The following is a 91,881-nucleotide window of genomic DNA, read 5'->3' as shown; positions in this document are numbered from 1 at the left end:
TCGCCCTCCCGCTCGGCGGCGACGAGTCCGGGCAGGTCGGGCACCTCGGCCATCCGCACGCTGACCCGGCGCAGGCCGCTGACCCGGCGCAGGGACCGTGGTAAACCGTGGCGGACCGGCGTCAGGTTTGGTGAAGGCCGCGTCGGGCAACCGTGGCTTCCGGACCCGGAGCCGCTGTCCTTCCGGGCCCCCCGCGACGCCTTGCGCCGTGCGGCCGTCCCAGCACCACGGAGGTCCGGCGGTGAGCGCCATCCCGACACCCGAGCCCCCTGCCAGAGCCGTCTCGGCGGCCGACGACGCGGAGGTGGTCCGCCTTCGACGGAGGCTGGAGCGCCTGCTCGGAGTGGCCGCCACGGAGGGCAACGAGCTGATCGCCCTGCGGAACGGCGACGAGATCTTCCCGGCCATGCTCGAGGCCATCCACGCGGCCGAGCACACCATCGACATGATGACCTTCGTCTACTGGCGGGGGCAGATCGCGCGGGACTTCGCCGCCGCCCTGAGCGATCGGGCCCGCGCCGGTGTGCGGGTCCGGCTGCTCCTCGACGGCTTCGGGGCGCACCGCATAGAGCAGGACCTGCTGGACTCCATGGACGACGCGGGGGTCGACGTCGCCTGGTTCCGCAAGCCGCTGTGGCTGTCCCCGTTCAAGCAGAACCACCGCTGCCACCGGAAGGTGCTGCTGGTCGACGAGACCGTGGCGTTCACCGGCGGCGTCGGCATTGCGGAGGAGTGGACGGGTGACGCCCGCGACCCGCACGAGTGGCGGGACACCCACGTCCGGCTGCGGGGTCCCGCGGTGGACGGCCTGGCGGCCGCGTTCGCGCAGAACTGGGCCGAGTCGCACAACGAGCTGTTCGACGACCGGGACCGCTTTCCGGCACAGGCGCAGCACGGCACCGCGGTGGTGCAGGTGGTGCGGGGCTCGGCGTCCATCGGCTGGCAGGACATGCAGACGCTGCTGCGGGTGATGCTGACCTCCGCCGAGCGCCGGTTCCGGCTGGCCACCGCCTATTTCGCCCCGGACGCCTACTTCGTCGACCTGCTCTGCGCGGCCGCGCGGCGGGGCGTGGAGGTGGAGGTCCTGCTGCCCGGCCCGTACACCGACCAGCGGGCGTGCCAGCTCGCCGGCCAGGGCTACTACACGCGCCTGCTGGACTGCGGAGTCTCGGTCCACCAGTACCAGCCCACGATGCTGCACACGAAGATCGTGACCGTGGACGGCGTGGCCTCCCTGGTCGGCTCCACCAACTTCAACCGGCGCTCGCTGGAGCACGACGAGGAGGTCATGCTCGCGGTGCTGGACAAGGAGTTCACCGCCACGCTGGACCGGGACTTCGACGCGGACCTGGAGCGCAGCGTGGCCATCGACCGCAAGCGGTGGCGCCGCCGGGCCGCGGTGCAGCGGCTGAAGGAGGCGTCGGTCACCCCCATCCGCCGCTTCCTCTGAGCCGAGGGCCGTCACGCGGCCTCACGCACCGGGGGGCGCCGGGCGGACGTCGAAGCCTCCGCGGCCGTCGAACCGCACCTCCACCACCGCGTCGAACCCGTCACCGGTCCCGGGGCGGCGCAGCTTGCGGAAGGTGGCGCGGACGCCCACGTCCGGCACCCGGGCGGCGCCCTCCCGCCGGGCGTTGCGGCGCAGGGAGCCGGCCAGGTCGGGCGGGAACCAGTAGGCGGTCACGGTGGCGCCGTGGGCGTGGGCGGCCTCGATCAGCGGGCCCCACTCCTCGGGGGTGGGGTTGGTGTTGTCGACCGCCACGGCCCGTCCCGCCCTCAGGGCCTCCTCCACCTGCCGCATCTGCCGCGCCTGCTTCCCGCGGGCGCGGCGCGGGAACAGGTCCTTGCTGACGAGCGTGTACCGGTGGGCCAGGCGGCGCCGGTAGAACGTCGACTTCCCGGCCGCCTGGAGCCCCACCAGGACGGCCATCTCGGCCGCTCCTCCGTCCGCCGTCACACGCGCCTCCTCGGGACCGGTGGGTGTCCCGCCGCCCGCCGGCCAATCCCCGCCGGCCCCGCTCCCGGCATGCAACCGCGTTCTCGGGGGACCCGAGTCTCCCAGCGCGCGGAGAAGACGGCGAGGCCATGAACACTGTCGAACAGTCGATCGATGTCGAGGTCCCGGTCCACGTGGCGTACAACCAGTGGACCCAGTTCAAGACGTTCCCCCGTTTCATGGACGGGGTGAAGCACGTCGAGCAGACGCAGGCGGCGTTGACCCACTGGGTGCTCCGGTTCGGCGGGCGGACGGTGGAGTTCGACGCGGAGATCCTCGAGCAGGTCCCCGACCGGCGACTGCGCTGGGAGGCGCTGGACGCGCCCCGGCACCTGGGGACCGTGACGTTCGAGCCGCTGGACGAGAACCGCTGCCGGCTGACCCTGCGGCTGGAGCCGTTGGGGTCCTCCCGGCTGCTGGGGCGGGTGGGGGCCGCGCTCGGGCTGGTGCCGCGCTGGGTGGACGGGGCGCTGCGCTGCTTCAAGGAGTTCGTGGAGGGCCAGGGACGCGAGACCGGCACCTGGCGCGGCGAGATCAGCCGCAGCCACGTGCGCCCCGGATCGCACCACCACAGCCGCGAGGTCCCGACCTGGCCCACCGGCTGACCGAGCGCCGCATCCCGGCGGCGGCGCGTCGGCCCGCCACCGCACGACAGTTGAGGAGAGATCACGTTGCAGAAGCCGTCGAACGAGGAATCCAGCGACGACCGCCTCGAGGTGACGCCGCCCAAAACCTGGGCCGCGGGCGTGCCGGCGGTGTACCACGCGATGGAGTACTCCCTCTCCCAGACGTCGCCCCGCCGCACGGGGCTGACCCTGCTGAACCTGAACCAGGAACGGGGCTTCGACTGCCCGGGCTGCGCGTGGCCGGACCCGGCGCCGGGGAAGCGGCCGATGAACGAGTACTGCGAGAACGGGGCCAAGCACACCAACGACGAGGCGACCTCCCGCCGGGTGACCCCCGAGTTCTTCCGCCGGTACTCCGTCGACGAGCTGGCCACCCGGTCCGACCGGTGGCTCAACCAGCAGGGCCGGCTGACCCAGCCCATGGTGAAGCGGCCGGGCGCGAGCCACTACGAGCCGATCAGCTGGAGCTCCGCCCTGGAGCTGGTCGCGGACGAACTGCGCGGTCTGGACTCGCCCGACGAGGCGGTCTTCTACACGTCCGGCCGGGCGAGCAACGAGGCGGCGTTCGTCCTGCAGCTCTTCGCCCGGGCCCTGGGCACCAACAACCTGCCCGACTGCTCCAACATGTGCCACGAGTCCAGCGGTTCGGCCCTCAACGAGACGCTGGGCATCGGCAAGGGCGACGTCAGCCTGCCCGACATCCACCACGCCGACCTGATCCTCACGGTCGGCCAGAACCCCGGCACCAACCATCCCCGGATGCTCTCCGCGCTGGAGGAGACCAAGCGCCGGGGCGGCCGCATCGTCGCCGTGAACCCGCTGCCGGAGGCCGGGCTGGCCCGGTTCAAGAACCCGCAGAAGCCGCGGGGCGTGGTGGGCCGGGGCACGCGGGTCGCCGACCGTTTCCTGCACATCAAGGTCGGCGGGGACCTGGCCCTCTTCCAGGCGCTCAACATGCTGCTGCTGGAGGCGGAGGAGGCCGCCCCCGGAACCGTGCTGGACCACGAGTTCATCGAGGCCCACACCCAGGGCTTCGACGCGTTCGTCGAGCACCTGCGCGCCGACTTCTCCTGGCCGCGCGTCGAGGAGGCCACGGGCCTGACCCGCGCGCAGATCGAGGAGGTGCGCGACATGGTCCTGGAGAGCAGGCGGGTCGTTGTTTGTTGGGCGATGGGGCTCACCCAGCAGAAGCACGGGGTGCCCACCATCCGCGAGGTGGTCAACTTCCTGCTGCTGCGGGGCAACATCGGCCGCCCGGGCGCGGGCGCCTGCCCGGTGCGCGGTCACTCGAACGTGCAGGGCGACCGCACCATGGGCATCTGGGAGCGGATGCCGGACGCGTTCCTCGACGCCCTGGGGCGGGAGTTCGGCTTCGAGCCGCCGCGCGAGCACGGCCTGGACTCGGTGAACGCCATCCGCGCCATGCGGGACGGCAAGATCAAGGTCTTCCTCGGCCTGGCGGGCAACTTCGTGCGGGCCACCCCGGACAGCGAGGTGACCGAGGCCGCCGTGCGGCGCTGCCGGCTGACGGCGCACATCTCCACCAAGCTCAACCGCTCGCACACGGTGTGCGGCGAGACGGCCCTGATCCTGCCGACGTTGGGCCGCACGGAACGCGACGTCCAGGCGGGCGGCGAGCAGTTCGTCACCGTGGAGGACTCGATGAGCCAGGTGCACGCCTCGCGCGGCGTGCTGGAACCGGCGTCCAAGCACCTGTTGAGCGAGGTGGCCATCCTGAGCCGCCTGGCCCGCTGCACGCTCGGCGACAAGGTGCCGGGCATCCGCTGGGAGCGGTTCGAGGCGGACTACGGCTGCGTCCGCGACCACATCGCGCGGGTCGTCCCCGGCTTCGAGGACTTCAACACCCGCGTCTCCCGCCCCGGCGGCTTCGGGCTTCCCAACCCGGTCAACGAGGGCCGCTTCCCCACCCCGAGCGGCAAGGCGCTCTTCAGCCGCAACGCGTTCGAGCACCTCAGCGCGCCGGAGGGCCACCTGATCCTTCAGACGCTGCGCTCCCACGACCAGTGGAACACCGTGCCGTACACCGACAACGACCGGTACCGGGGGATCCACGGCTCCCGCCGCGTCGTCCTCGTCAACCCCGCCGACCTGCGGGACCTGGGGCTCGAGGAGGGCGCCGCGGTGGACCTGGTGGGCGTCTGGCGGGACGGCGTGGAGCGCCGCGCGGAGAACTTCCGGGTGGTCCCCTACCCCACCTCGCGCGGCTGCGCCGCGTCGTACTACCCGGAGACCAACGTGCTGGTCCCCCTGGACAGCGTCGCCGACATCAGCAACACCCCCACCTCCAAGGGCGTCGTGGTCCGCCTGGAGCCGCGTGAGCGGCCGGCGGAGGCCGTGGCGGCGGGCGCGGCGGACCGCGGCGTCGCCTGAGAAACCCGGTTGCCGCTCCGGCGTCGGTGGCTGAAGCATGGGCGCCATGCTTCAGCCACCGACCGCCGCCGTGACCGGAGCCCCACCGCCCGCGGCCGGGGTGCGCACCCCCTGGCGGGCCGTGCCCGCAGGACTGCGGCGCCGGGTCGAGGACCGGCTGGGGGCGCCGGTGGTGGAGGCCGCGAACCAGGCCGGCGGCTTCTCCCCCGGGGTGGCCGCCCGGGTCCGTCTCGCGGACGGCCGCCGGTTCTTCGTCAAGGCCGTGGGCCCCGAGCCGAACCCCGACACCCCCGGACTCCACCGGGCCGAGGCCCGGATCACCGCGGCCCTGCCCGCCTCCGCGCCCGTGCCACGGCTCCTGTTCTCGCTGGACCGCGACGGCTGGGTGGTGCTGGTCCTGGAGGACGTGGACGGCAGGACTCCGGCCCAGCCGTGGCGAACGGACGAACTCCGGCGCGTCCTCACCGCGGTGGGCGACCTCTCCCGGCGCCTCGACCCCTCCCCCGTCGCCGTCCCGACCCTCGCCGAGGCCTGCGACAGCCGCTTCCGGGGCTGGCGGCGGCTCCTCACGGCCGCGCACGACCGGTCCTGGCACGACCTGTCCTGGCTCGACCCGTGGGCCCGGCGGAACCTCCCGCTACTGGCCGGGCGGGAGGCCGGATGGCAGGCCGCCGCGTCGGGCACCGCCCTGGTCCACGGCGACCTGCGCGCCGACAACGTGCTGCTCACCGAGGACCGCGTGGTGGTCGTCGACTGGCCCTGGGCGGCCGTCGGCGCGCCCTGGTTCGACGTCGTGGCGCTGGCGCCCAGCGTCCTGATGCACCGGACGGCCGAGGAGGCCGCCCTGCCCCTCCTCGAAGCGCACCTCACCGCCCGGGGAGCAGCCCCCGAGGACGTCACCACCGTGCTGGCCGCCGTGGCCGGCTACTTCCTCTCTTCCTCCGGCCTGCCCTCTCCCCCCGGCCTGCCGACCCTGCGGGGCTTCCAGCGAGCGCAGGGCGAGGCGGCGCTCCGCTGGCTCCGTCGGCGTCTCGAACCGGCTTGACAGGTCCGGGAGTTCAGCCGTCGGTGCGGAGCGGGGGCAGGATCAGCTGGCGGAGGAGGGGGGTCGTGGGGGCCGGGCCGCGGGACTCGGTCTGCAGGACCAGTTCGTTGGTGGGGAGGATGAACGCCCGCACGCGCAGGGGCTCGTCGCGGGTGAGCCGCGCCTCGCGGATGGTGCCGCGGACCAGGGCGTCGAGCGCCTGGCTCGCGGTCTCGACGTCGCCGAACCAGGACGCGGCGGTCAGCCGGGCACGCAGGCGCAGCCGGGCGCCGGGGCCCGCGCAGGCGTTGGCGCGGAACTCCTCGGCCCACCTCCACGGCACGTGGTCGGGTTCGCTCAGGGGCAGGGCGGTGGGACGCAGGACGGGGGCCGCCCGCCCGTCCGCCGGAGCGGCGGGAGCGGGGAGCTCGTCCGGGCCGTCCATGGTGACCTCCTTCCGGTGGCCCGCCTACCGGGCCTGTCACCATGCTCGGCCCACGGCCGGGCGGCCCGCCTGAGTACACCTACTCAAACGGGACGACCCGGGAACACCCACCCGTAACGCACCTCCCGGCCGCCCCTCCCCTACCCCGCCCGGCAGTAGAGGCCGTCCCCGCGCTCGACGGCCGCCCGGGCCAGGGCGGCCACCCCGCCCAGCACCCGGAGCGCGGTCCCCTCGTCCACGGGAGTCCCGTCCTCCGCCGAACTCCGGGACCAGGCCGAGGCGGCGTCGCGCAGCCGGGGCGGCTCCGCGCTGGCGAGCGGGGCGACGAGGGCGCCGGACACGGCGAAGACCCGGTGCTCCCCGTCGTGTTCCTCGGCGAGCTCACGGGGTTCGCCGGCCTCGACCAGGTCCTCCCACGCCTCCCCCGTGAGAAGGGCCTGCCAGCCGAGGACCGCCTCCTCCGGGTCGAGGTTGCCGCAGGAGAAGGCGTCCTGGACCGCGGGAAGGCCGGTGCGGAGAGCGCGTGCGGCCGTGGTGTCGTCCGGCGCGGTGAAGAAGTCGACGACGGTGCTCACCGGTCGGGGTCCCCCAGTCGTCGAAGGGCAGGTGTCGTCGGTTGGCCGGTGTCGCCACGGGGCGCGGAATGGGCGAGGATCGGGCCATGGCACAGGGCTTTCCGTCCGTCACCGTCTCCTGGGACCGCATCGACACCTGGCTGGCGGCCCGCGCCCCGACAAGCCTCGGCATGCTGGCGCCACCCGCCGCCGAGGCGGAGATCGAGGAGACCGCGCGCCTCCTCGGCGGCCCGCTGCCGCCGGAGCTGGCCGAGTCGCTGCGGCGGCACGACGGCGTCACCCGGTGGACGACCGTGCTGCCGGAGCAGGCGCCGCTGCCGGCCGCCGCGATCGTGGCACGCCGCCGCGTCCTCGCCCAGGTCGCGGCCGAGAACGACGGGCTGACGACCAGGCCGTGGGACGACGAGCCGTGGTGGCACCCGCGGTGGGTCCCCTGGGCGGAGGGCGCGGACGGCGGGGTCGAGGTCGTCGACACCCGGCCCGGTCCGCACCAGGGCCGGCTCGGGTGGGCGGGCCACAGCGGCGGAGGCGACTTCACCGACGCCTGGCCCTGCCTCGCCGCGCTGCTGCACGCGGTGGCCGAGGCACTCCACCACGGCGGGGACGTCCGCGGCCTCCACCCGTACCTCACCGCGGAGGGCACGCTCCGGTGGGACGGCCCCGGCGCCCCGGACGCCGCGGACGGCGGGGAGCCGCTCCTCCCGGCGCCCGTCGGACTGCCCTGAGGTGCGGCGGGGCCCCGAGGGGTCAGGAGGTGACCGCGCGCAGGCGGACGCGGGTCACCAGGTCCTCGCCGCCCGCCCCGGAACCGGACTTGTCCAGCACGAAGGCGGTGCCGCCGGTGACGCGGACGTGGTTGGGGAGGTCGCCGGTCGGCACGGTGGCGACCACCTCGTGGGTGCCCGGGTCGACGACCGAGACGCTGTCCGCCAGCCGGTTCACCACCACGACCTTGCCGGAACGCGGGGCCACGTCGACGGACTTGGCGCCCGCGCCGGTCGGCACGGTGGCGGTGACGGCGCCGGAGCGCAGGGACACGGCGGTGAGCGTGCCGGTGGTCTGGTCGGCGGTGTAGGCGGTGCGTCCGTCCGGGGAGAGCGCGATGCCGAGCGGGCCGGAGCCCGCGGGCAGCAGGCGAGGGGTCCCGGCGCCGGGACGGACCTCGATGATCCGGCTGTTGACGTAGTCGGCCGCGTAGACGGCGCCGTTGCGTTCGTTGACGGCCAGCCCGGTGGGACCGCTGCCCTCGACGGTGACCCGGCGGACCTCCTCGAACGTCGCGCTGTCGTAGGCGATGAGCTCGCCGGAGCCGTAGGCGCTGACCCAGACCAGGTCGCGCTCCTCGTCCACCACGACCTCGCGGGAGTGCTCGGCACCGGCGATGGTGGCGAGGTGCCGGCCGTCGCGCTGGCTGTAGACGGCCACGGAGTCGTTGCGGGTGTTGGTCACCCACAGGGTGTTGTGCTCGTCGTCGACGTCGATGCCGTAGACGGCCTCCGGGGTGCCGTTCTCCGCCACCGGGACGGGATAGGTCGCCTCGACCTCGAGGGTGTCAGGGTCGACCTTCACCAGCTGGGAACCGGTGACCGGGGCGGGCGGCATGCCCACGGCGGCGGTGGCCCACAGCGCGTCGTTCCGCTCGGAGTAGGCGGACTGGTAGAGGCCCGCGACCAGCGGGGCGGCCCGGACGCCGGAGGAAGCCGGGGCGGCGACCGCACCGGCGGCGGGGAGCGCGCCGGTCACGGCGAGGGCCACCGCGACGGCGGTCAGGGTGCGCACGGGCAGGGTCCGGGAGGAAGACCGGGAGGACATGGGCGGCGGATCTCCGTGGGGGCTGGGGGAAGGCCGGCGCGGCGTGTCTCGGCCCGTCGGCCTGATCGTCCGGCGCAGCCTAACCGGCGTCCCGGCACCCGGTGCCACCGGGTCCGCCGCCCGCCGAGTACCGGGAACGCCACGGACCGGCACCGGCCCGCCGCACGGCGCCCCGGCGAGCTCCGGCCCACCTTCCGGGCCCCCGCGCCTCCGGCCTCCGGGGGCGCGGCGCCACCGCGCCGCCGTACGCGCCTGTGCCCTTCCCCTCCGCTGCCCGGCGGAGCCGCACCGGACCCGCGTCCCGAAGGGCGACCCGTACCGGCCGACGGTCAGGGCGCCGGGTTTCGGCTCAGCCGCGCGGCGGGCAGGAGCCGGTGGCGTCGTCAAGCAGCCAGTGGCGCCCCACGCTCCAGCCGAGGAACCGCCGTCCTCCGCCCGCCTCGGCCTCTCCCCCGGCCGCCGCGGCGAGCAGGCCCCGCACGGCGGGCCGGAGGCGCGCCGTGACCCGGGCGGGGCGGCGCGCCCCGGCGCCCGCACCATCGCCGCCGTCGTCGTTACGGTCGCCGTCGCCGTGGCCGTCGCCGTCGTCGCCGTCGTCGGAGGACAGCCAGGCCAGGAGGCGGTCCTGTTCGGCCGGGGCGCACAGGGACAGGAAGAACACCGCCTGCCGCCAGGCGTACGCCGCGTCCTTGACGGTGGTGAGCGGCCGGGGGTTGCCCTCGAGCCGCGCGGTGAGCTGCCACACGCGCAGGAAGGCCCGCCGGGCGAGGGCCTCCCAGCCGTCGGCGGGGTGGACGCCGGCACGGGCCACCAGGGTCGCCAGGTTGTGGGTGGTGAGGATCTGCGCCTGCTCGATCACCATGCCCTGCGCCGCCACCGACCAGGACGAGCGGGACCTCCCGCCGGAGGCCGCCCGGGCACGCTCGTCGCAGAGGGCGGCGAAGTCGGGGGCCGGGGCGGCGTAGTCGATGCCGTAGTACCGCTCGTAGGGCGTGCCGCCGAGGAGTTCGCCGGCGATGCGGGCCGCGTGGGCGAACTTCGGGCTGAAGGCGCCCATGAAGATGCCCGCCGCCAGTTCCTCGACCATCGGCACCCCCAGCCCCGACAACCGTGCCAGCGTGCCGAGTTCGCTCACCAGCGGGTTGGGCAGCAGGGTGCCGGGAAACGCGGTCACGGCGAGCTCGCCCAGTTCCCGCAGCACCACGGCGGGTCCCTCGCCGCGGTTGCCGGGGCGGCGCAGCGGGACGAGGGCGCGCACCCAGGGCAGTTCCTCGACGCGCACCTGGGAGGCGAGGTTCACCAGCAGCAGCGAGCGGCGGGCGCGGAAGGCCCGGTGGACGGCCGCGGTGAGGGTGCGCAGCGACGCGTCCGGCCAGCCCTGGGCCCAGACCGTGCCGACGAGCTGGGGCGTCAGCTGGGCGAGGACCTCCGCCGAGGGGACGACACCGCGCTCGACCAGGGTGGCGACCGGCGCGCTGAGCGCCGTCTCCACGGGCCGGCGCACCTGGGGCGGGACGGCGGCGCCGGCCGGCAGCCCGGTCCTGGCCGCCTCCGCCTCGGTCACCGGGGCGGTGAACCGGGCGACGTCGGCGACGCCGAGGCCGGCGGGCAGCGCGGCGAGCCGTTCCGCGACCAGGCCGGCCAGCCGGTGGTGGGCCGGGAGGGCCGCCTGCGCGGCCTGGGCGCGGCGCAGGGCGGTGTGGCGCGGCGAACCGGGCAGGCCGCGCTTGCGCACCATGCCGGTGACGGCCAGGCGGAGCAGCCCGAGGAGACGGGCGTCGAGGGGCCGGCCGGCCACCGTCTCCTCCAGGGCGGTACGCAGGACGGCGAGGTTCTGCCGGGGGGCGCGGTGCTTGGTGCAGTACGTGTGCTGGGCGGCGAGGGCGTGGTAGCGGCGCAGCAGCCGGGCGCCGCGCTCGCGCCAGGCGTCGTCTGGGGTGCGGGCGAGCACCGTGGTGTCCTCGGCCGTCTCGAGCCAGTGGGCGAGCAGTGCGTCGCCGAACGGCTGCCAGACGGCGAGCGCCTCGCGCTGGGTCTCCACCGCGGTGTTGGGCAGCCGTCGCCGCAGGGTGTCGCGGGCCTGGCCGGCCGTGGTGCGGTGCACGGAGTCCGGTCCGGCGGCCGGCCGGTCGGCGGGGCGGGGCAGGAAGCGCAACCGGTGGGCGAAGGGCCCGAGTTCGCCCACCAGGTCGACGGCGGCGTCCGTCTCGCCCGCGCGGGCGAGCCAGGCCACCGTGAGCAGGGCGGCCTCCTCCGGCACGGTCACCTCGTAGGCGCCGCTGTCGAGCAGTGCGCAGAGCCGGCGCAGGCCGTCCTCGGTGAGGGAATGGTCGAAGAGCGCGCGCCGGTCCTCGGGTACGCCGGCGAGGCGGGCGGCGTCCCGCTCGTACGGCTGCAGCGGTCCGCCCGCGGCGGCTCTGCCGGTGGCGAAGCCGCCGTGGACGACCTCGAGGGTGACCCAGGCCGGCAGGCCGGCGACGGGGGTGCGCGACCCGACGGTCGTCCGCCGGTCCGCCATGGCGCTCAGCACGGCACGCCACCGTTCCCCCTTGCGTTCCGCTCGGGCGCGGACCTCGAGGTCGGGGTGGGTGCGCGCGGTGGACAGCGCCTTGGCGAGCTGCCCGAGCGGGTAGGCGGTGCCGATGGTGTCGCCGGTGCGGTTCTCGGTGTGCTGCTGTTCAGCGTTCTCGTTCATGGCCGACGTGGCGGGTTCCGCCCCCGCGCCCTCCAGGTCCCGAGCCTGGTGCTCCGCTGAATGAGCTGCACGTCGTGATGCGGTGATGGTGCCGGTGCCGCGCCCGGGAGTTCAACCGACTTTCGGCGGCGGTGGCCGGGGAATCGCCGCCGTTCGGGTGAAGGGGAATGCGGAGCGCCGCCCCGCGTGCTGGACCATGGCGACGATGGCTTGCAGCCGACCGGAAGGGATGTGCCTCATGGTGGACGTCGGACGATTCGGCATCTGGAGCTCAAGGCTCCGCGAGGGCGGGGACGAGGCGGTGGAGGCCGTCAACGAGCTGGACAGGCTGGGCTTCGGGACCGTCTGGTTCGGTATGGGCTCGGTGCCGGCGGCCGGTGAACTGCTGGCGGCGTCCTCGCGCATCGCGGTCGCGACCGGCATCCTCAGCATCTGGCAGCACGACGCGGCGATGGTCGCCGAGCAGACGGCCGCGGTGGAGGACCGGCACCCCGGCCGGTTCCTGCTGGGGCTGGGCGTGAGCCACGCGCCGCTGGCGAAGAACTACGAGAAGCCGTACTCGGCGATGGTGGCGTACCTGGACGCGCTGGACGCGGCCTCGGCGCCGGTGCCGCGGGAGTGCCGGGCGCTGGCCGCGCTGGGGCCGCGGATGCTGCGGCTGGCGGCCGAGCGTTCGGCGGGCGCCCACCCGTACCTGGTGGACGCGCAGTTCGTGGCGCGGGCCCGGGAGACGCTCGGCAAGGGCCCGCTGCTGGCGCCGGAGGTGAAGGTGGTGCTGAGCTCCGACCCGGCCGAGGCCCGCCGCGTCGCCCGGGGGACCGTGGAGATGTACACCCGGTTGCCGAACTACACCGACAACTGGCTCCGGATGGGCTTCGAGGAGGCGGACTTCGCGGGCGGCGGCAGCGACCGGCTGATCGACTCGGTGGTCGTCTGGGGCGACGACGCCACCGTCCGCGCCCGGCTCGACGAGTTCCACGACGCCGGCGCGGACCACGTGGCGGTCCAGGTCCTCGACGGCTCCCCCGACCGGCACCCGCGCGAGGGCTGGCGCCGCCTCGCGGAGTTGCTGGAGCTGCGGCCCTGAGACCCGTCCGGCGGAGGATCGTGCCACCGCCGCAGGCCGGGCTCGCTTCATCCGCGCCCGGGCGGGGTCATGCGGCCCCGCCCTGCTCGAGCGAAGCCGGGAGCCGGCTTGCGGGGGTGCGTGCCAGGCCCCGCACCCCCTGTGCGTGATCCGCCGGACAGGCCCTGGTGCCGCAACCGCGTGCCGGGGTGGCGGGCCTCATCGGATCTCCCCGTCCTGCTCGGGGGCCGGAACGGCGGGGCCCTCCTCCTGTGCCCGGCGCCGCGCGGCGTCCTCGTCGGTGCGGGAGTCGTAGGCGAGCAGCTTGGGCAGGGCCATGGTGAGCAGGCCCACCGCGGCCACACAGGCCAGACCGCCGCTCCAGATGGCCGGGCGGGCGCCGGTCCAGCCCGCCATCGCGCCGGCGCGGACCTGGCCGAGTTGCGGGCCGACGCTGTAGGAGAGGACCTCGATGCCGGCGAGGCGGCCGCGCAGCCGGTCGGGGATGGTCTGGTTCCAGATGGTCGAGCGGCCCAGTCCGCTGAGCATGTCCCCGGCCCCGGCCAGGGCCAGGCACGCCAGCACCAGCCAGACCTGCGACGTCCAGCCGGCCGCCGCCATGGCCAGGCCCCAGCCGGCGGCGCCGAACACCACCAGCAGGCCGTGCCGCCGGGTGCGGGAGACCCAGCCGCTGGTCAGGCTGACCAGCAGCGACCCGACGGCTCCGGCCGAGTACATGAGCCCGAGCGACCACTCGGCGTCCAGTTCGTCGGCGAGGAAGGGGAAGATGGTGTTCGGGAAGGCGAAGAACATCGCCGCCAGGTCGATGGCGTACGTGCCCAGCAGCACCGGCCTGGACCAGGCGTACCGGGCCCCTTCGGCGATGCCGCGCCAGGACGGCCTGGCCGCGTGCTCGACGGGCGGCGCGGGGGTGAGCCGGCGGCACATCAGGACCGAGGCGGCGAAGCAGGCCACGGTGGTGGCGTACGCGGGGACGCTGCCGGCGTAGGCGACGACGAGGCCGGCCAGGGCGGGTCCGGCGATCGCGCCGGCCTGCCAGCGCAGTGCGTTCAGCGCGGCCGCCGCGGCGAGCTGGTCGTGCGGGACGATGCGGGCCAGCAGCGAGTCCAGTGCCGGGCGCTGGAGCCCGGCGAGTGCCGCCACCCCGGCCGCCACCACGTACAGCGGCCACAGGCTGGGCCGCGGCAGCATCGCGTTGATCAGGAGGACGACGGCAAGCAGCCCGAGGCCCGCCTCGGTCAGCACGATGACCTTGCGCCGGTCCACGGCGTCGGCGAGCGCGCCGCCGTAGAGGCCGAAGACCACCAGGGGGACGAGTTCGACGGCGCCCATCGCGCCGACCGCGAGCGGTGAGCCGGTCAGCTCCTTGATCTGGAGCGGCAGCGCGATCAGGGCCATGACGCTGCCGAGGTAGGTCACCAGGCCCTGCGACCACAGGAGGCGGAAGTCCCGGGAGGAGCGCCAGGGGGCGAGGTCGGGCAGCAGCGCGGCGAGCTTCGGGGCCACGGCTCAGCGCCTCCCGGTCGGCCAGGACACCGGGCGGACGCCGCCGGTGTGCCGTGGCGACGTGCCTGCCGCGGTGGGCGGTTGCGGGTGGGGCGAGGGCATGGCCGTACTCCGTGTTCCTGGGTTTCGAGACCCGGTCCCGTTCAGGGATGCGCGTCAGGCAGCAAGTTAGGTAAGCCTTGCTTGCTCACACAGAGTAAGGAGTCGAGGTGCGTGCATCAACCGAGCCTTTTCGACAGCCCTTGTAGCGATCGGGACACCTTCCGGGGGTCAGCGCGCCCGGAACCTTCCGGGGGTCGTGCCCGTCGTCCGGCGGAAGGCGGCGCCGAAGGCGCTCGCCGAGCGGTAGCCGACCGCGTCGGCCACCACGTCGACCTCGAAGCCGCGGGAGAGGAGCTGCACGGCGTGCTGGGCCCGCACCGCCGCCACCCACCGGGCGAAGCTGGTGCCGGTCTCGCTCCGGAACGCCCGGGTCAGGGTGCGGGCGCTGCACCCGAGCGAGGCGGCCCAGCCGGCCAGCGTCCGCTGATGGGCGGGGTCGGCCCGGACCGCGTCCACGATCGGCCGCAGCAGCGGGGACGTGGGCATCTGCACCAGCAGCGCGTGGGAGGAAGGCCGCAGGACGTCCAGGACCGCCGTCTCGGTCACCTCGCGGGAGCGCGCGGACAGGTCCGGCTCCTCCAGCCGCTCCAGCAGGAGCCGCAGCAGCGGCGTGATGCCCACGGCCACCGGCCGGTCGGGCAGCGCGGAGACGGTGCCGTGCCGGAAGAAGTGGGCCCGGTACGCGGTGCCGGCGACCGCGGAGGCCGAGTGCAGCTGACCCGCCGGCATCCACAGCCCCAGGGTCGGCGTCACGCACCACACCTGGGAGCCCACCACGACGGTGGACGCGCCGTGCGCGTTCCAGAGCAGCTCGTGCCACGGGTGGGAGTGCTCGTTCCAGGCCGTGTCGGCGGCGACGACCTCCTCGTACCCCCGGATCACGAAGGGCACGTCCACCTCGCCGGCGGCGAGCGCCGGCAGCTCCCTGGTGACACGCATGCCGCCAGGCTAACCGGCACCGGCCGGCCGGTACGCGGGCGGGACGGGCGCCGGCCGCGCGACGACGGACGCCGGGCCGGTGCCCTCACCGGTCGCGTACCGCGCGGTGACGTCGTGGGTGGTCGTGCTGATCGCCGCGATGGCGTCCGCGTCCGGCAGCGCCGCGTAGCGCGTGGCGGAGTCCGGCGCCAGGGCGAGCTTCGCCGCGCCGGGCAGGCCGGTGATCCGCTGGAGCACGGCGCCCCCGGAAAAGTCGGTGACGCCGCCCACGGGGTCGCTGAGGGACAGCTTCCGGTGCGCGCCGTCCACGCGTCCACGCGTCCACGCGTCCACGACGAGGTCGCCGTAGTCCTCCATCGGCACGGCGCCACGCGGGACTGCGGGGTGACGGCCCGCCATGCCGTACGTGGGGGCCCGGTGACCCGTACGGTCGCCGGTGTCCCACAAGTTGGCACGGGAGGCGCGCATTCCGGCGCGGCGTCCCCCGCAATCGCCCTCCCGTGCGGGCCGGAGCCGTGCACCCGCGGGATCGACACGGCCGGAAGTGCCGGCGCATCCGCCGCACCCGGCGTGACTTCGAACAGCGCGCCGGGGTACTCGCGTGACATGGAACGGAGCCGGGGGAATCACCGTGGATGAGACATCGCTGCGGGCGGTCGGGTGGGCGCGCTCGCTGCCGCTGAGGAGCAGCCCGAAGGCGGCCCGCGACTGGGCCCGTGAGCACCTGGAGACGCTCGACTGGACCGACAGCGCGCCCCGGACGGTGGACGACGTGCTGCTCACCGTGTCGGAACTGGTCACCAACTCCCATGTGCACGCGCGCTGCGCCGCCCAACTGGTGATGACGTGGGACGGCCGCTGTCTGCACGTCGCCGTGCACGACAACTCCACGCACCTGCCCACCCCGCGGCCGGCGAGCGGCGAACGACCGGGCGGGCGGGGCCTGTTCCTGGTCGACGCGCTGGCCGACAGCTGGGAGGCACGTCGCTGCACGGACGGCAAGACGGTCATCGCCTGCTTCCGGCCGCAGACCGAGGCCGGGGACGACCGCTGACCGTGCCCCCGGCGGGCGGCGCACGAAGCGACCCCGGCGGGGAGAACGGCATGATCCGCCGGACATGCCTAAGGCCGGTCGGGGGCGGACGGGTGCGCGGGGCGGTCGCCGACCCGGGCGATGCCCGTCTCGTAGGCGTAGACCACCGCCTGGGCGCGGCTGCGGAGGTGCAGCTTGGTCATCACCCGGTGCAGGTGCGTCTTGACGGTGGACTCGCTGACGGACAGTTCGGCGGCGATCTCGTCGTTGGCGAGGCCCCGGGCGACGAACCCGAGCACCTCGGCCTCGCGGCCGGTGAGCGGCTCGGCCGGGGCGTCGGGGGCAACCGGTGGCCGCCGCCCGCCCGCGTGCCGTTCGACGAGCCTCCGGACGCGCGCCGGGGCGACCAGCAGGTCCGCGCTGAGCGTGGCGGTGACGGCGCCGAGCAGCTGGGCGGGAGGCATGTCCTTCAGCAGGAAGCCGCTGCAGCCGGCGCGCAGGGCCGCGTAGACGTACTCGTCCTCGTCGAAGGTGGTGAGGACGACGATGCGCGGGGCGGGCTCCAGCCCGAGGGCGAGGATGCGTTCGGCGGCGGCGAGTCCGCTGAGGCGGGGCATCCTGATGTCCATCAGGACCAGTTCGGGCCGGTGCTCGAGGACGGCGGCGACGGCCTCCTCGCCGTCCGCGGCCTCCACCACCGGCCCGAGTCCGTCCACCGTGCGCAGCAGGGTGACGATGCCGGACCGGATGAGGTGCTGGTCGTCGACGACCAGGATGCGGGCCACGGGGCTCCTCGTCAGACGCTCTCGGGTGCGGTCAGCCGCTGGGCCGGTCCTGCCGGAGGGGCAGGCGGAGTTCCACCCGGAAACCACCGCCCGGGCGCGCCCCGGCGGTCAGCGAGCCGTGCCAGATCCTTGCCCGTTCCCGCATCCCGATCAAGCCGTGGCCGGATCCGTCGGGGAAGGTGACCGAAAGCGGGCCGCCGGGGTCGGTGACGGTCACCCGCAGTTCGTCGTCCCGGTACTGGACGTCGACCTCGGCCTCCGGGGCGCCGGAGTGCTTGACGACGTTGGTGAGCGCCTCCTGGACGACGCGGTAGACGCACAGCTCCATGCCCGGGTGCAACGGCCGGATCCCGCCCGACCGGCGCACCGCGACGCGCACGCCGACCGCCTCCAGGCGTTCGGCGAGGACGGGTATCCGGTCGATGCCGGCCAGCAGGTCGTCGGGGACGGGGGCGGCGGGGTCCTCCGGGCCGGGGCGTCCGCCGCCGTGGCCGCCGCCGTCGCCGTATCCGTATCCGTCGCCGTCGCCGGGTAGGCCGCCCTCGCCGAGGTCGTAGGTGCGCAGCACGACCAGCAGCCGGCGCAGCTCGTCCAGTGCCTCCCGTCCGGCGGTGGCGGCGGTGCCGAGCGCCTGGTGGGCTGCGGCGGGGTCGGAGCGCAGGAGGTACTCGGCGAGCCCGGTCTGCAGGGTGACGATGGTCATGTGCTGCGAGATGGTGTCGTGGAGCTCGCGGGCGATGCGGAAGCGTTCGTCCAGCACCGCGCGCCGGGCCTCCTGCCGCTGCTGCCGGTCGAGCAGTGCGGTCAGCCGCCTCAACTCGGCGTTGCGTCCGGCCAGTCGGCGCTGGGTGAGCCCGATGGCGAGGGCGACGCCGGGCACCAGGCCGGCCTGCGCGGCCGCCACCGGCCACGGCAGTCTCCCCTCCGCGCCGCTGAGGGCGACGACCGCCGCCAGCAGCGCGGCGCCGACGGCGGTGCGGGCGCGGCGCTCCCGGGCGGCGACGGAGACGAACGCCACCGCGGGGACCCAGAAGTTGAGCGAGGGCTGGTAGCCGAGCAGCAGGTAGCCGGCGAAGCCCGCGGCGGTGACCAGGAGCACGCCGAACGGCCGCTGCTCGCGCCAGGCGAGCGCCAGGGCGATCAGCACGGTGAGCAGGTACGCCCAGAGGTCGAACGGCCGCCAGGCCGCCGGGTGGTAGAACGCTCCGGCCAGGCAGCCGGCCGCGGCGAAGCACACGGCGAGGGCGGCGTTGGCCGGGCGCGGTCGGCGGGCCGGCGTGGCGGGCATCCGGTCATGGTAGGTGGGGGCCGGCACCCGCTCCGCCCCCGGTGCGCTCCGCGGCGGGACGCCGGTCCCGCCGCGGTCCGTCATGCCGACCTGACGAGGTCCAGGGCCGTGCGGACGTCGCTCGTCCAGTAGGTCACGCGGGCGCCGTCGTCGAAGGGCACCGCCTGCGGCAGCGCGACGAGGACCGGCTGGCTCCCCTGCGTGTCCGGGGAGAGGCCGTGCAGCTGGAGGGTGACGGCGTCCGTCTCGTACTGGTCCATGGGGATGTCCCCGGCGAACAGCCCGCTGAACGCCTCCGCGCCCGGATCGAGGGTGACCAGCTCGTCCAGGTTGCTTCCGGGGAGGGGCGCGACGGGCTGCCGGGCGAGCGCCCGGTCGGAGGGCTCGCCGAGCCACAGGTGCGGGTGGTGGTAGATCTCGCACCGCGTGTCGCCGGTGTTGGTCACGGCGATCAGCAGGTGGTCGGGGTCCTCGCCCTCGGGGCTCTCCAGGGTCGCGGAGAACTCGAGGTCCAGGGCGTCGCAGGCGGGCGGCCCGCCCTTGCCGCCGCCACCGCCACCGCCACCGCCACCGCCACTGCCACCCGGGCCGTCGTCACCGCCGTCCCGGCCGGTCCCTCCGTCCCCGCCCTCGCCCGGGCTCCTGCCGCCGGCGCCCCCCGTGGCGTCGGCGTCGTCCTCCCCGGGCCCGGCCTCGGCCGTCCCGGTCGGTTTCGCCGAGCCCCCCGCGCTCGGCGAAACCGACGGCTCGGTGGTGGCCGCCTCGTCCGACCGCTCCGCCTGGCACGCCGCGCAGGCGAGCAGGGCGGCGGCCACGGCGGCTCCGAGGAGGTGGTTCCTCCGCCGGGGCCGCCGCGGCCGCCGGGCGGGCGTCGTGGGCCTGGTACGCGATGAACTGCTCATGGTGCTCCCCCGTGGTCGACTGCGACCGGTCAGCCGGCATGACCTGCCGGCATCACCGAGGCTAGGAGAGCGAGCCCGCCGGACGCGTCCGGCGGGGGGACGGCATCCGCGTCAACTTCCGCCCGCGGTGGCCTCGTCGGGTCAACCTGGGGACGACGCCCGGCTAGTCCTCAGGTCGACGGAACGCCCCGGAGGGCGTTCCCGGCAGTCCGGCCGGCGGGGGCCGGGGCTGTGGGCGGCCGACGTCAGACTGGTCCCATGACGCACTCCGCCGATCCCAGGTCCGACCTCCGCTTCTACCTCCAGGCCGCCCGCGACGCGCTGCTCTGGAAGCTGGAAGGGCTCTCCGAGTACGACGTCCGCCGCCCGCTCACCCCGACCGGGACCAGTCTGCTGGGCATGGTGAAGCACCTGGCCGGCGTCGAACTGGGCTACCTGGGCGAGGCGTTCGGCCGCCCTTCGGGCATCCCGCTGCCGTGGCTGGAGGACGAGGATCCCAACGCCGACATGTGGGCCACCGCAGAGGAGTCCCGCGCGTTCGTGGTCGACCTGTACCGGCGGGCCTGGGCGCACGCCGACGCGACGATCGACGCCCTGCCGCTGGACACGGTGGGGACGGTGCCGTGGTGGCCGGAGGGACGCGACGGGATCACGCTCCACCACGCCGTGGTCCGGGTGATCGCGGACGCCCAGCGGCACGCCGGGCACGCCGACATCCTCCGGGAGCTGATCGACGGCACGGTGGGCATGCGCCGGGACAACGACGCGATGCCGTCGGCCGATCCCGCCCGGTGGCAGGCCCACCGGGAACGGCTCGAGCGGATCGCCCGGGAGGCGTCCGCCCGGCCCGCGCCGACCCGCCCGTGATCTCGATTCGGTGACGAAGCGTCCGCGGCCCGTGCCACCTGCGTGGCGCGTGCACATAAGTTGCCGGTGGTGGCCGAGGGACCCGCCGGACCGGCGGCGCCCGAGGCGCCGCCCGTCCGGAGCAGGACCGCCCTGGTGGACGCGAACCGTGGGCGGAACGACGAGACAAGGGGACCCATGCGCGCCATCACCAGGACCACCTGCACGGCCCTCGCCGGAGCGCTGCTGCTCTCCGGCGCCCTGTTCACCGGGAACGCCGCCGCGGTCGGCGAGGGCCCCGACTACCAGGGCAACGAGACGGTCAACACCTCGATCCTCTCGACCTACGAGGACGTGGTGGACTTCCTGAGGACCCAGGACGCCAAGCAGGACGCGATGGAGCTCGAGGTCGTCGGCCGGACGGTCAAGGGCCGCGACATCCACCTCGTGAAGTACGTCGGCGATCCGGCCGACCCGACGATCCTGTACCTGGCGCAGCAGCACGGCAACGAGCAGCTCACCACCGAGGCGATGCTGCACACCATCAAGTCGCTGGGGTCCCCCTCCAAGGCCGGGCTGCTGGAGGACGTCAACGTCCTGTTCATCCCGATGTTCAACGCCGACGGCGCGATGGGTGACGTCGACTTCCCGCTGGACGGCTACCTGGCGTCCGGCGAGCGCCACCTGACCCGCTACAACGCCAACGAGGTGGACCTCAACCGCGACCACGTCGCCAAGGAGCAGCCGGAGACGCGGGCGCTGCACGACAACGTGCTGGGCGTGTACGACATCGACTACGCGATCGACCTGCACCACCAGGGCACGCAGTCCCGGGTGGACGGGGACCTGGTCTCCGGTTCGATCCTCTACCCGACGACCCCGGACGTCTCCCCCGAGCTGGTCGAGCGGTCCAAGAAGCTGGGGGCGGTGGTCCACGAGAACGTCGACCGGACCGGGTGGGGGCACATCGGCCGGTACGACGGCGGTTCGGCCAACACCATCGGCCGCAACGGGATGGCCGCCGAGTACGGCATCGCCACGCTGCTGTTCGAGATGCGCGGCATGAGCGACCACGAGTACGCGCCGTACGTGCTCGGCCAGAAGTCCAACGGCTATCTGATCCGCCAGTCGGTCGTCACCATGGAGGCGACGATCAAGGCCGTGGCGGACGGCTCGGTCGACGCGGCGGACACCTCGTTCTGGGACACCCTGCCGCAGCAGTGCGGCAGTTGCTGACCTGATCCGGCTGCTGCCGGATCAGGAAGCAGCCTGATCCGGGCCGGGGCCCGGCCGCGTGCCCGCGTCCTGACGTCCGGCGGGAGCACCGGACAACGCGGCCCACATGCGCGGACGTCGCGGTGTGTGGTGCCACTCCACTGGCAGTGGGAGGAGCGCTTCGTACGGTCGGAACGCGCGCTGCCGCTTCGGAAGGACGACCGGAGCGGACCGGCGCGCGCTCCCCGCCCGCCCCACGTTCCCGGGAGGACCCATGCCGGTTCCCGACCGCTCCCGTACCGGACTCCGGATCCGCGGGTCCGGCCTGTCGGCCGTACTCGCCCTGCTGCTGGCCCTGTTCGCCGCCCCCGCGCCCGCCTCCGCCGCCTCGCTGACCCAGGTCACCGGCTTCGGCACCAATCCGGGCAACCTGCAGATGTACTCCTACGTCCCGGACGGGCTGCCCGCGGGCGCCCCGCTGGTCGTCGCCCTGCACGGCTGCACCCAGAGCGCGCCGGACTACCACTCCCACTCCGGGTGGGCGAAGTACGCGGACCTGTACCGCTTCGCCGTCGTGTACCCGCACACCTCCAGCGCCAACAACGCCAACTCCTGCTTCAACTGGTTCCAGCCCTCCGACTACGGCCGGGGACAGGGCGAGGCGCTCTCCGTCAAGCAGATGGTGGACCACGCGATCGGCCGCTACGGCAGCGACCGCGACCGGGTGTTCGTCACCGGGCTGTCGGCCGGCGGGGCGATGACCTCCGCGCTGCTCGCCGCCTATCCGGACGTGTTCGCCGGAGGGTCCATCGCCTCGGGCATCCCGGTCGGCTGCGCGACCAGCATGACCAACGCCTTCACCTGCATGTACAACGCGACCTCCAAGACCCCGCGCCAGTGGGGCGACGCGGTGCGCCAGGCGTCCGGCGGCTGGACCGGCCCCTGGCCGCGGGTCGCCGTCTGGCACGGCACCTCGGACACCACCGTGGTGCCCGCCAACGCCACCCAGTCGCGCGACCAGTGGACCGACGTGTGGGGCCTGAGCCGGACGCCCACCTCGACCGCCTCGCTCCCCGGCAACACCACGCAGGCCGTCTACAGCGACGCCCAGGGGGTGCCCGCGGTCACCACCTTCACCGTCTCCGGCATGGGGCACGGCACCGCGGTCGACCCCGGCTCCGGCACCCAGCAGTGCGGCACCGCGGGCGCCTACTACCTGGACACCATCTGCTCCAGCTACTACACCGCCCTGTTCTGGGGCCTGGACGGCAGCGGCGGCGGACCGGTCGACCCCGGCACCCTGCCCGCCCCCGCCGGTCTCGCCACCGGCGCCGTCACCGACAGCAGCGTCGCGCTGCGCTGGAACGCGGTGAGCGGGGCGGCGTCGTACGAGGTCTACCGCGGCGGCTCGCGGGTCGGCACCGCCACCGGCACCTCGTACACCGACACCGGGCTGACCCCGGGCACGGCCTACACCTACTCGGTGGCCGCCGTGGACTCCTCCGGCACGGCCGGGGCCCGGTCCGCCGCCGTCACCGCCACCACCACCGGCGGGGGCGGGGGCTTCGAGCCGCGCTGCTACACGGCCTCCAACTACGCGCACGTGCAGGCCGGGCGGGCCCGCCAGAGCGGCGGCTACGCCTACGCCCTCGGCTCCGGCCAGAACATGGGCCTCTACAACACCTTCTACAGCCACACCCTCGAGGAGACCTCGGCCGGCTACTTCGTGATCTCCGACTCGGGCTGCCCGTCCTGACCGGAGCCGCCACCTGAAGGGCCGTCACCCGCCGCGAGTGACGGCCCCGGTGGCTTCCGCGGGCTCCCGCGGGCTTCCGGCGACTTCCGGCGGCTTCCGGCGGCTTCCGGCGACTTCCGGCGGCTTCCGGCGGGCCGAAAATGTCTTGACGTCAAGAATCACGCGGCGAAGACTGCGCCCGGTCGAGAACCAGGAGCCGCCGCATGCCGTCCCCGCCGTCCCGCCCGCCGCACCGTCTGCTGGCCCGCCTGCTGTCCGACGACCGCCTCGTACGGGCGATGTCGTACCAGTCGGTCCTCTCGGCCTTCGCCGAGGGCGCCTTCATCACCGGAGAGGCGGTGTACTTCACCCAGGTCGTCGGCCTGAGCCCGGCCCAGGTCGGCCTGATGCTGACCCTGTCGCTCGCCGCGGCCTTCGTGTTCTCCGTCCCGCTGGGCCGCCTCGCCGACCGGGTGGGAACACGGCGCAGCTGGATCGTCGGGTCGGCCCTGGAGGCCGTGTTCTTCGCCTCCTGGTTCCTGGCCGACTCCTTCGTCACGGCGCTCGCCGTCCTGATCCCCCTCAGCCTGGCGAACACCTGGGTCCGCACCGGGCGCGGCGCCTACCAGGTGCAGGTCTTCCCGAGGGAGAAGCGGGTGCACGCGCGGGCCTACCTGCGGGCCGCCCGCAACGCCGGCTACTCCCTGGGCGCCCTGGCGGGCGGTCTGGCCCTGGCCCTGGACAGCCTCGCCCTGATCCACGCGATTCCGCTGTTCACGTCGGCGGTGCTGCTGGCCAACTCCTTCTGGGTCTCCAAGCTCCCGGAGCCTCCCCGCTCCGAGCCGGTGACGCCCGCCGCAGCCGTGGCGGATGCAGCCGGGGCGGGCCGCCGCCGCGATCCGCGCACCGCGCTCCGCAACCGGCCCTTCGTGCTGACGACCTTCCTGAACGGCGTGCTCGGCACCCACCAGGTGCTGCTGATGACGGTGATCCCGCTCTGGCTGGTCTCCGAGACCGACGCGCCGAAGGTTGTGCTGGCCTGGCTCTACGGCACCAACACCGTGATGGCGGTGGCCCTGCAGGTGGCCGCCGCCCGCGGGGTCGCCACGGTGACCGACTCGCTGCGCGCCCAGCGCAGGGGCGCGCTCTGCTTCCTGGTCTCCTGCGGCATCATCGCCGTCACCCACGACACGGCGGGCTGGGTGACGATCCTGCTGATGTGGGTCGGCCACGTCACGGTGACCGGGGCCGAGCTGTACCAGTCGGCCGGGCAGTGGGGCCTGGTCGCGGAGCTGGCCGATCCGGACCGGCGCGGCGAGTACGAGGGCGTGGTGGGGCTCGGCCACAACCTGGGCTCCGTCTGGGCTCCGGCCGCGTACACCTACCTGGCCATGTCCTGGGGCGCGGTGGGCTGGGCGGTGATCGCCGCGGTCATCCTGACGGCGGCCGTGGCCATCCACCCGGCGGCCCGCGCCGGCGAGCGGCACCTGCGGCGCCTGGGGATCGCACCGGAGGAGGAGCGCGGGACGACACCGGAGAAGCCGGCACCGCCGGCACCCCGGAAGGACGGGACGGAGCCGGCACCGAAGCCCTCTTTGCATGACCATACGGGATGATGCATAATCTTCCTATGTCCAAGGTCCTCACCTCCCTCCCCGTCGGCGAACGCGTCGGCATCGCCTTCTCGGGCGGCCTCGACACCTCCGTCGCGGTCGCGTGGATGCGCGACAAGGGCGCCGTCCCGTGCACCTACACCGCCGACATCGGCCAGTACGACGAGCCCGACATCGCCTCGGTCCCCGGCCGCGCCACCGCCTACGGCGCCGAGGTCGCGCGTCTGGTCGACTGCCGCGCCGCGCTGGTCGAGGAGGGCCTGGCCGCGCTCACCTGCGGCGCGTTCCACATCCGCTCCGGCGGTCGCGCCTACTTCAACACCACGCCGCTGGGCCGCGCGGTCACCGGCACGCTGCTGGTGCGGGCCATGCTCGAGGACGACGTCCAGATCTGGGGCGACGGCTCGACCTACAAGGGCAACGACATCGAGCGGTTCTACCGCTACGGCCTGCTCGCCAACCCGAACCTGCGGATCTACAAGCCCTGGCTGGACGCGGACTTCGTGACCGAGCTGGGCGGCCGCAAGGAGATGTCGGAGTGGCTGGTCGCGCACGGCCTGCCCTACCGGGACAGCACGGAGAAGGCGTACTCCACCGACGCCAACATCTGGGGCGCCACGCACGAGGCCAAGACCCTCGAGCACCTGGACAACGGCATCGAGACGGTCGAGCCGATCATGGGCGTCAAGTTCTGGGACCCGTCGATCGAGATCGCCGCCGAGGACGTCACCATCGGCTTCGAGCAGGGCCGTCCGGTGACGATCAACGGCAAGGACTTCGCCACCGCCGTCGACCTGGTGATGGAGGCCAACGCCATCGGCGGCCGCCACGGCCTGGGCATGTCCGACCAGATCGAGAACCGGATCATCGAGGCCAAGAGCCGCGGCATCTACGAGGCGCCGGGCATGGCGCTGCTGCACGCCGCCTACGAGCGCCTGGTCAACGCCATCCACAACGAGGACACCCTCGCGCAGTACCACAGCGAGGGCCGCCGTCTCGGACGGCTGATGTACGAGGGCCGCTGGCTGGACCCGCAAGCGCTGATGATCCGCGAGTCGCTGCAGCGCTGGGTCGGCGCCGCGGTCACCGGCGAGGTCACCCTGCGGCTGCGCCGCGGCGAGGACTACTCGATCCTCGACACCACGGGCCCCGCGTTCAGCTACCACCCGGACAAGCTGTCCATGGAGCGCACCGAGGACTCGGCGTTCGGCCCGGTGGACCGCATCGGCCAGCTCACCATGCGCAACCTGGACATCGCCGACTCCCGCTCGAAGCTGGAGCAGTACGCCGGCCTCGGCCTGCTCGGCACCGGAGCCGGAGCCGGCCCGGCGCTCGGCGCCGCCCAGGTCACCGGCCTGATCGGCACCATGCCGGCGGGCGGCGCGGAGGCCATCGCCTCCCGCGGCGAGGTGACCGAGGAGGACGAACTCCTGGACCGCGCGGCCATGGAGTCCGGCACGGACTGACGCGCCCCGTCCCGCACCACCGAAGGCCCGGCCCCGGCACCACCGGGGCCGGGCCTTCGTGAACTTATGGAACCTTCACCCGACGCACGGTTGAATGCCGTGCGGGGGGATGGCGAGGGTTGGACACAGGCATGCCCCTGTGCGTCCCGTCCTCCCGCGACGGGTGGCGCGCCCAGGCCGCATCGCTGAGGACCCGCTCACCCATGAAGATCGCCTTTCTCGTCTACAACGCCTACGGCATCGGCGGCACCATCCGCGCCACCGCCAACACCAGCGCCGCGTTCGCCGACCGGGGCCATCAGGTGGAGGTCGTCTCCGTCTACCGGGCCCGCGACGACGCGCTCCTGCCCTTCTCCCCCGCCGTCCGGCTGCGCCCGCTCGTCGACTGGCGCGAGGGCTCCGAGACGTGCGAGCGGTCGCTGCCCGAGGCGCGACAGCCCTCCACCATGTGGACGGACACCGGCGTGTCGGGGAGCCCGATGCGGCCCTCCCGCCTCACCGACCGGCGGATCGCCGCCTACCTGCGCGGCACCGACGCGGACGTGGTGATCTCCACCCGCCCGGTGCTCCACGGCCACCTGGCCCGCGACGGCCGCCGGGACGCGTACCTGCGCATCGGCCAGGAGCACCTCCTGCTGGGCCGGCACGCCGCCCATGTGCGCGTCCACCAGAACCGGGCCCTGGCGAAGCTGGACGCCTACGTCACCGTCTCCGAGGCCGACGCCGCCGAGTACCGGGCCGCCGTGCCGCGCGCCGCGGACCGGATCCTCGCCATCCCCAACAGCGTGCCCGCCCCCGAGGTGGCCCCGTCCGACGGGGAGAGCAAGGTGATCGTCGCGGCCGGCCGCCTGGTCGGTCTCAAGCGCTTCGACCTGCTCATCGACGCCTTCGCCGCCTTGGCGCCCCGGCACCCCGACTGGTCCCTGCGGATCTACGGACGCGGCGTCCAGGCCCGGGAGCTGCGCGCGCGGATCGAGGCGCTCGGGATGCACGAGCGGATCCGGATGATGGGGCCGGTCTCCCCGCTGGACCCGGAGTGGGCCAAGGGCGCCATCGCCGCCGTGGCGTCCCGGCGGGAGTCGTTCGGCATGACCATCGTGGAGGCCCTGCACTGCGGCGTCCCGGTCGTCTCCACCGACTGCCCGCACGGTCCGGGCGAGATCCTCACCCACGACCACGACGGCCTGCTGGTGCCGATGGACAGCGGCGCCGAAGGGCTCACGGCGGCGCTGGAGTCCCTGATCACGGATCCCGCCCGACGGGCCCGGCTGGCCTCCCACGCCCGCGACACGGCCGCCCGCTACGCGCCGGACCGGATCGCCACCCGGTACCTCGAACTGTTCGCGTCGCTGGCGGGACGGCGCCGCCGCACGGGCCTTCTCCACCGGGTGACCTCGCTGTTGCCCCGGCACGCGGCTCCCGTCCCCGCGCCCGCGGAGGGCGCCGCGCCCGTGGAGGTCACCGAGGCAGCCGCCGCACCCTGGACCGCCCGGGCCTCGGCGCGTGTGGAGACCGACGGCGGCGTGCTGTTCCGGCTGCGCGACCCGGAGGACGCGCCGGGGCCGCTCCTGGGGCTGGTCCTCAAGCTCCGCAGGGACCCCGCGCGCCGCACGGTGGTGCTTCCCCTGGAGGGCGACGGCACCGCCCGCCTGCCTGCCGGCGGGCCCGGCCTCGCCGAGGGGCGGTGGGACCTCCACCTGGACCAGGGGCCGGACCGGCCGCGCCCGCGGGTCGCCGCCGGGACGGTGGAGACGGCGGCCCTGATCGGCCGGTCGCCGCGCGTCGCCCCGGACGGGACGACGGTGGCCCGGATCCCGTACCGCACCTCGGAGGGCAACCTCACCCTGCGCGTCTGGAACCGTCCCCGGCACGCCGAGGTCACCTCCGTGGAGATGGCCGGCCGGCTGCTGCGGGTCCGGGTCGCGCTGCACGGCGCGCGGCTCGGCGAGGGCGCCGCGGGCGAGCTCCGGCTGCGCGGCGGCGGCACCGTCGCGCCGGTGCCGGTGACGGTGACCGGCGGCCCCGGGACCGGCGGCGTCTCGCTGGAACTGGACGTCGACACGCTCCCCGCGCTCGGCGGGGGCGGCGCGCAGGACGTCTGGGACTGGTACCTGCTCCCCGCGGCCTGCGTGCCCGCCGTGCGGCTCGCCCGGCTGGCGGACGACCTGGTCGAGCGCAAGGCCGTCGACCGCCTTCCGGCGACGACGCGCCCGGCCGCCGGACGGAACGGGGACCGGCTGCGCCCCTACTTCACCGTCGACAACGACCTGGCGCTCAGCGTCAAGCCGCTTCCCGCGCCCGGTCGGCCGGCCGCCGGCTGACCGGGCGCGGGCGCCTCACTTGCGGTTGTAGAGCCGCATCGTCACCGGCCCGAAGACCAGCAGGAGCAGCCCCGCCCAGGCGAGCGTCCAGGCGATCTCCACGCCCGGCCACTGGCCGGCCGTCAGGCCGCGCACCGCGGAGGCCAGGTGGGTGACGGGGTTGTTGTTGACGAAGGCCTGGAGCCGGCCGGGCATGGTCGGGAACGCGGTGACGTCGAAGAGCTGGTACGGCACGTGCTCGATCTTCAGGACGGCTCGCCGGCCGAAGGCCGGGGAGGCCGCGAGGGCGCTGGGCCGGGGCGGCCGCTCGGTGGCGACGAGGACCGAGGCGACGGTCTCGGCGTCGAACGGGGCGGGTTCGCCGGGTGTCCCGGTGGCGGGGATGTCGGGGCGGGTGTCGGTCGGCTCATCGGACGGCCCCTTCCTTCTCCGGTTCTGTTACCCGTTCTTCCGATGATCTGCGAGGTGGCGGCCGACCGGCGGGTCGGGCGGCGTGTCGCGCGGCGGAAGGCGCAGAGTGATGTGCGTCCCTCCGGCGTATGCCGATCCCGTGAGTGAGCAGAGGGAACCTCTGGAGATCCGCAGGACCGGGAGAAAGGACCCTCCATGGCGTTGCCCGACCCGTCGTCGTCCGAGGTCGCGGCCGACCCCGCCGCGGTACGCCGTCACCGCGCCCTGTTCCGGGCGGCGAGCCGGCGTCGGAATCCCCCGCTGCGGCGCACGGACATCACCGTGACGGACGAGGCGATGGTGCGCCGCGCGGTCAAGGCGGCCTCGCTGGGCAACGCGATGGAGTGGTTCGACTTCGGCATCTACAGCTATCTGGCCGTCACCATCGGCCAGGTGTTCTTCCCGCCCGGGAACGAGACGGTGCAGTTGCTGTCGTCGTTCGCCACGTTCGCCGCGTCGTTCCTGGTGCGTCCGCTGGGCGGCATGGTCTTCGGGCCGATGGGCGACCGGATCGGCCGGAAGAAGGTCCTCGCCCTCACCATGATCATGATGGCGGTGGGCACCTTCTGCATCGGCCTGATCCCCTCGTACGCCACGATCGGCTTCTGGGCTCCCGTCCTGCTGCTCCTGTTCCGGCTGGTGCAGGGCTTCTCGACGGGCGGCGAGTACGGCGGGGCGTCGACGTTCATCGCCGAGTACGCGCCGGACCGGCGCCGCGGCTTCTGGGGCAGTTTCCTGGAGCTGGGCACCCTGGCGGGTTACGTAGCCGCCGCGGGTCTGGTCACGGTGCTGACCGTGTGGCTGGGTGAGCAGGGCATGGAGGACTGGGGCTGGCGGGTGCCGTTCCTGGTGGCCGGCCCGATCGGCTTCGTCGGCCTCTACCTGCGGCTCAAGCTGGACGAGACGCCGGCGTTCAAGCGGCTCGAGGAGGAGTCCTCGCACCGCTCGGCCGGGGCGGGCGCGACCCACGTGGAGCCCAGCGCCACGGCCGACCTCAAGGACATCTTCCGGCAGCAGTGGCCCACCCTGATCCTCTGCGTCTGCCTGGTCGGCGCGTACAACATCACCGACTACATGCTGCTGTCGTACATGCCGACGTACCTCTCGGACGAGATGGAGTACTCCGAGACGCATGGCCTGCTGTTCCTGATCGGGACGATGGTGGTGCTGATGCTGGTCATCAACCAGGTGGGCCGGCTCAACGACCACTACGGCCGCAAGCCGCTGCTGATGGCCGGCATGGTGGGTTTCCTGGTGCTCTCCGCGCCGGCGTTCCTGCTGGTCAAGCAGGGCAGCTTCGTCGCGGTCGCGTCGGGGATGCTGATGCTGGGGCTCTCGCTGGTGTGCCTCCTGGGCACGATGTCGGCGGCGCTGCCCGCGCTGTTCCCGACGCCGGTGCGGTACGGGTCGCTGGCCGTGGGCTACAACCTGTCCGCCTCCCTCTTCGGCGGGACGACGCCGCTGGTCATCACGGCGCTGATCTCGGCGACGGGCGACGACATGATGCCCGCGTACTACTCCATGGCGGCGGCGCTGGTCGGCGTGGTGTCCGTCGCCTTCATGAAGGAGACCGCCCGTCGTCCCCTCGACGGGTCCCCGCCGTCCGTCTCCACCCCGCAGGAGGCCGCCCGCCTGGTCGAGAGCCGGACCACGACCCCCCGCTTCTGAGCCGGGGGCCGGGCCGCGGCTCCCCCGCTTCCGAGCCGTCGGCGAGGCCGGCGGCGGCGCGGGGGCCGCGGTGTCCCGCGCCGCCGGCCTGTCCGGGCGTCCGGGGGGTCCGGCGGCGTCCGGGGCCTGTCCCTAAGCGCTTTAGGCGGCGTCATAATGGGTGTCGCCAGCGCCGAGCGACCCGCACAGGAGGACCCCCGGATGGCCCGAGCCGGACTGACCCCGGAGCGACTCACCCGCGCCGGCGCCGACCTCGCCGACGAGGTCGGTTTCGACCAGGTCACCGTCTCCGAGCTCGCCCGCCGCTTCGGCGTGCAGGTCGCCAGCCTCTACTCCCACGTCCGCAGCTCGCACGACCTCAGGACCCGCATCGCCCTCCTCGCCCTGGAGGAACTCGCCGACCGCGCCGCCGACGCGCTCGCGGGCCGCTCCGGCAAGGACGCGCTCGCCGCCTTCGCGGAGGCCTACCGCGACTACGCCCGCGCCCACCCCGGTCGCTACGCCGCGGCCCGCTACCGCCTCGACCCCGGCACCGCGGCGGCGAGCGCGGGCGTCCGGCACGCGCAGATGATGCGGGCCATCCTGCGGGGCTACGACCTGCCGGAGCCGGACCGGACCCACGCCGTGCGGATGCTCGGCGGCGTCTTCCACGGCTACGTCGAGCTGGAGCTCGCCGGCGGCTACGCGCACACCGCCGTCGATCCCGAGGAGTCGTGGGCCTGGGTCGTCGACTCCCTCGACCTCCTCCTCCGCCGGCGCGGCCGCGCCGGCGCCTGACGCGCAATTCCGTGGCGTGTGCGCCGCCTCCCCGGGCACACTGCGCGCCATGACGTCGCTGCACACGAACCCCCTGTTCACCCGGCTTGCCGACGCGAAGCGGATCCTGATCGCCGGCGCGGGCGGCGGTTTCGACGTCTACGCCGGGCTGCCCCTGGCGCTGTCGCTGCGCCACCAGGGCAAGGAGGTGCACCTCGCCAACCTCTCCTTCACGGAGCTCACCGCGCTGCCCCCGGCCGACTGGGCGGCCGAGGACCTCGCCGCGGTCACGCCCGACTCCGTGCTGCCCGGCGACTACTTCCCCGAGCGCACCCTCGCCCGCTGGCTGGAACTGCACGGCCACCCGTCGACCGTGTACGCCTTCCCCCGCACCGGGGTGCGCCCGCTGCGGGCCGCCTACCGCGCGCTGATCGACCTGCTGGAGATCGACGCGGTCGTCCTGGTCGACGGCGGCACGGACATCCTGATGCGCGGCGACGAGGCCGGGCTCGGCACCCCGGAGGAGGACATGGCCTCGGTGGCGGCCCTGGCCCCGCTGGAGGAGGTGCCCGTCCGTCTGGTCGTCTCCATCGGGTTCGGCGTGGACGCGTACCACGGCGTCAACCACGTCCAGGTCCTCGAGAACATCGCCGCGCTGGAGCGGGACGGAGGCTACCTGGGGGCCTTCTCCATCCCGCGGAACACCCGCGAGGGCGCCCTGTACCTCGACGCGGTCGCCCACGCCCAGCACCACACCCCCGGCCACCCCAGCATCGTCAACGGTTCCGTCGCGGCCGCGGTACGGGGCGAGTTCGGCGACGTGAGGTTCACCGAGCGCACCCGGGGCGGCGAGTTGTTCGTCAACCCGCTGATGTCGCTCTGCTTCGCCTTCGAACTCCCGGCCCTCGCGGCCCGCTGCCTCTACCTGGACCGCATCGAGGACACGTACCTGATGCGGCAGATCCACTCCCGCATCGCCGAGTTCCGCGACACGGTCGTCACCCGGCCGGGCCGCACCTTCCCTCACTGACACCCATGCCTAAAGGCTTTAGGCTGCTGCATCATGGTTGTCGCGAGCAGCGCCACCCCGCACCCGTCCCCGTCCCCGTCCCCGTCCCCGTCCCCGTCCCCGTCCCCCGGGACGTCCCCCGAGAGCAGGCCCGATGAACTCGACCCCTGACAACCATCTGATCACCACCCCGGTCACGGCCGGGCTGCTGCGCGGCGCGCTCGACGTGGAGCACACCGCGCACGGTCTGCTGCCGCACCGCCTGCCGGCCCGGGCCCGGCGGCGGATACCCGACGACCAGCTGGCACTGGCCCAGGCGCAGCCCTCCGGCGTGCGGCTCGCCTTCCGCACCCGGGCCACCCTGGTGGAGCTCGAGGTCCTCCCCACCAAGCGCGCCTACCGGGGCGCCCCGGCCGCTCCCGCGGACGGTTCCTACGACCTGCTGGTCGACGGCGTCCTGGCCGGCCGGACCGGCGTGCCCGGGGGCCGGGTCCGCACCGTCGACCTCGCGGACGGTTCGGTCGACGTGCGTGAGGGCGCCCCCGGCGTCGCGCGCTTCGAAGGCCTGCCCGGCCGGGACAAGGACGTCGAGATCTGGCTCCCGCACAACGAGATCACCGAGCTGGTCGCACTGCGCACCGACGCCCCGGTCGAGCCCGCCCCGGACCGCGGCCGCCGGGTCTGGCTGCACCACGGCAGCTCCATCAGCCACGGGTCGGACGCGGCCCACCCGACCGGGACCTGGCCCGCCCTGGCCGCCGCCGCGGCCGGGGTGGAGCTGATCAACCTGGGCTTCAGCGGGAGCGCCCTGCTCGATCCGTTCACCGCCCGCGCCATGCGGGACACCCCGGCCGACCTGATCAGCGTCAAGATCGGCATCAACGTCGTCAACACCGACGCGATGCGCCTGCGCGCCTTCGTCCCGGCGGTGCACGGCTTCCTCGACACCCTGCGCGACGGCCACCCGGACACGCCGCTGCTCGTCGTCTCGCCCGTCTTCTGCCCGCTGCACGAGGACACTCCCGGGCCGCTCGCCTTCGACCTCTCCGACGGGGCGGTGGGGTACAGGGCCACCGGTGACCCGGCCGAGGTGGCCGCGGGACGTCTGACGCTGAAGGTGATCCGGCGGGCGCTGGCCCGCGTCGTCGAGGAGCGGTCCGCGGAGGACCCTCACCTGTTCCACCTCGACGGCCTCGACCTGTTCGGCGAGCGGGACCACGCCGAACTGCCGCTGCCGGACGACCTCCACCCGTGCCCGGAGGGGCACCGCCGCATCGCCGGGAACTTCGCCCGGCTGGCGTTCGGGCCGAAGGCGCCGTTCGGGGCGTGAGCGGGCGGGAGGAGGGAGCGGCGGGCGCGGGGAACCGCGCCCGCCGCCCCCTCCCCGGCCGGAACGCCGTCAGGGGCACCGCCGGAAAGCCGTCGGAACGCCCCAGGACACCCCAGGACACATCAGGACGCCTCAGGACGCCGGCTGGACGTCCGGGATGCCGTTCGCGGGCGGCGCGTCCTTCGCCGCGGAGTCGTCCTCCTTGATGGGCGCGTCGCCGATGTCGGTGACCAGGACCGGCGTCAGGGCCTCGCCCTTGCCGTCCTGGAGCCGGACGACCTCCATCCCGGAGATGCCGAGGTGGCTGTCCTCGGAGTACCGGAACGGTGCGAGACCGGGACCCTCCAGGGTGGAGCCGACCTTCTCCAGCGCCTCCACCACGCCCTCGCGGGTGGGGTTGTCGCCCGCGGCCTGGAGCGCCTGGACGAAGGTGTAGGCCTGGGACAGGCCGTAGATCCGGTAGTTGGTCAGCTCCCCCTCCGCGCCGTGGGCGTCCCAGACCTTCTGCCAGAGCTTCAGCCACTCGCTGTCGGTGGCGTCCGTGCCGGGGATGTACTCGGTGGTGAGGACCCCGTCGAGCAGGCCGGCGCTGCCCTTCACCTTGCCCTCGGAGAACCGGGCCAGCAGCGAGCCGACCAGCGCGGGGTCGGAGCCGACGTTGCTGTAGAACCACTTCGCCCCGAAGTTGATCTTCATGGCGGTCAGCTGGCTGAGGGCCGTGTACGAGGGCACGTTGAAGCCGAGGACCAGGTCGACGCCGGCCGCCTGGAGCGCGGCGAGCTGCGGGGCGACGTCGGTGTTGCCCGGCGTGTACTTGACGGTCTCGACGATCTGGTCGTCGATGTACTTGCGGGCGCCGGCCTCGCCGTCGCGGCCGAAGTCGTCGTCCTGGAGGAACAGGCCGACCTTGGCGTCGGGCATGTTCTCCTTGACCCACTGGCCGATGATCTTGCCCTCGATCATGTAGTCCGGCTGCCAGCCGAAGGAGTACGGCCGCTTCGCGGGGTCGTCGCCCCACATCAGCGAGCCGCTGGAGACCATCAGGTCCGGCACCTTCTCGGCGTTCAGGAAGTCGACCACGGCGCTGTGGGTGGGCGTGCCGAGCCCGGCCACCATGCCGAAGATCTCCTCCTTCAGCACCAGTTCGTTGGTGACGGTGCTGGTGTTGGTCGGGTTGTAGGCGTCGTCCTTGACCACGTACTCGATCTTGCGGCCGTTGACGCCGCCGTTGGCGTTGACGTAGTCGTAGTAGGCCTTGTGGCCGCTGGGGATCTCGCTGTAGCCGGGGGCGGCGACACCGGTCAGCGGGAAGTGCGCGCCGATCCTGATGGTGTCCTCGGTGATGCCGGCCTCGGCGGCCGGCTTCCCGTCGCCGTCGTCCGGCCGGCCGCCGGCGCCGCACGCGGCGAGCAGGGCGCCCGCGGTGAGCAGGCCGGCCAGCCGGGTGGCCCGGCGGAACCTTCGCGTTCGCTGCACGGTGGTGCCTCCTTCGGTGTGGTGCGGCCCGGGGTGCCGCCGCGTGGGTTCGGTGGCGGGCCTCACGCGGCGCCCCGGCGCCGCCAGAGGTTGCGGACGGTTCCGGTGATGCCGGCGGGCGCGACGAGGATCACCAGGATCATCGTCAGCCCGTAGACCGCCGGGGCCAGTTCGGCCGCCCGGACGTCGGTGAGTCCGGCGTCCATGCCGAGATCGGTGACCAGGTGCGGCAGGAAGGTCAGCAGTGCCGAGCCGATCAGCGCGCCGGTCAGGCTGCCCAGCCCGCCGAGCACCACGGCGCTGAGCAGGGTCAGGGAGAGGGTGAGCGAGAAACCGCTGGGCGCGGTGATCCGCACCGCCATCGCCATCACCGCGCCGGCCAGGCCCGCGCAGGCGGTGGAGACCACGAAGGCGAGCACGCGGGCCCGGCCCAGGTGGATGCCGGCGATCTCGGCGGCGACCTCGTCGTCCCGGACGGCCCGCCAGGTGCGGCCGACCCGGCTCCGCATCAGGTTGGCGAGCAGCACGTAGGTGACGAGCAGCGCCCACCAGCCGATGTACGCCACGTACTTGGTGGGGTCGAGTTCGCTGCCGGTGACGAAGTAGGCGGCGTCCAGGACCCAGGTCGGGATCTCGGGCATCCGCACGCCCAGCCCCTGCTCGCCGCCCAGGCTCTCGAAGTGCAGCACCACGCCCGGCACGGCGACGGCCAGCGCCAGGGTGGCGCCGGCGATGTACGGGCCGTGCAGCCGGGCGGCGGCCACGCCGACGGCGGCGCCGACCGCCAGGGTCACCAGGGTGGCGGCCGCCAGGACGACCGGCAACGGGAACACGGTCCCCTCCCCGTCCAGGAACAGCGCGGTGGTGTAGGCGCCGACCGCCATGAACGCGCCGTGTCCGAGGGAGAGTTGTCCGTTGAGCCCGGTGAGGACGGTGAGGCCGCCGGCCGCGATGCCGAGGTAGGCCATCGACGCGAGCTGGGAGTTGGCGAAGGATCCGGTCGTCTCCATCACGACCGTGACGGCGAGCAGGCCGAGGGCGGCGAGGAGGAGGTGCCGGAGGAGGACCGAGCTCTCCCAGCGCCGCCGCGCTCCTCCGCGGGGCTTCGCGGCGGGTCCGGTCCCCTTCCCGGCGGACGGGTTGGTCTCCGTGGTGGCCATGGTCGTCAGACCCTCCGTTCCGCGTGGTGCGAGAAGAGACCGCCGGGCCGCAGCAGCAGCACGGCCATCAGGATCAACAGGGCCGCCAGCGGCACCAGTTCCGAGCCGAGGTAGCCGCTGACGGCGCTCAGCGACAGGCCGAGCAGCATGCCGCCGATCACCGATCCGACGGGGCTGTCCAGGCCGCCCAGCACGGCGGCGACGAAGCCGTAGACCACCACCGAGTCCATGTAGCCGGGGTGCACCAGGCTGCCGCCGGCGATCAGCAGTCCGGACAGCGAGCCGACCAGCGCGGCCAGCGCCCAGCCGAGGGTGAGCATCCGGCCCACCTTGACGCCCAGGATGCGGGCCACCTCCTGGTTGAAGGCTGCGGCCCGCATCCTGAGTCCGACCTCGGTGTACCGGAAGAGCAGCACCAGCAGGCCCATCACGACCATCACGGCGACGACGGTGAAGACGCCGAAGCCGGTGAGGGCGATGGAGGTGTCCCCGACGGTGAGGCCGCGGACGCCGAAGGGCGCGGGGAAGGACCGGTAGCGGGAGCCGAAGACGATGCCCGCGAGGGCGTGGAGCAGGATGAACAGGCCCAGGGTGAGGATCACCGCGTTGATCTCCGCCTTGCCCTCGACGGGCCGGACGACCACGCGTTCCACCACCGCGCCGAGCAGCAGCCCGCCGACCAGCGCCGCGGCGAAGCCGATCCAGTAGGAGTGGCCGGCGTCGATGACGACCAGGGCGATGTAGGTGGTGATCATCGCCATCGGGGCCTGGGCGAAGTTGACGATCCGTGTGGAGCGCCAGATCAGGCAGAGCGCCAGCGCGAACGCCGCGTAGACCGCTCCGAGGGTCAGCCCGCCGAGCGCGGTGGTGAGGAGCTGCTGCACGAGGACTCCAGTGGTTCGGAGGGCGTGGGTCAGAAACCGAGGTAGGCGTGGCGGAGCTTCTCGTCGGCGGCCAGTGCCGCGGCCTCGTCCCGCACGACGACCCTGCCGAGGTTGAGCACCACGCCGACGTCGGCGATGGACAGGGCGCTGCGCGCGTTCTGCTCGACGAGCACCACGGTCAGGCCCTCACTCGCCACCAGGGACCGCAGCAGGTCGAAGATCTGCGCGACGATCCGCGGGGCGAGGCCCAGGGAGGGTTCGTCGAGCAGCAGCACCTTGGGGGCGGCCATCAGGGCGCGGCCGATGACCAGCATCTGCCGTTCGCCGCCGGACAGCACGTGGGCGGTGGCGTCGTGGCGTTCGCCGAGCACCGGGAAGAGGCGGCAGATCCGCTCCATGTCGGCCGCGCGAGCCTTCGCGGGGCGGTGCAGGCCGCCCAGGCGGAGGTTCTCCTCGACGGTCAGCTCGGTGATCACCCCGCGTCCCTCGGGGACGTGGGCCAGGCCGAGTCCGGCCATGTCCTCGGCGGGGGTGCGGGTGACGTCGCGCCCGTCGAGCAGGACCTGCCCGCGTTCCGCGCGCACCAGCCCGGAGGCGGTGCGCAGCAGGGTGGTCTTGCCGGCCCCGTTGGCGCCGAGGACGGCGGTGACCTCGCCCTCGCGGGCCGTGAAGGAGACGCCGTCCAGGGCGCGGACCGGCCCGTAGGCGGTGGTGAGGTCGCGTACCTCGAACACGTCAGTCCCCCGTTCCGGGCCGGTCCTGACCGACCTCTTCGCCGAGGTAGGCGGCGACCACGGCGGGGTCGCGGCGCACCTCGTCGGGGCCGCCGCGGGCGATGACCCGCCCGAAGTCGAGCACGGTGATGTCGTCGCACACGCTCATCACCAGGTCCATGTGGTGTTCCACCAGCATCACGGCCATCCGGTCGGTGAGGCCGCGGATGAGCTCGCCGAGTTCGGCCATCTCGTCGTTGGCCAGGCCGCTCGCGGGCTCGTCGAGCAGCAGCAGGTCGGGTTCGCCGACCAGGGCGCGGGCCAGGGCGACGCGTTTGCGGACCGGATACGGGAGGCCGGCGGGGTGGCGGTCCGCGTGCTCCTCCACGCCGAGGCCGGCCAGCGCCTCGCGGGCCCGCCCGGCGAGGCGGGCGTCGTCGCGGGAGCCGCGGCCCAGGCCGAGGAGCGCGGAGCCGAAGCCGGCCGTGGCGTGCCGGTCGGCGCCGACCATCACGTTCTCCAGCACGGTCATCCGGTCGAAGAGGCCGAGGCCCTGGAGGGTCCGGCCGATGCCGAGGGAGGCCAGCCGGTGCGGGCGCAGTCCGGTCAGTTCCTCGCCCTTCCAGACCAGCCGGCCGGTGTCGGGGCGGACGAAGCCGCAGGCCACGTTGAACAGGGTGGTCTTCCCGGCGCCGTTGGGCCCGATGACGCCGAGGACCTGCCGGGGCTCCACGTCGAGCGACACCTCGGCCAGTGCCTGGATGCCGCCGAAGCGGACCGACACGTCGGTGACCGAGAACAGGGCCGGGGTGTCGTCGCTGCGGTCCGTGGATGCTGTCGTGGGTGGGCTCACCGTGCGCTCCCTTGTCTGCCCTGGCCGGGCCCGCGCCCCGTGGGCGGCTGCCCGCTGTTCGGCTGCGGCGATCCCCTACCGTGGGCGCTGTGCACAGAATCCGACATGGGCGGAGTGCACAAAGTCGCTGGTGCGCAGTGCCCTGGGCGACGGTCCGAGGTCTGGCGCGGCTGTGCGCTCCGTGCCATCCTCCGGGGCCATGGGCAATGGCATGGGCCTGACGACCGCCGCGTCGGGGTCCCCCGGCGACGAGGGACCCGGGGAGGACGTGCGCCGTGCCGTCGAGCGGGCCTGGGCCTCGCTGCTGCCGCGCGCGGACGCCATCGCCGACGACATCACCCTGACCCTGCTGTCCAAGGACTGGCACGCCGACGCCGGTCCGGAGCTGCGCGCCGACATCCGCTCCAGCGTGCGCGAACACGTCGGCCGCGGCATCCGCACCATGGCGGGGCTGGCCCGCACCGGTGAGAGCACCGTGCACCTGTGGCGGGAGACCGGGCGGCGGCGGGCGCGCCAAGGGGTGCGCATGGAACATGTGCTGAACGCCTACAGCCTCGGGTCGCGGGTGCTGTGGGAGGCGCTGCTGAGCCGCCACGACCGCCGGGACGAGGTCGTCGACGACCATGTGCTGGTCCTGGCCGGGCGTCAGATCTGGGCGGCGCTGGACCTGCAGAACGCCACGCTGGTGGAGGCCTACCGCCGCGAGGAGGCCCGGCTGCACAATCGCGACCTGCAGCGCCGTCAGCGGCTGCTGGACGGCCTGGTGGAGGGGCGGGGCGCGGACCCGGTGTTCGCCGCCGAGGCCCGCGAGGTGCTGGGCCTCGGCGCCCGTGAGCCGGTGGCCTGTGTGGTGGCCCCCTTCGACGGGCTGCCCGACGGCCCGGTCCGCGGCGGCGAGGACCGCCTGGAGCGGCTGGGGGTGACGTCCTGCTGGCACGTCCGCGGCGACATCACGTTCGCCCTGGTGGCCGTCGGGGGCACCGGCGTGGACGGCCTGGCGCGGGCGCTCGAGCCGGCGGTCGTGGGCCGTGCCGGGGTGGCCGCCTCCCCCGACGGCCTGGCCGGCTTCGCCACCGCCTACCGGCTCGCCGCCCAGGCCGCGGACACCGTGCCGCGCGGCACGGCGGGCGTGGTCCCGGTGGGGGAACGCCTGCCGGAGGTGCTGCTGCGGGCCAGCCCGGAGGCGACCGCGGTCCTGGTCGAGGAGACCGTGAGCCCGCTGCTGGCCCAGCCGCCCCAGCAGGCGGCCGTGCTGCTGGAGACCCTGCGCGCGCTGCTCACCCACCACGGCTCGCCCACCCACGCCGCCCGGCAGCTGTTCTGTCACCGCAACACGGTCATCTACCGCATGCGCCAGATCGAGGAGCTCACCGGCCGCAGCCTCCGCGACCCCCGCGACCGCCTTCTCCTCACCCTCGGCGAGATGGCCGCGCCGCAGGCGTGAGGAGGCCGGGGCCCCTCCTGCCGCGCGGGCTCACAGCCAGGTGTCGTCCAGGTCGACCAGGGTGGTGTCCAGGGACGCCAACAGATCCAGCTTGGGTTGGACGGACGGCAGTTCGTGGGTGAAGAAGTACCGCGCGGCGGCCCGCTTGCCGGCGTGGAAGGCGGTCTGCCTGTCGCCGGTGGCGACGGCCTGCTCCAGCCACAGCCAGGCGACCACGACGTGGCCGAAGGCTTCGAGGTACTGCCAGGCGTTGGCCAGCGCGGCCTTCGGGTCGCCGCCCGCCCAGAGGGCCGCCGTCACCTCCCGGACCCGGTCCAGTGCGGCGACCAGGGCCTTCGACTGCGCCTCCCACTCCTCGCCGGCCCGGGCCGTGGTGGCGCGGACCCGCGCGGCGAGCAGTTCCAGCCCGGCGCCGTCCGCCTGGAGGACCTTGCGGCCCAGCAGGTCGGCGGCCTGGATGCCGTGGGTGCCCTCGTGGATGGGGTTGAGCCGGTTGTCGCGGTAGAACTGCTCGACCGGGTAGTCGCGGGTGTAGCCGTAGCCGCCGTGGACCTGGATGGCGTGGTCGTTCGCCGCCGGTCCCCACACCGAGGGCCAGGTCTTCACGACGGGCGTCAGCAGGTCGAGCAGCAGCCCGGCCTCCTCGCGCGCCCGCTCCGTCTCCCCGGTGTCCTGCTCGTCCAGCAGCCGCGCCGCGTACAGCACCAGGGCCAGGGAGCCCTCGGCGTAGCACTTGGAGGAGAGCAGCATCCGCCGGACGTCGGCGTGCTCGATGATCGGCACCGGCGGCCGGCCGGCGTCCTTGCCGCCCACCGGCCGTCCCTGGGTGCGGGTGCGGGCGTACTCGAGGGCGTGCAGGTAGCCGGTGTAGCCGAGGGCCGCGGCTCCGGCGCCGACGCCGATCCGGGCCTCGTTCATCATGTGGAACATCTGGCGCAGCCCGTCACCCTCCCGGCCGACGAGGTGTCCGACCGCGCCCTCCCGGCCGCCGGGCGTGTGCACGCCCTCCCCGAAGTTGAGCAGGGTGTTGACGGTGCCGCGGTAGCCCATCTTGTGGTTGAGCCCGGCCAGCACCACGTCGTTGCGCTCGCCGAGGCGCCCGCCGTCCTCGACGAGGAACTTGGGCACGACGAACAGCGACAGCCCCTTCACCCCGGCCGGGGCCCCCTCGGTGCGGGCCAGCACCAGGTGGACGATGTTCTCGGCGAGGTCGTGCTCGCCGCCGGAGATCCACATCTTGGTGCCGAACAGCCGGTGGGCGCCGCTCGCGCCGCCCTCGGGGACCGCCTTGGTGGTGATGTCGGCGAGCGAGGAGCCGACGGCCGGCTCGGACAGGCACATGGTGCCGAAGAACCGGCCCTCGATCATCGGCCGCACGAAGGTGTCGACCTGCTCCTCGGAGCCGTGTGCCAGCAGCAGGTTGGCGTTGGCCATGGTGAGCATCGGGTAGCTGGCGGTGCCGATGTTGGCGGCCTGGAACCAGGCGAAGCAGGCCTGCATCACGGTGCGCGGGAGCTGGATCCCGCCGACCTCGGCGTCCATCGCACCGGCGATCAGCCCGGCCTCCGCGTACGCCCGCAGGGCGGGCCCCACCTCGGGGATGATGTGGACGCGCTCGCCGTCGAAGCGGGGCTCGTTGAGGTCGGCGGTGCGGTTGTGGGGCGCGAACAGCTCGGTGGCGAGCTGCTCGGAGACGTCCAGGACGGCCTCGAAGGTCTCCCGCGAGTGGTCGGCGAACCGCTTGCGCCGCGTCAGCTCGGTGACCTGGAGCCACTCGAAGAGCAGGAACTCCAGGTCGCGCGCGGAAAGAATGCTGCTGCTCATGCTGTTCACCCTGCTCATCGGATCGAAGGCCCTCGGTCGCTCCCGGACCGTCCGGCATGTCGCAGCCCGACCGGTCGGTATGCGCCGCCCACCAGAACCTATCGGAGCGAATCCGCATGTCAAGCCAGGTGTGACGGGGCTCGCCCCGCGCCCGCCGCCCGACCGCCGGAGGTCTGGTCCTCTGACAGCCGGAGGGTGCTGTTGACACGCCCCCGCCGCGCGGTCAGTCTCTGCTCAGCCCCCCACGGCGCCCCGCTTGTCATGCCCTGACCAAACAGGTCGGACCAGCGGCACCAACCCACCAGGAGTGCCTTGATGACCTCCCCCCGCCCCCGAAGACTCCGTGCCGCGACGGCCTTGCTGGCCGCCCTCGCGGGCATCGGCGCCGCCGCCGTCACCGGCCCCGCCCAGGCGGCCCAGCCGTCCGCGGAATCCACCCGCACGGTGTCCTACCGCGGGTACGCGGTGGACGTCCCCGCCGACTGGCGCGTGGTCGACCTGGACCGGAACCCCCGCGCCTGCGTCCGCTTCGACGAGCCCGCCGTCTACCTGGGCGAGCCCGGGCCGGAGAACGACTGCCCGGCCCGTCTCGTCGGCCGGACCGCGGGCATCGTGGTCGAGCCCATCACCGCCCGTTCCGCGGGCCGGGCGACGGCCGCCACCGCGCGGGCCCAGCGCGGCAAGGCCACCGCCCCCTCCGCCGTCTCCAGCGACGACGCGATCCGGATCGCGGTCGAGGACGCCGGCGTCCTGGTGACCGCCGCGCACACCCCGCACACCGAGGGCCTGGTGCGTGACGTGCTCGGCACCGCGAAGCTCACCGCCGGGGCCGAGCGCACGGCACTCCCCCGCACCGCCGGGCAGCCGTCGGCCGTGGCCCCGTCGGCGGCGGCCGGCCCGCAGCCGGGCACCTACACGGGCAAGGGCTTCGACGCCTGCACCGCCCCGTCGCAGAGCGCCATGAACGCCTGGAAGGCGAACTCGCCCTACAGCGCCGTCGGGGTCTACATCAGCGGCTCCTTCCGCGGCTGCTCCCAGCCGAACCTGACCGCGAGCTGGGTGACCACCCAGACCGCCAACGGCTGGCGCCTGATCCCCATCGACGTCGGCCGCCAGGCACCCTGCACCAACTACTCGCTGAAGATGTCCGCCGACCCTGCCACCGCCAGGTCGCAGGGCGTGTCCGCCGCGGCCGCCGCCGTCACCGCCGCCTCCAACCTCGGCATCCCGGCGGGCAGCGCCATCTACTCCGACATCGAGGCGTACACCTCCACGGCCTCCTGCAAGGCCGCCGTCCTGTCCTACCTGTCCGGCTGGACCGAGCGCCTGCACACCAGCGGCTACCTGTCGGGCTTCTACTCCAGCGCCGCCTCCGGCATCAGGGACGCCGCCTCGGAGTACGACAACCCGGCGTACACCCGCGTCGACCACCTCTTCTACGCCTGGTGGAACGGCGCCGCCGACACCGACACCGGCACGTACGTGCCGGCCTCCTACTGGGCGAACCACCAGCGCATCCACCAGTACGTCGGTGAGGTCACCGAGACCTACGGCGGCTACTCGATCAACATCGACCGCGACTACCTGGACGTGGGCACCGGCAGCACCACGCCGCCGCCGGCCACCTGCACGGGCGCGAACCTCAGCTTCGGCGCGTACGCGACGGTGCAGAGCGGGTCGACCGGCGAGCTGGTCAAGGCCGCCCAGTGCCTGCTGACCGCCGCCGGGTACAACCCCGGCTCCCCGGACGGCGTCTTCGGCCCGGGCACCGCGACCGCGGTCCGCGGCTTCCAGACGGCCAAGGGGCTTACGGCCGACGGCGTGGTCGGCCCGAGGACGTGGACCGCGCTGCTCTCCCGCGGCGCCACCACCACCGTGCAGAGCGGGTCGACGGGCGAGCCGGTGACCCGGCTGCAGCGGGCCCTGACGGCCGCGCTCGGCCGGACGGTCGCCGTCGACGGCGTCTTCGGCCCGGGCACCGGGCAGGCGGTCCGCGACTACCAGTCCTCTCGGGGGCTGACCGTCGACGGCATCGCCGGCCCCGGCACCTGGGGCGCGCTGCAGGCGGGGCGGTGACACCGGCCATGAAGCGACTCCGCCACCTCCTCGCCCTGTTCGCCGCCCTCGCGGGGCTGCTCCTCGGCTCCGGCGCCCCCGCCCAGGCCTTCTCCCAGGCCGCGTTCCCGCTCGCCGCGAGCGGCAGCCGCGGCACCGACGTCCTCGCCCTCCAGCACCTGCTGACCGCCCACGGCCGCACCGTCGCGACCGACGGGGTCTTCGGCACCGGGACGCGCGGCGCGGTCGTGGCGTTCCAGCAGTCCGAGGGCCTGACCGCGGACGGCGTCGTCGGCGCCGCGACCTGGGGCGCGCTGGTCCTCACCGTCCGCGAGGGCGACAACGGTCCGGCCGTGAAGGCGCTCCAGGCCCAGCTCAACGCCAAGCGCGGCACGGGCCTCACGGTGGACGGCGACTTCGGCCCCGCCACCGCCTCGGCGGTGCGCGCCTTCCAGTCGCACGCCGGGATCGGCGTGGACGGCGTGGTGGGCGCGACCACCTGGAGGAACCTCCTCTGGCACTACGAGAGGATCGACTTCGGCCCCGGCACCATGTGCGCCCAGAGCCCCGACGGCAACGCCGACGCCCACTGGGCGACCGCCGGCGCCGTCGCCCAGCTCGAGGCCGCCGCCGCCACCTTCGCCACCACCGGCAACGGCAGGCTGCCGGTCGGCGACGCGGGCTTCGAGCACGGCGGCGACATCCCGGGCCACGCCAGCCACGAGGTCGGCATGGACGTCGACGTGTGGCCCGTCCGCACCGACTCCGGCCAGTGCACCGCGGGCCGCATCACCTGGCAGTCCACCGCCTACGACCGCGCGGCCACCCGTCGCCTGGTCCAGGAGATCCGCGCCAAGGCTCCCGGCCGCGTCGAGCTGATCTTCTTCAACGACCCGCAGCTCATCGCGGAGGGCCTGACGACGAGTTACCCGAACCACGACAACCACCTGCACGTCCGCTACCGGTAGGCCGGAGCCGCCGGACCGGGGCCGCTGCCCCGGTCCGGCCGCGGTCGTGGCGGTCACACCGAACATGCCTTTACGCAGGCCGGCTCCCCGATTATCGTCGCCGAGACGAAAAGGAGCCCCATGGACCTGCTCAACGCCCTGCGCGAACCCCTCTTCACCTGGCTGGAGACACCCGTCAGCTGGACGGAGCTGCTCGGCTTCGGCAGCGGTGCCCTCTGCGTCTGGCTGGTCGCCCGCCAGCACATCGCCAACTGGCCCATCGGCATCGCCAACAACCTGCTGTTCATCCTGCTCTTCACCGACTCCGGCCTGTACGCCGACGCCGCGCTGCAGGTCGTCTTCATCGCCCTGGCCTGCTACGGCTGGTGGACGTGGGTCCGCGGCGGCGCCCCCGGCGAGCGGCTGCGGGTGCGGCGCACCAGCCGTCGCGAGTGGACCTGGCTGCTGACGGCCGGGGCGGCCGGGTTCGCCGCGATCTGGCTGCTGCTGGACCGCGCGACGGACTCGACGGTGCCGCAGTGGGACGCCCTGACCACCGCCCTGTCGCTGATGGCGACCTACGGGCAGTGCCGCAAGCGCGTGGAGTCGTGGTGGCTCTGGATCGCGGCGGACCTCGTCTACATCCCGCTCTACGCGCACAAGGACCTCTACCTCACGTCCCTGCTGTACGCCGGCTTCCTGGTGCTGTGCGTGATCGGCCTGCGCAACTGGCGTGGCGCGCTGCGCCGCGACCTGGCGGTGGCGGCATGAGGTACGGACACGGCCTGGTCCTGGGCAAGTTCTACCCGCCGCACGCCGGCCACCACCACCTCGTGCGGACCGCCGCCGCACGGTGCGAGCGGCTGACGGTGCTGGTGTGCGCCTCCTCGGTGGAGTCGGTGCCGTTGGCGGACCGGGTGGCGTGGATGCGGGAGGCGCACCCGGGGTGCGAGGTGGTGGGGGCCGTGGACGACATACCGGTCGACCTCACCGACCCGGACGTCTGGGCGGCGCACGTGGCGATATTCCGCGCCGCCGTCCCGGAGCGGATCGACGCGGTCTTCACCTCGGAGTCCTACGGCGAGGAACTGGGCCGCCGGATGGGCGCGGCGTCCGTCCTGGTGGACCCGGACCGGACGGCGTACCCCGTCTCCGGCACCGCCGTCCGCAAGGACCCGGTCGGGTGCTGGCCCTACCTCGCCCCGCCGGTGCGGGGTGCGCTCGCCCGGCGCGTCGTCGTCCTCGGCGCCGAGTCCACCGGCACCACGACGCTGGCGCGGGACCTCGCCGAGCACTACCGCGCACGCGGCGGCGTGTGGGCAGGCACCCGCTGGGTGCCCGAGTACGGCCGGGAGTTCAGCGAGCGGAAGCTGGCGGCGCTCGGCCCCGCGGGGACGTGGACGGACGTCTCCTTCGCCTCGGAGGAGTTCCCGCTGATCGCCGCCGGGCAACTGGCGCGTGAGGACCGGGCGGCGCGCGAGGGGGCGCCGGTGCTCTTCTGCGACACGGACGCCTTCGCGACGACGATCTGGCACGAGCGGTACCTGGGATCCGCGAACCCGGCGGTGGCCCGCGTCGCGGAGGAGGGCCGCCGCCAGCACCTGTGGCTGCTCACGGACCACGCGGACGTCCCGTTCGAGGACGACGGCCTGCGCGACGGCGAGCACCTGCGCCCGTGGATGACCGACCGCTTCGCAGCCGAACTGACGCGTACCGGGCGCCCGTTCCGCGTCCTGCGCGGTTCCCGGGAGCAGCGCCTGGCGGAGGCGGTCGAAGCCGTGGAGCGGCTGCTGGCGGCGGACTGGGGGTTCACGGACCCGCTGCCGGAGCGGCGCGGCTGAGCGCGCCAGCGGGTACGCACGCCTGCGGGTGCGCGCGCCGGGGCCGGGGCCCCCGGCCCCGGAGGAGCGGTCGCCGCCGGAAACGCCGTCGACGCCGTCGACGGGCGGTGTCAGGATCGGGTGGACGCAACCCGCCCGACAGAGAAGGACGTTCATGCCCGCCTACGCCATCGCGCGTCTGCAGGACGCCGCCCCGCACCCGGATGTCGCCGAGTACATCGAGCGCGTGCCCGCCACCTTCGAGCCCTACGGCGGCCGTTTCCTCGTGCACGCCACTCCGCACGAGGTGAAGGAGGGGAGCTGGCCGGGGGGTGTGGTGATGATCGGCTTCCCGGGGATCGAGGAGGCGCGGGCCTGGTGGGACTCCGCCGCGTACCGGGAGATCGCCCCGTTGCGGTCGCGGCACATCGAGGGCGACATCATCCTCGTCGAGGGCGTGCCCGAGGGGTACGACCCGAAGGTGACCGCCGAGGCGATGCGGAACGGGCTCGCCGGGGCCTGAGGCAGCATCAGGGTTGCCGCCCGCCGCCCCGGGGAGAGGGCGGCGGGCGGCGGATGTCAGGCGGAGGCCGCCAGGGTGCGCGCGGCGCTCGCCAGGGCCGCCGAGGCCAGGGCGCGCCGGCCCTCGGAGGCCGTCCTGTCGGCCAGGTCGGCGAACCGTTCCAGCGCCTTGGCCGCCTGCCGGGGCCGCTCGGCCTGCCGGAGCTGCGCCTCGAGCCGCCGGGTCTCGCCGGTGGTCAGGACGCCCTGTGCCGCGTAGCCGTCCAGCAGTGCGCCCAGGGACGACCTGGTGACGGCCAGGCCGGCGGTGGTCACCCGCACCGTGGTCGTCGAGGTGGCCGACGGGTCGGACTCGCTGGTGGCGGTGACGGTCACCGTCGCCGAGCGGGCCGCGCCGGGGGACGCGGTGGCGTAGGCGGCGACGGGCAGGGTCGCGCCCGCGGGCACGGCCTGCACCTCGTAGGGCAGGGCGACCTTCCAGCCGTCGCCCTCCACCGTGGCCTCGAGCCGGTAGACGTCGGCGCCGTGGACGCCCGGTCCGGCCTGGCCGGTGTTGGCGAGCCGGGCGCCGATCAGCGCGGTGGAGCCGCCGACGGGCGTGCCGGTGGCCCGGCCCAGCGCGGCCCCGCGCCGCTGCGGGCCGGCGGCGTCCAGGGCGCGTACGGCGACCTGGTAGGTCAGCACGCCCTCGGCGTCGCGCCACACGTCCAGGACGTAGAAGTGCAGGCCGTTCGGCTCGTCGATCCACTCGTACCGGGAGCCGGAGGCGGTGCCGGCGTGGAAGGTGGCGTCGTCGAGCTGGCGCGGGTCGCCGCGCACCACCATGACGTCCTCGCCGCCGGGGCCCTGGTAGTCGACGCGGCCGATGTCCTGCGGGTTGGCGTCGACCAGCCACTCGCGGGGCGAGCCCTGGGTGCGGTTCTGGGACAGCAGGACGCCGTGGCCGGTGGTGAAGGAGTCGTTGCCGACGCGGTCGACGACCTCCATGGTGTAGTCCTCCCAGTTGCCGCCCTTGGGGCACCAGAAGCGGGTGTCGGACTCGCCGACGCGCGCCATCTGGTCCTCGCAGGCGCCCAGCCGGAACCCGTCGACGTCCAGGTCGAGGGCGACCTTCTGCCCCTCGCCGGGCACGTACTCGCGGGCGCGGAGGGTGGCGACGGCGACGCCGTCGTCGCGGAGGGCCGCCTTGGTGAGGTGGACGGTCTCCTTCTCGCCGAGGATGCCCAGCGCCTGCTTGTAGTGGACCATGTGGTGCGGGCCGAGGGCGGAGCCGCCCTGGTTGGGCACCTGCCAGCGGTTGTGGGTGCCGCCGGGGCCGTTGAAGGTGCCGCGGGACATCATCTCCCAGTAGCCGGTGTAGTTGCGGGTGTCGTCGGCGAAGGGGTTGTTGTAGTTGTCCGGCAGGTCGCGCAGGTGGCTGAACTCGTGGGCGAAGACGCTGAGTCCGGAGCTCTCCGCCTGGGTGGAGATGCCGCCGCCCGCGTTCGGCCAGTGGTTGGCGGCGGCCCGCCAGCTGGTCCATTCCACGTAGCGCGTCCTCGCCCAGTTGGTCATCGGCTCCCCCAGCTGGTTGAGCACGGGGTCGCCGTTCTCGTCGCGCGGGGGCCCGAGCGCGGCGGGGACGTCCTCCTTGGCGGCGTACTTCTGGCGGCCGAACTCCTCCCAGGTGGAGGACTCGTCGTGGCCGGCGGTGACGATGAAGATGTTGTCGAAGCCGCAGAAGTCGCCGGTGGCGCAGTCGATGGCGTCGCGCCACAGGCGCAGGCTGTCGGTGCGCAGGTCCTTGCCGCAGGTGTCGCCCATCGGGCAGAACCGCGCCATGGGCCCGTTCATCCGGTTGTCGATGCCGTACTCGTGGAGCTTGCCCGGAAGGGTGTAGGTGCCGAAGACCTCGGCGTCCACGCCGATCTTCCCGAAGGAGTCCTCCATCCAGTACGAGTGGAGGGTCTGGCGGCCGTTGTACTCGTTCGGGACGGTGTAGTAGTCCTGGTACCAGTCGCGGACCTGGTCCTCGGGGACCGGCTCGAAGTCCTTGCCGTAGGGATTGCCGAAGGGGTGGCTGCCCGGTTCCTGGGTGATCAGCATGGGCTGGTCGGTGAAGTCGACCAGCAGCACGGCGGTGCGGTACTGCGCCTCCGAGCCCCGGGAGGTGGCGGCGGAGGCCCACTCCTCGGGGCGGACGTCCACGTAGTCGTCCCACGTCATGTCCGCCTGGTCGGTCCACTCCTGCGGGTCGACGGCGACGACGGGACCGGTCGCCGCGGGGGCGGCGGGTGAGGCGGCGACCGGGGACTGCAGGGTGGCGGTGGCGGCGAGGACGGCGCCGGCGACGACCGCGGCGAGCCGGCCGGTACGCCGGGCTGCGCGGCGCTGTGCGCGGGGTGAGCGGTTCGGTTCCGTGGTCCGGGTTCGGCGTCTCACGAAGCGATGTCTCCTTGACGGTGCCCAGGGCGGCCCGGTCGGGACGCGCCCGCCCGGGACCCTAGCGACGCCTGGGGCGGAACATCACCCCCCGCGTGGACCGCCGCCGCGGGCCGACGCCGTGTCACCGGACGGCGGCGGGCCCGTCAGGCGCGGGCCAGGACGTCGTCGACCTGCGCCTCGACCTGTTCCCGGGCGCCGGGCGGCAGGTCGCCGAGGGGGGTTCGCGCCAGGGCGTCGAGGATCCGGGGGACGCCGTCGCCGTCGTCGTACGCCGCGTCCCCCGTGGTCACCTCGTAGCCGTCCCGCACGGCGACGCGCACACGGCGGCGCCCGTCCGGCTCGGCGTGCACCGCGGTGGCGACGACCAGGGGCGGGGGTCCGCCCGCGTCGGCGGGCAGCTTGAGGTACCCGTCGGCGAGGGGCGCGCGCCAGCGCAGGGACAGCAGGACGGAGCGCTTGGCGACGACCTCGGCGAGGTCGGTGTCGTAGGTGCGGCCCGCCTCCAGCACGGTGGCGCGGGCGTCCAGCACCAGGGCGGCGGGCAGCAGGCAGCGCAGGGAACTGCCGACGATGTTGCCGCCGACGGTGGCCGTGCGGCGCACGGCGCCGGTGCCGATGGTGCCGGCGGCGCGGCGCAGCACGGCGGGGACGCGGTCGTCGACCTGGTGGAGGAGGACGGCGGCGCCGAGGGCCTCGGCCTCGACGACGTTGGCCTCGGGGACCTGGCGGAGCGAGACGGCCTGCTCGGGGAAGCCGTCGCGTTGCCAGGTGGCCCAGACCAAGGTCGCCCCGCCTATCGGGACGGCCCCTTCGGCGAGGTGGCGTTGGGCTTCGGACACGGTTCTGGGCAGGTGCAACTGCACGGTGGGGCGCCTCATTTCGGCGGGGACGCGGAGTGGACGTGCGTGCCCTACCCTCTTCGGCCGCCGCCGACACGGCCGGCACGCGACCGGCATATGCGCCGCCCTGCGGAGCGGGGCACCGGCCGGCCCGCCCGCCCCACCGGACCCGCGCCGCGCACCCGCCCACCACCCGGCCCGCGCGGCGGTCACCCGCCCCGCCCGCGGGACCGCGCGGCACACACCGGCCCCCCGACACACACCGGACCCGCCCGGCACGCGCCGGGCCTGCCCGGCACGCGCCGGGCCTGCCCGAAGGGCCCGGGTGGGGGTCACTTCTTCGCCGTGAGGCCCTTCGGGTTGAGGTGTCCGATGTTGCCGCTCTCCGAGCCGTCCGCCGGGTCGATCACGCAGTCGATCAGCGCCGGCCCGCCCGCGGCAAGGGCCTCGCGCAGCATCGCGGCGACCTCGTCCGGGGTGGTGGCCTGGTAGCCCTTGCCTCCGAACGCCTCGATCATCAGGTCGTGACGCGCCTTCAGGTAGGTCGGCGCCGGGTCGCCGGTCGGGGACGCCTCGTCGCCCCGGTAGACGCCGCTGTTGTTGAGGACGACGGTGACGACCGGCAGGTTGTAGCGGCAGACCGCCTCGATCTCCATGCCGCTGAACCCGAACGCGCTGTCGCCCTCGACGGCGACCACCGGTTCGCCGGTCTCCACGGCGGCGGCGATGGCGTAGCCCATGCCGATGCCCATGACGCCCCAGGTGCCGCTGTCCAGACGGTGGCGCGGGACCTGCATGCCGATGGTGTTGCGGGCCAGGTCCAGGGCGTTGGCGCCCTCGTTGACCAGGTAGACGCGCGGGTTCTCGGCGAGGACGTCCCGCACGGCCTGCAGCGCGCCGAGGAACCGCATCGGGTGGGCCGCCCTCGCGGCCTCCAGGCGCGTGGACATCCTGCCCACGTTCTGCGCCGAACGGGCGGCGAGTTCCTCCCGCCAGGCGGCGGGGGCGGAGATCTGCCCGGGCTTGGAACGCTCGGCCAGCGCGTCCATCACCGAGCCGATGTCGCCGACCAGCGGGGCGGCGATGGGCTGGTTGCTGTCCATCTCGCCGGCCGCGATGTCCACCTGGACGAACTTGGCGTCCGGGTTCCACTGGGGCGCGTCGCCGTGCCCCAGCAGCCAGTTGAGGCGCGCGCCGACCAGCATGACGACGTCGGCCCGCTTCAGGGCCAGCGACCGCGCGGTCGCCGCGGACTGGGGGTGGTCGTCGGGCAGCAGGCCCTTGGCCATCGACATGGGCACGTACGGGATGCCGGTGGCTTCCACGAACGCCCGGATCGACTCGTCCGCCCGCGCGTAGGCCGCGCCCTTGCCGAGCACGATCAGCGGCCGCTCGGCCCGCTCCAGCAGCTCGACGGCCCGGTCCACGGCGGCCGGCTGCGGCAGTTGGCGGGGCGCGGGGTCGACCAGCTTCCACAGCGAGGCGGCGCCCTTCCGGGCGTCGATGATCTCGCCCAGCACGGCGGCCGGGATGTCGAGGTAGACGCCGCCGGGGCGCCCGGAGACCGCGGTGCGGATGGCGCGGGCGATGCCGCGGCCGATGTCCTCGGCACGGGAGACGCGGAAGGCCGCCTTGGCGAAGTGCCTGGCGGCGGCGAGCTGGTCCATCTCCTCGTAGTCGCCGCGCTGGAGGTCGACCAGGTGCCGTTCGCTGGAGCCGGAGATCTGCACCATCGGGAAGCAGTTGGTGGTGGCGTTGGCCAGCGCGACCAGTCCGTTGAGGAAGCCGGGCGCGGAGACGGTCAGGCAGATGCCGGGGCGCTGGGTGAGGAAGCCGGCCGCAGCGGCCGCGTGCCCGGCGTCGCTCTCGTGCCGGAAGCCGATGTAGCGGATGCCCGACGCCTGGGCGAGTCGGGCCAGGTCGGTGATGGGGATGCCCACCACGCCGTAGATCGTCTCGACCCCGTTGAGCTTCAACGCGTCGACGACCAGGTGGATCCCGTCGGTCAGAGCATCCGGTTCGGCGCCCTCCGTCCCCGTGGCCTGTGCGACAGTGTCCGTCATGGTCCGGTTCCTCCCTCAGAGGGTGCCGAGTTCGTCGTCCGTGTCCGCGCCGCCGTCCGGCCGTCGTCGATCCCGACGGCCATGATTGTATGCAGTATCCGCACGAATGTATGCAGTATCCCAGCGTCGACGGGCCTGCGCCATACCGTGGTCGGCACCAATCCGTGACCGCGTGCCCCCTTGCCCGTCACCGAACGGCGACGGCCTCCCCGACCGGACGGGTCGCGGAGGCCGCAGGCTCGGATGCGCCGGTCGCTACGCGCTCGCCAGGGAGAGCTTCGCCGCGAAGCCCAGGAACAGCGCGCCCGCCGCCGAGGAGGCGCCGGCCGACAGGTGACGGCGGCGGCGGAAGACGGCCGCCAGCCGGGTTCCGCCGAATATCAGGGCGCTCAGGTAGAGCACGCTGCCGAGCTGGGCGAAGGCGCCGAGCACGAGGAACGACAGGGCCGGGTAGGCGTAGTTCGGGTCGACGAACTGCACGAAGAAGGAGATGAAGAAGAGGATCGCCTTGGGGTTGAGCAGGCTCACCACGAAGGCCCGCCGGAAGGGCCGTTCGGTCTTCCCGCCGGACTCCCCCGCCGCCGCGGCCGCGACGGTCTCCGCCGTGCCGCCGGGCTCGTGCCGGGTCCGCCAGATCTCCCACCCGGAGCGCAGCATGCCGAGGGCGACCCAGGCCAGGTAGGCCGCGCCCACGTACTTCACGACGGCGAACAGCATCGCGTTGGTCTGGAACAACGAGGCCACGCCCGCCGCCGAGAGGGTCATCAGCACCGTGTCCCCGCAGAACACACCGGCCGCTCCGGCGTATCCGGCGCGCACCCCGCGCCGGGCGGCGACGGAGAGCACGTAGAGGGAGTTGGGGCCGGGGAGCAGCACGATCAGCAGGACGCCCGCCAGATAGGTCGGGAGGTTTATGACACCGAACGACTCGAACATGACCGGAGTGTCACATGATGCGACACTCCGGTCGACGCCCTGCCCGCTATGCGGACACCGCTTCCCGCTGCGGGGCCGCGGTCACCGGGCGGGCAGCAGCGGGACGTCGAGGCGTCCGGCGAGTTCCTCCACCGTGGTGCCGAAGGTCTCCCGGACCCGCACGCCCTCGGGCGTGATGTCGAAGACCGCGAGGTCGGTGTAGACGCGGTCGACGCAGCCGAGTCCGGTGAGCGGGTAGGTGCACGCGGGCACCAGCTTGGGCTCGCCCTTCTTGGTGAAGAGGGTCATCATCACGAAGACCTTCTTGGCGCCGATGGCCAGGTCCATCGCCCCGCCGACGGCGGGGATGGCGTCGGCCGCGCCGGTGTGCCAGTTGGCGAGGTCGCCCGCGCCGGAGACCTGGAACGCGCCGAGGACGCAGATGTCCAGGTGGCCGCCGCGCATCATGGCGAAGGAGTCCGCGTGGTGGAAGTACGCGGCTCCGGGCAGCTCGGTGACCGGGACCTTGCCCGCGTTGGTGAGATCGGGGTCGATCTCGCCCTCCTGGGCGGCCGGGCCCATGTTGAGCATGCCGTTCTCGGTGTGGAGGACGACCCCGGAGCCGGCGGGCAGGTGGTCGGCGACGAGGGTGGGCTGGCCGATGCCCAGGTTCACGAACGATCCCTGGGGGATGTCGCGGGCGATCAGGGCGGCCATGTCGTGCTTGCCCAGCGGGGCGCCGGTGTCGATGACTCGGTCGGCGGTGTTCATGCGCTCTGTGCCTCCTGCACCACATGGTCGACGTAGATGCTCGGCGTGACCACGGCCTCGGGGTCGAGGCTGCCGGTGTCGACGATCTCGCGGACCTGGGCGATGACGGTGGTGGCGGCGGTGGCCATCACCGGGCCGAAGTTGCGGGCGGTCCTGCGGTAGACGAGGTTGCCCATCCGGTCGGCGCGGTAGGCGCCGATCAGCGCGACGTCGCCCTTGATCGGGTACTCCAGCACGTAGGTGCGGCCGTCGATCTCGCGGGTCTCCTTGCCCTCGGCGAGGAGGGTGCCGACGCCGGTGGGGCAGTAGAAGGCGCCGATGCCGGCCCCGGCGGCCCGCATCCGCTCGGCGAGGTTGCCCTGCGGGACCACCTCGAGCTCGATCCTCCCGGACCGGTAGAGGTCGTCGAAGACCCAGGAGTCCGCCTGGCGGGGGAAGGAGCAGATCACCTTGCGGACCCGGCCCTTGGCGAGCAGCGCGGCGAGTCCGGTGTCGCCGTTGCCCGCGTTGTTGGAGACGACGGTGAGGTCCTTGGCGCCCTGGCGTATCAGCGCGTCGATCAGCTGGACCGGCATGCCGGCCATGCCGAAGCCGCCGACGAGGACGGTGGAGCCGTCCTCGATGCCGGCCACCGCCTCGTCCGCGTGGTCGTGGAAGCGGGTGGTCATCGGGTGCCTCCGGTCACGTTCTCGAGGACCACGGCGAGGGCCTGGCCCACGCCGATGCAGATGGCGGCGACGCCCCAGCGGTCGCCCGACTCCCGCAGGCGATGGGCGAGGGTGCCGAGGATGCGTCCGCCGGACGCGCCCAGCGGGTGGCCGAGGGCGATGGCGCCGCCCTTGGCGTTGACGATCTCCGGGTCGATGCCCCAGGCGTCGACGCAGGCCAGCGACTGCACGGCGAAGGCCTCGTTGAGTTCGACGGCGGCGACGTCGGACCAGGTGATGCCGGCCCGCTTCAGGGCGCGCTCGGCGGCCTCGACGGGGGCGAAGCCGAACTCCTGCGGGTCGAGGGCGAAGACGCCCCGGCCGGCGATCCGGGCGAGAGGGTCGGCGCCGATGCGGTCGACCGCGGCGCCGGAGCCGAGCAGGACCGCGGAGGCGCCGTCGCTCAGCGGGGAGGCGTTGCCGGCGGTGATGGCGCCGTCGGGACGGAAGGAGGGCTTGAGGCCGGCGAGCTTCTCGGCGGAGGAGCCGGGGCGGATGCCTTCGTCGCGGGTGAGGGTGTTGCCCTTGCGGTCGACGACGACGGGGACGATCTGGTCGTCGTAGAAGCCGGCGTTCCAGGCCTCGTCGGCGAGGTTGTGGGAGCGGGCGGCGAACTCGTCCTGGCGCTCGCGGGAGATCGTGAAGCGGTCGGCGAGCTGCTCGTTGGCCTCGCCGAGGGAGACCGTCCACTCCTTGGGCATGCGCTCGTTGACCAGGCGCCAGCCGAGCGTGGTGGACACGGCGGTGACGTTGCCGGCCGGGAAGCCGCGGGAGGGCTTGGGCAGGACCCAGGGCGCGCGGGTCATCGACTCGACGCCGCCGGTGAGGACGATGTCCGCGTCGCCGGTCTCGATGGCGCGGGAGCCGATGATGGCGGCGTCCAGCGAGGAGCCGCAGAGCCGGTTGACGGTGGTCGCCGGCACGGACGTGGGGAGGCCGGCCAGCAGGACGGCCATCCGGCCGACGTTGCGGTTGTCCTCACCGGCGCCGTTGGCGTTGCCCCAGACGACGTCGCCGATCTCGGCGGGGTCGAGGTCGGGCGCCTTGCCGAGGACCCCCTTGACCGCCGTGGCGGCGAGGTCGTCGGGCCGGACGTCGGCGAGGGCCCCGGAGAACTTCCCGAAGGGCGTGCGGGCTGCTGCGTACAGATAGCTCTCGGTCACCTACTCACCGTACGAGCCGGCACTTGTGCGCGTCCAAGACCTAGTAGGCATGGATTGATAAGCGCCGGTTATCAACGCCGGTACAGTGGACCGCATGGAACTCCGCCGGCTCCGCCATTTCCTCACCCTGGCCGAGGAGTGCCACTTCGGGCGCGCGGCCGCCCGGCTCCACGTCGCCCAGCCCGCCCTCTCCCAGCAGGTCAAGCAGCTCGAGCGGGAGCTGGGGGTCGCGCTGTTCAACCGGTCCACCCGGCACGTCGAGCTCACCGAGGCCGGGCATCACCTGGTGGAGCACGCCAGGGCGCTGGTGGCGGAGGAGGAACGCACGCTGGTGCACATGCGGGAGCTGGCCACCGGCCACGCGGGACGGGTCTCGGTCGGCTTCATCGGCACGGCCACGTACGACGTGCTGCCGCGGGTGGCCCGTACGGTGCGGGGGCGGCTGCCGCGGATCACCCTCGACCTGCGCGGCGAGATCCTCACCCCGCGGCTGGTGGAGGGGCTGCGCTCGGGCGCCTTCGACCTGGCCGTGCTGCGGGGCGCGGTGGACGAGGACGGCATCCGCACGGTGCCGCTGCGCTCGGAGCCGCTGGTGGCGGTGCTGCCGTCGCACCACCGGCTGGCCGGGCGGGCGAGGGTGCCCCTGGCGGAGCTGGCCGGGGAACCGTTCGTGGTCCATCCGTCGCAGTCGCGGTCCTCGATGTACGACCTCGTGCTGGCCGCGTGCCGGCGGGCCGGGTTCGAGCCGTCCCAGCTCCTCGAGGTCGGCGAGACGGCCACGCTGGTGGTGCTGGTCGCCGCGGGGCACGGTGTGGCCCTGGTCCCGGCGTCGGTGCAGAGCCTCAGCGTGGAGGGCGTCACCTACGTGCCGCTCGCCGGCCCGGAGTCCGTCGACCTCCTCCTGGCCCGCCGCGACCGCCGCGAGTCCGCGGCGGTCGACCAGGTGGCCGCGGTGATCGAGGACTGCGCGGGCGGCTGACGCACCGCGGACGGCGGGCACACCGCGAACCGCGCCCGCACCGCGAACGGCGGCCGCACCGGGCCCCGGCCGTCAGGACTGCCCGGCCAGGTCGCGTTCCAGGGCGTGGGCCGCGGCCTCCAGGGTGGCGACCGTCGACCGCAGCCGGTGCGGGTCGTACCGCATGCCCGGCATGGACACCGACAGCCCGGCCACCGCGGTGCCGTCCCGGTCGCGGACCGGCACGCCCACGGCGACCAGCCCGCGCTCGGAGCGCTCCTGGTTGACGGCGAACCCGGTGCGCCGGATCCGCCGCAGCTCCGCGTGGAGTGCCGGTGGTTCGGGGAGGTCCGTGGGCCGCTCGGGCAGGCGTCGCGGGCCGTAGAGCTCGTCCAGCTCGGCCTCGGGCAGTTCGGCGAGCAGCAGGAGCCCCGCCGTCGTCCGGTGGGCGGGGAAGACCATGCCCTCCCGGGAGCCGACCCGCAGGGCCTGCCGGCACTCGGCGCTGGCGATGACCCGCGTGGTGTCGCCGGTGCGCACCATCAGGTTGGAGGTCTCGTCGAGGAGGTCGACGACCTGGCGCAGGTGCGGCAGGGCGACCGCGCGCAGCCGTGAGGCCAGGGAGCGGGAGTGGGCGGCGAGTTCCAGCACCGGACCGGCCCGGTAGGCGCGGTTGTCGTCCCGCACGGCGAAGTCCCGGTAGACCAGCATGGCCAGGATCCGGTGGGCGGTGGACCTGGCCACGCCTAGGCGTTCGGCGATCTGCGCCACGGTCGCGGTGCCCTCCAGCTGCAGGATGGTCGCCGCGCGCAGCGCGTGGTCCACGCTGGCGATGGGGTAGGGCGGCGGCTGCTTGAGGGGCTTGTCCATGAGGTGACCTGACCTGTCCTGTCCCGACCGACCTGTCCTGACCCTGTCCGGGAGTCCGGGCGGAGTTCTGCTCTCCAGAATATGCGTGTTCTTCACCGTGGACCGTTGCACGCTGAGCCGCATGACGACCACCTCCTCCGTCCCGCGGGACGTCTCCACGGATTCGCCGGTCCGGCTGCAGGCCGTCGACGGCGACGGGCAGCCCGAGGTCACGCCCGCCCTCGAAGAGCTGTACCGGGGCTTCGAGCGGGAACTGCTGGTCCCGCTGTGGACCGAGATCGGCGACCTGATGCCGGCCCACCCGCGCTCGCGGGCCGTCCCGCACGTGTGGCGCTGGGAGCGGCTGCGGGAGCTGGCCTCGCAGGCCGGCGACCTGGTGCCGGTCGGCCGCGGCGGCGAGCGCCGGGCGATCGCGCTGGCCAACCCGTCCCTCGGCGGCCGGCCGTTCGCCACGCCGACCCTGTGGGCGGCCATCCAGTACCTGATGCCGGGCGAGGACGCCCCCGAGCACCGTCACACCCAGCACGCCTTCCGCTTCGTGGTCGAGGGCTCCGGGGTGTGGACGGTCGTCGGCGGCGACGCCGTGCCGATGAACCGCGGCGACTTCCTCCCGCAGGCCGGCTGGAACTGGCACGCCCACCACAACGCCACCTCGGAGCCGATGGCCTGGATCGACGGTCTGGACATCCCCTTCCAGTACGTCACCGAGGCGCAGTTCTTCGAGTTCGGCCGGGACGAGATCGGCGAGGCCGAGCGGATCACCCCGGAGCGGTCGCGTTCGGAGCGCCTGTGGGCCCACCCGGGTCTGCGCCCCCTGTCGGCCGCTCCCGCCGCGCCGGGAAGCCCGCTGCTGTCGTACAAGTGGGAGCACACCGACGCCGCCCTCAAGGACCAGCTCCTGCTGGAGAGGGAGGGCTTCGGCGGCACGGTGGAGCCCGGTCACGCGGCGGTCCGCTACTCCGACCCGCACGACGGCTCCGACGTCCTGCCGACCATCCGCGCCGAGTTCCACCGCGTGGCCCGCGGCGCCGAGACCGCGCCGGTGCGCGAGACCGGTTCGTCGGTCTACCAGGTCTTCGACGGCTCCGGAGTCGTCACCGTCGGCGAGAGGTCCTGGACGGTCGCCCGCGGGGACCTGTTCGTCGTGCCGTCCTGGGAGCCGTTCTCCGTGAAGTCGGAGGCCGGCACGACCGACTCCGACGAGGGCGCCCTCGACCTCTTCCGCTTCTCCGACTCACCCGTTTTCGAAGCACTCAAGCTCGACCGCACCCAGAAGGACGCCTGAAGATGAAGCTCGCCACCATCCGCACCGCCGCCGGCAACCGCGCGGTCCGCCTCGACGGCGACGTCCTCGTCGACCTCGGGTACGCCGACCTGGGCGAGCTGTTCGCCGAGGACGGCTGGCAGGAGAAGGCCGCCGCCGCCTCCGGCACGACCTACCCGGTGGACGGCGCCGACTTCGCGCCGGTCGTCCCCACCCCCTCCAAGGTCGTCTGCGTCGGCCACAACTACACCAACCACATCAAGGAGATGGGCCGGGACCTCCCCGACCACCCGACCCTCTTCCCGAAGTTCGCCGAGACGCTGATCGGCGCCCACGACGACATCGTCAAGCCAGCCGAGACCGACGCCTTCGACTGGGAGGTCGAACTCGCCGTCGTCATCGGCAAGCCGGTGCGCCGCGCCGACGAGCGGCAGGCCGCCGAGGCGATCGCCGGTTTCACCGTGATGAACGACATCTCGGTGCGCGACTGGCAGTTCCGCACCATCGAGTGGACCCAGGGCAAGATCTGGGAGGCCACCACCCCGGTCGGCCCCTACGTCGTCACCCCCGACGAGGTCGGCGGCGTCCGCCCGGCGCTCGAGGTGAGGACGGTCGTCGACGGCCGGGTCATGCAGCAGGACGACACCGGCACGCTGCTCTTCGACCCGGTCTTCCTGGTGCGGTACATCTCCACCGTCATCACCCTGAAGCCGGGCGACATCATCGCCACCGGCACCCCGGCCGGCGTGGGCAACGCCCGCGACCCCAAGGTGTTCCTGCTCCCCGGGAACTCGGTCACCACCGAGATCTCCGGCCTGGGCGCCTGCGTCAACACGGTGGTCGAGGGATGACCGGCGCCCCCCGGACCCTCGCCGACGCCCGTGAGTGGGCGCGCGTGGGCACCGAGCTGGTGCTGGGCGCCGTCGCGGAGATCGGCGAGGCCGAGTTCGGCGCGGACAGCCTGCTCCCGGGCTGGACCCGCAAGCACCTGGCCGCGCACGTCGCCGCGAACGCGGACGCGCTCGGCAACCTGGTGCACTGGGCGGCCACCGGTGAGGAGACGCCGATGTACGCCTCCGCCGAGGAGCGCGCCGCGGGCATCGCCCGGGGCCCGGCGATGTCCGCCGAGGAGCTGCGCGCCTGGCTGCGCGCCTCCGCGGTGAGGCTGGCCCAGCGCCTGGACGGGCTCACCGAGGAGCAGTGGCGGAGCAAGGTCGTCACCGCCCAGGGCCGCACCGTGCCCGCCACCGAGCTGCCCTGGATGCGTGCGCGCGAAGTCTGCGTGCACGCCGCCGACTTCGGCACCGGCGTCTCCTTCTCCGACCTGCCGGCGGGCTTCCTGACCGCCCTGGTCGACGAGATCGCCGACCGGCGCGGGACCGCCGGGCTGCCCGACGGCCCGCTGCCCGAGGTCGCCGCCTGGCTGGCCGGCCGCCCCCACACCCTCGCCGACGCTCCCGAGCTCGGCCCGTGGCTCTGAGGAGTTGAGAGTTCATGTCCAACCCTGACGTCATCGTCGTCGGCGGCGGCATCGGCGGCCTGGGCGCGGCGTTCTCGTTGTCCCGCCAGGGCCTGAGGGTGCGCCTGCTGGAGAGCGCGCCCGCCTTCGGCGAGGTGGGCGCCGGCATCCAGCTCGCCCCCAACTGCACCCGCATCCTCGACGACTACGGGCTGCTCGACGAGGCCAAGAGCCTCGGCGTGGTGCCGGACTCGATGGTGATGCGCGACGCGGTCGACGGCACGGAGCTGACCCGGCTCGACCTGCGCGACCTCGAGAAGCGGTACGGCTACCCGTACATGGTGATCCACCGCAGCGACCTGCACGGGCTGCTGCTGCGCGCCTGCGAGCGGGCGGGCGTCGAACTGGTCAACGACGCGCGGGTGACCTCGTACGAGAACACCGACGCCGGTGCGCGCGTCACCCTCGCCTCGGGCGGGACCCACGAGGCCGGCCTGGTCGTCGCGGCCGACGGCCTGCACTCCGTCGCCCGCAAGCTGCTGGTCGACGACGAGCCGGTCTCCTCCGCGTACGTCGCCTACCGCGGCACCGTGCCCGCCGAGGAGCCGCGGGTCCAGGACGTCGACCTCAGCGAGGTCGCCCTCCACGTCGGCCCGCGGTGCCACTTCGTGCACTACGGGCTGCGCGGCGGCAAGCTGCTCAACCAGGTCGCCGTCTTCGAGTCCCCCAAGGCCCTCGCGGGCCGGGAGGACTGGGGCACCCCGGACGAGCTGGACGCCGCCTTCGCCGGGACCTGCGACTTCGTCCAGGAGGGCCTGCCCTTCATGTGGCGCGGGAAGTGGTGGCGGATGTTCGACCGCGACCCCGTCATGAACTGGGTGCACGGCCGCATCGCGCTGCTCGGCGACTCGGCGCACCCGCCGCTGCAGTACATCGCGCAGGGCGCGATCATGGCGATCGAGGACGGCTGGGTGCTCGGCGAGCACGTCGGCCGCAACCGCGCCGGGGACGGCACGGTCGACTGGGACGCCGCGCTGGCCGCCTACGAGGCGGTCCGCCCGGAGCACTGCCGCCGCGTGGTGTCCACGTCCCGCGTCTGGGGCGAGCTGTGGCACCTGGACGGCGACGACCGCGAGCGGCGCAACGTGGTGCTGCGGGCCCGCGACACGTACGACTACTCGTTCACCGACTGGCTGTACGGTCCGACGGCGCTGACCCCGGACCAGGAGCCGGAGATGTTCACCCCGATCCCCCTGTCCTCGGTCCCCCTCGGTACCGGGGCCGCGGCGCCGGCCTGACCTGACCGCCGCACCGGGGGCCCGCCCGCACGAAGGCCGGCCCGCACGGAGGCGCTTCCTCACGAAGGCGCGTCCTCACGGAGGCCCGCACCCCGCCCCGGGGCGCGGGCCTCCCCCTGGCCGGACCACCGGATATACCGGTGGAGTCGCCCTCCCCCGCTCTGTTACGGTCCCTCTGCCGGCCGCGGGACTCCGGCGCGACTTCCGGGACTTGCCTTTGAAGCAAAGATTCGCTGCTCGTGCCCCCATTCCCCGGCCGGCACCCGCCGCCCTCGCGGCGGCACGGCGGAAGGAACCCCGGAGGTGCGCACGGTGGAGTCGATCGGCGATCTCGTCGCGGCCGACGACGTGCTGCTCTTCGTCAACGCGGCGGTCACCGCCACCGGGCAGCGCGAGTTCCACTCCTCCGCGGGCGCGCAGACGCTGTCGCTCGACTTCCTCCACGCCTACATGGTGGGCAACTACCGCGACCTGTACGCGGGCGTGCTCGCCCTCGACATCAACGACCACAACGCGGCGATCGTCGTCCGCCGTCTGCTGGAGACCACCGGCGAGGCGACCGCGGCGCAGCGGCGCCGGGAGGGCCGTCTGATCGCGGCGCGGCTGACGGCCATGCCGCCGCAGCGGGTGTACCGGCTGTTCGACACGCTGCGCCGGGCGCGGGTCAACAACCGCCGTACCCGCGCCGTGGTCCGCGACTGGCTGACCGCCCGGCCGGACCTCGCCTTCGACGCCGTGAAGTACCGCGGCGCCCTCAAGCGTGCCCTGCGCCACGCCCATCTGCTGCCGCCGGGCGGGGAACTGGGCGACTTCCTGTTCAAGCCGTCGGCCCGCCCGCACTACGCGACGCCGGTCCTGGAGACCTGGCGCCGCGCCCACCACGACAAGAGCGCGCTGTACGGCCTTCCGTACACGGCCGCGGAGGGCTTCGCAGCGCGCCACGGGATCCCCCGCGAGGTCTTCCTGGAGCGCATCGCGCCGCGCCTGACCCGCGCCGAGACCCTGCGGCTGCAGGGGTCCGCCCGCCGCCACGGCGCCGACGCGGTGCGCACCGACCTGTCCCGGATGCCGCTGACCCGGCTGGCGTCGTACGTGCTCTCGCTGCCGCTGGAGGAGCGCGCGCACCGGCGTGCCGAGCTGACCGAAGCCCTCGCGGCGGCGGCCGGGCGGGTGGTCGGTCCCCGGCGGGGGAGCTGGGGGAAGGTCGCCGCCGTCCTCGACGACAGCTTCTCCGCCTCCGGCTCGGGCGAGAAGCGGCGCCGTCCGCTGGCCGTCGCCCTCGCCGCGCACCATCTGCTCGCCGCCCTGGCCGAGGAGTACGACGCGCTGTGGACCTCGGGCCGCGAGGACGCCCTGCTGGCCTACCCGTTCGGGCCGACACCGCTCGGGCGGCGCGTCCTCGACGCGCTGGACACCGCCCCGTCGCGGCTGGTGATCGTCTCCGACGGCTGGGACAACGCGCCGCCCGGGCTGGCCGCCGAGGTGCTCCGGGTCTGGCGGACCCGCCTGGACCCGTCCCGCCGCACCAGCGTCGTGCACCTCAACCCGGTGTACGACGCGAGCGGTTTCGACGTGCGCCGGCTCTCCCCCACGGTGCCCACCGCGGGCATCCGGGACGCCGAGGACCTGCCCGCGCTGGTCGAGATCGCCCAGTTCGCCGAGGGCCGCACCGGTCCGGCCGGACTCACCGCCTACCTCGACACCCGCGCGGCCCGCCTCACGGGCGCCGGCGCCTCGCCGGAGGACGCGGAGGACACGACGTGACCGCCCTCGACCTGACCGGTCTGCGCACCCGCCCTTCCCAGGTGTGGGGCGCCGTCCGCCTGGTGCCGCTGGTCCGTGAGGAACCGGTCGACGACCTGCGCCTCAGCCCGCGGGCGTACGGCGACGACGCCGTCGGCCTGGTGGAACTCGGCCGCCGCCGGGGCTATGTCTCGTACGTGCCGCACGGCCTCGTCGCCACCTGGACCCGGGACGGCTCCCCGGCAGCCGCCTACGGCACGGGACTGTCCGCCGAGCCCGACGCCGCCCCCGCCGCCACCGTGCCGCTGCGGGTCCACCGGCGGATGGTCCACCGCGAGGCCAAGGACCGGCTGCGGTTCCTTCCCCTGCACCTGGCGCTGGAGGGGTACCTCGCGCTGCACTTCGGCGGCCCCTCCGTCGCCTGGGAGGAGTGGTCGCAGCAGGCGGTCCGCCGGGGCCTGTCCCCCCGGGCGGAGGAGGCGTACACGGGGGCCGCGGTGACCGGACTCGCCGAGGCGCTGCGGGTGTTCGAGATCCACCCGGGCCAGTGCGGTGTCCTGCTGTACGCGGCCGACGCCCTGGCCGCCGCGTTCGTGGTCCCGCACCCCGACGACTACCGGGCCCTGCACGCGACGCTGGTGCAGGACCTGTACGGCGAACTCGTCCACCACTACGCGACGTTGATGCCCGCGGTGCCGGACTTCCTGGCCCGGGTGCCGGACACGGGCATCCGCACCCTGGCGGACCTGCGGGCGGCCGCCGCCGAGCAGGAGGACGCCTGGGCCCGGTTCCACGACTCGACGATGGCCGCCGGGCTCCTGGAGGGCGCGTACACCTGGCGGACGGTGTACCGGCTGGGGCGCTTCACCCTCGCCCGCTTCCTGCCGAGGTTCCGGCCCCGCCACGAGAACCACATCGGGGAGGCCGTCACGGACGACCGGGGCAGGATCGTCTACCTCAAGACGTTCCGCCTCTCGGAGAGCCAGGTGCGCCGCGGCCACCTCCTCGACCGCCTCGCCGCCCACGACTGGCACCTCGCCGACACCGCGGCCGGCATGGGCCTGGACGAGGCGCAGTTGGGGCTGCGCCTGGAGAACGCCGGCTTCGGCAGCCTGCTGCGCCAGGACGTCCTCGACCGCTACCGGCGACAGCGACGCGACCGGCCCCGCTGCTAGGGTGCGGCGATGCCATCGGTCAAGGAGTTCCAGGTCACCTTCGACTGCGCGGAGCCCGAGCGGCTCGCCCGCTTCTGGTGCGAGGTGCTGGGGTACGTCGTCGCCCCGCCGCCCACGGGCTTGGCCACGTGGGAGGCGTTCAACTCCTCGCGGCCTCCCGGGAAGGACGGCGCCCGGTGCGCCTGCGTCGACCCCTCGGGTGCGGGCCCGCGCCTGTTCTTCCAGCGGGTCCCCGAGGGGAAGACCGTGAAGAACCGCGTGCACCTGGACGTGCGGGTCGCCACCGGTCTCGTCGGGGAGGAGCGCCTGGCCGCCCTCGAGGCCGAGTGCGCACGGCTGCTCCCGCTCGGCGCGGTGCGCGAGCGGCTCCTGTACGACGGCCACGACGCGTGCATCGTGATGCGGGACGTCGAGGGCAACGAGTTCTGCCTCGACTGACCCGCCCCCGCCGTGGGAACCGGGTGTCCACCAGGCGCCCGGCCAGGGCGGTGTCGACGCCGGGCAGTTCTTCGGCGCACTTCCAGCCCCACCAGGTCGCACTCCAGCGGCGTCCGCGCGTGCCGCATCCTGATCACTGCCGAACGGACGGCGATCCCGGTGATCCCGATGATCTGCAGGGCGCCCCCGTCGGACCCGCGGCCCTCGGGCCGGTCCCTCGCCTCGAACGGAGGGACGAACGCCCGAGGGGCCGCGGTTCCCGCACGGACCGCCCTACTCCGCGGTGGAGCGGGCGAGCGGGGCGTCCTGGGCGAAGAAGGTCTTGGCGCGGGTCAGGGCCCGTGCGTCGTCGAGCACCTGGCCGGGGGCCGAACCGTTGCCGAGCAGGACGCCCCCGTACCGCATCTTCAGGTACGCGGCGCTGTTGCCCAGCATGAGCCGCAGCGGCTCGGCGACCTCCTCCTCCCGGTCCCCCATCACCGTCACGCCCCACAGGGTGCGGCCGGCCATGCGCCGCCGGAAGTCGAGCTCGGGGAGGGTGAGCCACTTGGCCCAGTGGTCCAGGTACGCCTTGGTGTAGGCGGAGACCGAGTACCAGTACAGCGGTGAGACGAGCACGATGTCGGTGGCGGCGAGGGTGGCCTCGCGCAGCAGCGCCTCGTTCTCGGCCTCCGCGCCCCCGGCCTCCGGCCAGGGCTCGCCGGTGTGGCGGGCGTCGACGTAGGCGGCGAGCGGCAGCCGGGTCAGGTCCAGCCACCGCTGGTCGACGTCGCCGGGCAGCTGTTCCGCCGCGGCGCGGGCCAGGGTCTCGGTGTTGCCGCCCTCACGGGCACTGCCGAGCAGGAAGAGGAACGAGCGGTTCACAGGAGCTCCCATGCGTAGCCGTCAGGTCTGTCATGACGTCAACTCGCTTGCTGACGCAATTATTTCCGACGCTGGCTATGGGTGGACGCCGTGCAGTTCAGGCCGTGGGCGGCGCTGCGGCGAGGACGGTGCGGACCGCCGTACGGACCTGGCGGTCGGTGAGGTCGGCGCGTGCGGTGAGGCGCAGCCGGGAGACGCCGTCGGGCACGGACGGCGGGCGGAAGCAGCCCACCAGGAGTCCGGCCGCGCGGCAGTCGGCGGCCCAGCGGACGGCCGCGTCGGGCGACGGCGCCCGCACCGAGACCACCGCGGCGTCCGGACGGCTCACCCGCAGGCCCGCCGCCGTGAGGTCCGCGTGGAGCGTGGCGGCCACCTCCCGCACCCGCGCCGCCCGGCCGGGTTCGCCCCGCAGGATCCCGAGCGCGGCGAGGGCCGCGCCGACGGCGGCCGGGGCGAGACCGGTGTCGAAGATGAAGGTGCGGGCGGTGTTCACCAGGTGGGCGATCACCCGGGCGGGGCCCAGCACGGCGCCGCCCTGGCTGCCCAGCGACTTGGACAGGGTCACCGTCGCCACGACGTCGGGCGCACCGGCCAGTCCGGCGGCGTGCGGCGCACCCCGCCCCCCGTCACCCAGGACGCCCAGCCCGTGGGCGTCGTCGACGAGGAGTGCGGCGCCCGCCCCGCGGCAGGCGGCGGCCAGCCCGGCCAGCGGGGCCGCGTCGCCGTCGACGGAGAAGACCGAGTCGGTGACGACCAGGGCGCGTCGGCCCGGGTGGGCGGCGAGGGTCTTGCGGACGGCCTCCGGGTCCGCGTGCGGCGTCACGGCGGTCTCGGCGCGGGCGAGTCGGCAACCGTCCACGATCGACGCGTGGTTGGCGGCGTCCGAGACGATCAGCCCACCGCGGTCGCCGCCCAGCGCGGTGAGCGCGGCCAGGTTGGCCGCGTAGCCGGAGGACAGCACCAGGGCGGCCTCGAAGCCGCAGAACCGGGCGAGTTCGCGTTCGAGTTCGGCGTGCAGGGCGGTCGTGCCGGTGACCAGCCGGGAGCCCGTGGCCCCCGCTCCCCAGCGGGCCGCCGCGGCGCCGGCCGCGGCGGTCACCGCGGGGTGGCGGGTGAGGCCGAGGTAGTCGTTGCCCGCGAGGTCCAGCGGGCCGTCGTCGGCCTCACGGGGGCGCAAGAACCGCACCAGGCCGCCCAGTTCACGTCGACGTGCTTCCTCGTCGATCCAGTCGAAGGGGTCCTGACGGGCCAGCGGCATGGGCGGTGCGGTCCTTGTCCTGATGGTTCGGCGGTCCGGCGGTCCGGCGGGTGCCGCCGGGGGGCCGGGGGGGGCTTCACGCTCAACGGACCGACCCTAGCCGCAGTCGGCCGGTCACGAAGTGTGGTCATCCACACACGTGCCGCGGCCTCTTGTTGTCCGTTTCCTCCTTTGCCCAGCCCTCCGCGTGGGCAAGGATCAAGGCCATGGACCTGCTCGACGCTCTGGTGGAGAAGGGGCTCCGACGTGAGCCGCCGACCCGTGAAGAAGCCCTCGCCGTGCTGGCGACCTCCGACGACGATCTGCTCGATGTGGTGGCCGCGGCGGGCCGGGTGCGCCGCCACTGGTTCGGCCGCCGGGTGAAGCTCAACTACCTGGTCAACCTCAAGTCCGGTCTCTGCCCGGAGGACTGCTCCTACTGCTCCCAGCGGCTGGGGTCGAAGGCGGAGATCCTCAAGTACACCTGGCTCAAGCCGGAGGAGGCGGCCGCGGCGGCCGCGGCCGGTGTGGCGGGCGGCGCGAAGCGGGTGTGCCTGGTGGCGAGCGGGCGCGGGCCCACCGACCGGGACATCGACCGGGTGTCGCGGACGATCGAGGCGGTCAAGGAGCAGAACGAGGGCGTGGAGGTCTGCGCCTGCCTGGGGCTGCTCGGCGACGGGCAGGCGGAGCGGCTCCGCGAGGCGGGCGCCGACGCGTACAACCACAACCTGAACACCTCCGAGAGCACCTACGGCGACATCACCACGACGCACACCTACGCGGACCGCGTCGACACCGTGGAGAAGGCGCACGGCGCGGGCCTGTCGGCCTGTTCCGGCCTGATCGCCGGCATGGGCGAGAGCGACGAGGACCTGGTGGACGTGGTCTTCGCGCTGCGCGCGCTGGACCCCGACTCGGTGCCGGTGAACTTCCTGATCCCCTTCGAGGGCACGCCGCTGGCCGAGGAGTGGAACCTCACCCCGCAGCGGGCGCTGCGGATCCTGGCGATGGTGCGGTTCGTCTGCCCGGACGCCGAGGTGCGGCTGGCGGGCGGCCGCGAGGTGCACCTGCGGACGCTGCAGCCGCTGGCGCTGCACCTGGCCAACTCCATCTTCCTGGGCGACTACCTGACCAGTGAGGGCCAGGCGGGCCGGGCCGACCTGGAGATGATCGCCGACGCCGGGTTCGAGGTCGAGGGCACGGACACGCGCACCCTGCCCGAGCACCGCGCCGGGCACGCGGGCTGCGGCTCGGTGTGCGGCCAGGAGTCCGACGGCTGCGGTCACGAGGCGGTGGCATGCGGCGGATGCACGGCGGCGAGCGCCGGGGCCGCGACGGCATGCGGCGGGTCCACGGCGGCGAGCGCCGGGTCGGCGGCGGCCGACGGCCGGGAGGGGCCGGGGAGCGGGGGCCGCGGCACGGGCGTCCCGGCCCCGGCCCCGTCGCCGCGGACCGACCTGGTCGCCGTGCGCCGCCGCGGCGCGGGAACGGACGTCGCGCCCAATGCCTGAGCTCGACCCCGAGGCGCTGCTGTCCCTGGACCGGGCGCACGTGTGGCACCCGTACGGGCCGATGCCGGGCCGCGCGGATCCGCTGCTCGTGGAGTCCGCGTCCGGGGTGCGGCTGCGCCTCGCCGAGGAGGCGTACGGGCGCCGCGAGTTGATCGACGGCATGTCGTCCTGGTGGTCCGCGGTGCACGGCTACAACCACCCCGTGCTCAACGGGGCCGCGACGGCCCAGCTCGGCCGGATGAGCCACGTCATGTTCGGCGGTCTCACCCATGAACCGGCGGTGCGGCTGGCCGCCCGCCTGGTGGAGATCACCCCCGAACCGCTGCGGCACGTCTTCCTCGCCGACTCGGGCTCGGTCTCGGTCGAGGTGGCGTTCAAGATGTGCCTGCAGTACTGGCGTTCGCTGGGCAGGCCCGGCAAGCGGCGGCTGCTGACCTGGCGCGGCGGGTACCACGGCGACACCTGGCAGCCCATGTCGGTGTGCGACCCGGAGGGCGGGATGCACGAGCTCTGGCAGGGCGTCCTGCCCCGTCAGATCTTCGCGGACCCGCCGCCCGCCGGGTGGGACGAGGCGTACGCCCGGCGCCTGACCGACCTGGTCGCCGCGCACGCCGACGAGACCGCGGCCGTGGTGGTCGAGCCGGTGGTGCAGGGCGCCGGCGGCATGCGCTTCCACTCCCCCGCCTACCTGCGGGTGCTGCGCGAGGCGTGCGACGCGCACGACGTGCTGCTGGTGTTCGACGAGATCGCCACGGGCTTCGGCCGCACCGGCGAACTGTTCGCGGCCGACCACGCCGCCGTGGCCCCGGACGTGATGTGCCTCGGCAAGGCGCTGACCGGCGGCTACCTGACGATGGCGGCGACCTTGTGCACCACGCGGGTGGCGGAGGGCATCTCGCGCGGCGAGGTGCCCGTCCTGGCCCACGGCCCCACCTTCATGGGCAACCCGCTGGCCGCCGCGGTCGCCCTCGCCTCCGTCGACCTGCTGCTGCGGCAGGACTGGCGGCAGGAGGTCAAGCGCCTGGAGGCGGGGCTGCGCGAGGGGCTCGCGCCCGCCCGGGAGCTCGCGGGGGCGGCGGACGTCCGGGTGCTGGGGGCCATCGGGGTGGTCCAGCTGGACCACCCCGTCGACATGGCGGCGGCCACCGCCGCGGCGGTGCGCGAGGGGGTCTGGCTGCGGCCCTTCCGCGACCTGGTGTACGTGATGCCGCCGTACGTCACCGATGACGACGACCTGGCCCGGATCTGCCGCGCGGTGTGCGCGGCGGCCGCGGCGGGCTGAGCCGGCGAGGCAGGAACAAGAGGAACGACATGTCAGTGATCGTCGTATCGGGCACGGGAACCGAGATCGGCAAGACCGTGGTGACCGCGGCCGTGGCCGCGCTGGCGGTGGCGGCCGGCCGTTCGGTCGCGCTGCTCAAGCCGGCCCAGACCGGGCTGGCGGCGGACGAGCCCGGCGACGCTGCCGAGGCCGCCCGCCTGGCCGGGGAGCCCGGTGCCGTGACCGCCGTCGAACTGGGCCGCTACCCGGAACCCCTGGCGCCGGCGACCGCCTCCCGGCGGGCGGGGCTGCCTCCGGTCAGGCCGCTGCAGATCGCGGACGCCGTCGAGCGGCTGTCCGCCGACCACGACCTGGTGCTGGTGGAGGGCGCGGGCGGGCTGCTGGTCCGCCTGGACGAGCGGGAGGCCACCCTGGCCGACGCCGCGGTGCTGCTCCGGGCCCCCGTCCTGGTCGTGGCGCCCGCGGGCCTGGGGACGCTCAACATGGCGGCGCTGACCGCGGAGGCGTTGCGGTCGCGGGGGCTGGAGCAGCTCGGGGTCGTCGTCGGGAGCTGGCCGCGCCACCCGGACCTGGCGGCCCGCTGCAACCTGGCCGACCTGCCCCGTGTCGCGGGAGCGCCGCTGCTGGGCGCGGTCCGGGAGGGCGCGGGGGCGCTGGCCCCGCGGCTCTTCCGCGAGGCCGCCGCGGAATGGCTGTCCCCCCGCCTGGGCGGCCGGTGGGACCCCTCGGCGTTCGTGGCGACCCACGGGCCGACGGCGGACACGCTCCCGGGCTGACCTCGCCCGCGGCGCGTGCCCGAGGGCCGTGCCCGGGGGCGTACCAGGGAGCCGTGTCCTGAGGGGCCGGCCCGTGCCATCATCCGGTGCCATGACCGCATCCGCTCCCTTCGTGCGCCCCTACCGCCCCTCCGACCGTCCGGCGGTGGGCCGCGTCTGCGTGCTCACCGCCCATGACGGAGGCGACGCCACTCCGCACTACAGCGACACGGCGATACTTCCGACGCTGTTCGCCTACCCGTACGTGGACCGTGAGCCGGAGCTGGCGTTCGTCGTCGACGACGGCGCCGGCGAGGCGGTCGGCTATGTCCTCGGCACCGCCGACACCGCCGGTTTCGCCCGCTGGTTCCGCGACGACTGGCTTCCCGGGGCCGCCGAGGCCTATCCGCCGCCCCCGGCGGCCGACGGCGGCGGGCGCACCCCGGACGAGGTGATGGCCGCGCTGCTGCACGACCCGGAACGCATGGTCCGGCCGCAACTCGACCCGTTCCCGGCCCACCTGCACATCGACCTGCTGCCCACCCACCAGGGCCTCGGTCTGGGCCGCGCCCTGATGGAGGCCTTCCTCGACGCCCTCCACGAGGCCGGTGTCGAGCAGGTCCACCTGTGCATGTCCCGCGCCAACACCCGCGCCCGCGCCTTCTACGACCGCATGGGCTTCGAGGAGCTGGAGGTCCCCGACGACGGCCCCGTCTGGTACCTGGGCCGCCCCACCGCCCGGACTCCCGGCGCCCCCCGCCCCTGACCCGGGCGCGGGCCGCGCGACCACCACCGCGACGTCGTCGCGACGGCGGGACGCGTTGTCGGTGCCGGTCCCTAAGGTGGGGACATCAGCTGGACCGAGGACGGTCCACGCCGGGACGCGCGATCCCGGTCGCAGCTGTGCGGCAACTGGCCAGGCCTCCTCCACCACCCACCGTGCCCCCTCATGCCCTTTTCCGGGCCGCGGGGAACGAACCGAAGGGAATCGACGCGATGAGCACGACGGCAAAGGCCCGGCTGAAGAAGCACCTGGTGAACCACGTGGCCCTCGTCATCGACAAGTCCGGGTCCATGCAGGGCCACTCGGACCAGCTCGTACGCGTCGTCGACGAGTTCGTGAAGGGCCTCGCGGAGGAGTCGGACCGTCTCGGCCACGAGACCCGGATCAGCCTCTACGCCTTCGACCACCTGGTGGAGAACCTCGTCTGGGACATGGACGTCAAGCACCTCCCCTCCATGCGGGGCCTGTACACCGTCGAGAACGGCGCCACGGCGCTGATCCAGGCGTCGGTGAAGGCGCTGGACGACCTCGGCCACATCTGGGAGGAGTACGGCGAGCACAGCTTCCTCCAGGTCGTCGTCACCGACGGCGAGGAGAACGCCTCGGGCGCCGACACGACGGGGTCGCGTCACGACCACCTGCCCGACGGCCGTGCCGTGCTGGAGGGGTGGCGCACCAGGATCGCCGAGAAGCTGAACAGCCTGCCGGACCACTGGACCTCGGCCATCATGGTCCCCAACTCCCTGGCCAAGCGCACGGCCCAGCAGTACGGGTTCCCCACGGGCAACATCTCGATCTGGGACGCGGACTCGGCGCAGGGCGTCGAGGAGGCCATCGGCACGGTCAAGTCGGCCGCCACCCGGTTCCTCCGGGACCGCGAGCAGGGCGTCCGCGGCACCCGGAACCTGTTCGCGATGGGCCAGGACCTCAGCACGGCCGCCGTGACGTCCACGCTGCAGGCGCTGGACGCCGGCAAGTACGTGCTCATACCCGTGGACCAGCAGTCCGGGATCCGTGACTTCGTCACCCGGGCCGGGCACCCCTACACGACCGGGTGCGCCTTCTACGAGCTGTCCAAGCGGGAGAAGATCCAGGCCGGCAAGAAGATCGCGGTCGCGGAGAAGGACCCGGTCACCGGCCGGACGACCGGCAAGGTCTTCACCGGTCCGGCCGCCCGCCGGCTCCTCGGCCTGCCGGAGACCGAGGTCACCGTCACGCCCGGCCACAACGAGGCGTACACGATCTTCGTCCAGTCCACCTCGGTCAACCGCAAGCTGGTCGCCGGCACCAAGCTGCTGGTCCTCCTCTAGCCCGCCGCCGGCCCGCGGGGCCGGGCCGCCGCCTCGACGGGCCGTACGCCGGGGCGGCGGCTCCTGCGTGTCCCGTGTCCGGTGTCCGCGCGTCAGGCGCCGGGCGGTTCGTCGTACAGGTCGTCGTACAGGTGCCCGCGCAGGTGCCCGCGCACATACCGGTACAGGTCGTCGACCAGCTTGAACCCGTCCTCGATCCATGCCAGTTCGGTGCGGGCGCGGGCGATCAGCCCGTCGTAGGCGTAGACCTTGAACCGCACGGCGAGTTCCGCCTCGCGCTCGCTCAGCTCGGCCAGCCGGGCGGCCAGGGTGGGGTGGCTGCGGTCGACCAGCGCGGCCCGGGTCACCTCGAGCATGCTCAGCTGCTCCTGCCAGTAGGCCCGTTGCCGGCCGAGCTGCTCCCGCACCGCCTCCGGGTCGGCGAAGTCGAAGTAGGCCGCCTTCAGATAGGCCGGGTCGCGCTGCCGCTGCGGCGTCTGCGGTGACCTCATCCACTCCCGGAACTCCGCGAGGCCCGCCTCGGTGACGTGGTACTCCTTCTTGGTCCCCTTCCTGCCCCAGGGCACCTCGGCCGAGGTGAGCAGGCCGTCCCGCTCCATCCGGTTGAGCTCGGGATAGATCTGCGAGTCCGGGGCGTGCCAGACATGGGCCACCGAGCGGCTGAAGCTCTTCGAGATGTCGTACCCGGTCATCGGGCGACCGGTGAGCAGCGCGATCAGCGCGTAGCGCAGCGACAAGGCACTTCCCCCTTTCCGGACTGATCAAGGTACACACTCTTGTCACTCACTATGGGCATAGCTAGTTTGTGAGCCGCACAACACATACCTCTCTCCATAGGGAGTTCCATGTCGCTGCCCACCTCCCCGCCTGCCTCCCCGCCCGCATCCCCCTCGCCCGCGCCCGCGCCCCCGGCCACCGCCGCGGCGAAGATCTTCAACTTCCCCCGCAACGCCTGGTACGTCGCCGCCTGGGACCACGAGGTCACCGGCAGGCAGCCGCTGGCCCGGACGGTCGCCGGCGTGCCGCTGGCGCTGTGGCGCAACACCGAGGGCCGTGCGGTCGCCCTCGCCGACGCCTGCTGGCACCGCCTGGCGCCCCTGTCGAAGGGCACGATCCTCGGCGACGAGCTGCAGTGCCCGTACCACGGCCTGCGGTACAACTCGACCGGCCGCTGCACCGGCATGCCTGCGCAGGAGACGATCAACCCCAGCGCGGTGGTCCCCTCCTACCCCGTCGTCGAGCGCCACCGGTACGTGTGGGTGTGGGTCGGCGATCCCGACCTGGCCGATCCGGCCACCGTGCCGGACATGCACCGGATGGACCACCCCGGGTGGGCGGGCGACGGCGAGACCATCCACGCCGAGTGCAACTACCAGCTGATCCTCGACAACCTCATGGACCTCACCCACGAGGAGTTCGTGCACTCCTCGAGCATCGGCCAGGAGGAGTTGTCCGAGGCCGAGTTCGACGTCACCCATCAGGGCCGCACGGTGACCGTCACCCGGTGGATGCGCGACATCGACGCGCCGCCGTTCTGGCTGAAGAACATGCGGGACAAGTTCCCGGGCTTCTCCGGCAAGGTCGACCGCTGGCAGATCATCACCTTCGAGGCGCCGGGCACCATCTGCATCGACGTCGGCGTGGCGAAGGCGGGCACCGGCGCGCCCGAGGGCGACCGCAGCCAGGGCGTGAACGGGTTCGTGATGAACACGATCACCCCCGAGACCGACCGCACCAGCCACTACTTCTGGGCGTTCATGCGCGACTACCGGCTGGACAGCCAGACCATCACCACCCAGCTGCGCCAGGCGGTGCACGGGGTCTTCGGCGAGGACGAGGACATGCTGCGCGCCCAGCAGCGCGCCATCGACGCCAACCCGGACCACGAGTTCTACAGCCTGAACATCGACGCCGGAGGCATGTGGGTGCGCCAGATCCTGGAGCGCATGCTCGCGGCCGAGGGACGCCCCTCCGCCGTGCCCGGCGCGGGCCGGGGGGTCTGACATGGCGGTCCAGACCCGTGCGCGACGACAGCGGGCCCGGGTGGTCGAGGTCTCCGACGCCGCCGTCGGCGTCCGCCGGATCGTCCTGGCTCCCGAGCACCCCGAGCACGCCGCGCCCGGCACCCACGTCGACGTCGAGATCGGGGACGGCGCCGCCGGGGTGCGCTCCTACTCCGTGGTGCGCTCCGAGGACGGCGGCCGCCGGCTGACGCTCGGTGTGCAGCTCTCCCCCACCTCGCGCGGCGGCTCGGCGGCGATGCACCGGCTGCGGGCCGGGGACGAGCTGACCCTCACCGGGCCCCTGCAGAACTTCCCGCTCGCGGTCGGCGCCGGCCGGTACGTGCTGGTCGCCGGCGGCATCGGCATCACGGCGGTGGCCGCGATGGCCTCGGTCCTGCGCCGACGCGGCGCCGACTACGAACTGGTGTTCGTCGGCCGGAGCCGGACGGTGATGGCCTTCCTCGACGAGCTGGCCGCCGAGCACGGCGACCGCCTGCGGGTGCACGTCGACGACGAGGGCACCCGTCCGGTGGTCGACGACCTCGTCGCCCGCGTCGCCGGGACGCCCGCCGCCGGGAGCACCGAGCTCTACATGTGCGGCCCGATCGGGCTGATGAACGCCGTGGCGCGCAGCTGGGCCGGGCACGGCCTGCCCGCCACCAACCTCCGCTTCGAGACGTTCGGCTCCGGCGGCCGGTATCCGGCCGAGGAGTTCCTGGTGCGTCTGCCCCAGTTCGGCCGGGAGATCACCGTCGCCCGCGACACGTCGATCCTCGACGCCCTGGAGGCGGCCGGCGTCGAGACGCTCTCGGACTGCCGCAAGGGCGAGTGCGGACTGTGCCTGGCGAAGGTGACCGGCTCCACCGGCACCGTCGACCACCGCGACGTCTTCCTGAGCGACGCCCAGAAGGAGCGCTCCGACCGGCTCTGCCTCTGCGTCTCCCGCGCGGTCGCCGCCGGCGGCGACCCGGACGGACCCGCCGTCCTCACCCTCCACCTCACCTGACCCGGGCACCACCCGCACGGATCCCTCACCACCTGGACACCCATGAACATCGCTGCACGCATATCGCAGACACCGATGAGCGGCTACCAATGGCTGATCGTCGCGCTGTGCACCTTCATGAACTGCCTGGACGGCTTCGACGTGATGGCCGTCGCCTTCACCGGGCCCTCGGTCACCGAGGAGTTCGGGCTCAGCGGCTCGGAGTTCGGCCTGCTGGTCTCCGCCGGCCTGATCGGGATGGCGATCGGCTCGATGCTGCTCGCCCCCTTCGCCGACCTCGTCGGCCGCCGCCCGCTGATCCTCGTCAGCCTCGCTCTCGGCACCGTCGGCATGTTCGGCGCGGCGATGGCCCCGTCCGTGACGGTGATGGGTGTCTGCCGCCTGGTGACCGGCATCGGCGTCGGCGGCATCCTCGCCAGCACCAACGTGATCGCCAGCGAGTTCTCCAACGCCAGGAACCGCGGCCTGGCCATCGGCATCTACACCGCCGGATACGGCATCGGCGCCACCGCGGCGAGCCTGGTCGCCAAGGCCACCGTGGGCGGCGACTGGCGGATCGTCTTCTACGCGGGCGGCTTCGGCACCCTGCTCGCCCTGATCGTCATCGCCGTCGTCCTGCCCGAGTCGGTCGCCTTCCTGGAGCAGCGCCGCCCCGCCGGGGCGCTGGAGCGGATCAACCGGACCCTGGCGCGGATGCGCATGGAGGCCGTCACGGAGGCCGAGCTCGACCGGGCGGCCACGGCCCGCGAGGGCGCCGAGGGGCGGTCCTCGGGCTGGCTCAAGCAGCTGCTGGCCCCGACGGTGCTCCTCTGGCTGACCTTCGTCACCATCATGTTCGGCTTCTACTTCGTCAACAGCTGGACGCCCACGCTGCTGGTGGAGGAAGGGCTGTCCGAAGGCGCGGCGGTGACCGCGGGCATGGCGATCTCCATCGGCGGCACGGTCGGTTCCGTCCTCTACGGCGTCGCCGCCCGGGTCCGCACGCCGCGCGTGGTGCTCATCGGCTTCTCCCTCCTCTCCGCCGCCATGATGATCGCCTTCATCGTCAGCACGTCGGTGCTGTGGCTCGGCTTCGCCGTCGGTGTGGTCGTCGGCGCGCTGATCAACGGCTGCATCGCGGGCGCGTACACGGTCGGTCCGCCGCTCTACCCGGCCAACGTCCGCAGCGTGGGCATGGGGTGGGCCCTCGGCATGGGCCGCATCGGCGCGATCCTCTCCCCGACCGTCGCCGGGCTGATCAAGGACGCGGGCGCCACCGCCACGCAGCTCTACGTCGGCGCGGCCCTGGTCGTCGGCCTCTGCTCCCTCTGTCTGGTCGCCCTGCGCCGGCACGACCCCGAGTCCGCGCCCGGCACCGCCCCGGTCAAGGAACCGGCCGCCGTCTGACGTGCGTCCGCCCGGAACCCCGCCCCGCAGGCGGGGTTCCGGCACAAACCCTTTTCCCCGTCCCCGACCGCTGCCCTACGGTGGCCCGGTGAAGAACGACCGGCGTCTGCGCCGCCTCGTGGTGGACGGGGTCACCTGGCACTGGACCGTCCGCCGACGCGTGCGACCGGTCTACGCGGACTGCCGGACGGTCCTCACCCTCTTCGCCCCCGCGGCGGCGGGCGGCCCGGGCCGGCGCCGCCGGCTGTCCCTGGTCTTCGCCCCGACCCCGACCGGCGTCATCTCGAACTGCTGGTTCGAGTCGGGCACGGTGATCCGGCTCCCGGACCGGCAGTGGCTCAACCTCTACGAGCCGCGTGCCGTCCGGCGGCTGCTCCGGGCCGCGACCCCCGCCCTCCGCTCGGCGCCGCCCCACCAGGACGTGGAACTGGACGGCTGGCCGTGCTTCACCACGGTCGTGGGGTGACGTCCGGGCTCGCGCTCCTCCGGCTCTCCCGCAGCCTCTCGGTCCACGCCCGCTGTTCCGGCGTGTCGGGAACGGCGCGTCCCCGCGCCTCCTCGATCCGCCGCCAGGCGACCGCGGGGTCGACGCCGTCCAGGACGAGCAGCGAGGCGGCGAGGAGCGACGCCCGCCCGATGCCGAAACGGCAGTGGGTGACCACGTGTTCCCCCTCGCGCAGCCGCGCGGCCAGGCCCCGCAGCACCGGCAGGACCGTCGCGGCCTCCGGGACGGCGCGGTCGGGGACGGGTATCGCGACGAACCGCAGCCCCGCCGCCCCGGCCGCCTCGCCCACCCCGGCGAGCCCGAGCTCGTCCCGCTCGTGCCGGGTCAGCGCGCACACCAGGACGTCGACGCCGGCTCGGCGCAGCGCCCTCATCTCGTCGTCGAGCCAGTCCCCGCCCCGCGGCTTGGCCATGGTGCTCAGCGGCCCGAGGCCGGGCAGTTCGACGGTGTGCAGGGCGGGACGCATGGCGGGGCTCCTCGGGTGACGCGGCGTGGACGACGGCGGCAACGGCTCCGAGCGGGCCCGTGGCGTGAACGCGGCGGCGGTGGGACCGGCCTCCTGCCGTCCCCGCCTGCCACACCGTCAGAGCAGGTGCTCGCCCCGCGGGTACTGGTACTCGGTGGTGATCGGCCGCCCGGTGGACAGGCCCAGACTCTCGCGGAGCGTGAAGGCGGTACCGGCGGCATGATCCGCCCACGCCTGTTCGGCAACATAGCACTGGGCGGTGAAGTCGTCGACGCTCTCCGTCTCCTTCAGCTTGTCCCACTCCTGACGGGCGAGGTCGACCCGGTCGGCGAGCCGTGCGGCGATCGGCTCCTCCGCCTCCTCCCACTCGTGGTCGCGCAGTTGGTTGGCGAGCAGCCACAGGTGGCTGGAGACGTCGGACGCCCACCACTGGTAGGCCCCCAGGTACTCCTCATCGACTCCCACGACCGGTACCTGGGCGAGGGCGGCGTTCACCTGTCCGGCGGCTTCCAGTTAGGCGCGCTGGTGAGGATCGAGCGCGCTCCCGTCCTGGCGGAGCGACCCGGTGAGCCGGTCACCCGTCGACGCCGGGGTGAACACGCAGACCGCGCCGCGCTCGCCGCGCGCCCAGTCCTCCTGCGCCGGATAGAAGTAGCCGAACGCCGCGTGCGCGTAGAGCTTCCACGCGTCCGGGCTGTAGGAGTGCATCTCCTCGGCGCACCGCTCGTCGACGACGGCGGCCACCTCGTCCTCGCCGGGGTAGGACCCGGCGGGGAGGTCGAAGCGGGCATAGGCCTCGCCGTCGTGGGGGTCGTCGCAGGACGCCTCGTCGACGTCGGGGACCTCGTGGGTCCCGAGGTCCGCGTCCTCCGGCGCGGCGCGCTCGTCGAAGCAGTCGCCCGGCTCGAGCGCGATGGCGGCGGTCCTCGGAGCGCCGAGGCCCACCTTCCGGGCGACGCCTTCACGGAGGTCCGCCCCGACGCCGGTGGTGAGGACCAGGACCGTGAGCAGCGCGCCGACCGCGAAGAGGGCGATGCCGGCGATCGCCATGCCCCGGCCGCGCCGCTCCGTCCCCCTGGTCCGGGAGAGGGGGGCGGTGACCACCGGTGCGTCGGTGTCAGGACTGCCGGGTCCGTGGGGGTGTTCGTGCTGCTCGGTGGCCATGGGGCGTGCTCCTCGAACGGAGGTGACGTGTCGACGGGTGAACGAGGAGCGCATGCTAGGCGAACGTCCGTTCCCCTGCGCGCTCGGGGTGCCGGATCCCGCGCTCCTGCGCGCTGGTGCATGCTGAGCGGTGGCCCACACCGGAGGAGACGTTCCGCATGCCCACCCACCACGCCGTCGACCACGTCGAACTCGGCGTCACGGACCTCCCGGCGACGAAGGCGTTCTCCGCGGCCGCCTTCGGCCGGACGTTCAACGACCACGGCCCCGCCCACGCGGGCATCGTGGCCCCCGACGGCGGGGGCGATGTGGGAGGGCTGAACGCGTCACGGGAGCCGGGGCGGGCCGGGCCCCTGGTGCTGCCGTTCTCGCGGGGCCTGGACGCCACGGCGGAGGCGATCACCGCGGCGGGGGGCGCCGTGGTCGAGGGCCCCTACGCGTTCCCCGGCGGCCGTCGGCTCCATTTCCTGGACCCGAGCGGCAACGAACCGGGCGTCCGGGCGTCCTCGTGACGGTCCTGGTCATCGGCGGCAGCGGCTTCCTCGGCACCGAACTGGTCCGCCGGGCGACCGCGGCCGGACACGCGACGGCCGCGTCGTTCGCCTCCCGGCCGGGGACCGTCCCGGACGCGGAGTGGCACCGGCTCGACCTCCGGGATCCGGTGGCCGTCACCCGGCTGATGTCCGAGGTGGCCCCCTCCGTGGTGGTCAACGCGTCCAGCGGCGGCTCCGACTGGTCGGTCACCGCGGACGGCGCGGTCCACGTGGCGCTGGCGGCCGCCCGGCAGGGGTGCCGTCTGGTGCACGTCTCGAGCGACGCGGTGTTCTCCGGGGCGCGGGGGCGCTACGACGAGACCTGCCTGCCCGACCCCGTCTCCCCCTACGGCGCCGCGAAGGCCGCCGCCGAGACCGCGGTGCGGCTCCTGCTGCCCGGGGCCGTCGTGGCCCGCACCTCGCTGATCTTCGGTCACGGCCGTTCCGCCCACGAACGCCTGGTCCACGACCTCGCGGCCGGCACGCGGGAGGGGGTCCTGTTCGCCGACGACGTCCGCTGCCCCGTCCACGTCGAGGACCTGGCCGACGCCCTGTGGGAGATCGCGCTGTCCGACACGGCGGGCGTGGTCCACCTCGCCGGGCCGGACGCCCTGAGCCGCTTCGAGCTGGGCCTGCTCGTCGCCCGGCGCGACGGCCTCGACGGCACCCGGCTGCGCGCGGGCCGACGGGCCGGCAGTTCCGTGCCCGGTCCCCTCGACGTCCGGCTCGACTGCGACGCGACCCGGCGGCGGCTGCGCACCCGGCTCCGCGGGGCGCGCGCGTTCCTCGCCGCCGGCTCCGACCGCCCGCCGCCCCTCGGCTGAGACCTGGTCCGGTTCCTCCGCGGTCACGGGGCCGGACGGGCCGGGGGTACGGTCGTGGCCCGACCGTACGAGACGTCCCCCGGAGCGACGATGACCGATGCCAGGCCGGACGCCGCGTCCGCCGTACCTCCCGGCACGGGACCGGCCCTGCGGCCCCCGAGCCGGGCGGTGGACCGCCGCGCGGTCCTCTGGTGGACCGCGCAGGCCTTCCTCACCGTCGTCCCGCCGGTCCTCGTGCTGTGCGTGCTGGCCCTGCTGATCCCTCCGGCCCGCGGATGGCTGGTGTTCTCGGCGGCCGTCGTCGGTGTTCCCGGGCTGCTCTGCACGGCCGTGATGCCGGCCTGGCGGTTCCGGGTGCACCGCTGGGAGACGACCGGGGAGGCGGTGTTCACCCGGGCGGGCTGGGTGCGGCAGCAGTGGCGGATCGCGCCGCTGTCGCGCATCCAGACGGTCGACACCGTCCGGGGGCCGCTGCAGCAGTTGTTCGGGCTGTCCAGCGTCACCGTCACCACCGCCTCGGCGGCGGGGCCGGTGACGATCGACGGCCTGAACCACGCGCTCGCCCGTGACCTGGCCGAGGAGCTGACCCGCATCGCCCGGGCGACCCCGGGAGACGCGACATGAGCACCTCCGGCGCCGCCGGCTGGCGGCGCCTCGACCCCCGGATCGTCGTCGCCACCGCCGTCTGGTGCGCGCTGCTGGGCGTCGTCGCCCTCGCCGTCCTGTGGTGGCGCGACGCACCGTGGTGGCTGTACGCGGCCGTCCCGCCGGCCGCGCTCGGCCTGCCCGCCTACGAGGGGGTCCGCTGGCACCGCACGACCTACCGCCTCACCTCCGAACGCGTCGAGCTGAGGACCGGTGTGGCGGTGCGCAGCCACCGCTCCGTCCCCCGGCAGCGGATACGGAGCGTGGACGTCTCCGCCAACCCGGTGCACCGCCTGCTCGGCATCCGCACGGTCAGGATCGGCACCGGTCACCACGTCGGTTCCGGGCAGGACGCGGTGCTCACCCTGGACGCGCTGGCCGTCCGGGACTCCGACGCGCTGGGCGAGCGGCTGCTGCGCGGCCGGGGCGCCGGCGAGGACGGCGGCGGGCGCGTCACCCTCGCCCGGATCCGGTGGGGCTGGCTGCGGTTCGCCCCGCTGTCGGTCGTGCCGCTCCTGCTCGGCCTCAGCGCCGTCGGCGGCCTCCACAACCTGCTGGACCTCCTCGGCGCCGAACCCGACACCGTGCTGGTCCCGCGCCTGATCTCCTGGCTGACCGGCTCGGCCGACCTGCTCACGGTCGTCCCGCTCGTCGTCCTGGCGGTGCTGGCGACCGGGGTCGTCGGCGCTCTCGGGCTGTACGTCGAGATGTGGTGGGACTTCCGCCTGACGCGCGAGCCGAACGGCACGCTGCGCGCCGCCCGCGGGCTGGTGGTGACCCGCTCGGTGTCGCTGGAGGAGGAGCGGCTGCGCGGGGTGGAGATCGCCGAGCCGCTGCTGCTGCGCCGGGGCGGCGGCGCCTGCACCTACGCGGTCGCCACGGGCGCGGGCACCGTGGAGGAGGAGACGCGCGGCCACGACAGCAGCGCGCTGCTGCCTCCCGCTCCGCTCGCCGAGGCGCACCGGGTCGCCGCCGCGGTCCTGGGCGAGGACCGGGACCCGACCGAGTCGGTGCGCCTCCTGCCGCACACCCGGCACGCCCTGCGCCGCATGCTGCGCCTGGTCCTCCTGACGGGCCTCGGCCTCGGCGGCGTCCTGGTGCTGCTCGGGGCGCTGCTGACGCCCGTCCTGGTGCACGCCGGCTGGCTCGCGGCCCTCGTGGTCTGGGCGGTCGGCACGCCGTTCGCCGTCGACGCCCACCGCAACCTCGGGCACGGCGTCACCGGCCGCCACCTGGTCACCCGGCACGGCACGCTGAAGCGCCGCACCATCGCCCTGCGCCGCGACGGGGTGATCGGCTGGAACATCACTCAGTGGGCGTGGCACCGCCGCTCGGGGCTGAGCCGGCTCACCGTCACCACGGCGGGCGGGCGCGGCGCCTACCACGTCAAGGACGTCCTGCTCCCGGAGGGACTGCGCTTCGCCGACGAGGCCGTTCCGGGGCTGCTGGAGCCCTTCCTGGTCCGGACACCGGTCGTGCCGGGGCCGCGGACCGCCCGTGGGCTCGGTCCGCGTCCGCATGCCGAGGGGGCCCCGTGACGAGCGGGTTCACCGAGTTGGCCGTCGACTGCCGCGACCCGGAGCGGCTCGCGGCCTTCCGGGTGCCCGACGGCAAGTCGGTGGAGAACCCCCTCCACCTCGACGAGTTCGACGTGCTGCGCACGCCGGCGCCCGTCGCCGGCTGACCGGTTCCGGGCGCCGCCCCTCAGCACTGCCAGAGGAAGGCGCCCTCGCCGCAGGGACCGCAGACGAAGGCGTACGCCGTCCCGTTGCCGCCGAAGTTCATCGCCGTGGCGTGGTTCGGGCCTTCCTCCAACTGGGCCACCAGGTCCATGTGCCGGTCGCAGCTCCCGCACGACGGCGTCTCGTCGGCCTGCAACCACAGCGGGCGCCCGCCGAGTTGGCCCAGCACGTGCCGCAACGACCGTCCGTCGACGCCGGCCCACTCCTCGCGGGCGCTGCCGTAGTCGTCCAGCGGGGACTCCGCCAGGTCCACGGCGTTGGCCTCCCCGAGGAACAGCATCTCCTCGCTCTCCGCCGCCGGCGCGGGGATCGGCGTCAGCCCCTCCGCGGGGTACAGGCGCAGCGCGTTCGCCCCGTCGGTCGGGCTCCACGCCTCGCACATGCCGGGGTCGGTCTGGCACATGAAGAGCGCCATGACCAGCCCGGCCGACCCGTCCGGCCCGTCCGGCCCGTCCGCCCGTGCCGTGGGGCGCGCCGGGCCGTCGAGCAGGAACTGGGCCAGGAACTGCATCGGCCCCTCGCAGTCGGCGCACATCGGCCACGCCGTCCCGGCGGGGGCCAGCGGCACTCCCCCGGTACGCGTGACCAGCGCCTCCCGGTCCGCGGGCCCCGCGTAGGTCAGCAACGTCGTCGTCATGTCCGGGACACTACCGGGCCCACTCGGCCGCACCGCCGGCCAGGTCGGCGGAAGCGCGCGCGGCCTACGCGGCCCCGGCTCCGGCGCCCTTGTAGACCTGCCGCGCGTGCCACTCGACGTGCACCGGTGCCGGTCCCGGCCGTCCGGGCCGGGGAGCGGCCACCGGCCGCCCCCGGAGCGCGTCGACCGCCCGGCCCGCCTCGCTGCGGGCCACGTACACCGGGGACACCTGGATGCGCAGGTCGGGCCGGAGCCCGAGCACCCCGGCGTCGAACAGGGTGTGGTGCAGGGCGCACAGCGCCAGCCCGTTGGCGACCTCGTCGGGCCCGTCCTGACTGTGCCACCGGACGTGGGCGGCCTCGAGCCCCACCGGATGCCGGCCGAGGGCCCCGTCGAATCCGCAGAAGGCACAGGCGTACGCGTAGGCCGCCAGGACCTCTTCCGTGAATCCCGCGCGCCGCTTCCGGCGTCCGCGCCCCACGGCCAGGTCCGTGACGCCGCCGAGGACCGCGGGGTCCAGGCCGACGGCCTCGCGGATCACCGGCTCGAGCGCGGGGGTGAAGTGCTGGTCCATCAGCAGCCGGACGGCCTGTTCCGGCACCCCGGGCCGGGCCGGCAGCAGCTCCACGTGGGTGCGTCCCGTCGCGGCGAACCTGCCCAGCAGCCACAGCACCAGCAGCGGTTTGTGCGGCGCCCGTCTGCCGCCGACCTGCGCCTGCCGCAACGCGGCGAGGCGGCGCATCAGTTCGTCCCGCGTCATCCGCCCCGGCCCGGCCCCCGCCCGCGAGCTCCCCCACGCCGCCCCCTGTCGTCCGTGCGCGGTGCCCGTCTCTCCCCCGCGCCACGGTGCAGCACTATAAGCTGACGATCTTTCTGCGCCGGGTGCGGTGCGGTCGGCGCGACCCGCCACGGCGTCGGCACCGGCCGAGGCCGCGCCGGCCTTCTCCTCGCCACCTCCCCGGAGGATCCCTTGGACGTCACCGCCCTCGCCCGCCCCGACCGGCTCTGGTCCGTCGAGGAGGTGCTGAGCAGCCCCAGCCCGGTCCCGGCTGCCGCCGGGGTGTACGGCTGGCACTTCGAGGAGCCCCCGCACCCCGAGCTGCCCGGCCGGCGGCTGCTCTACGTCGGCATGGCTCCGCGTCGCACGACCACCAGGACCAGCACGCAGAACCTGGCCACGCGGGTGCGCTACCACTGCCGGGGCAACGCCGCGGGCTCGACGCTGCGGCTCTCGCTCGGCTGCCTGCTGGGCCTGGAACTCCGCCGGGTCGGCAGCGGGCGGCGCCTGACCTTCGGCAGGGAGGGCGAGGCCGAGCTGAGCCGGTGGATGGCGGACAACGCGCGCGTCTGCTGGGTGGAGCACGCCGAGCCCACCGCCCTCGAGTCGCGGCTCATAGCCGAGCTCGACGTGCCGCTGAACATCGACCAGAACAGCCACAACGCCTTCTACCGGCGGCTCCGGGAGATCCGGGCCCAGGCCCGCTCCCGGGCACGGGAGTTGCCCGTCGCCTCGTAGCGGGGGCGGCGCCGGTCACGGAGTCCGGCGGGCCGCCTCCCGCGCCCCTGCCGCGCGGAGGATCCCGGCAGCCTCGGAGTGCGGTCCGTCGTCCGCCCGTTCCGGCGGGGACCTGCCGGTGCCGTGGTCCTCGCGCAGGTGGGGATCGGCGCCATGGGCCGGCGGTTGCCGGATCGTCGCGGTGTGCCCCCATCCGCCCTTCCGGCGGGGTCCGTCACCCGCCGTGCGAAGGACCCCGCCGCAGGCGGACGACGCCCAGCCACACGGCGCCCAGGACGACCAGGAACAGCGGCAGCGCGCCGGGCTCGCCCTCCGTGGTGATCATGAGCACCATCAGCGCGAGCCCGATCACGGTGACGCCTGCCGGCACGGCCGTCTTCATCGAGTTCTCCCCGGGATGGATCGCGACACATATCTATCGACTATCGGTAGTGATCTATCGAATGTCAATAGGTGACGCTGCGCCTCGGGAGCGCGCCCGGCAGGGAAGCCGACGTCCCGTCCGGTCACACCGCTTCGAGCAGCTGCGGCCCGTTGCTGCGGGTGTTGTTCACCGCGATGGAGACGGGACGCGCGGCGAGGCGGCCCTCGGCGGGCTGGGTGAGGAGGTCGCGGAGGTGCTCCGTGTCGTCGTGGTGGGGGTCGAGCCAGGCCTCGTAGTGGTCGGGGGTGAGGGCGAGCGGCATCCGGGGGTGGACGCGGCCGGCCGCGTCGGTGGCCTCGGTGGTGATGATGGTGCAGGTCAGCAGCCAGGCGGCCGGGTCGTCGCCGTCCTTGACCTCGGGGTTGCGCCAGTACTCGTACAGCCCGGCGAGGGCCATGACCTCGCCGTCGGCGGGGTGGATGAAGTACGGCTGTTTGCGGACCTTGCCGGTCTTCTCGTCCTTCAGCTGCTCCCACTCGTAGAACCCGTCCGCGGGGAGCAGGCAGCGGCGGCGGGCGAAGGCGGTGCGGTAGGCGGACTTCTCGTGGACGGTCTCCACGCGGGCGTTGATCATGCGCGAGCCGATCTTCGGGTCCTTCGCCCACGAGGGCACCAGGCCCCAGCGCAGGGTCCGCAGCTCCCGGCGGACCGGCGTGTCCTCCTCGGCCCCCTTCCGGGCGCGCTCCAGGACGGCGTACACCGGGTCGGTGGGAGCCACGTTCCAGCTCTGCTCCAACGTCTCCTCGGGGCGCCATTCGGCGACGTCGAAGAGCTTGGTCAGTTCCTGAGGGCTCCGGGTGGAGACGTATCGGCCGCACATGCCCCCACTCTGGCACGGCCCGCCCCGGAGCCGGGGGCGTTCCCCGTCCCGCCTGCTCCCTCCGGGTGCGAGGGCCCCCGGCGCGGAGGGAGAATGGAAGGGCGCGGGCGATCCCCTGCCCCGCGCGCCCCATACCGAGATACCCGAAGTACCGAAGTACCAAGAAGCCGACAAACCGAGAAACCGAGAAATCGAGACACCGAGCGCGAACGGTCCTTCGCGCCACGATTCTGCTCGGCCCTGCCGGACGTCGCGTGCCCCTGAATCCGTCCGCCGCTCACGGACCCCGGACAGAGGTGTTCGCATCATGGACGCGACGGTGCTGGACAGGCTGCGCCAGGCGATGCGGGGCGAGGTGGTCGCCCCCGGTGACATCGGATACGACGAGGCACGCAGCGTCTACAACGCGATGGTGGACCGGCGCCCCTCCGCGGTGGCGCGCTGTGTGGACGTCGGCGACGTGCGGGCGGTGCTGTCGCTGGCCCGGGACACGGGCGCGGAGCTGACCGTGCGCGGGGGCGGCCACAGCGGGCCGGGGCTGGGGGTGGCGGACGGCGCGGTGGCCCTCGACCTGTCGCCGATGCGCTGGGTCCGGGTGGACCCCGAGGCGCGCACCGCCCAGGTGGGGGGCGGCAGCCGACTGGGCGACCTGGACCACGCGGCGCACACCTTCGGCCTCGGCCTGCCGTCCGGGATCAACTCGACGACCGGGGTGAGCGGCCTGACCCTGGGCGGCGGCCACGGGCACCTCACCCGCACGTTCGGCCTGACCGTCGACAGCCTGCTCTCCGCCGACGTGGTCCTCGCCGACGGCTCCTTCGTGACCGCCTCCGAGGACGAACACCCGGACCTCTTCTGGGCGTTGCGCGGCGGCGGCGGAAACTTCGGGGTGGTCACCGCATTCACCTTCCGGCTGCACCCGGTGGACACGGTGACCGTGGGCCTGACGGCGTGGCCGGTCGACCGCGCGTCCGACGTGCTGCGCTGGTACCGCGAGTTCCTGCCGTCCGCGCCCGAGGAGCTCAACGGGTTCTACGCCGCGATGGCCGTGCCGCCCGGGCCGCCGTTCCCGGAGGAGATGTACGGGCGGACCGTGGCGGCGGTGGTCTGGTGCTGGGCCGGGGAGCAGGAGGGCGATCGGCTGGAGCGGCTGCTCGCCTCCGTGAACGACCCGGCGCCGCCCGACTTCCACTTCACCGCGCCCATGCCGCTGCCCGACCTGCAGAGCATGTTCGACGACCTGCTTCCCGCGGGCCTGCAGTGGTACTGGCGGGGCGACTTCTTCGACAGCATCTCCGACGGGGCCGTCGAGGTGCACCAGCGGTTCGGGGCGGACCTGCCGAGCGGGCTGTCGACGATGCACCTCTATCCGATCGACGGCGCCGCCCACCGGGTGGGCGCCGACGACACGGCCTGGGCCTACCGGGACGCCGTCTGGTCCGGCGTGATCGCGGGCATCGACCCGGACCCGGCCAACGCGGAGGCGCTGCGCCGGTGGTGCGTGGACTACTGGGAGGCACTGCACCCGCACTCGATGGGGGGCGGCTACGTCAACTTCATCGGCGAGAACGAGGGGACGGAGCGTGTCCGGGCGACGTACCGGAGCCATTACGACCGGCTGGCCGAGGTCAAGCGCGCCTACGACCCGGAGAACCTCTTCCACCGGAACCAGAACATCCGTCCCGCGGCGGCCTGAGCCGGTCCGCCTGGGCGGTCCGTCTGGGCCGGGTGCCCTGAGCCGGTCCACCTCCGCTTCGGACCGGGAGCACGGACCGGAAGCACGGGCCCGGAGCACGGCGAAACCCGCTGGTCACCTCCGCTGGCCGACGCTAGCGTCGGTCTCCCGGCGGGCGCTTCCGGCGTCCGCCCAGGCCGAGAGAGCCCGAGCGATGACCAGCCGCCGACCGACGACGACCCTGTGGCGCCCCACCGGCCCGAAGGAACTGGAGCTGGTGCGCGAGTCGGGATGGAGCGCCTGGCCGCCGCGGCTGCCGGAGCAGCCGATCTTCTACCCGGTGCTCGCCGAGGACTACGCGGTGCGGATCGCGCGGGACTGGAACGTCAAGCACGACGGGGCCGGCTACGTCACGCGGTTCGACGTCGACTCCGCCTTCCTGCGCCGCTACCCGGTCCAGCAGGCGGGCGGGCGCACGATCCTCGAGCTGTGGGTGCCTGCCGAGGAGCTGGACGAGTTCAACGCGCACATCGTCGGCGCGATCGAGGTCGTGCACGAGTTCCGCTGAGGGGCGGTCAGGTCAGGTTCAGTCCGCCGTCCAGCACGACGACCTCCCCGGTGAGGTAGGCCGCGGAGATCAGGGAGGCCACCAGGTCGGCGACGTCCGCGGGCCGTGCGGGGCGGCGCATGGGCGAGCGCTCGCGCCAGAGTGCGTGGGCGTCCGCCCAGTCCCGCGTCATGGGCGTGTCCACCAGTCCCGGCGCGACCGCGTTGACCCGCACGTCGGGGCCGAGGGCGGCGGCGAGCAGCCGTGTCACGTGGTTGAGCGCGGCCTTGCTCGCCGCGTACGGCACGGAGGAGCCCTTGGGGCGCACCCCGGCGTGGCTGGTGATGTTGACGATGCTGCCGCCACCGGGGGCCTCGCGCAGGGCGGGGAGCGCGGCGGTGCAGAGCACCCAGGGGGCGATCAGGTTGACCTCGAGCAGGCGCCGCCAGTCGGCGGGGGTCGCGGCGGCGAGGTCGTCGTGCGGGACGGGCCAGCTGATGCCGGCGTTGTTGACCAGCACGTCCAGTCGTCCGCACCGGTCGAGCGCGGTGCCGACCAGCGCGCGGGCCTCGTCCTCCACCTCCAGGTCCGCCCGCACGTACTCCCCGCCGAGTTCGGCCGCCAGTGCCTCGCCGGCCGCAACGCTGGTGCGCGAGTGCACGACGACCCGCATCCCGTCGGCCGCCAGCCGGCGCGCGACGGCCTCCCCGATGCCCGACGTCGACCCGCTGACCAGGGCGACCGGCCGTTCCGCTCGTTCGTTGCTCATTCCGCGGATCCTGTCACGCCGACGCCCGCGAACTCGGGGGTGGTGCTCCGTCAGCGGGTGCAGACGACGGCGACGAGGGTGAACGACGCGTAGAACGGGCCCTGGGCGAGGTCCGTGATCCAGCGGCGGCCGCGGTCGGGGGCGATGTGGCCGTCGTCGATCGCGCGCCGGGTGTTCCTGCCCAGGCCGAGCACGTGGTCGGCCTCCTGGAAGTGGCGGGGAATTCCGGCCGGGGTTTTCGGGCGTGACACCGGTCGGCCGCGATGTCTGGCGTTCGCATTCCCGGTAGTCGCGGGATCTCAGTAGTACCGCAGCCCGTTCCAGGTGCGCGGGCCGACGATGCCGTCGACGAGGAGTCCGTAGTCGGACTGGAAGGCGCGGACCGCCGATCGCGTGCCGGGTCCGAAGACGCCGTCGATCCCCGAGTGGCCCACGTTGTAGCCGAGGGCCAGCAGCAGGCACTGGGCCTCGCGGACCGTGACACCGGTGGACCCGTACGAGACGGTGGGCGGGACGACGCGCTGGTCGAAGCCGCAGTACCAGCCGGCGGGTCCTCCCGGCGCCTCGGCGCTGCCGGAGGGGCCGGTGGTGGGTTCGGTCGTCACCGTGCCCCCGGACGCGCCGCCGCGGGTCCGGCCGCCGCCGCGGCAGTGCCGTCGGCGGGCACGGGGGCGAGCGGTGCCCGGGGTACGGGGCGACGGAATTCCATCGTGGTGGCCTTTCGGTGACGGAAAGACTGCCTTCCGGTCCGGCGACGCATGTCTTGTGATTCCCTCGCCGTGACGACGATCCTTGTCACGTGCCGTCACGGCGGCAATGGGAGATCAACGGGCGTGACGCGATCCTTTCCACGTCGTTCCGCCACGCTCGCCTGATCAGCCCCCGTGACCGCCGGTACCCCGGTCGGGAGCCGAATGGCCGGATCGGGCAGGGATGTGGATGGGGAGAGCCGCTGGTCCGTCGTCGAGGCGGCGGTCCTCGCAATGCACGGGCACCCCCTCGGGGAGCCCACGCGGAGATCGCGCGGGCCGCGACCGAACCCGCTCCCGACCACCACCTCACGGCCTGCGAGGCGCTGCGCGCGGGGCTCGGCTACCCCCGAACCGGTCGCGTGGGCCGAGGTGTTGCCGACCCCCTGAGCGCGGGAGCTGCGGCGCGGTGCCGCCACCGGGGACGACGTCACGTCGTCCCGCACCTGGCGCGGAGGAGCTCCACGCCCTCGCCCCGGAGGTCGTCGCAGTGCGCGGCGCGGCCGGTCATGGCCATCACCAGGGCCGACGTGGGGCCGGAGACCCGCGCCCCCGTGCCCGTCGCGAAGGCGCCGTCCTCGGCGACGAGCCGCAGACCGCCGATGCGGCCCTTGGCGACGACCACCATGTCGGTGCCCGCGTAGTACTCGGCCAGCCGGGTGACCACCTCGACCGGGTAGGCGCGGGTGATGCCCAGCGGGCGCCGGATGTCCTCGCCGTGGACGACCGTCTCGCCCAGCATGGCTATGGGGGGCAGCGGCGGCTTGGTGGTGCTCCGCACGATGCTCCGGAAGCGCTCCAGGGTCGCGGCGGGGGTGGGGCCGAGCTGTTCGGCCAGGCGCATGGCGACCTGCCGGTCGAAGTCGAAGCGGCAGCGGATCACTCCGGCCATCCAGCGCACGGCGTTGAGGCGGGCGCCCGCGGTGAGGTGGGCCAGCACCTCGCGCACGGTGAGGCCGGCGCACAGCGACGGCGTCTCCCACCGTTCCTCCGGGAGGGAGGCCAGGTCGGCCGCCAGCGCGGCGCGTTCGGTGTGGATCGAGCGCCAGACGTCCGCCGTCGTCGCCAGGTCGGTCATGGAGGGTCTCCTGTCTCGGGGCGCGGCCCTCACCGCGGAGGAAAGGGCGCCGGGAGAAGGGTGACTCCGGTGACGGCGGTAAGTGATCGCTCCCGGTGCTCCTGATTCTCCACGACCGCGGTGCCTCCCGCCCCGGAGAAACGACCGGTGCCGCTCGGACCTCCGCCGCACGCTGGAGTGGCTCGGCCGGATGCGCGGCTGACCCGAACGCCCCGTGACCTCCGTGGCCTCCGTGACCTCCCCCTTCAC

Annotated in this window: 88 protein-coding genes, 1 tRNA gene and 1 pseudogene; 48 read left to right on the top strand and 42 right to left on the bottom strand. The window is 74.0% G+C overall.

From position 1 onward, the window contains the following. The first annotated feature begins 250 nt into the window (after positions 1 to 250). Positions 251 to 1,450 (top strand): phospholipase D-like domain-containing protein, encoded by a 1,200-nt coding sequence (locus ABZ836_RS25365; protein ID WP_356132199.1) that lies wholly within the window; start codon positions 251 to 253, stop codon positions 1,448 to 1,450. A gap of 21 nt (positions 1,451 to 1,471) precedes the next feature. On the opposite strand, the gene ABZ836_RS25360 is transcribed toward ABZ836_RS25365, so the two are convergent. Continuing rightward, positions 1,472 to 1,957, bottom strand: coding sequence for an ATP-binding protein (locus tag ABZ836_RS25360; RefSeq protein WP_361145775.1), 486 nt, complete (start codon positions 1,955 to 1,957; stop codon positions 1,472 to 1,474). 128 nt (positions 1,958 to 2,085) lie between these two features. On the opposite strand from ABZ836_RS25360, the gene ABZ836_RS25355 reads away from it, so the two are divergent. From ABZ836_RS25355 to ABZ836_RS25345, 3 genes are all read left to right on the top strand, one after another. After that, complete coding sequence (locus tag ABZ836_RS25355; RefSeq protein WP_356131958.1) at positions 2,086 to 2,601, top strand: SRPBCC family protein; 516 nt, start codon at positions 2,086 to 2,088, stop codon at positions 2,599 to 2,601. Between the two features lie 66 nt (positions 2,602 to 2,667). Continuing rightward, on the top strand, positions 2,668 to 5,013 hold the full coding sequence (locus tag ABZ836_RS25350; protein ID WP_356131955.1) for an FdhF/YdeP family oxidoreductase: 2,346 nt from the start codon (positions 2,668 to 2,670) through the stop codon (positions 5,011 to 5,013). 46 nt (positions 5,014 to 5,059) lie between these two features. Then, the gene (locus ABZ836_RS25345; protein WP_356131953.1) at positions 5,060 to 6,058 is read left to right on the top strand and encodes an aminoglycoside phosphotransferase family protein; all 999 of its coding nucleotides are present in this window, start codon (positions 5,060 to 5,062) and stop codon (positions 6,056 to 6,058) included. 13 nt (positions 6,059 to 6,071) lie between these two features. Here the strand turns inward: ABZ836_RS25345 and ABZ836_RS25340 are convergent, their stop codons facing one another. After that, positions 6,072 to 6,482 (bottom strand): hypothetical protein, encoded by a 411-nt coding sequence (locus ABZ836_RS25340; RefSeq protein ID WP_356131950.1) that lies wholly within the window; start codon positions 6,480 to 6,482, stop codon positions 6,072 to 6,074. A 140-nt stretch (positions 6,483 to 6,622) separates the two neighbouring features. Further along, entirely contained in the window at positions 6,623 to 7,057 is a 435-nt protein-coding gene (locus ABZ836_RS25335; protein WP_361145770.1) for a hypothetical protein, read from the bottom strand. Positions 7,058 to 7,143: 86 nt separating this feature from the next. Between ABZ836_RS25335 and ABZ836_RS25330 the strand changes: the two genes are divergently transcribed. Further along, the gene (locus ABZ836_RS25330; RefSeq protein ID WP_361145767.1) at positions 7,144 to 7,782 is read left to right on the top strand and encodes an SMI1/KNR4 family protein; all 639 of its coding nucleotides are present in this window, start codon (positions 7,144 to 7,146) and stop codon (positions 7,780 to 7,782) included. A 22-nt stretch (positions 7,783 to 7,804) separates the two neighbouring features. On the opposite strand, the gene ABZ836_RS25325 is transcribed toward ABZ836_RS25330, so the two are convergent. The 3 genes from ABZ836_RS25325 to ABZ836_RS25315 form a co-directional block, all read right to left on the bottom strand. Next, entirely contained in the window at positions 7,805 to 8,869 is a 1,065-nt protein-coding gene (locus tag ABZ836_RS25325; protein WP_361145764.1) for a YncE family protein, read from the bottom strand. Positions 8,870 to 9,218: 349 nt separating this feature from the next. Then, on the bottom strand, positions 9,219 to 11,564 hold the full coding sequence (locus tag ABZ836_RS25320; protein WP_361145761.1) for a hypothetical protein: 2,346 nt from the start codon (positions 11,562 to 11,564) through the stop codon (positions 9,219 to 9,221). Beyond that, positions 11,564 to 11,639 (bottom strand) — tRNA-Pro (locus ABZ836_RS25315). The genes ABZ836_RS25320 and ABZ836_RS25315 overlap by 1 nt, the downstream gene beginning before the upstream one ends. A 163-nt stretch (positions 11,640 to 11,802) precedes the next feature. Here ABZ836_RS25315 and ABZ836_RS25310 point away from each other — a divergent pair. Beyond that, positions 11,803 to 12,651 (top strand): LLM class F420-dependent oxidoreductase, encoded by an 849-nt coding sequence (locus ABZ836_RS25310; protein WP_361145759.1) that lies wholly within the window; start codon positions 11,803 to 11,805, stop codon positions 12,649 to 12,651. 198 nt (positions 12,652 to 12,849) lie between these two features. On the opposite strand, the gene ABZ836_RS25305 is transcribed toward ABZ836_RS25310, so the two are convergent. The 3 genes from ABZ836_RS25305 to ABZ836_RS25295 all read right to left on the bottom strand — a co-directional run bounded on the left by ABZ836_RS25305 (position 12,850) and on the right by ABZ836_RS25295 (position 15,666). Next, the gene (locus ABZ836_RS25305) at positions 12,850 to 14,157 is read right to left on the bottom strand and encodes an MFS transporter (protein ID WP_361145756.1); all 1,308 of its coding nucleotides are present in this window, start codon (positions 14,155 to 14,157) and stop codon (positions 12,850 to 12,852) included. A gap of 270 nt (positions 14,158 to 14,427) precedes the next feature. Beyond that, positions 14,428 to 15,198 (bottom strand): helix-turn-helix transcriptional regulator, encoded by a 771-nt coding sequence (locus ABZ836_RS25300; RefSeq protein ID WP_356131934.1) that lies wholly within the window; start codon positions 15,196 to 15,198, stop codon positions 14,428 to 14,430. 9 nt (positions 15,199 to 15,207) lie between these two features. Further along, positions 15,208 to 15,666, bottom strand: coding sequence for a hypothetical protein (locus ABZ836_RS25295; protein ID WP_361145753.1), 459 nt, complete (start codon positions 15,664 to 15,666; stop codon positions 15,208 to 15,210). A 163-nt stretch (positions 15,667 to 15,829) separates the two neighbouring features. On the opposite strand from ABZ836_RS25295, the gene ABZ836_RS25290 reads away from it, so the two are divergent. Continuing rightward, positions 15,830 to 16,252 (top strand): ATP-binding protein, encoded by a 423-nt coding sequence (locus ABZ836_RS25290; protein ID WP_361145750.1) that lies wholly within the window; start codon positions 15,830 to 15,832, stop codon positions 16,250 to 16,252. A 68-nt stretch (positions 16,253 to 16,320) separates the two neighbouring features. Here the strand turns inward: ABZ836_RS25290 and ABZ836_RS25285 are convergent, their stop codons facing one another. The 3 genes from ABZ836_RS25285 to ABZ836_RS25275 all read right to left on the bottom strand — a co-directional run bounded on the left by ABZ836_RS25285 (position 16,321) and on the right by ABZ836_RS25275 (position 19,206). Continuing rightward, entirely contained in the window at positions 16,321 to 17,016 is a 696-nt protein-coding gene (locus ABZ836_RS25285; protein WP_361145747.1) for a response regulator transcription factor, read from the bottom strand. Between the two features lie 31 nt (positions 17,017 to 17,047). Beyond that, the gene (locus tag ABZ836_RS25280; RefSeq protein ID WP_361145744.1) at positions 17,048 to 18,304 is read right to left on the bottom strand and encodes a sensor histidine kinase; all 1,257 of its coding nucleotides are present in this window, start codon (positions 18,302 to 18,304) and stop codon (positions 17,048 to 17,050) included. A gap of 80 nt (positions 18,305 to 18,384) precedes the next feature. Continuing rightward, entirely contained in the window at positions 18,385 to 19,206 is an 822-nt protein-coding gene (locus ABZ836_RS25275) for a DUF4232 domain-containing protein (RefSeq protein ID WP_361145740.1), read from the bottom strand. Positions 19,207 to 19,464: 258 nt separating this feature from the next. On the opposite strand from ABZ836_RS25275, the gene ABZ836_RS25270 reads away from it, so the two are divergent. The 6 genes from ABZ836_RS25270 (at position 19,465) to ABZ836_RS25245 (ending at position 28,402) form a co-directional block, all read left to right on the top strand. Continuing rightward, positions 19,465 to 20,073, top strand: coding sequence for a DinB family protein (locus ABZ836_RS25270; protein WP_356131918.1), 609 nt, complete (start codon positions 19,465 to 19,467; stop codon positions 20,071 to 20,073). Between the two features lie 177 nt (positions 20,074 to 20,250). Beyond that, positions 20,251 to 21,288 carry a M14 family zinc carboxypeptidase gene (locus ABZ836_RS25265; protein WP_356131916.1) on the top strand — a complete coding sequence of 346 codons (1,038 nt, stop codon included), beginning with the start codon at positions 20,251 to 20,253 and terminating at the stop codon, positions 21,286 to 21,288. Between the two features lie 253 nt (positions 21,289 to 21,541). Continuing rightward, positions 21,542 to 23,023 (top strand): PHB depolymerase family esterase, encoded by a 1,482-nt coding sequence (locus ABZ836_RS25260; RefSeq protein ID WP_361145735.1) that lies wholly within the window; start codon positions 21,542 to 21,544, stop codon positions 23,021 to 23,023. Positions 23,024 to 23,226: 203 nt separating this feature from the next. After that, positions 23,227 to 24,618: an MFS transporter gene (locus tag ABZ836_RS25255; protein ID WP_361145732.1), complete on the top strand. Its 1,392-nt coding sequence runs from the start codon at positions 23,227 to 23,229 to the stop codon at positions 24,616 to 24,618. A 14-nt stretch (positions 24,619 to 24,632) separates the two neighbouring features. Continuing rightward, a complete protein-coding gene (argG, locus tag ABZ836_RS25250; RefSeq protein WP_356131907.1) occupies positions 24,633 to 26,081 on the top strand; it encodes an argininosuccinate synthase in 1,449 nt (482 codons plus the stop codon). Between the two features lie 203 nt (positions 26,082 to 26,284). Further along, positions 26,285 to 28,402 carry a glycosyltransferase gene (locus ABZ836_RS25245; RefSeq protein ID WP_361145729.1) on the top strand — a complete coding sequence of 706 codons (2,118 nt, stop codon included), beginning with the start codon at positions 26,285 to 26,287 and terminating at the stop codon, positions 28,400 to 28,402. Between the two features lie 15 nt (positions 28,403 to 28,417). Here the strand turns inward: ABZ836_RS25245 and ABZ836_RS25240 are convergent, their stop codons facing one another. Further along, positions 28,418 to 28,786, bottom strand: a complete 369-nt coding sequence (locus tag ABZ836_RS25240) for an ABC transporter permease (RefSeq protein ID WP_356132196.1) — start codon at positions 28,784 to 28,786, stop codon at positions 28,418 to 28,420. A 222-nt stretch (positions 28,787 to 29,008) separates the two neighbouring features. On the opposite strand from ABZ836_RS25240, the gene proP reads away from it, so the two are divergent. From proP to ABZ836_RS25220, 4 genes are all read left to right on the top strand, one after another. Continuing rightward, on the top strand, positions 29,009 to 30,520 hold the full coding sequence (gene proP / locus ABZ836_RS25235) for a glycine betaine/L-proline transporter ProP (RefSeq protein WP_356131901.1): 1,512 nt from the start codon (positions 29,009 to 29,011) through the stop codon (positions 30,518 to 30,520). A gap of 201 nt (positions 30,521 to 30,721) precedes the next feature. Beyond that, the gene (locus ABZ836_RS25230; protein ID WP_356131898.1) at positions 30,722 to 31,297 is read left to right on the top strand and encodes a TetR/AcrR family transcriptional regulator; all 576 of its coding nucleotides are present in this window, start codon (positions 30,722 to 30,724) and stop codon (positions 31,295 to 31,297) included. A 49-nt stretch (positions 31,298 to 31,346) separates the two neighbouring features. Next, the gene (locus ABZ836_RS25225; RefSeq protein WP_356131895.1) at positions 31,347 to 32,306 is read left to right on the top strand and encodes a DUF1152 domain-containing protein; all 960 of its coding nucleotides are present in this window, start codon (positions 31,347 to 31,349) and stop codon (positions 32,304 to 32,306) included. Between the two features lie 133 nt (positions 32,307 to 32,439). Then, the gene (locus tag ABZ836_RS25220) at positions 32,440 to 33,615 is read left to right on the top strand and encodes a GDSL-type esterase/lipase family protein (RefSeq protein WP_361145725.1); all 1,176 of its coding nucleotides are present in this window, start codon (positions 32,440 to 32,442) and stop codon (positions 33,613 to 33,615) included. Between the two features lie 132 nt (positions 33,616 to 33,747). Here the strand turns inward: ABZ836_RS25220 and ABZ836_RS25215 are convergent, their stop codons facing one another. From ABZ836_RS25215 to ABZ836_RS25195, 5 genes are all read right to left on the bottom strand, one after another. Beyond that, positions 33,748 to 35,091 (bottom strand): ABC transporter substrate-binding protein, encoded by a 1,344-nt coding sequence (locus ABZ836_RS25215; protein ID WP_361145722.1) that lies wholly within the window; start codon positions 35,089 to 35,091, stop codon positions 33,748 to 33,750. Positions 35,092 to 35,153: 62 nt separating this feature from the next. Beyond that, the gene (locus ABZ836_RS25210) at positions 35,154 to 36,251 is read right to left on the bottom strand and encodes a branched-chain amino acid ABC transporter permease (protein WP_361145719.1); all 1,098 of its coding nucleotides are present in this window, start codon (positions 36,249 to 36,251) and stop codon (positions 35,154 to 35,156) included. Between the two features lie 5 nt (positions 36,252 to 36,256). Then, positions 36,257 to 37,135 (bottom strand): branched-chain amino acid ABC transporter permease, encoded by an 879-nt coding sequence (locus ABZ836_RS25205; protein ID WP_361145716.1) that lies wholly within the window; start codon positions 37,133 to 37,135, stop codon positions 36,257 to 36,259. A 29-nt stretch (positions 37,136 to 37,164) separates the two neighbouring features. Beyond that, on the bottom strand, positions 37,165 to 37,869 hold the full coding sequence (locus ABZ836_RS25200) for an ABC transporter ATP-binding protein (RefSeq protein WP_361145713.1): 705 nt from the start codon (positions 37,867 to 37,869) through the stop codon (positions 37,165 to 37,167). Position 37,870: 1 nt separating this feature from the next. After that, complete coding sequence (locus tag ABZ836_RS25195) at positions 37,871 to 38,701, bottom strand: ABC transporter ATP-binding protein (RefSeq protein ID WP_361145710.1); 831 nt, start codon at positions 38,699 to 38,701, stop codon at positions 37,871 to 37,873. Positions 38,702 to 38,900: 199 nt separating this feature from the next. On the opposite strand from ABZ836_RS25195, the gene ABZ836_RS25190 reads away from it, so the two are divergent. Next, positions 38,901 to 40,145, top strand: a complete 1,245-nt coding sequence (locus ABZ836_RS25190; protein ID WP_361145707.1) for a helix-turn-helix domain-containing protein — start codon at positions 38,901 to 38,903, stop codon at positions 40,143 to 40,145. Between the two features lie 30 nt (positions 40,146 to 40,175). Here ABZ836_RS25190 and ABZ836_RS25185 read toward each other — a convergent pair whose 3' ends face one another. Then, on the bottom strand, positions 40,176 to 41,969 hold the full coding sequence (locus tag ABZ836_RS25185; RefSeq protein WP_361145704.1) for an acyl-CoA dehydrogenase: 1,794 nt from the start codon (positions 41,967 to 41,969) through the stop codon (positions 40,176 to 40,178). Positions 41,970 to 42,284: 315 nt separating this feature from the next. On the opposite strand from ABZ836_RS25185, the gene ABZ836_RS25180 reads away from it, so the two are divergent. From ABZ836_RS25180 to ABZ836_RS25160, 5 genes are all read left to right on the top strand, one after another. Beyond that, entirely contained in the window at positions 42,285 to 44,045 is a 1,761-nt protein-coding gene (locus ABZ836_RS25180; RefSeq protein WP_361145701.1) for a glycoside hydrolase domain-containing protein, read from the top strand. A gap of 8 nt (positions 44,046 to 44,053) precedes the next feature. Further along, entirely contained in the window at positions 44,054 to 44,992 is a 939-nt protein-coding gene (locus ABZ836_RS25175; protein ID WP_361145698.1) for a penicillin-insensitive murein endopeptidase, read from the top strand. A gap of 120 nt (positions 44,993 to 45,112) precedes the next feature. Beyond that, complete coding sequence (pnuC, locus tag ABZ836_RS25170; protein ID WP_361145695.1) at positions 45,113 to 45,742, top strand: nicotinamide riboside transporter PnuC; 630 nt, start codon at positions 45,113 to 45,115, stop codon at positions 45,740 to 45,742. Next, complete coding sequence (locus ABZ836_RS25165; RefSeq protein ID WP_361145693.1) at positions 45,739 to 46,812, top strand: AAA family ATPase; 1,074 nt, start codon at positions 45,739 to 45,741, stop codon at positions 46,810 to 46,812. The genes pnuC and ABZ836_RS25165 overlap by 4 nt, the downstream gene beginning before the upstream one ends. Before the next feature lie 154 nt (positions 46,813 to 46,966). Continuing rightward, positions 46,967 to 47,314, top strand: coding sequence for a DUF1330 domain-containing protein (locus ABZ836_RS25160; protein WP_361145691.1), 348 nt, complete (start codon positions 46,967 to 46,969; stop codon positions 47,312 to 47,314). A gap of 56 nt (positions 47,315 to 47,370) precedes the next feature. Here the strand turns inward: ABZ836_RS25160 and ABZ836_RS25155 are convergent, their stop codons facing one another. The 7 genes from ABZ836_RS25155 to ABZ836_RS25125 form a co-directional block, all read right to left on the bottom strand. Continuing rightward, positions 47,371 to 49,734 (bottom strand): M6 family metalloprotease domain-containing protein, encoded by a 2,364-nt coding sequence (locus ABZ836_RS25155; protein ID WP_361145688.1) that lies wholly within the window; start codon positions 49,732 to 49,734, stop codon positions 47,371 to 47,373. A 146-nt stretch (positions 49,735 to 49,880) separates the two neighbouring features. Continuing rightward, entirely contained in the window at positions 49,881 to 50,600 is a 720-nt protein-coding gene (locus ABZ836_RS25150) for an FAD binding domain-containing protein (protein ID WP_356131851.1), read from the bottom strand. Between the two features lie 308 nt (positions 50,601 to 50,908). After that, complete coding sequence (gene oxc / locus ABZ836_RS25145) at positions 50,909 to 52,639, bottom strand: oxalyl-CoA decarboxylase (RefSeq protein ID WP_361145685.1); 1,731 nt, start codon at positions 52,637 to 52,639, stop codon at positions 50,909 to 50,911. Positions 52,640 to 52,894: 255 nt separating this feature from the next. Further along, positions 52,895 to 53,575, bottom strand: coding sequence for a leucine efflux protein LeuE (gene leuE, locus ABZ836_RS25140; RefSeq protein WP_356131845.1), 681 nt, complete (start codon positions 53,573 to 53,575; stop codon positions 52,895 to 52,897). 81 nt (positions 53,576 to 53,656) lie between these two features. Continuing rightward, complete coding sequence (locus ABZ836_RS25135; protein WP_356131843.1) at positions 53,657 to 54,325, bottom strand: 3-oxoacid CoA-transferase subunit B; 669 nt, start codon at positions 54,323 to 54,325, stop codon at positions 53,657 to 53,659. Continuing rightward, positions 54,322 to 54,993: a 3-oxoacid CoA-transferase subunit A gene (locus tag ABZ836_RS25130; protein WP_356131840.1), complete on the bottom strand. Its 672-nt coding sequence runs from the start codon at positions 54,991 to 54,993 to the stop codon at positions 54,322 to 54,324. The genes ABZ836_RS25135 and ABZ836_RS25130 overlap by 4 nt, the downstream gene beginning before the upstream one ends. Continuing rightward, positions 54,990 to 56,195, bottom strand: coding sequence for a thiolase family protein (locus tag ABZ836_RS25125; RefSeq protein ID WP_361145681.1), 1,206 nt, complete (start codon positions 56,193 to 56,195; stop codon positions 54,990 to 54,992). The genes ABZ836_RS25130 and ABZ836_RS25125 overlap by 4 nt, the downstream gene beginning before the upstream one ends. A gap of 94 nt (positions 56,196 to 56,289) precedes the next feature. Here ABZ836_RS25125 and ABZ836_RS25120 point away from each other — a divergent pair, with 94 nt between their 5' ends. After that, positions 56,290 to 57,174, top strand: a complete 885-nt coding sequence (locus ABZ836_RS25120) for a LysR family transcriptional regulator (RefSeq protein WP_356131834.1) — start codon at positions 56,290 to 56,292, stop codon at positions 57,172 to 57,174. 72 nt (positions 57,175 to 57,246) lie between these two features. Here the strand turns inward: ABZ836_RS25120 and ABZ836_RS25115 are convergent, their stop codons facing one another. Then, complete coding sequence (locus tag ABZ836_RS25115) at positions 57,247 to 58,023, bottom strand: IclR family transcriptional regulator (RefSeq protein WP_361145678.1); 777 nt, start codon at positions 58,021 to 58,023, stop codon at positions 57,247 to 57,249. 121 nt (positions 58,024 to 58,144) lie between these two features. On the opposite strand from ABZ836_RS25115, the gene ABZ836_RS25110 reads away from it, so the two are divergent. The 7 genes from ABZ836_RS25110 (at position 58,145) to ABZ836_RS25080 (ending at position 65,400) form a co-directional block, all read left to right on the top strand. Next, positions 58,145 to 59,308 (top strand): cupin domain-containing protein, encoded by a 1,164-nt coding sequence (locus ABZ836_RS25110; RefSeq protein WP_361145676.1) that lies wholly within the window; start codon positions 58,145 to 58,147, stop codon positions 59,306 to 59,308. Between the two features lie 2 nt (positions 59,309 to 59,310). Next, positions 59,311 to 60,138: a fumarylacetoacetate hydrolase family protein gene (locus tag ABZ836_RS25105; RefSeq protein ID WP_356131825.1), complete on the top strand. Its 828-nt coding sequence runs from the start codon at positions 59,311 to 59,313 to the stop codon at positions 60,136 to 60,138. Then, positions 60,135 to 60,767, top strand: coding sequence for a maleylpyruvate isomerase family mycothiol-dependent enzyme (locus ABZ836_RS25100; RefSeq protein WP_356131822.1), 633 nt, complete (start codon positions 60,135 to 60,137; stop codon positions 60,765 to 60,767). Before ABZ836_RS25105 ends, ABZ836_RS25100 begins: the two co-directional genes overlap by 4 nt. A 14-nt stretch (positions 60,768 to 60,781) precedes the next feature. Next, positions 60,782 to 62,044 carry an FAD-dependent monooxygenase gene (locus ABZ836_RS25095; protein WP_356131819.1) on the top strand — a complete coding sequence of 421 codons (1,263 nt, stop codon included), beginning with the start codon at positions 60,782 to 60,784 and terminating at the stop codon, positions 62,042 to 62,044. A 312-nt stretch (positions 62,045 to 62,356) separates the two neighbouring features. Then, entirely contained in the window at positions 62,357 to 63,808 is a 1,452-nt protein-coding gene (locus ABZ836_RS25090) for a hypothetical protein (protein WP_361145778.1), read from the top strand. Beyond that, complete coding sequence (locus ABZ836_RS25085) at positions 63,805 to 64,962, top strand: hypothetical protein (protein ID WP_361145672.1); 1,158 nt, start codon at positions 63,805 to 63,807, stop codon at positions 64,960 to 64,962. Before ABZ836_RS25090 ends, ABZ836_RS25085 begins: the two co-directional genes overlap by 4 nt. 9 nt (positions 64,963 to 64,971) lie before the next feature. Continuing rightward, a complete protein-coding gene (locus tag ABZ836_RS25080; protein ID WP_361145669.1) occupies positions 64,972 to 65,400 on the top strand; it encodes a VOC family protein in 429 nt (142 codons plus the stop codon). Between the two features lie 273 nt (positions 65,401 to 65,673). Here ABZ836_RS25080 and ABZ836_RS25075 read toward each other — a convergent pair whose 3' ends face one another. Then, positions 65,674 to 66,264 (bottom strand): NAD(P)H-dependent oxidoreductase, encoded by a 591-nt coding sequence (locus tag ABZ836_RS25075; protein ID WP_356131810.1) that lies wholly within the window; start codon positions 66,262 to 66,264, stop codon positions 65,674 to 65,676. A gap of 97 nt (positions 66,265 to 66,361) precedes the next feature. After that, a complete protein-coding gene (locus tag ABZ836_RS25070) occupies positions 66,362 to 67,522 on the bottom strand; it encodes an 8-amino-7-oxononanoate synthase (RefSeq protein WP_361145666.1) in 1,161 nt (386 codons plus the stop codon). A gap of 206 nt (positions 67,523 to 67,728) precedes the next feature. On the opposite strand from ABZ836_RS25070, the gene bioB reads away from it, so the two are divergent. The 5 genes from bioB (at position 67,729) to ABZ836_RS25045 (ending at position 73,143) form a co-directional block, all read left to right on the top strand. Beyond that, positions 67,729 to 69,012, top strand: coding sequence for a biotin synthase BioB (gene bioB / locus ABZ836_RS25065; protein ID WP_361145663.1), 1,284 nt, complete (start codon positions 67,729 to 67,731; stop codon positions 69,010 to 69,012). Continuing rightward, entirely contained in the window at positions 69,005 to 70,294 is a 1,290-nt protein-coding gene (locus ABZ836_RS25060; RefSeq protein ID WP_361145660.1) for an adenosylmethionine--8-amino-7-oxononanoate transaminase, read from the top strand. The genes bioB and ABZ836_RS25060 overlap by 8 nt, the downstream gene beginning before the upstream one ends. A gap of 29 nt (positions 70,295 to 70,323) precedes the next feature. Continuing rightward, positions 70,324 to 71,070, top strand: a complete 747-nt coding sequence (gene bioD, locus ABZ836_RS25055) for a dethiobiotin synthase (RefSeq protein ID WP_356131798.1) — start codon at positions 70,324 to 70,326, stop codon at positions 71,068 to 71,070. Between the two features lie 91 nt (positions 71,071 to 71,161). Further along, positions 71,162 to 71,815 carry a GNAT family N-acetyltransferase gene (locus tag ABZ836_RS25050; protein ID WP_361145656.1) on the top strand — a complete coding sequence of 218 codons (654 nt, stop codon included), beginning with the start codon at positions 71,162 to 71,164 and terminating at the stop codon, positions 71,813 to 71,815. Positions 71,816 to 72,045: 230 nt separating this feature from the next. Then, positions 72,046 to 73,143, top strand: a complete 1,098-nt coding sequence (locus tag ABZ836_RS25045) for a vWA domain-containing protein (protein WP_356131792.1) — start codon at positions 72,046 to 72,048, stop codon at positions 73,141 to 73,143. A gap of 92 nt (positions 73,144 to 73,235) precedes the next feature. On the opposite strand, the gene ABZ836_RS25040 is transcribed toward ABZ836_RS25045, so the two are convergent. Then, on the bottom strand, positions 73,236 to 73,880 hold the full coding sequence (locus ABZ836_RS25040) for a PadR family transcriptional regulator (protein ID WP_356131789.1): 645 nt from the start codon (positions 73,878 to 73,880) through the stop codon (positions 73,236 to 73,238). Between the two features lie 108 nt (positions 73,881 to 73,988). On the opposite strand from ABZ836_RS25040, the gene ABZ836_RS25035 reads away from it, so the two are divergent. The 4 genes from ABZ836_RS25035 (at position 73,989) to ABZ836_RS25020 (ending at position 78,004) form a co-directional block, all read left to right on the top strand. Next, positions 73,989 to 75,146, top strand: coding sequence for an aromatic ring-hydroxylating dioxygenase subunit alpha (locus ABZ836_RS25035; RefSeq protein ID WP_356131786.1), 1,158 nt, complete (start codon positions 73,989 to 73,991; stop codon positions 75,144 to 75,146). Position 75,147: 1 nt separating this feature from the next. Continuing rightward, positions 75,148 to 76,152 carry a PDR/VanB family oxidoreductase gene (locus ABZ836_RS25030; protein ID WP_361145652.1) on the top strand — a complete coding sequence of 335 codons (1,005 nt, stop codon included), beginning with the start codon at positions 75,148 to 75,150 and terminating at the stop codon, positions 76,150 to 76,152. A gap of 75 nt (positions 76,153 to 76,227) precedes the next feature. Continuing rightward, the gene (locus tag ABZ836_RS25025) at positions 76,228 to 77,538 is read left to right on the top strand and encodes an MFS transporter (RefSeq protein WP_361145649.1); all 1,311 of its coding nucleotides are present in this window, start codon (positions 76,228 to 76,230) and stop codon (positions 77,536 to 77,538) included. Between the two features lie 88 nt (positions 77,539 to 77,626). Beyond that, the gene (locus ABZ836_RS25020) at positions 77,627 to 78,004 is read left to right on the top strand and encodes a hypothetical protein (protein WP_361145646.1); all 378 of its coding nucleotides are present in this window, start codon (positions 77,627 to 77,629) and stop codon (positions 78,002 to 78,004) included. Here ABZ836_RS25020 and ABZ836_RS25015 read toward each other — a convergent pair. From ABZ836_RS25015 to ABZ836_RS25005, 3 genes are all read right to left on the bottom strand, one after another. Further along, positions 77,985 to 78,509 carry a tyrosine protein phosphatase gene (locus tag ABZ836_RS25015; RefSeq protein ID WP_361145643.1) on the bottom strand — a complete coding sequence of 175 codons (525 nt, stop codon included), beginning with the start codon at positions 78,507 to 78,509 and terminating at the stop codon, positions 77,985 to 77,987. The two genes, ABZ836_RS25020 and ABZ836_RS25015, sit on opposite strands and share 20 nt — an antisense overlap. A gap of 117 nt (positions 78,510 to 78,626) precedes the next feature. Beyond that, positions 78,627 to 78,974, bottom strand: a complete 348-nt coding sequence (locus ABZ836_RS25010) for a hypothetical protein (RefSeq protein ID WP_361145640.1) — start codon at positions 78,972 to 78,974, stop codon at positions 78,627 to 78,629. A 48-nt stretch (positions 78,975 to 79,022) separates the two neighbouring features. Next, a complete protein-coding gene (locus ABZ836_RS25005; protein ID WP_361145637.1) occupies positions 79,023 to 79,673 on the bottom strand; it encodes a septum formation family protein in 651 nt (216 codons plus the stop codon). A gap of 158 nt (positions 79,674 to 79,831) precedes the next feature. Between ABZ836_RS25005 and ABZ836_RS25000 the strand changes: the two genes are divergently transcribed. The 5 genes from ABZ836_RS25000 (at position 79,832) to ABZ836_RS24980 (ending at position 83,359) form a co-directional block, all read left to right on the top strand. Further along, positions 79,832 to 80,185 carry a VOC family protein gene (locus ABZ836_RS25000; RefSeq protein ID WP_356131768.1) on the top strand — a complete coding sequence of 118 codons (354 nt, stop codon included), beginning with the start codon at positions 79,832 to 79,834 and terminating at the stop codon, positions 80,183 to 80,185. Next, a complete protein-coding gene (locus ABZ836_RS24995) occupies positions 80,182 to 81,030 on the top strand; it encodes a sugar nucleotide-binding protein (protein ID WP_356131765.1) in 849 nt (282 codons plus the stop codon). The genes ABZ836_RS25000 and ABZ836_RS24995 overlap by 4 nt, the downstream gene beginning before the upstream one ends. Positions 81,031 to 81,120: 90 nt before the next feature. Then, the gene (locus ABZ836_RS24990) at positions 81,121 to 81,654 is read left to right on the top strand and encodes a PH domain-containing protein (protein WP_361145633.1); all 534 of its coding nucleotides are present in this window, start codon (positions 81,121 to 81,123) and stop codon (positions 81,652 to 81,654) included. Then, a complete protein-coding gene (locus ABZ836_RS24985) occupies positions 81,651 to 83,213 on the top strand; it encodes a PH domain-containing protein (RefSeq protein WP_361145630.1) in 1,563 nt (520 codons plus the stop codon). The genes ABZ836_RS24990 and ABZ836_RS24985 overlap by 4 nt, the downstream gene beginning before the upstream one ends. Then, on the top strand, positions 83,210 to 83,359 hold the full coding sequence (locus ABZ836_RS24980; protein WP_361145627.1) for a hypothetical protein: 150 nt from the start codon (positions 83,210 to 83,212) through the stop codon (positions 83,357 to 83,359). The genes ABZ836_RS24985 and ABZ836_RS24980 overlap by 4 nt, the downstream gene beginning before the upstream one ends. A 20-nt stretch (positions 83,360 to 83,379) precedes the next feature. Here the strand turns inward: ABZ836_RS24980 and ABZ836_RS24975 are convergent, their stop codons facing one another. Together ABZ836_RS24975 and ABZ836_RS24970 are read right to left on the bottom strand one after the other, a co-directional pair. Next, complete coding sequence (locus tag ABZ836_RS24975; RefSeq protein ID WP_361145624.1) at positions 83,380 to 84,054, bottom strand: hypothetical protein; 675 nt, start codon at positions 84,052 to 84,054, stop codon at positions 83,380 to 83,382. A gap of 64 nt (positions 84,055 to 84,118) precedes the next feature. After that, positions 84,119 to 84,814 (bottom strand): HNH endonuclease, encoded by a 696-nt coding sequence (locus tag ABZ836_RS24970; protein ID WP_361145622.1) that lies wholly within the window; start codon positions 84,812 to 84,814, stop codon positions 84,119 to 84,121. Positions 84,815 to 85,024: 210 nt separating this feature from the next. Between ABZ836_RS24970 and ABZ836_RS24965 the strand changes: the two genes are divergently transcribed. After that, entirely contained in the window at positions 85,025 to 85,570 is a 546-nt protein-coding gene (locus ABZ836_RS24965) for a GIY-YIG nuclease family protein (protein WP_361145619.1), read from the top strand. A 15-nt stretch (positions 85,571 to 85,585) separates the two neighbouring features. Here the strand turns inward: ABZ836_RS24965 and ABZ836_RS24960 are convergent. From ABZ836_RS24960 to ABZ836_RS24950, 3 genes and pseudogenes are all read right to left on the bottom strand, one after another. After that, positions 85,586 to 85,747, bottom strand: a pseudogene (locus ABZ836_RS24960) (ankyrin repeat domain-containing protein); the annotation flags it as partial. A 37-nt stretch (positions 85,748 to 85,784) separates the two neighbouring features. Beyond that, complete coding sequence (locus ABZ836_RS24955) at positions 85,785 to 85,952, bottom strand: hypothetical protein (RefSeq protein ID WP_356131747.1); 168 nt, start codon at positions 85,950 to 85,952, stop codon at positions 85,785 to 85,787. A 124-nt stretch (positions 85,953 to 86,076) separates the two neighbouring features. Further along, the gene (locus ABZ836_RS24950) at positions 86,077 to 86,814 is read right to left on the bottom strand and encodes an SOS response-associated peptidase (RefSeq protein WP_361145616.1); all 738 of its coding nucleotides are present in this window, start codon (positions 86,812 to 86,814) and stop codon (positions 86,077 to 86,079) included. 307 nt (positions 86,815 to 87,121) lie between these two features. Between ABZ836_RS24950 and ABZ836_RS24945 the strand changes: the two genes are divergently transcribed. Together ABZ836_RS24945 and ABZ836_RS24940 are read left to right on the top strand one after the other, a co-directional pair. Beyond that, positions 87,122 to 88,510: an FAD-binding oxidoreductase gene (locus ABZ836_RS24945; RefSeq protein WP_361145613.1), complete on the top strand. Its 1,389-nt coding sequence runs from the start codon at positions 87,122 to 87,124 to the stop codon at positions 88,508 to 88,510. 193 nt (positions 88,511 to 88,703) lie between these two features. Further along, entirely contained in the window at positions 88,704 to 89,057 is a 354-nt protein-coding gene (locus ABZ836_RS24940) for a hypothetical protein (RefSeq protein ID WP_361145610.1), read from the top strand. A 7-nt stretch (positions 89,058 to 89,064) separates the two neighbouring features. Here the strand turns inward: ABZ836_RS24940 and ABZ836_RS24935 are convergent, their stop codons facing one another. From ABZ836_RS24935 to ABZ836_RS24920, 4 genes are all read right to left on the bottom strand, one after another. Then, positions 89,065 to 89,805: an SDR family oxidoreductase gene (locus ABZ836_RS24935; protein ID WP_356131738.1), complete on the bottom strand. Its 741-nt coding sequence runs from the start codon at positions 89,803 to 89,805 to the stop codon at positions 89,065 to 89,067. 50 nt (positions 89,806 to 89,855) lie between these two features. Continuing rightward, on the bottom strand, positions 89,856 to 90,056 hold the full coding sequence (locus ABZ836_RS24930; protein ID WP_356131736.1) for a hypothetical protein: 201 nt from the start codon (positions 90,054 to 90,056) through the stop codon (positions 89,856 to 89,858). 48 nt (positions 90,057 to 90,104) lie between these two features. After that, the gene (locus tag ABZ836_RS24925) at positions 90,105 to 90,410 is read right to left on the bottom strand and encodes a peptidoglycan-binding domain-containing protein (protein WP_356131733.1); all 306 of its coding nucleotides are present in this window, start codon (positions 90,408 to 90,410) and stop codon (positions 90,105 to 90,107) included. Between the two features lie 574 nt (positions 90,411 to 90,984). Beyond that, positions 90,985 to 91,632: a maleylpyruvate isomerase family mycothiol-dependent enzyme gene (locus ABZ836_RS24920; RefSeq protein ID WP_361145605.1), complete on the bottom strand. Its 648-nt coding sequence runs from the start codon at positions 91,630 to 91,632 to the stop codon at positions 90,985 to 90,987. Positions 91,633 to 91,881: the final 249 nt, after the last annotated feature.

Source organism: Streptomyces sp. NPDC047130 (genome assembly GCF_040643475.1).
Taxonomy (GTDB): Bacteria; Actinomycetota; Actinomycetes; order Streptomycetales; family Streptomycetaceae; genus Streptomyces.
This window is presented reverse-complemented; position numbering and strand designations above follow the sequence as displayed.

Bases quoted from the DNA above. Each gene is read 5' to 3' on its own strand.
- ABZ836_RS25355 (WP_356131958.1), top strand. From the start codon at position 2,086: ATGAACACTGTCGAACAGTCGATCGATGTCGAGGTCCCGGTCCACGTG.
- ABZ836_RS25345 (WP_356131953.1), top strand. From the start codon at position 5,060: ATGCTTCAGCCACCGACCGCCGCCGTGACCGGAGCCCCACCGCCCGCG.
- ABZ836_RS25340 (WP_356131950.1), bottom strand. From the start codon at position 6,482: ATGGACGGCCCGGACGAGCTCCCCGCTCCCGCCGCTCCGGCGGACGGG.
- ABZ836_RS25330 (WP_361145767.1), top strand. From the start codon at position 7,144: ATGGCACAGGGCTTTCCGTCCGTCACCGTCTCCTGGGACCGCATCGAC.
- ABZ836_RS25325 (WP_361145764.1), bottom strand. From the start codon at position 8,869: ATGTCCTCCCGGTCTTCCTCCCGGACCCTGCCCGTGCGCACCCTGACC.
- ABZ836_RS25320 (WP_361145761.1), bottom strand. From the start codon at position 11,564: ATGAACGAGAACGCTGAACAGCAGCACACCGAGAACCGCACCGGCGAC.
- ABZ836_RS25310 (WP_361145759.1), top strand. From the start codon at position 11,803: ATGGTGGACGTCGGACGATTCGGCATCTGGAGCTCAAGGCTCCGCGAG.
- ABZ836_RS25300 (WP_356131934.1), bottom strand. From the start codon at position 15,198: ATGCGTGTCACCAGGGAGCTGCCGGCGCTCGCCGCCGGCGAGGTGGAC.
- ABZ836_RS25295 (WP_361145753.1), bottom strand. From the start codon at position 15,666: ATGCGCGCCTCCCGTGCCAACTTGTGGGACACCGGCGACCGTACGGGT.
- ABZ836_RS25280 (WP_361145744.1), bottom strand. From the start codon at position 18,304: ATGCCCGCCACGCCGGCCCGCCGACCGCGCCCGGCCAACGCCGCCCTC.
- ABZ836_RS25275 (WP_361145740.1), bottom strand. From the start codon at position 19,206: ATGAGCAGTTCATCGCGTACCAGGCCCACGACGCCCGCCCGGCGGCCG.
- ABZ836_RS25270 (WP_356131918.1), top strand. From the start codon at position 19,465: ATGACGCACTCCGCCGATCCCAGGTCCGACCTCCGCTTCTACCTCCAG.
- ABZ836_RS25265 (WP_356131916.1), top strand. From the start codon at position 20,251: ATGCGCGCCATCACCAGGACCACCTGCACGGCCCTCGCCGGAGCGCTG.
- ABZ836_RS25260 (WP_361145735.1), top strand. From the start codon at position 21,542: ATGCCGGTTCCCGACCGCTCCCGTACCGGACTCCGGATCCGCGGGTCC.
- ABZ836_RS25255 (WP_361145732.1), top strand. From the start codon at position 23,227: ATGCCGTCCCCGCCGTCCCGCCCGCCGCACCGTCTGCTGGCCCGCCTG.
- argG (WP_356131907.1), top strand. From the start codon at position 24,633: ATGTCCAAGGTCCTCACCTCCCTCCCCGTCGGCGAACGCGTCGGCATC.
- ABZ836_RS25245 (WP_361145729.1), top strand. From the start codon at position 26,285: ATGAAGATCGCCTTTCTCGTCTACAACGCCTACGGCATCGGCGGCACC.
- proP (WP_356131901.1), top strand. From the start codon at position 29,009: ATGGCGTTGCCCGACCCGTCGTCGTCCGAGGTCGCGGCCGACCCCGCC.
- ABZ836_RS25230 (WP_356131898.1), top strand. From the start codon at position 30,722: ATGGCCCGAGCCGGACTGACCCCGGAGCGACTCACCCGCGCCGGCGCC.
- ABZ836_RS25225 (WP_356131895.1), top strand. From the start codon at position 31,347: ATGACGTCGCTGCACACGAACCCCCTGTTCACCCGGCTTGCCGACGCG.
- ABZ836_RS25220 (WP_361145725.1), top strand. From the start codon at position 32,440: ATGAACTCGACCCCTGACAACCATCTGATCACCACCCCGGTCACGGCC.
- ABZ836_RS25210 (WP_361145719.1), bottom strand. From the start codon at position 36,251: ATGGCCACCACGGAGACCAACCCGTCCGCCGGGAAGGGGACCGGACCC.
- ABZ836_RS25190 (WP_361145707.1), top strand. From the start codon at position 38,901: ATGGGCAATGGCATGGGCCTGACGACCGCCGCGTCGGGGTCCCCCGGC.
- ABZ836_RS25185 (WP_361145704.1), bottom strand. From the start codon at position 41,969: ATGAGCAGCAGCATTCTTTCCGCGCGCGACCTGGAGTTCCTGCTCTTC.
- ABZ836_RS25180 (WP_361145701.1), top strand. From the start codon at position 42,285: ATGACCTCCCCCCGCCCCCGAAGACTCCGTGCCGCGACGGCCTTGCTG.
- ABZ836_RS25175 (WP_361145698.1), top strand. From the start codon at position 44,054: ATGAAGCGACTCCGCCACCTCCTCGCCCTGTTCGCCGCCCTCGCGGGG.
- pnuC (WP_361145695.1), top strand. From the start codon at position 45,113: ATGGACCTGCTCAACGCCCTGCGCGAACCCCTCTTCACCTGGCTGGAG.
- ABZ836_RS25165 (WP_361145693.1), top strand. From the start codon at position 45,739: ATGAGGTACGGACACGGCCTGGTCCTGGGCAAGTTCTACCCGCCGCAC.
- ABZ836_RS25160 (WP_361145691.1), top strand. From the start codon at position 46,967: ATGCCCGCCTACGCCATCGCGCGTCTGCAGGACGCCGCCCCGCACCCG.
- oxc (WP_361145685.1), bottom strand. From the start codon at position 52,639: ATGACGGACACTGTCGCACAGGCCACGGGGACGGAGGGCGCCGAACCG.
- leuE (WP_356131845.1), bottom strand. From the start codon at position 53,575: ATGTTCGAGTCGTTCGGTGTCATAAACCTCCCGACCTATCTGGCGGGC.
- ABZ836_RS25135 (WP_356131843.1), bottom strand. From the start codon at position 54,325: ATGAACACCGCCGACCGAGTCATCGACACCGGCGCCCCGCTGGGCAAG.
- ABZ836_RS25130 (WP_356131840.1), bottom strand. From the start codon at position 54,993: ATGACCACCCGCTTCCACGACCACGCGGACGAGGCGGTGGCCGGCATC.
- ABZ836_RS25120 (WP_356131834.1), top strand. From the start codon at position 56,290: ATGGAACTCCGCCGGCTCCGCCATTTCCTCACCCTGGCCGAGGAGTGC.
- ABZ836_RS25115 (WP_361145678.1), bottom strand. From the start codon at position 58,023: ATGGACAAGCCCCTCAAGCAGCCGCCGCCCTACCCCATCGCCAGCGTG.
- ABZ836_RS25110 (WP_361145676.1), top strand. From the start codon at position 58,145: ATGACGACCACCTCCTCCGTCCCGCGGGACGTCTCCACGGATTCGCCG.
- ABZ836_RS25105 (WP_356131825.1), top strand. From the start codon at position 59,311: ATGAAGCTCGCCACCATCCGCACCGCCGCCGGCAACCGCGCGGTCCGC.
- ABZ836_RS25100 (WP_356131822.1), top strand. From the start codon at position 60,135: ATGACCGGCGCCCCCCGGACCCTCGCCGACGCCCGTGAGTGGGCGCGC.
- ABZ836_RS25095 (WP_356131819.1), top strand. From the start codon at position 60,782: ATGTCCAACCCTGACGTCATCGTCGTCGGCGGCGGCATCGGCGGCCTG.
- ABZ836_RS25080 (WP_361145669.1), top strand. From the start codon at position 64,972: ATGCCATCGGTCAAGGAGTTCCAGGTCACCTTCGACTGCGCGGAGCCC.
- ABZ836_RS25070 (WP_361145666.1), bottom strand. From the start codon at position 67,522: ATGCCGCTGGCCCGTCAGGACCCCTTCGACTGGATCGACGAGGAAGCA.
- bioB (WP_361145663.1), top strand. From the start codon at position 67,729: ATGGACCTGCTCGACGCTCTGGTGGAGAAGGGGCTCCGACGTGAGCCG.
- ABZ836_RS25060 (WP_361145660.1), top strand. From the start codon at position 69,005: ATGCCTGAGCTCGACCCCGAGGCGCTGCTGTCCCTGGACCGGGCGCAC.
- bioD (WP_356131798.1), top strand. From the start codon at position 70,324: ATGTCAGTGATCGTCGTATCGGGCACGGGAACCGAGATCGGCAAGACC.
- ABZ836_RS25050 (WP_361145656.1), top strand. From the start codon at position 71,162: ATGACCGCATCCGCTCCCTTCGTGCGCCCCTACCGCCCCTCCGACCGT.
- ABZ836_RS25045 (WP_356131792.1), top strand. From the start codon at position 72,046: ATGAGCACGACGGCAAAGGCCCGGCTGAAGAAGCACCTGGTGAACCAC.
- ABZ836_RS25035 (WP_356131786.1), top strand. From the start codon at position 73,989: ATGTCGCTGCCCACCTCCCCGCCTGCCTCCCCGCCCGCATCCCCCTCG.
- ABZ836_RS25030 (WP_361145652.1), top strand. From the start codon at position 75,148: ATGGCGGTCCAGACCCGTGCGCGACGACAGCGGGCCCGGGTGGTCGAG.
- ABZ836_RS25025 (WP_361145649.1), top strand. From the start codon at position 76,228: ATGAGCGGCTACCAATGGCTGATCGTCGCGCTGTGCACCTTCATGAAC.
- ABZ836_RS25015 (WP_361145643.1), bottom strand. From the start codon at position 78,509: ATGCGTCCCGCCCTGCACACCGTCGAACTGCCCGGCCTCGGGCCGCTG.
- ABZ836_RS25005 (WP_361145637.1), bottom strand. From the start codon at position 79,673: ATGGCCACCGAGCAGCACGAACACCCCCACGGACCCGGCAGTCCTGAC.
- ABZ836_RS25000 (WP_356131768.1), top strand. From the start codon at position 79,832: ATGCCCACCCACCACGCCGTCGACCACGTCGAACTCGGCGTCACGGAC.
- ABZ836_RS24990 (WP_361145633.1), top strand. From the start codon at position 81,121: ATGACCGATGCCAGGCCGGACGCCGCGTCCGCCGTACCTCCCGGCACG.
- ABZ836_RS24985 (WP_361145630.1), top strand. From the start codon at position 81,651: ATGAGCACCTCCGGCGCCGCCGGCTGGCGGCGCCTCGACCCCCGGATC.
- ABZ836_RS24975 (WP_361145624.1), bottom strand. From the start codon at position 84,054: ATGACGACGACGTTGCTGACCTACGCGGGGCCCGCGGACCGGGAGGCG.
- ABZ836_RS24970 (WP_361145622.1), bottom strand. From the start codon at position 84,814: ATGACGCGGGACGAACTGATGCGCCGCCTCGCCGCGTTGCGGCAGGCG.
- ABZ836_RS24955 (WP_356131747.1), bottom strand. From the start codon at position 85,952: ATGAAGACGGCCGTGCCGGCAGGCGTCACCGTGATCGGGCTCGCGCTG.
- ABZ836_RS24950 (WP_361145616.1), bottom strand. From the start codon at position 86,814: ATGTGCGGCCGATACGTCTCCACCCGGAGCCCTCAGGAACTGACCAAG.
- ABZ836_RS24945 (WP_361145613.1), top strand. From the start codon at position 87,122: ATGGACGCGACGGTGCTGGACAGGCTGCGCCAGGCGATGCGGGGCGAG.
- ABZ836_RS24940 (WP_361145610.1), top strand. From the start codon at position 88,704: ATGACCAGCCGCCGACCGACGACGACCCTGTGGCGCCCCACCGGCCCG.
- ABZ836_RS24935 (WP_356131738.1), bottom strand. From the start codon at position 89,805: ATGAGCAACGAACGAGCGGAACGGCCGGTCGCCCTGGTCAGCGGGTCG.
- ABZ836_RS24920 (WP_361145605.1), bottom strand. From the start codon at position 91,632: ATGACCGACCTGGCGACGACGGCGGACGTCTGGCGCTCGATCCACACC.